This window comes from Paenibacillus sp. Soil766 (genome assembly GCF_001428105.1).
Classification (GTDB): domain Bacteria; phylum Bacillota; class Bacilli; order Paenibacillales; family NBRC-103111; genus Paenibacillus_E.
In genome coordinates this window covers 57672-173014 of record NZ_LMSJ01000034.1, presented here as the reverse complement: position 1 = coordinate 173014, position 115343 = coordinate 57672, and the positions used below count along the sequence as shown (strand labels likewise).

95 protein-coding genes and 1 pseudogene (1 of these 96 only partly in view) are annotated in these 115343 nt (G+C 44.3%); 20 read left to right on the top strand and 76 right to left on the bottom strand.

Features of this window, described 5'->3' with window-relative positions; translation table 11 throughout:
- From ASG89_RS24280 to ASG89_RS24270, 3 genes are all read right to left on the bottom strand, one after another.
- On the bottom strand, nt 1–416 hold the 5' portion of the coding sequence (locus ASG89_RS24280; RefSeq protein ID WP_057313599.1) for an HAD family hydrolase. 379 nt of this gene lie to the left of the window's left edge; the window shows 416 of its 795 coding nt (coding positions 1–416); the start codon lies at nt 414–416; the stop codon falls past the left edge of the window.
- A 41-nt stretch (nt 417–457) separates the two neighbouring features.
- Nucleotides 458–643: a DUF896 domain-containing protein gene (locus ASG89_RS24275; RefSeq protein WP_056620911.1), complete on the bottom strand. Its 186-nt coding sequence runs from the start codon at nt 641–643 to the stop codon at nt 458–460.
- Nucleotides 644–787: 144 nt separating this feature from the next.
- Nucleotides 788–1189, bottom strand: a complete 402-nt coding sequence (locus ASG89_RS24270) for a LysM peptidoglycan-binding domain-containing protein (protein ID WP_057313598.1) — start codon at nt 1187–1189, stop codon at nt 788–790.
- 144 nt (nt 1190–1333) lie between these two features.
- Between ASG89_RS24270 and lexA the strand changes: the two genes are divergently transcribed.
- Nucleotides 1334–1951, top strand: a complete 618-nt coding sequence (lexA, locus tag ASG89_RS24265; protein WP_056620907.1) for a transcriptional repressor LexA — start codon at nt 1334–1336, stop codon at nt 1949–1951.
- 70 nt (nt 1952–2021) lie between these two features.
- Here the strand turns inward: lexA and ASG89_RS24260 are convergent, their stop codons facing one another.
- The 11 genes from ASG89_RS24260 to ASG89_RS24210 all read right to left on the bottom strand — a co-directional run bounded on the left by ASG89_RS24260 (nt 2022) and on the right by ASG89_RS24210 (nt 14885).
- Nucleotides 2022–3260, bottom strand: a complete 1239-nt coding sequence (locus ASG89_RS24260; RefSeq protein WP_057313597.1) for an aminopeptidase — start codon at nt 3258–3260, stop codon at nt 2022–2024.
- A gap of 195 nt (nt 3261–3455) precedes the next feature.
- On the bottom strand, nt 3456–4796 hold the full coding sequence (gene glnA / locus ASG89_RS24255; RefSeq protein WP_057313596.1) for a type I glutamate--ammonia ligase: 1341 nt from the start codon (nt 4794–4796) through the stop codon (nt 3456–3458).
- Between the two features lie 45 nt (nt 4797–4841).
- Nucleotides 4842–5252 carry a MerR family transcriptional regulator gene (locus tag ASG89_RS24250; RefSeq protein WP_057313595.1) on the bottom strand — a complete coding sequence of 137 codons (411 nt, stop codon included), beginning with the start codon at nt 5250–5252 and terminating at the stop codon, nt 4842–4844.
- Nucleotides 5253–5347: 95 nt separating this feature from the next.
- On the bottom strand, nt 5348–6568 hold the full coding sequence (locus tag ASG89_RS24245) for an aminotransferase class I/II-fold pyridoxal phosphate-dependent enzyme (RefSeq protein WP_414813284.1): 1221 nt from the start codon (nt 6566–6568) through the stop codon (nt 5348–5350).
- Nucleotides 6569–6599: 31 nt separating this feature from the next.
- Nucleotides 6600–7928, bottom strand: a complete 1329-nt coding sequence (gene hflX, locus ASG89_RS24240) for a GTPase HflX (protein WP_057313593.1) — start codon at nt 7926–7928, stop codon at nt 6600–6602.
- 208 nt (nt 7929–8136) lie between these two features.
- Entirely contained in the window at nt 8137–9402 is a 1266-nt protein-coding gene (gene efeB / locus ASG89_RS24235; protein ID WP_057313592.1) for an iron uptake transporter deferrochelatase/peroxidase subunit, read from the bottom strand.
- Nucleotides 9403–9421: 19 nt separating this feature from the next.
- Nucleotides 9422–10588, bottom strand: coding sequence for an EfeM/EfeO family lipoprotein (locus ASG89_RS24230; protein WP_057313591.1), 1167 nt, complete (start codon nt 10586–10588; stop codon nt 9422–9424).
- Between the two features lie 27 nt (nt 10589–10615).
- Entirely contained in the window at nt 10616–12103 is a 1488-nt protein-coding gene (locus ASG89_RS24225; protein ID WP_057313590.1) for an FTR1 family iron permease, read from the bottom strand.
- A 184-nt stretch (nt 12104–12287) separates the two neighbouring features.
- Nucleotides 12288–13265 carry an AAA family ATPase gene (locus ASG89_RS24220; RefSeq protein ID WP_057313589.1) on the bottom strand — a complete coding sequence of 326 codons (978 nt, stop codon included), beginning with the start codon at nt 13263–13265 and terminating at the stop codon, nt 12288–12290.
- A gap of 125 nt (nt 13266–13390) precedes the next feature.
- The gene (locus ASG89_RS24215) at nt 13391–14392 is read right to left on the bottom strand and encodes a lipoate--protein ligase (protein WP_057313588.1); all 1002 of its coding nucleotides are present in this window, start codon (nt 14390–14392) and stop codon (nt 13391–13393) included.
- A 13-nt stretch (nt 14393–14405) separates the two neighbouring features.
- Nucleotides 14406–14885, bottom strand: a complete 480-nt coding sequence (locus tag ASG89_RS24210) for a GNAT family N-acetyltransferase (RefSeq protein ID WP_057313587.1) — start codon at nt 14883–14885, stop codon at nt 14406–14408.
- A 117-nt stretch (nt 14886–15002) separates the two neighbouring features.
- Here ASG89_RS24210 and ASG89_RS24205 point away from each other — a divergent pair, with 117 nt between their 5' ends.
- Nucleotides 15003–15806, top strand: a complete 804-nt coding sequence (locus ASG89_RS24205; RefSeq protein ID WP_057313586.1) for a GNAT family N-acetyltransferase — start codon at nt 15003–15005, stop codon at nt 15804–15806.
- A 34-nt stretch (nt 15807–15840) separates the two neighbouring features.
- Nucleotides 15841–16707, top strand: coding sequence for an SDR family oxidoreductase (locus ASG89_RS24200; protein WP_057313585.1), 867 nt, complete (start codon nt 15841–15843; stop codon nt 16705–16707).
- Nucleotides 16708–16762: 55 nt separating this feature from the next.
- On the opposite strand, the gene ASG89_RS24195 is transcribed toward ASG89_RS24200, so the two are convergent.
- The 17 genes from ASG89_RS24195 to ASG89_RS24115 all read right to left on the bottom strand — a co-directional run bounded on the left by ASG89_RS24195 (nt 16763) and on the right by ASG89_RS24115 (nt 38149).
- Entirely contained in the window at nt 16763–17476 is a 714-nt protein-coding gene (locus ASG89_RS24195; RefSeq protein WP_057313584.1) for a YdcF family protein, read from the bottom strand.
- A 5-nt stretch (nt 17477–17481) separates the two neighbouring features.
- The gene (locus ASG89_RS24190) at nt 17482–18141 is read right to left on the bottom strand and encodes an alpha/beta hydrolase (RefSeq protein WP_057313583.1); all 660 of its coding nucleotides are present in this window, start codon (nt 18139–18141) and stop codon (nt 17482–17484) included.
- 43 nt (nt 18142–18184) lie between these two features.
- Nucleotides 18185–18880: a peptidylprolyl isomerase gene (locus tag ASG89_RS24185; protein WP_057313582.1), complete on the bottom strand. Its 696-nt coding sequence runs from the start codon at nt 18878–18880 to the stop codon at nt 18185–18187.
- Between the two features lie 175 nt (nt 18881–19055).
- A complete protein-coding gene (locus ASG89_RS24180) occupies nt 19056–21641 on the bottom strand; it encodes a transglycosylase domain-containing protein (protein WP_057313581.1) in 2586 nt (861 codons plus the stop codon).
- Nucleotides 21642–21880: 239 nt separating this feature from the next.
- On the bottom strand, nt 21881–22120 hold the full coding sequence (gene hfq, locus ASG89_RS24175) for an RNA chaperone Hfq (protein WP_056620871.1): 240 nt from the start codon (nt 22118–22120) through the stop codon (nt 21881–21883).
- Nucleotides 22121–22187: 67 nt separating this feature from the next.
- On the bottom strand, nt 22188–23156 hold the full coding sequence (gene miaA / locus ASG89_RS24170; RefSeq protein WP_414813282.1) for a tRNA (adenosine(37)-N6)-dimethylallyltransferase MiaA: 969 nt from the start codon (nt 23154–23156) through the stop codon (nt 22188–22190).
- Nucleotides 23150–23926: a class I SAM-dependent methyltransferase gene (locus ASG89_RS24165; protein WP_057313579.1), complete on the bottom strand. Its 777-nt coding sequence runs from the start codon at nt 23924–23926 to the stop codon at nt 23150–23152. The genes miaA and ASG89_RS24165 overlap by 7 nt, the downstream gene beginning before the upstream one ends.
- 4 nt (nt 23927–23930) lie before the next feature.
- Nucleotides 23931–26003 (bottom strand): DNA mismatch repair endonuclease MutL, encoded by a 2073-nt coding sequence (mutL, locus tag ASG89_RS24160; RefSeq protein WP_057313578.1) that lies wholly within the window; start codon nt 26001–26003, stop codon nt 23931–23933.
- 4 nt (nt 26004–26007) lie between these two features.
- Nucleotides 26008–27447 carry a S41 family peptidase gene (locus ASG89_RS24155; RefSeq protein ID WP_057313577.1) on the bottom strand — a complete coding sequence of 480 codons (1440 nt, stop codon included), beginning with the start codon at nt 27445–27447 and terminating at the stop codon, nt 26008–26010.
- Between the two features lie 42 nt (nt 27448–27489).
- Entirely contained in the window at nt 27490–30093 is a 2604-nt protein-coding gene (gene mutS, locus ASG89_RS24150; protein WP_082593553.1) for a DNA mismatch repair protein MutS, read from the bottom strand.
- Between the two features lie 237 nt (nt 30094–30330).
- Nucleotides 30331–31800 carry a putative amidoligase domain-containing protein gene (locus tag ASG89_RS24145; protein ID WP_057313576.1) on the bottom strand — a complete coding sequence of 490 codons (1470 nt, stop codon included), beginning with the start codon at nt 31798–31800 and terminating at the stop codon, nt 30331–30333.
- A 142-nt stretch (nt 31801–31942) separates the two neighbouring features.
- Complete coding sequence (locus ASG89_RS24140) at nt 31943–32509, bottom strand: outer spore coat protein CotE (RefSeq protein ID WP_057313575.1); 567 nt, start codon at nt 32507–32509, stop codon at nt 31943–31945.
- A gap of 114 nt (nt 32510–32623) precedes the next feature.
- Complete coding sequence (locus ASG89_RS24135; RefSeq protein WP_057313574.1) at nt 32624–33583, bottom strand: aromatic acid exporter family protein; 960 nt, start codon at nt 33581–33583, stop codon at nt 32624–32626.
- 83 nt (nt 33584–33666) lie between these two features.
- Entirely contained in the window at nt 33667–34509 is an 843-nt protein-coding gene (locus tag ASG89_RS24130) for an ABC transporter permease (RefSeq protein ID WP_057313573.1), read from the bottom strand.
- Nucleotides 34502–35275, bottom strand: a complete 774-nt coding sequence (locus ASG89_RS24125; protein ID WP_057313572.1) for an ABC transporter ATP-binding protein — start codon at nt 35273–35275, stop codon at nt 34502–34504. Before ASG89_RS24125 ends, ASG89_RS24130 begins: the two co-directional genes overlap by 8 nt.
- 64 nt (nt 35276–35339) lie before the next feature.
- Nucleotides 35340–36353: an ABC transporter substrate-binding protein gene (locus ASG89_RS24120; protein ID WP_057313571.1), complete on the bottom strand. Its 1014-nt coding sequence runs from the start codon at nt 36351–36353 to the stop codon at nt 35340–35342.
- Between the two features lie 275 nt (nt 36354–36628).
- Complete coding sequence (locus tag ASG89_RS24115) at nt 36629–38149, bottom strand: carboxypeptidase M32 (protein ID WP_057313570.1); 1521 nt, start codon at nt 38147–38149, stop codon at nt 36629–36631.
- Nucleotides 38150–38327: 178 nt separating this feature from the next.
- Between ASG89_RS24115 and ASG89_RS24110 the strand changes: the two genes are divergently transcribed.
- Nucleotides 38328–38660: an iron-sulfur cluster biosynthesis family protein gene (locus ASG89_RS24110; RefSeq protein ID WP_063868113.1), complete on the top strand. Its 333-nt coding sequence runs from the start codon at nt 38328–38330 to the stop codon at nt 38658–38660.
- A 49-nt stretch (nt 38661–38709) separates the two neighbouring features.
- Nucleotides 38710–39288, top strand: a complete 579-nt coding sequence (locus tag ASG89_RS24105) for a beta-class carbonic anhydrase (protein WP_057313568.1) — start codon at nt 38710–38712, stop codon at nt 39286–39288.
- A gap of 74 nt (nt 39289–39362) precedes the next feature.
- On the opposite strand, the gene ASG89_RS24100 is transcribed toward ASG89_RS24105, so the two are convergent.
- The 8 genes from ASG89_RS24100 to ASG89_RS24065 form a co-directional block, all read right to left on the bottom strand.
- Nucleotides 39363–41498, bottom strand: coding sequence for a hypothetical protein (locus ASG89_RS24100; protein ID WP_057313567.1), 2136 nt, complete (start codon nt 41496–41498; stop codon nt 39363–39365).
- A gap of 24 nt (nt 41499–41522) precedes the next feature.
- Complete coding sequence (locus ASG89_RS24095; RefSeq protein ID WP_057313566.1) at nt 41523–42701, bottom strand: ABC transporter permease; 1179 nt, start codon at nt 42699–42701, stop codon at nt 41523–41525.
- Nucleotides 42698–43417: an ABC transporter ATP-binding protein gene (locus ASG89_RS24090; RefSeq protein WP_057313565.1), complete on the bottom strand. Its 720-nt coding sequence runs from the start codon at nt 43415–43417 to the stop codon at nt 42698–42700. The genes ASG89_RS24095 and ASG89_RS24090 overlap by 4 nt, the downstream gene beginning before the upstream one ends.
- 27 nt (nt 43418–43444) lie before the next feature.
- Entirely contained in the window at nt 43445–45187 is a 1743-nt protein-coding gene (locus tag ASG89_RS24085) for an efflux RND transporter periplasmic adaptor subunit (protein WP_057313564.1), read from the bottom strand.
- A gap of 55 nt (nt 45188–45242) precedes the next feature.
- On the bottom strand, nt 45243–45851 hold the full coding sequence (locus ASG89_RS24080) for a hypothetical protein (RefSeq protein WP_057313563.1): 609 nt from the start codon (nt 45849–45851) through the stop codon (nt 45243–45245).
- A gap of 73 nt (nt 45852–45924) precedes the next feature.
- On the bottom strand, nt 45925–47400 hold the full coding sequence (locus tag ASG89_RS24075) for a sensor histidine kinase (protein WP_057313562.1): 1476 nt from the start codon (nt 47398–47400) through the stop codon (nt 45925–45927).
- Entirely contained in the window at nt 47393–48121 is a 729-nt protein-coding gene (locus ASG89_RS24070; protein ID WP_057313561.1) for a response regulator transcription factor, read from the bottom strand. The genes ASG89_RS24075 and ASG89_RS24070 overlap by 8 nt, the downstream gene beginning before the upstream one ends.
- The gene (locus tag ASG89_RS24065; protein ID WP_057313560.1) at nt 48118–48651 is read right to left on the bottom strand and encodes a DUF309 domain-containing protein; all 534 of its coding nucleotides are present in this window, start codon (nt 48649–48651) and stop codon (nt 48118–48120) included. The genes ASG89_RS24070 and ASG89_RS24065 overlap by 4 nt, the downstream gene beginning before the upstream one ends.
- Before the next feature lie 177 nt (nt 48652–48828).
- Here ASG89_RS24065 and ASG89_RS24060 point away from each other — a divergent pair, with 177 nt between their 5' ends.
- Nucleotides 48829–50751: a glycosyl hydrolase family 18 protein gene (locus ASG89_RS24060; protein WP_057313559.1), complete on the top strand. Its 1923-nt coding sequence runs from the start codon at nt 48829–48831 to the stop codon at nt 50749–50751.
- Between the two features lie 156 nt (nt 50752–50907).
- On the opposite strand, the gene ASG89_RS24055 is transcribed toward ASG89_RS24060, so the two are convergent.
- Nucleotides 50908–51126 carry a hypothetical protein gene (locus ASG89_RS24055; RefSeq protein ID WP_057313558.1) on the bottom strand — a complete coding sequence of 73 codons (219 nt, stop codon included), beginning with the start codon at nt 51124–51126 and terminating at the stop codon, nt 50908–50910.
- Between the two features lie 144 nt (nt 51127–51270).
- On the opposite strand from ASG89_RS24055, the gene ASG89_RS35805 reads away from it, so the two are divergent.
- Nucleotides 51271–51429 (top strand): DUF1540 domain-containing protein, encoded by a 159-nt coding sequence (locus tag ASG89_RS35805; protein WP_082593545.1) that lies wholly within the window; start codon nt 51271–51273, stop codon nt 51427–51429.
- Nucleotides 51430–51536: 107 nt separating this feature from the next.
- Here the strand turns inward: ASG89_RS35805 and ASG89_RS24050 are convergent, their stop codons facing one another.
- From ASG89_RS24050 to ASG89_RS36630, 4 genes and pseudogenes are all read right to left on the bottom strand, one after another.
- Nucleotides 51537–53672 (bottom strand): thioredoxin domain-containing protein, encoded by a 2136-nt coding sequence (locus tag ASG89_RS24050; protein WP_057313557.1) that lies wholly within the window; start codon nt 53670–53672, stop codon nt 51537–51539.
- A gap of 407 nt (nt 53673–54079) precedes the next feature.
- Entirely contained in the window at nt 54080–54307 is a 228-nt protein-coding gene (locus tag ASG89_RS24045) for a hypothetical protein (RefSeq protein WP_057313556.1), read from the bottom strand.
- 66 nt (nt 54308–54373) lie between these two features.
- Nucleotides 54374–54532 (bottom strand): annotated as a pseudogene (locus ASG89_RS38695) (adenylate/guanylate cyclase domain-containing protein); the annotation flags it as partial.
- Between the two features lie 167 nt (nt 54533–54699).
- Nucleotides 54700–54873, bottom strand: a complete 174-nt coding sequence (locus tag ASG89_RS36630; RefSeq protein WP_157276784.1) for a hypothetical protein — start codon at nt 54871–54873, stop codon at nt 54700–54702.
- A 192-nt stretch (nt 54874–55065) separates the two neighbouring features.
- Between ASG89_RS36630 and ASG89_RS24040 the strand changes: the two genes are divergently transcribed.
- Complete coding sequence (locus ASG89_RS24040; protein WP_157276783.1) at nt 55066–57213, top strand: ATP-binding protein; 2148 nt, start codon at nt 55066–55068, stop codon at nt 57211–57213.
- On the top strand, nt 57188–57886 hold the full coding sequence (locus tag ASG89_RS24035; RefSeq protein ID WP_057313554.1) for a response regulator transcription factor: 699 nt from the start codon (nt 57188–57190) through the stop codon (nt 57884–57886). The genes ASG89_RS24040 and ASG89_RS24035 overlap by 26 nt, the downstream gene beginning before the upstream one ends.
- A gap of 47 nt (nt 57887–57933) precedes the next feature.
- Here the strand turns inward: ASG89_RS24035 and ASG89_RS36625 are convergent, their stop codons facing one another.
- Nucleotides 57934–58092 carry a hypothetical protein gene (locus tag ASG89_RS36625; protein WP_157276782.1) on the bottom strand — a complete coding sequence of 53 codons (159 nt, stop codon included), beginning with the start codon at nt 58090–58092 and terminating at the stop codon, nt 57934–57936.
- Between the two features lie 145 nt (nt 58093–58237).
- On the opposite strand from ASG89_RS36625, the gene ASG89_RS24030 reads away from it, so the two are divergent.
- Together ASG89_RS24030 and ASG89_RS24025 are read left to right on the top strand one after the other, a co-directional pair.
- Nucleotides 58238–59014, top strand: a complete 777-nt coding sequence (locus ASG89_RS24030) for a peptidylprolyl isomerase (protein ID WP_057313553.1) — start codon at nt 58238–58240, stop codon at nt 59012–59014.
- The gene (locus ASG89_RS24025; protein ID WP_057313552.1) at nt 59011–62088 is read left to right on the top strand and encodes a peptidase domain-containing ABC transporter; all 3078 of its coding nucleotides are present in this window, start codon (nt 59011–59013) and stop codon (nt 62086–62088) included. The genes ASG89_RS24030 and ASG89_RS24025 overlap by 4 nt, the downstream gene beginning before the upstream one ends.
- Before the next feature lie 115 nt (nt 62089–62203).
- On the opposite strand, the gene ASG89_RS24020 is transcribed toward ASG89_RS24025, so the two are convergent.
- The 9 genes from ASG89_RS24020 to ASG89_RS23980 form a co-directional block, all read right to left on the bottom strand.
- On the bottom strand, nt 62204–63250 hold the full coding sequence (locus ASG89_RS24020; protein ID WP_057313842.1) for a Ger(x)C family spore germination protein: 1047 nt from the start codon (nt 63248–63250) through the stop codon (nt 62204–62206).
- A gap of 10 nt (nt 63251–63260) precedes the next feature.
- Complete coding sequence (locus ASG89_RS24015; protein WP_057313551.1) at nt 63261–64349, bottom strand: GerAB/ArcD/ProY family transporter; 1089 nt, start codon at nt 64347–64349, stop codon at nt 63261–63263.
- A gap of 1 nt (nt 64350) precedes the next feature.
- Entirely contained in the window at nt 64351–65664 is a 1314-nt protein-coding gene (locus ASG89_RS24010) for a spore germination protein (protein WP_235549917.1), read from the bottom strand.
- A gap of 128 nt (nt 65665–65792) precedes the next feature.
- Nucleotides 65793–66647, bottom strand: coding sequence for a hypothetical protein (locus tag ASG89_RS24005; protein WP_057313549.1), 855 nt, complete (start codon nt 66645–66647; stop codon nt 65793–65795).
- On the bottom strand, nt 66644–68734 hold the full coding sequence (locus ASG89_RS24000; protein WP_057313548.1) for a cellulose biosynthesis cyclic di-GMP-binding regulatory protein BcsB: 2091 nt from the start codon (nt 68732–68734) through the stop codon (nt 66644–66646). The genes ASG89_RS24005 and ASG89_RS24000 overlap by 4 nt, the downstream gene beginning before the upstream one ends.
- Before the next feature lie 14 nt (nt 68735–68748).
- Complete coding sequence (locus ASG89_RS23995) at nt 68749–69999, bottom strand: glycosyltransferase family 2 protein (RefSeq protein ID WP_057313547.1); 1251 nt, start codon at nt 69997–69999, stop codon at nt 68749–68751.
- On the bottom strand, nt 69999–71561 hold the full coding sequence (locus tag ASG89_RS23990; RefSeq protein WP_057313546.1) for a hypothetical protein: 1563 nt from the start codon (nt 71559–71561) through the stop codon (nt 69999–70001). Before ASG89_RS23990 ends, ASG89_RS23995 begins: the two co-directional genes overlap by 1 nt.
- Nucleotides 71554–73062: a hypothetical protein gene (locus tag ASG89_RS23985; protein ID WP_063868111.1), complete on the bottom strand. Its 1509-nt coding sequence runs from the start codon at nt 73060–73062 to the stop codon at nt 71554–71556. Before ASG89_RS23985 ends, ASG89_RS23990 begins: the two co-directional genes overlap by 8 nt.
- Nucleotides 73063–73082: 20 nt before the next feature.
- Nucleotides 73083–74213, bottom strand: coding sequence for a hypothetical protein (locus tag ASG89_RS23980; RefSeq protein ID WP_057313545.1), 1131 nt, complete (start codon nt 74211–74213; stop codon nt 73083–73085).
- 213 nt (nt 74214–74426) lie between these two features.
- On the opposite strand from ASG89_RS23980, the gene ASG89_RS23975 reads away from it, so the two are divergent.
- On the top strand, nt 74427–75371 hold the full coding sequence (locus ASG89_RS23975) for a serine hydrolase domain-containing protein (protein ID WP_057313544.1): 945 nt from the start codon (nt 74427–74429) through the stop codon (nt 75369–75371).
- A 159-nt stretch (nt 75372–75530) separates the two neighbouring features.
- On the opposite strand, the gene speD is transcribed toward ASG89_RS23975, so the two are convergent.
- Nucleotides 75531–76343, bottom strand: a complete 813-nt coding sequence (speD, locus tag ASG89_RS23970; RefSeq protein ID WP_057313543.1) for an adenosylmethionine decarboxylase — start codon at nt 76341–76343, stop codon at nt 75531–75533.
- A gap of 210 nt (nt 76344–76553) precedes the next feature.
- Nucleotides 76554–77504 (bottom strand): NADP-dependent oxidoreductase, encoded by a 951-nt coding sequence (locus tag ASG89_RS23965; protein WP_235549901.1) that lies wholly within the window; start codon nt 77502–77504, stop codon nt 76554–76556.
- A 113-nt stretch (nt 77505–77617) separates the two neighbouring features.
- Between ASG89_RS23965 and ASG89_RS23960 the strand changes: the two genes are divergently transcribed.
- The 3 genes from ASG89_RS23960 (at nt 77618) to ASG89_RS23950 (ending at nt 79751) form a co-directional block, all read left to right on the top strand.
- Complete coding sequence (locus tag ASG89_RS23960; RefSeq protein ID WP_235549900.1) at nt 77618–78103, top strand: MarR family winged helix-turn-helix transcriptional regulator; 486 nt, start codon at nt 77618–77620, stop codon at nt 78101–78103.
- Nucleotides 78104–78178: 75 nt separating this feature from the next.
- Nucleotides 78179–78604: a VOC family protein gene (locus tag ASG89_RS23955; RefSeq protein ID WP_057313542.1), complete on the top strand. Its 426-nt coding sequence runs from the start codon at nt 78179–78181 to the stop codon at nt 78602–78604.
- Between the two features lie 157 nt (nt 78605–78761).
- The gene (locus tag ASG89_RS23950) at nt 78762–79751 is read left to right on the top strand and encodes a copper amine oxidase N-terminal domain-containing protein (protein ID WP_057313541.1); all 990 of its coding nucleotides are present in this window, start codon (nt 78762–78764) and stop codon (nt 79749–79751) included.
- 10 nt (nt 79752–79761) lie between these two features.
- Here the strand turns inward: ASG89_RS23950 and ASG89_RS23945 are convergent, their stop codons facing one another.
- Genes ASG89_RS23945 through ASG89_RS23915 form a run of 7 tightly spaced genes read right to left on the bottom strand, consistent with a single transcriptional unit; the run spans nt 79762 to nt 90634 of the window.
- Nucleotides 79762–80442 carry a DUF4956 domain-containing protein gene (locus ASG89_RS23945; protein WP_057313540.1) on the bottom strand — a complete coding sequence of 227 codons (681 nt, stop codon included), beginning with the start codon at nt 80440–80442 and terminating at the stop codon, nt 79762–79764.
- 26 nt (nt 80443–80468) lie between these two features.
- Nucleotides 80469–81176 carry a polyphosphate polymerase domain-containing protein gene (locus ASG89_RS23940; protein ID WP_057313539.1) on the bottom strand — a complete coding sequence of 236 codons (708 nt, stop codon included), beginning with the start codon at nt 81174–81176 and terminating at the stop codon, nt 80469–80471.
- Nucleotides 81177–81178: 2 nt separating this feature from the next.
- Nucleotides 81179–84298 carry an exopolysaccharide Pel transporter PelG gene (pelG, locus tag ASG89_RS35795; protein WP_057313538.1) on the bottom strand — a complete coding sequence of 1040 codons (3120 nt, stop codon included), beginning with the start codon at nt 84296–84298 and terminating at the stop codon, nt 81179–81181.
- A complete protein-coding gene (gene pelF / locus ASG89_RS23930; RefSeq protein ID WP_057313537.1) occupies nt 84286–85719 on the bottom strand; it encodes a GT4 family glycosyltransferase PelF in 1434 nt (477 codons plus the stop codon). Before pelF ends, pelG begins: the two co-directional genes overlap by 13 nt.
- A 5-nt stretch (nt 85720–85724) precedes the next feature.
- Nucleotides 85725–87545, bottom strand: a complete 1821-nt coding sequence (locus ASG89_RS23925; RefSeq protein WP_057313536.1) for a DUF2194 domain-containing protein — start codon at nt 87543–87545, stop codon at nt 85725–85727.
- A complete protein-coding gene (locus tag ASG89_RS23920; protein WP_057313535.1) occupies nt 87520–88449 on the bottom strand; it encodes a hypothetical protein in 930 nt (309 codons plus the stop codon). Before ASG89_RS23920 ends, ASG89_RS23925 begins: the two co-directional genes overlap by 26 nt.
- On the bottom strand, nt 88442–90634 hold the full coding sequence (locus tag ASG89_RS23915; RefSeq protein WP_057313534.1) for an NAD-dependent epimerase/dehydratase family protein: 2193 nt from the start codon (nt 90632–90634) through the stop codon (nt 88442–88444). Before ASG89_RS23915 ends, ASG89_RS23920 begins: the two co-directional genes overlap by 8 nt.
- Before the next feature lie 253 nt (nt 90635–90887).
- Here ASG89_RS23915 and ASG89_RS23910 point away from each other — a divergent pair, with 253 nt between their 5' ends.
- On the top strand, nt 90888–92288 hold the full coding sequence (locus tag ASG89_RS23910; protein ID WP_057313533.1) for a DUF4832 domain-containing protein: 1401 nt from the start codon (nt 90888–90890) through the stop codon (nt 92286–92288).
- 70 nt (nt 92289–92358) lie between these two features.
- Here the strand turns inward: ASG89_RS23910 and cls are convergent, their stop codons facing one another.
- From cls to glgB, 5 genes are all read right to left on the bottom strand, one after another.
- Entirely contained in the window at nt 92359–93819 is a 1461-nt protein-coding gene (cls, locus tag ASG89_RS23905) for a cardiolipin synthase (protein ID WP_057313532.1), read from the bottom strand.
- Nucleotides 93820–93924: 105 nt separating this feature from the next.
- Nucleotides 93925–95358, bottom strand: coding sequence for a glycogen synthase GlgA (glgA, locus tag ASG89_RS23900; RefSeq protein ID WP_057313531.1), 1434 nt, complete (start codon nt 95356–95358; stop codon nt 93925–93927).
- 52 nt (nt 95359–95410) lie between these two features.
- Nucleotides 95411–96520 carry a glucose-1-phosphate adenylyltransferase subunit GlgD gene (glgD, locus tag ASG89_RS23895; protein ID WP_057313530.1) on the bottom strand — a complete coding sequence of 370 codons (1110 nt, stop codon included), beginning with the start codon at nt 96518–96520 and terminating at the stop codon, nt 95411–95413.
- Nucleotides 96521–96526: 6 nt separating this feature from the next.
- Nucleotides 96527–97675 (bottom strand): glucose-1-phosphate adenylyltransferase, encoded by a 1149-nt coding sequence (locus ASG89_RS23890; RefSeq protein ID WP_057313529.1) that lies wholly within the window; start codon nt 97673–97675, stop codon nt 96527–96529.
- The gene (glgB, locus tag ASG89_RS23885) at nt 97618–99624 is read right to left on the bottom strand and encodes a 1,4-alpha-glucan branching protein GlgB (protein WP_063868109.1); all 2007 of its coding nucleotides are present in this window, start codon (nt 99622–99624) and stop codon (nt 97618–97620) included. Before glgB ends, ASG89_RS23890 begins: the two co-directional genes overlap by 58 nt.
- 181 nt (nt 99625–99805) lie before the next feature.
- On the opposite strand from glgB, the gene ASG89_RS23880 reads away from it, so the two are divergent.
- Genes ASG89_RS23880 through ASG89_RS23870 form a run of 3 tightly spaced genes read left to right on the top strand, consistent with a single transcriptional unit; the run spans nt 99806 to nt 102556 of the window.
- A complete protein-coding gene (locus tag ASG89_RS23880) occupies nt 99806–100927 on the top strand; it encodes a peptidylprolyl isomerase (protein ID WP_057313528.1) in 1122 nt (373 codons plus the stop codon).
- Nucleotides 100928–100981: 54 nt separating this feature from the next.
- Nucleotides 100982–101848, top strand: a complete 867-nt coding sequence (locus ASG89_RS23875; RefSeq protein WP_057313527.1) for a class I SAM-dependent methyltransferase — start codon at nt 100982–100984, stop codon at nt 101846–101848.
- A 3-nt stretch (nt 101849–101851) separates the two neighbouring features.
- On the top strand, nt 101852–102556 hold the full coding sequence (locus tag ASG89_RS23870; RefSeq protein ID WP_057313526.1) for an RluA family pseudouridine synthase: 705 nt from the start codon (nt 101852–101854) through the stop codon (nt 102554–102556).
- A gap of 28 nt (nt 102557–102584) precedes the next feature.
- Here the strand turns inward: ASG89_RS23870 and ASG89_RS23865 are convergent, their stop codons facing one another.
- Nucleotides 102585–102989: a MarR family winged helix-turn-helix transcriptional regulator gene (locus ASG89_RS23865; RefSeq protein WP_057313839.1), complete on the bottom strand. Its 405-nt coding sequence runs from the start codon at nt 102987–102989 to the stop codon at nt 102585–102587.
- Between the two features lie 329 nt (nt 102990–103318).
- On the opposite strand from ASG89_RS23865, the gene ASG89_RS36620 reads away from it, so the two are divergent.
- Nucleotides 103319–103486 (top strand): hypothetical protein, encoded by a 168-nt coding sequence (locus tag ASG89_RS36620; protein ID WP_157276781.1) that lies wholly within the window; start codon nt 103319–103321, stop codon nt 103484–103486.
- Here ASG89_RS36620 and gyrA read toward each other — a convergent pair.
- From gyrA to ASG89_RS23830, 7 genes are all read right to left on the bottom strand, one after another.
- On the bottom strand, nt 103477–105918 hold the full coding sequence (gyrA, locus tag ASG89_RS23860; RefSeq protein ID WP_057313525.1) for a DNA gyrase subunit A: 2442 nt from the start codon (nt 105916–105918) through the stop codon (nt 103477–103479). The genes ASG89_RS36620 and gyrA overlap by 10 nt on opposite strands.
- Nucleotides 105919–105942: 24 nt before the next feature.
- Nucleotides 105943–107916 carry a DNA topoisomerase IV subunit B gene (gene parE, locus ASG89_RS23855; RefSeq protein WP_057313524.1) on the bottom strand — a complete coding sequence of 658 codons (1974 nt, stop codon included), beginning with the start codon at nt 107914–107916 and terminating at the stop codon, nt 105943–105945.
- Nucleotides 107917–107943: 27 nt separating this feature from the next.
- The gene (locus tag ASG89_RS23850; protein WP_057313523.1) at nt 107944–108936 is read right to left on the bottom strand and encodes an ABC transporter permease; all 993 of its coding nucleotides are present in this window, start codon (nt 108934–108936) and stop codon (nt 107944–107946) included.
- A gap of 15 nt (nt 108937–108951) precedes the next feature.
- Nucleotides 108952–109914: an ABC transporter ATP-binding protein gene (locus tag ASG89_RS23845; protein ID WP_082593537.1), complete on the bottom strand. Its 963-nt coding sequence runs from the start codon at nt 109912–109914 to the stop codon at nt 108952–108954.
- A gap of 12 nt (nt 109915–109926) precedes the next feature.
- The gene (locus ASG89_RS23840) at nt 109927–110742 is read right to left on the bottom strand and encodes a GDSL-type esterase/lipase family protein (RefSeq protein WP_057313522.1); all 816 of its coding nucleotides are present in this window, start codon (nt 110740–110742) and stop codon (nt 109927–109929) included.
- An 808-nt stretch (nt 110743–111550) separates the two neighbouring features.
- The gene (locus ASG89_RS23835; protein WP_057313521.1) at nt 111551–113398 is read right to left on the bottom strand and encodes an ABC transporter ATP-binding protein; all 1848 of its coding nucleotides are present in this window, start codon (nt 113396–113398) and stop codon (nt 111551–111553) included.
- Nucleotides 113395–115245, bottom strand: coding sequence for an ABC transporter ATP-binding protein (locus ASG89_RS23830; RefSeq protein ID WP_082593536.1), 1851 nt, complete (start codon nt 115243–115245; stop codon nt 113395–113397). Before ASG89_RS23830 ends, ASG89_RS23835 begins: the two co-directional genes overlap by 4 nt.
- Nucleotides 115246–115343: the final 98 nt, after the last annotated feature.

The window sequence follows — 115343 nt, the reverse complement described above, 5'->3', positions numbered from 1 at the left end:
GTTTCTTCATATACATAGGGACGACTACGGCGTTCGGCTGCAAATAGTTCACCTAGCTTGTACCCTAACTCACGATCTTCAATTCCAAGTCCTGCAAGCCCTCTAGTCCATGATTCTGTGCGATAGCCAGGTGCTAGCTTCTCTAATTTGCGGAAGTTTTCGTCCTCACCTTGTGTGAAATTAGCCCATAGTCCTTCAAACGGGTTAATCCCAATCATTTTGGTAAATGGGAACGTCTCGAAGGATTCATATAAACTTCTTGCTTCTTTACGAACAGATGCTTCTAATTCCTCTGGATTCAATCCATTGACGTGCTTCGCTGCTTCTGCACATGTTGCAGCAAAAGCTTCCTCCACACTACGATCATCCCATAACAAAGTATCATCCAAATCAAATAACACAGCTTTCAATGTCATCATTCATTTCCCCTTTGAATGTAGTATCTATTGTAGTAGTCTTATTTCTCTTCGTCAGTAAACTTAATGGAATCTAGCTGGACCTTCAGGTTACCCCTGAATGCATTAATATAGATTTTCCTTAGCTCATTTCGCTCATCGATCTCCGCATCCGTTAAGCCAACTGTCTTCGCCTTTCGAGCTAATTCATTGATTCGCTCAATCGTCTTATCCATGCTGTCACTCATTGTAATCCTCCCAGTCAAAATTTCAATATGAGTACTACTTTGCCATCACTGATTAGGATTGTCAAGGAAACGACGCAAAGAGACATAGCAACAGACGGCTATGTCTCGAACTAACGTCTATATCGTGAACTATTAATTAGCTCATTAAGGTAGTAATAGAACTTGCCCTTCTTGCAAGGAACTGTTCGATAAGTGATTAAAAGCTTTCAATCTCTCGATATAAGAACGTGAGTTCTCACCTTTCTTTTTGTGAGCTTCTGCGATCCCCCAAAGCGTATCACCACTTTGAATAACAATCTTCTCGTGTTGGGTAGCTTTCGCTGATGGTTGTGCGGAATTGATCGGTGTAGTTACGGTAACAGTACCCTCACCTGCATAGGCTTGTACGATCGCACCGAACGAAAACACAGTCCCAAGAATTACTGCTATCACTAAGAAACGAAGTAGTAGTTTCGCATAACCCCGTTTAATTGTCATCCCTTTGGATGCATGAGCAGTACCTTGAAGTGTTGTTCTTCCATTCGATTGTGAATAAGCCATATACATAAAATCATCCCCCAAACATTTGTTCTGTTATTAGAATAACACGAACACATGTTTGAGTCAACCATTTCTCGAACTTATGTTTGTACGAACTCGGGTTCTATGTTATACTTTGGGTAATGATTCCCAGTATTGGAGTGATATCTTATGAGTAAAATTTCGCAGCGTCAACAAGCAATCATGGAATTCATTAAGAACGAAGTGAAAGATAAGGGTTACCCACCATCCGTTAGAGAAATCGGCGAAGCTGTTGGACTAGCCTCCAGTTCTACCGTACATGGCCATTTGGAACGTCTTGAGAAAAAAGGCATGATTCGTCGAGATCCTACCAAACCGCGTGCAATTGAAATTCTAGGGCTTGATGGTGCCGAATCTCAATTCGCTGTCTCCGTTGCTCGTGTTCCCCTTGTTGGTAAAGTAACGGCTGGTGTTCCTATTACAGCCACTGAGAATATCGAAGATTACTTCCCACTTCCTTCGAGTATGGTTGGTGACAACAACGTGTTCATGCTGAGCATTATGGGAGACAGTATGATTGAAGCTGGCATTCATAATGGCGACTATGTAATCGTTAAACAACAACAAACAGCGAATAACGGAGATATCGTTGTCGCGATGACGGAAGATGATGAAGCTACTGTTAAGCGTTTCTATAAGGAGAAGGATCATATTCGCCTTCAACCAGAGAACTCCGCTTTACAACCCATTCTATTGAAGAATGTAACGATTCTTGGACGTGTCATTGGCTTGTTCCGGGATATGTAAGTTCGGCAGATAACAATAAAAGCAAGGCTCTCAAAGTAAATTCACAATTGAGAGCCTTGCTTTTACTCATTTAAAACGTCAATACCCAGTTCCCCGCACGAAAGATCGGTTCAATTGACCCATCAGCTAGTTCTCCATCGATTTCAAGCTCCGCAGAACCAATCATGAAGTCCACATGAATCAAGGAGCTATTCCCTCCCCGAGCCTTCAATTCTGCATTCGATAACTTGGTACCCTCCTTCAAATTAATTGGATAGCAGCTTCCTAACGCTAAATGACAGGAAGCATTCTCATCAATTCCCGTATTGTAGAAAATACGATTTAAATTAGAAATCGGAGAGTCAAACGGTACGAGTGCAACCTCACCTAAATAACGCGCCCCTTCATCCATATCCAGTAAACGTGCCAAATGGTCATAACCAACCTCCGCCTGGAAGTCAACAACCTTGCCCGCTTCGAACGTAAAGGTAAACCGATCCACTAAGGCACCATTTATATTCAAAGGCATTGTACTCGCTACCTTACCACTAACACCTGTTCGGTTGGGTATGGTGAATACTTCTTCCGTCGGCATATTTGCTACATAGCGGATACCGCGAGCGTTCTCATTATCTCCACCTAGCCAAATATGTCCTTCCGGCAGCTCCACACGTAAATCCGTACCAGTTGCTCGATAACGCAGAGCTTTATAGCTTCTTGCGTTCAATAAGCTATGCGTGGCCTTCAACGCATCCAAATGAGACTGCCAAGCTTCTACAGGGTTCTCTTCATAAACACGATTGATTTGGAAAATCGCATCCCACATCGCAGGAATTCGCTGCTCCTCTGGCAGATCCGCATACACAATTGAAGCCCAAGCTTCTGTAGGAGCTTTAATTAAACACCAGCTGAACTCACCTGTTCGTACATAATGCTGATATTTGGCTCTTGCTGTTGAAGCGGCTTTCGATGCCCGAGAAATTAAGCTGGCATCAACACCATCGTATAGATTCGGATTCGGTACTTTAATGTTTAATAAGGCTCCTCCGTTTTCAACAAAACGTTCGAGCATCGTCGTGTACCACTCCGGATAGTAATCCATTGAATCTTCGGATGCGTAATCAAATTTATTTCGAGTAACCACATCATCCTGCCAATGCACATGGACAAAATTAGCACCAGCCTCATACGCTTTCTGAACGATTAATCTCGTTAAATCCAATGTTTCAATGGGAGCTTCCACCAACAGATCTTGACCTCTATACAAGTTAACCCCGATTCGAATCACTAGCTCTGCATACTTCTCTAAATTTCGATTGAAATTATCCATAGTTCAATTAGTCTCCTTCGCGTTAAAAAGCCCATCAGTTCATTCTATGCGAGACTGACGGGCGTTAAGTATCTAGTTGTCCTTCTTTTCTTATCATACAATACCCAATTAGAGGTTGGCAACGAAGTAATCTAAGCCTCATTTAACAAACAAAGAAAACCCTCAACGCTTAGAGCGTCGAGGGTTTCGACCATTTTAGTATAGGGATAGATATTGATCTCTTTCCCATTGGTGAACTTGCGTTCTATACATGTCCCACTCAATTTCTTTCAACTCATAGAAATGCGCTAGAGCATGCTCACCAAGTGTGTCGCAAACGACATCATCACGAAGCAACTCGTCTAATGCTTGTTTCAAGTTTAGAGGCAAGCTAGGAATGCCTTCCGCTTCACGCTCTTCTTCCGTCATCACATAAATGTTGCGATCTGTTGGCGGAGGAAGCTGCATTTTGTTCTTAATGCCATCCAAACCAGCTGCCAGCATGACAGCAAGTGCGAGGTAAGGATTTGCAGCTGGATCCGGGTTACGAACTTCAACACGTGTACTTAGACCGCGGGAAGCTGGAATCCGAATCATCGGGCTACGGTTACTAGCAGACCAAGCCACATAGCAAGGGGCTTCGTAACCAGGAACTAGACGTTTGTATGAGTTAACAGTTGGATTCGTAATTGCAGCAAAAGAACGCGCATGACGAAGTACACCAGCCATATATTGTCTTGCAACCGTACTCAAGCCTAATTTGTCGCTCTCATCGTAGAAGGCATTCGTCTCACCCTTGAACAGGGATTGGTGACAGTGCATACCAGAACCATTCATTCCGAACAAAGGTTTCGGCATAAATGTTGCGTGCAAACCATGCTGTCTAGCTACTGTTTTAACAACGAGTTTAAAGGTTTGAATTTGGTCAGCTGCTTTAATCGCATCCGCATATTTAAAGTCGATTTCGTGCTGACCTGGCGCTACTTCATGGTGGGAAGCTTCAATTTCGAAGCCCATTTCTTCCAGTGTTAACACGATATCACGACGACAGTTTTCCCCAAGATCCATTGGTGCCAAATCGAAATAACCACCTTGGTCATTCAATTCCGTTGTTGGGTTGCCTTTGTCATCTGTTTTGAACAAGAAGAATTCTGGCTCAGGTCCAACGTTCATAGCTGTGTAACCCATTTCTTCTGCTTGTTTCAACGCATTTTTCAAAATGGCACGTGGATCTCCAGGGAATGGCGTACCGTCTGGCATATAGATATCGCAGATCAATCGAGCGACTTTGCTTTCAGTAACCCATGGGAAAATAACCCATGTATCTAAATCGGGATATAAATACATATCCGATTCTTCAATACGCACATACCCTTCGATGGAAGATCCATCGAACATCATTTTATTATCAAGCGCTTTCTCAAGTTGGCTTAAAGGAATTTCAACGTTCTTAATACTTCCCATCAAGTCTGTGAATTGCAAACGGATAAAGCGAACGTTTTCAGCTTTGGCAATGCGAAGAATATCATCTTTGGAATAGTTATTGTTGTAGCTCACGTGTGCATTCTCCTCTCAAATGTTAAGCGATTAAAACAACCGATTTTACTTGTAAAATCGGGACAACTGTCCTTGAATCAAGGAAACCTGATCCGGGCGTTTGCCTCCGCCAATCAATTGTTGCTTCAGCATTTTGTGCAATTGGGAGTCGGTTAATTCTTTCCGTTTCACTTCGGTGTGCTCGTTTAGAATCGTTGCATCATCGGAGTCCTTATCCACAGGGATAAGAACTTGCTTGATACCCGCAATGTTCACACCTTTTTCAATCAAATCTTTAATCTCAAGAAGACGTTCTACGTCATTAAACGAATAGAGCCTTTGATTACCAGCGGTTCGAGCTGGGATGATTAATTCATGTTGCTCATAGTAACGAATTTGTCGTGCTGTTAAATCTGTCAGCTTCATGACGATCCCTATGGGGAATAACGCCATATTCCTACGTATTTCATCACTCATGCTAATCACTCCTGGTCAGTAAGTACCTCATTCTCATTGTACCTTTCTAACAAAAACGTGTCAAGGAGTGTCAGGTTTGTTCACAGTTTAAATTTTCATAACAATCCCTTGTCTTCCATATGTTGGATCGCAGTTAGTACACCTAACTTGCAATGTGAGTAGGTCAAGCCGCCTTGCATATAAGCGATATAGGGCTCACGAATTGGTGCATCGGCAGACAGCTCTAAGCTGCCGCCTTGAATGAACGTCCCTGCTGCCATGATAACAGGATGCTCATAGCCAGGCATATCCCAAGGCTCAGGTACGACATGCGAATCGACAGCAGACGCCTTCTGAATGCCTTGCACGAACGTAATCAAATGCTCCGCCGAGGTGAAGCGGATTGCTTGAATTAAGTCCGTTCGCTGTGCATCCCAGCGCGGAGAGCTGACGAAACCGAGGTCTTCGAATATCGCTGCCGCGAAGACCGAGCCCTTGACTGCTTGCCCCACCAAATGCGGGGCAAGGAATAGCCCTTGAAACATCGCTCGCGTCGCACCGAGCATGGCTCCGACCTCGCCCCCAATGCCGGGGGCGGTCAATCTGTAAGCGGCGAGCTCCACGAGGTCGCGTCGCCCGGCGATATAGCCGCCCGAAGGGGCGATGCCGCCGCCGGGATTCTTGATCAGCGAGCCGGCCATCAGATCGACGCCAACCTGCGTCGGCTCCTGCGGCTCTGTGAATTCACCATAGCAATTGTCCACGAAGACAATGAGCTCTGGGTTGATCTCTTTCACGAATCGGACCATTTCACCGATTTGCTGGGTCGTGAACGACGGCCGCCACGAATAGCCGCGCGAACGCTGGATGCCGATCACCTTCGTGTTCGGCTGTATGGCTGATGTAATCGCCGCCCAATCTGGCGACCCATCTTCAAGCAGCTCGACCTCGCTGTAGCCGATGCCGAAGTCTTGCAGAGAGCCTGTGCCGTCGCCAGGCTTACCAATGACCTTGTGCAACGTATCATAGGGCTTACCTGTGATGTAAAGTAGATGTTCACCAGGACGCAGCACCCCAAACAAAGCCGTACCGATGGTGTGAGTCCCCGATACAAAGTGTGGGCGAACTAGCGCTGCTTCTGCTCCCATCGCATCTGCATAAACAAGGTCAAGCACTTCTCGTCCTCGATCATTGTAGCCATACCCCGTTGAAGAAGCAAAATGATAATCACTTACTTTATGTTCCTGAAAGGCGCGAATCACCTTCCATTGATTGAGGTCGATGGTTTTCTCGATCTGGCGAAAAGCGCTCTCTACCCGCTGCTCCGCCCTTTCCATTCTGTCCATTACTTTTTCCCCGAAATGCATCTTAGTTGCTCTCTCCCTCGTTCTCTTCCAACTCTGACTTCACAGCTGATTGATCATAATCAACCAACAAATATGCTTGTTTCACATAATCATCCTTATTCACTCTCACCTTGAATACCATGTCTTCCCCATCCACATCCGTCTCCAGTACCTCACCAATGCGATACATGAGGGCGATAATATCCCCTTTATTGGCTGGAATACGGAACTCTTTGCTATCCCCCATTAGCTTATTCTCAATGGTATTGCGAAGTCGTTCTAGATCTTCAGGCCTATACGCACTAACCTTCATGAACTCGCCTTGGTCAGACAGCAATTCTAATTCCTCTTGCGAGATAAGATCAATTTTATTGAAGACCGTTATCTGTTCCTTCTGATGAGCGCCTAGCTGCTCTAATACTTCACCAACAACTCGCATTTGCTCAATGCGCATATCAGCACCGCTATCAACTACATGCAAAATCAAATCTGCTTCATTGGCCTCTTCTAAGGTAGCGCGGAATGAGGCGACTAGATCATGGGGTAGATTTTGAATAAAGCCTACTGTATCTGTAAGAACGATTTCCTTGCCACTTGGCAATACCATTGTCCGTGATGTCGGATCTAGTGTTGCGAACAGTTGATTCTCAATATAGACGTCTGCTTGTGTTAATTGTTTCAATAACGTAGACTTTCCAGCATTGGTATACCCCACTAGTGCAACTTGGAATACACCACTTTTCTTACGACGTTCCCGATGCAGCGTGCGGTGACGAACCACTTCCTCCAGCTGCGCTTTCAACTCGTCAATTCGCCCGCGGATATGCCGACGATCCGTTTCAAGCTTCGATTCCCCTGGTCCTCTGGTTCCGATACCGCCACCTAAACGCGACAAGTTTTTGCCTTGTCCCGACAGTCTAGGCAGGAGATAGCTTAGTTGCGCTAATTCAACCTGAATAATCCCTTCACGTGTTTTGGCACGTTGAGCAAAAATATCCAGAATGAGCTGCGTACGATCAATAATTTTCACATCGAGCGCTGCTTCCAAATTACGAACCTGTGCCCCCGACAGCTCCTGATCGAAAATGGCTGTATTCCCACCAAGCTCTTCTAACATCAGCTTTAATTCTTCGACTTTCCCTTTACCAATAAACCATTTGGTATCTTTAGCTTCTTTGTTCTGGGTCATCGTTTCTAACACCTGTACGCCAGCAGTTTCTGCTAGCTGCACAAGTTCTTGTAACGATTGTTCAGCCAACAGCTCATTTTTCTTCTGCTTCTGTGTAACCAAACTGACGAGCACCGCTCTGTCATCGATTTCTTTTTCTACCATATGTGAAGTTGTTTTCATAGTCGTCTCCTTTACTTCCCGAAAATGCTTAAAATGACTGAAATACGGCCAAATTGGCCTATTCCTTCATCATTGTGGAGGAAATGATTAGGAAAGTCAATTTGAGGCACAGGAAAATTCGATTATAACCGTCTTGCCAACAAAAAACAGGGCAGTCACACAAGTAGATCACGCTACTCGCGGAACAACCCTGCTCCTACTTCCTTATTTACTCAAACAATGTCTGCCCCAAATAAGCGCCTTTCGAAGGAACCCCTGGCAATACAGCAAAATAGCCGCCGCCTGTCGTGTCCGTATATGCTAGCATTTGATCCGGCATTTTCGGATTCGTTAAACGTTTCTGGATCGATTCAAACTGAGTTTGGATATTTCTATTGAAGCACACAAACAACAACCCTGCATTGATTCGACCTACACTGTCTAGATTTTCCATAAAGTTATATCCACGTCGCAAGATCCGTTCACGCTCCGAATTCTCTCCTGTACGCGGGTTAGATAAACGTATGTGCGAGTCTAATGGCGTTACCTTGCCTTCGGCGTCTGAGGCAAACTGCGGTGTATCGAATTCAACATTGCCATCCATAGGTGCCCCGGAAACCTTCTGACGGCCAATAATCTCTTCTTGATCGGAGTACGTTTGTTGATCCCATGTTTCGATTCGCATTTGAATGCGGCGAACCACCATATAAGTACCGCCAGCTAACCAAGGTGCGCTACTATTATCGCCAGTATCAATCCAAACATTATTTTTCATAAAAGTCTCATCTTGTAAGGCAGGATTAGCTGTACCATCCTTAAAGCCAAATAAATTCCGTTTCGTCCCTTGTGCTTTAACACCGAGCTGGCCTGTTTGCTGCCAACGCAAGTGAGCAACGCCTCTAGCCGCTTTAGATAAATTGCGAATCGCATGGAAACATATTATCGGATCATCCGAGCATGCTTGTACAATGATGTCTCCGTGCGTTAATTGATCCTGTAAGGAATCTTTATGAAAGATTGGCATCTCAGTCAATCCTGCCGGTTTACGGGAAAGAAGACCGAACCGATCAAGGCCCTCCTTTTCAAATAGAGAGGCGCCTACGGCAAATGTAAGAGTTAATTTACCTGTATCCAGGCCAAACTGCTCACCGGTATCCGTAGGTGGAAAAGCCGCATCCTGCGGTTCAACTGCCAACGGTTTACCTGCCATTAAAACGGCAGCCATCTCCGTCCACATTTTCAATAATGCTTGCAGCTCTTTCACATCGCTAGTTGTGACATCGAAAGCTGCCACATTTGCAAAATTTTGTGCAGGTGTGACAACTCCCGTTTGATGGTGCCCGTAAAAATCGAGCGTCTCATTACTTGTAGTTGCAGTAGCTTTATTCGTTGGAATTGCGGCTTGCGCCTTCCCCAGCAAATCTCCCAAAACAACGCCCGCCGCACCTGCAGCGGTCATCCCTAAGAAGGCTCGACGATTCATTTTGTCCGACATACCGCTTAACCTCATCCCTCTATTTGCTTAGCGTCCCTGGCATTTTCACAAGCGGTTCAGCCAATGCTTCTAATTTATTTTTCAAATCAACTTGTTTGGCTTGCTCTAATTTACTGAAATCATTCCATGTTGGGCCAACAGGCGAAAGTGTGTTCATGGTTTCAATAACTGTTGCTAAACTTTTGCTAATTTTCTCATCCAGTGCCGCATCTTTCTTCTTCAATTCCGCTTTTACAAGATCATAAATCGCTTGGGCACCTTCTACGTTTGCACGGATAACCGGCACTGTCGCACCGCTCCAACGCTCTTCTTCACCTGTAATTTTGCTGGACTGAGCTTCTTCCATCAATTCCCCTACACCTGCGATAAAGTCAGTTGGAGCAATTGTCGTAGCTGCAATCGCTTGTTGCATTTTCTTACCATCTTCAAGCAGACGCGCTGCAAACGGCTCAGCATCCTTGATGTTTTTCTTCACAAATAATAAGTATTCAATTCGGTGATACCCTGTAAAATCAGGATCTTTCTCGTTCTTAAAATCATCCACGCGCGCATCCATGACACCGTCCAACTCACTGAACGTCTCGATAATTGGCTCAATTCTCTCATACGGCATACGAGCTAGTCCATATGCTTCTGTTGCTTTTTTCATATCACCACTTTTGATAGCGGTGTTCAGTTGATCAAGTAACGTCACCAGTTGGTTACCTTGATCTTGCACATACTTGTTGTAAGCTTTGGCAGCATCTTTTAGCGCAGCAGAAGCTTCAATAACGTCTTTATTAACTGCACCTTTGTTCTCTGCAAAAGAAGTTGTAAGCTCCGTCAACGCCGATTTTAAATTCGTATTTAAAGCTGTTAATGTAGGGAAATCAAGCTTATCTTCTTTCAAGCCCGCTTCAAGAGGCGTCAAAAACTTTTCCACTTTGAAATATAATTCCGGGAATTTGGGTTTCACTTCGTCTTCGAAGCTGGCCCATTGATCCTCCAACTGATCGGCAAGTTTCTTCGCATCTTTAATTTTAGAAACCTCTAATTGACCCTTCAGACTATCGACACTTGTCACTAAAGTCGTTGAACCCTCTTTAAATGGCACTTTAGCAACCTCAGTTGGCTCTGATTTACCACAACCTGCAAGGACAAGAGTTGATACTGCTGCTAAAACAATAAGTTGTTGACTTTTTTTCATGGGATAGACCCTCCACTTTTCTTTAATTTAGGATTTATTGATTATTGACATATTTCTATTAGAAATGATTTTAAGACGATCTCTGACTACTGCAATAAGTGCCAGAAGCAATAAGCATAACTGTGGGATTGCGCTCTCTAAAGTAGGATATAGTGCAACAGCATCCCAGCTTGGCAGCCAATCGGCTGTTGTTGCGGGCAAATAACCGGCTAATTGAAGTCCATGAACGCCCATCCCCGCAAATTTAAAGCATAAGTAGAAAACAAAAACACTTGAAATCAAGAAAAATGGGCGCATCGGAATACGAAGTCCGATCTTTAGAATTAGAAAGGCTATGATGAGCAACACCCCTACACCAATCCCGATTCCGCCAAGCAGTGAAGCCAAAGAAATCGAGGATGCCATTCCGATCATAAATAAGACTGTTTCTGTTCCTTCACGGAACACAGCTAGGAAAGCAAGTAAGCTAAGTGAAACTAAACTGCCAGTTGCTAACGCTTTGACACTTTGATTACGAATATAAGACTGCCAATTCGAAATGCTTGCCTTGCTATGCAGCCAATAGCTCATATATAGGAGCATGAGCGCCGCAAATACCCCCGTACAGCCAGCAATTAAAAAATTGTTATTTCCAAAGGCACTCGCCGAAAATAACTGTTGCACCACGATGCCCAGTGCTAAGCTGACAATGAGTCCACCATAAACGCCAAACCAAATCCATTTTTTCTTATCTTCATGGCCTGCCTTTTTGAGAAAACCAAGTAACGCTATAACGACTAGCAAAGCTTCGAGCCCTTCGCGAAGGATAATCGTCGTTGCATCAAGCATGGTGTAGCTTGTCTTTGTTGCTAAGGGTACTAAATCAGCATGCATCCGCGCGATTGTCACAGCTGCATCTTGAGCTTGAGGAGGTGTAGCAGAAAGCTGTGCATACGCTGTTACCATGTCTCGTTCCATGGACGTATACACGGCTTGCGATTGTGTCAACACGATACCTTCAATAAGCAACCAGGAATTCCGGAGTGTTTGAATGCTCTCGGAAGCTCCCTCTATATCCTTCCCCTTCACCTGATCCGACGCTTTCTCCAACAGTGTAATTAGCGACGCTACGGTAACCTTATTGACACTTTTCGCCGAAGAACCGAATGCTGAGAGATCGCCCTCTACGAAATACATATTCAACTTATGTAGATCCTTCAACTTCGCTGCAAGCTTTAGAGCATCAACCGGCTGCTTCATCGTCTGCAGTGAGGCTTCCCCCATAGCTCCTTCAATCTTCTGATAGGCCGCTAAGGATTGCTCTTTAATCCCATCTTCATAGCTAAGCCAATTGATTTGGAAAGCTTCAAACAATTTCGTTGCTTGCTCAATATTACCGCTTTCTGCTGCTTGAATTGCACTCACGATACCTGCATCTTCTTTGGCTAGATCATCCTGAGGCTTGGCACTAGCAATCAACGGCACAGACAGGAGTAAGAATAGTGCAATCCAACTGGACAAAATGACTTTCCGCATGCATGACAACTCCTTTAGAGTGGTAAATATGTAACCGTCATTCATTTATTCACAAACAATACTGATAATCATTATCAACAAAGTAATTACTCTGTATATTTTACTCAGAACTTCACAACTGTCAATAACTTTCCATACGAAAAAAGCCAACTAACTTAAATAAGTTAATTAGCTTTTTGAACTTTTATTTGAATTTCACATCTTCCGGACGAATCGACATCAATTCAAGCTTGGAAGGTGCGTTCACATATTGACTTAACAAACGAACCGCTTGATGCCGCATGGCTTTCTCCAAAATATTCCTAACATACCTCGCATTGCTGAAAGAACGCCAGGTCATTGCCTTCTCCTCAGCGAGGTGTTGCTTTAGCTTCGCTAGTGTTTGCGGCAGTAACACATATTCCCGATCCTTCGCCATCAACTCAGTAATCTGGATCAATTGATCGATGGCATAGTCCTCAAAATCAATTTGAATCGGAAAACGCGAAGGAAGCCCAGGATTTGTGGCTAGAAATTGCTCCATTTCCTCACTATAACCCGCTAAGATAAGGATGAAATCATTTTTCTTATCTTCCATGCCTTTGACCAGCGCATCAATCGATTCCTTACCAAAATCTTTCTCACCGCCACGTGCCAAGCTATATGCCTCATCAATAAATAGGACGCCGCCCATCGCTTTTTTCATGAGTTCACGCGTTTTCAGTGCGGTATGCCCAATGTATTCACCTACGAGGTCTGCGCGCTCTACTTCAATGAAATGCCCTTTACTCAGTACGCCCATCGCATGAAACATACGGCCTAATAATCGTGCTACCGTCGTCTTCCCCGTTCCAGGGCTGCCTTTGAAAATCATATGGTACACATGAGCATTGCTCATAAGTCCAGCTTCAACTCGAAATTGCGTAATCTGCAGCAGCGCATAAATTTCATGCACCAGCTCTTTGACATTTTCTAAGCCAATCAGTCCATTCAGCTCTTTGAATACATCCGATAACGGCCCCTCCATTGGCGTCCTTTTGCCAGTGATCATCGGCTCGGCGTCGGCAAGGGGTGAAGCGCCTGACTGCCCGCCTGATCCCTCAACAATTCGCCGCTGACTGCCAGATTCCGGCTGCCGTAAAACGATGTTGATTTGTCTGGATGGCAAGCTTCTACCACTCATGAAGATCACCTCGTTTACATGATGGTTTATTAGTGCGTATCCACCATCCTACGCTTGTAAACGTCATTTTAGACCGCAGCCGCCCTGGATTACGATAGTCATCGCTTATTTAGATCAACTTAAGTTTAAGTCAACATCAGCAAGGCTACGAATGTCTCCTTATCCAAAGCGCCGAAGTAATGTTTCAAATCTACATCTGCTATGCGTTCACGAACTGCACCTTCCTCAAATCGTGTACCAACCAGTTTATTTTCAAGCTCAGCAACATCATGGGCACCAAAGAAATCTCCAAATATTTTGAGATGCTGCAGATGGCCCTCTTCGATAGATAAGCGAATATCCACTCTACCGACGCCCTCAATTCTTTTGGCATGTTGAACCGTGCTTTTAGGTGATTTCCCATAATTCCAATCCCAGTTCTGATACCGCTCTTCCGAAATCTGATGAATCTGAGTCCAATCTTTCTCTGTTAGCTTATAGGTAGGAACATTCTCAGCATTGACTCCAAAAATAGAACTAAGCAATGTAGATCGAAATTCTGCCATAGTCATCGATTCTTTCAGAAACTCCACTATATTCGCAACCCTGCTTCGGATCGATTTAATACCTTTGGATTGAATTTTATCGGGATCAACGCGTAGTGCCGAAACAACATTCTCTATCTCCGAATCGAACAGAAGTGTCCCATGACTGAACATTCTTCCCTTCGTTGAAAATTGCGCATTGCCTGATATTTTGCGTTCACCGACTTGAATATCATTGCGACCTGTTAGTTCAGCTTGAATTTCAAGTGCATGCAACGCTTCAACTACTGGCGCCGTAAACTTCTGAAAATTATGAAACGAATTCCCATCGTCTTGGGTGATAAAACTGAAATTCAAGTTCCCTAGATCATGATACACCGCACCTCCACCAGACAACCGACGGACAACATGCAGGTTATTCGCTTTCACATATTCGGGATTAATTTCTTCCAGCGTATTTTGGTTCTTGCCAATGATGATCGACGGTTCATTCACATAAAAAAGCAAATAACTCTCTCCCGCCGGCAGCTTTCGCAAGGCAAATTCTTCAATGGCCAAATTGATTCTCGGATCCGTGATTCCTTCATTATCTATAAAAAGCATAGGGATTCCCTCTCTATTTCAAAAAATTTGTCGCAAGGGTGCGATTTAACGTCAGCATGCCAAGTGATGCATAAAAAAGCAAGGCACCTTCATTGAATTCCCACACATTTAATTCGAGTGATTCGGCTTCGCGCGCTTGTGCCCACTCAGCAGCAGCCCGGTAAAGCCGCTTGCCAATTCCCTGACGTTGATGGGCAGAGGCTACAGCAAGTTCATTTAAATATGCATACTTACGAGGCACAAGAGCTTCATAGTTTGGACTTTGCTTCATTTCTAACATCGCGACACCAACTACTTCTAGTCCAAGCTCCGCGACTATAATCTCTTTATCGGCCCGATCCGAGAAGCTTCGATACCAGCCCATCGCAACAACGTGATCGAGTTTGGCAAATCGGTCTGGCAATGCTTCCGTATGTTCTTCCTGGCCTTCACGAATGATCGTATTCACAGCATCATAATCCTCCCATGTGGCCGTTCGCAATCGCAGTTCCATCGTAGGCTTCCTCCCCTAACACAAAATGGTAACATGTACGTAAGTATTTTTCGATTGAATTTTTATACATTTAATTGTATATTTATGTAATACATTTGGTGGATGGGGGCACTTTTCATGCAAACAGAACGTGATTCCTTCGAATTACTTGATCGCATAGCTGCAAATACTTGGCCTGCGGAAAGCAACACTTGGGTTGATCATTGGCTCATTAGAGCATCAAACGGGATAACTAAACGAGCAAACAGTGTGTTTGCTATTGGTTCTTACCCACATGATGACAATTGGCTATCGCTTGTGGAACAATTTTACCATAGTCATGGGTTACCTGCTATTTTTCATATTAGTACGGCCTCTCCCGACCAATTGGACAGCTTATTGCAAGACCAAGGCTACGAATTAGATACTCCCTGTTATATGATGACGGCTGATTGCCAACAAGTCGCCACTCAAGCGGAAAAACGCATGCAACAATACCCTTCAGCGCTGGATCTTGAATTAGAAATTACACAATCCATAACGAAAGAGTGGCTGGATGCCTTTCTTTTATTAGAACAGTACCCAGAGGAACGAAGAGGCTTTTATCAAGGTTTAAGCGATCGAATGCCGGCACCGAAAGCCTTCATTACACTGAAAGATCAAGGTCAGATTGTCGCACTTGGCACAGCGATCGTAGAAGGAGAATGGGCAGGTTTCGTCAATGTGATCGTACACGAAGAACACCGCGGCAAGGGCTACGGCTATGCAATTATTCATGCCATGACTACATGGTGCATGACACAAGGTGCGACTCAGCAATATTTGCAAGTGATCGCAAACAATGTGCCAGCGGTTACGTTATACGAGAAGCTAGGGTATCAAATGAAATATGGCTATCATTACCGAGTGAAGTATGATTTGGCGGATCTTGTATCATCCTAACTAAGAATTTCTTAGGATGAAAGGAGCCGATTACATGACGGCCACAAAGGAAAAGCCAGTTTTTCCACCGCAGCATCAGAACCATCAACCAGGCATCGAAGCAGAAATGAAACCACTGCCCGAATTTGAGAAAGCGAACTATAAACCTGCTGGTAAACTGAAAGATAAAGTTGCCATCATTACTGGAGGTGACAGCGGCATAGGACGCGCAATTGCAGTAGCTTACGCCAAAGAAGGGGCCGATGTCATTATTGTCTACCTGAATGAGCATAAGGACGCAGAAGAAACACATCGACATGTGGAACAAGCGGGCCGCAAATGCTTGCATGTCGCAGGCGACATAGGAGATGAGAACTTCTGTAAGCAGGTTGTTGCACAAGTCATTCAAGAATTCGGCAAGCTTGACATTCTTGTTAACAATGCTGCTGAGCAGCATCCACAGAAAAGTATAACGGATATTACGTCAGCGCAGCTTGAACGAACATTCCGAACGAATATTTTCTCCTACTTTTACATGACGCAAGCCGCTCTTCCTCATCTGAAGTCAGGTAGTGCGATAATAAATACCGCTTCGATCACAGCTTACCATGGTCACGAACAATTAATTGATTATTCATCAACGAAAGGTGCGATTGTCACCTTCACTCGCTCGCTCTCCTTGCAGTTGAACGCCAAAGGCATTCGAGTGAACGGTGTTGCTCCTGGGCCCATCTGGACACCGTTAATTCCTTCTACATTCACAGCTCAGGAAGTTGAGGTCTTCGGCTCTACGACCCCGATGAAACGTGCCGGACAGCCTAGTGAATTAGCACCAAGCTATGTGTTCTTAGCCAGTGAAGACTCCTCTTACATGGCAGGGCAAATTCTGCATATCAATGGCGGAGCCATCGTAAATGGCTAGATAAGAAAAAGCATGACAAGCAGCGGCATTCCCCGCTACCCTGTCATGCTTTCTATTATTTCAACCCCAGCTTCAATTGCAGTTTGGTCAAATACCAGTTCGTATAGGCTAGTGTTTCTCTCGTATCATGATAAGGCATGAAAAGCACCTCTGACTTGGCCCCGGAGACTAGCGGATCTTTGAAACCAATCGTTTCTGCAATATCATGTGAACGCGAGCTATGAAACTTATGCGTGATGATAATTGAGCTAACAAGTGATTTCTCGTCCATAATTTGCTTGCTGAACAGTAAATTTTCATACGTACTTGTTGCCTTAGGCTCGATATGTATACTTGACTTCGGCAATCCCTGCTTCACCAAATAGTCCCTCATGCCTTCAGCTTCTGTCAGCTTAGACCCATTATGATCCAAACCACCTGTTACAATAAGTTGCTTGAAACGCCCCTGCTTGTACAACTCCACAGCTAAGTCCAGACGTTCTTGCAGCCCGGGACTAGGGATATCATTCCGAAGCGAAGCTCCCAATACAATTCCTACATCAACTTGCTTAGGCAAGCTCGACTGACTTGGGCCTAACTGTACCTTCCACTGGATAAACACAACCCAACTCACCAGCAAAGCAAAGGAAATCAAAATGAATTGAAACGTCCTTACAAATAGGCGATATAACTTAGATGGTGGTTTTCCTTTCGAAGCGCTAGCTTTCTTCTTCGTTGGCGCAGGTGCGATGGCGCGTTGTTTTTTGTTCATACTAAGCTTTGCCGTCATCCTTCCTACTCCTTATCCAGAAATGTACTTACCTGCCGAAATAAGGCTGGAGCATCCTCGCTCAAACAGATTAAATGATCCGATTTGGCGTGCCAGTGCAGCTCTCGCTGCCCTCTGAGCTTGCTATAAATGTACCGCGCACTCTGCGGATGAATCACTTGATCTCTTTCCGCTTGTGCAATAAGGGTAGGCTTATTGACTTGACTGAGCTCCGGCTTCAGATGTCGGACAAGCCTCGTGAACTGCCAGGTTGCCACAAGTGGCGTTGATTTCCCTTTGATTAAACTGATTTTCCGTTGATACTTCCATTCCTCACGAAGGACGTTCAAAAGCCGACCCGGGCTGACATAAATGACTGCTGTGTTTAATAGTATGAGCCTTCGCACGGGATAACGAACCGACAAGTAAGCTGCCAATAGACCTCCCATTGAAAAACCAACCATATCAAAGGAGCCATAGGTCTCTGTCATTTTGGCCGCATGCCATTCGGCCGCTTGGACCCAGTCTTCCCAACGTGAAGCGTGAAGCTGATGACGGCTTTCTCCATTCCAGGGTAGGATGGGCACCTCACACAGCTGACCACGCTCTCGTAAATGCCGAGCTAACGGCTCAACTTCATAAGGTCCACCTGTAAATCCATGGAACAATAGGCACGGTTGTTTCATGAGATCCACTCCTATCCTTTATGAAATCGTTCTTGATGTTAGTTTATTTTTCTTTGATCGAAATGGTGTTAATCGTTACTTTTTCTTTTGGCTTACTTGCCGAAGCATCCACTCCATTCGGATCTCTTTCCACGGGAGTCTCAGCGATCTTCGCAATTGTGGCCATTCCGTCAGCTGTTACTTTTCCGAAAATAGTGTAATCGGGCTTCTTATTCAATGACGCACAATCTGTACCTGAACAAATGAAAAATTGGCTGCCATTCGTATTAGCTCCTGAGTTTGCCATCGCAACAGTTCCTGGTTCATAAGTATGCGTCGTTTTCAGCTCATCAGCAAATTTATAACCTGGCCCCCCTCTGCCTGTCCCTTGCGGATCACCTGTTTGGATCATGAAAGTTTTAATGATACGGTGAAACGTTACATTGTTATAGAAGCCTTCTTTGGATAAAAAGACGAAGTTGTTCACCGTTTTGGGCGCTTCTTTGGTGTACAAATCGATCGTAAACGTCCCTTTCGAGGTTGTAACTTCTGCTTGATACGTTTTATTCGTATCAATGATCATATCTGGGGCTTTGCTCCATTGCTTGGGAGCTGATGCCGCTGTCGATGCTGCAGGTGTTGCCGTACCGCCAGTACTTTCCGCCGGTTTATTGCCGCACGCGGATACGATAAGGGTTAATGTAAGCAAGGAAGCGGTGAGAAGCATTTTAGACTTCATGGATGTAGTAGCTAATTTCATTGAACAGTCCTCCAGTTTGAATTTGTTTGCTGATGTGTCGATGTGCCTGCACAATTGCCATCATGGCGAGTAGGCACCTCTTACACTTTATTCTGTCGATAAGCTTGTCCGCATCTGCTTGTTGGAGCTATAAGGCCCTTCTAAGGACCTTATTATGCTCGCACAACTTGCTCTACTAAGCGCCGTTCTTCGGCTTCTCGTCATTCGGCTTATCCACCGGTAACGGAGTCGGCGTCGGACTCGGCTTAGGGCTTAATGATGGGCTAGGAGTTGGAGTTGGAGTTGGACTTGGCCCGGTTTCCGTTCCTGTGCCAGGTTTAATCGTAGCCCCTGGTGATGTAGAAGGGACAGGCTTCCCACTAGGTGATGGGGATGGATTGGGATTATTCCCTCCGTTGCCTGGCGATGGTGACGGCAAACCTGACGGAGTAGGTGACGGAATTCCGCCATTCGGAAGCGTATCATCCTTCGGAATTTCGACGGTAACGACATTCGACTTCGCACCTGGTGTATTCGAATCGTTCGCCATTGGTATTACATAATATTGATACGTTTCGCCACTATTGATTGTCGTGTCCTCGACTAACACTTTCGGTGTTTGAATAATCATTTTCGCTTCAGGCTCAGTCGCGCCTTTACGATACAATTCGTAACTAACTTTCTCTCCGAGAGAGGTCCATTCAATCTTAACACGTTTTGATTCTGGTACATAAGTAGCTCTAACATCTGTAATACCACTAGGCGGTTCTTTCAAATCGTCTACATTAGCTGGCTTAACAAAGTTAGTAACTGGCCTATCCTTTAGAGCTGTGGACATGACTTCCTTGAAAATAGCAGCTGTGCTGCCGCTTCCAACCGTCACATAATGTTTGGAATCGACCTTATCGAAACCTTCCCAGACAGCCGCCGTCCATTCAGGGGTATAACCAACGAACCATACATCTCGATCGTACTGTTCAATGCCTTTGATATCAAGTCCTGTTGATCCTGTTTTCCCAGCAACCGGACGATTGAACTTCGCTTTCACACCTGTACCACCTGTCTCCACAACACCCTGCAGCAACAGTGTCATATAGTAGGCAGTACTCGGCTGCATAACCTGCTTCTTCTCTGGCTTATATGCCGCAATTTCTTTATCTTGCGAATCGGTTATTCGTAAAATTGCATGCGTTTTATTCTGATTCCCTTGGTTAGCAAAAGCTGTGTAAGCTCTAGCCATTTGCAATGGCGATACGCCATCCGTAAGACCGCCTAGCGCAATGGCTAGATTCTGATCCTTCTGAGGATTCAGGGTGGTACCCAGCTTATTAGCAAACGCAATCCCCTTATCAACATTCATTTTATTTAATAACCAGACAGGCGCTAGATTGTAGGATTTCTTAACAGCTTCAAACATCGAAACTTGCCCATGTGTTTGACGATCATAGTTTTGCGGTGTATAGGAACCGAAAGACGTCTGTGTGTCATCTAGCAAGGAATACGGTGTATATTTCCCACTATCTAAAGCAGGCGCATAGACGGCAATTGGTTTAAAAGAGGACCCTGGTTGTCGTTTGGAATATACACGACTAAACCCTTTGGTTTTATAATCCCGGCCACCAATTAATCCCATAATACCGCCAGTTTTATTATCCAAAATAACCATGGAGCTCTGAATTTTCTGTCCATCTGTAGCATCCTTCTGGAAAAAACTCGGATTCGCATAAGTTTGCTCAATGGTTTTCTGAGCTGTGATATTCATGGTCGTGTAAATACGGTAACCTTTGGTCAGGAGCTCATCTTCTTCGATGCCGTACATGTCTTCCGCTTCATTCACGACATAGTCCACGAACGAAGCATATTCTTTCGTCCCTCCTGTGGTCGTAGATACAGGCGGCACATAATCGACAGCAGCGGCTTTGGCACGCTCTGCCTCTGTAATATAACCTTGATCCGTCATCAGCCTCAGAACTACTGCTCGACGTTCTTTTGATAAATCTGGATGAGTTAACGGCGAGTAGCGGGAAGGTGCTTTAGGTAACGCGGCAAGTGTCGCCATTTCCCACACTTCCAGTTCGTTCAAATTCGACTTGTTAAAATAAACCTTAGCTGCCGCTTTAATGCCGTAAGCGTTACTTCCGAAGAAAATGCGATTCAAATATTTCTCTAGAATTTCATCCTTCGTAAACCGCTCATCAAGCGCAAACGCGATCGACATTTCCGTACCTTTCCTGAAAGCCGTTTTCTCTGAGCTTAGGAATACGTTCTTGGCTAGCTGTTGCGTGATCGTGCTTCCACCTTCAACTGCGGCCATATGAATGATATCTGTAACAAGCGCACGTCCAATCGCCCTTAAATCAACACCTGAGTGTTCATTAAACCGTCGATCTTCCGTTGCGATAAATGCTTGTTGCAGCCGTTCCGGAACGTCTTTGATGTTGACACTTTCCCGATTTTCACCGCGATATACTTTCGAAATCTCTGTTGCAGGTTTATCTTTCCCATCCTTATCTTTACCTTCTTCTTGCGCATAAATAAGGGTCGACTCGGTTGTGCTAACAATTTTATCAATATTGGCATCCAAGATTTTGAAACCGCTCATGATGACGACAATATAAATTCCCGTTGCGCAAATTACAGCGACAATTGCAGCAATGATGGAACCCATAATGAGATTACGTGCATGAAATTTTTTCTTCTTGGGACCTTTGTTCTGGCTTTGTTTGGACTCCCTTGATTTAGTTTGCGGCGTGGATGGATGTCTCGTAGGTTTTTTATCCATATTCACCAACTCCCTTACGTTTCGTTTCTCTAGATAGAAGATGGAACTGAAATAAACGAACAAACCGACCTTAGAGGTCGAGTACGTTTATCCGAAATTTAGTCGACTTATCAAGTCCAATGAAAAATCTCCTAAATTTCAATAAAAGAACAACCTTTATACAAGGTTGCTCCCAAAAGTTTCTATTCGGTTAGACGTTTCAGTCCATTAAAAAGTTGCAAATTGAAGCGATATAGGGATTATTCCGTAGCTTCTGCAGCCGCCATTAATGAAACAGCACGCTGTGGTGTGAAGGTAGAGATCGCATGCTTGTACACCATTTGTTGACGGCCTTCACTGTCAATAATGATGGTGAAATTGTCAAATGCACGAATAAGTCCTCTAATTTGAAAGCCATTTGTTAAATAAACGGTAACGGGAATGCTTTCTTTACGCAGCTGATTTAGAAAATTGTCCTGAATATTAATGGATCGGTTCATCAGTATGTCCCCCTTAATGGAATGAAACTTTCGCCCAAGCGGCGCTATTTTCTAATGGTGATATTTGTTAATTATATTCTATTTTATGTACAAACTTTCCTGCTAGTATATCACTAATCATTTCGAAATGGGCAGAAAAATTTGCTGTATCTGTTACATCAACCCAATCAATGTCCTTCATATGCCGAAACCAAGACAATTGACGCTTTGCAAATCGACGTGTATCCCGCTTCAGCAGGATTACGGCGTCCTCGAAGCTGAGCTCATGGTCTAGATAGCTAACGATCTCCTTATACCCAAGAGCTTGCATCGAAATGGCCGACTTCGGAGTGCCAGCGGCTAGAAGCTCCTGTACCTCTTCAACCAACCCTTCTTGAATCATCGCATCGATGCGTTCTTCGATCCGTTGATAGAGCAGCGCTCGGTCCATTGATAGCCCAATGATACATAGTTCGTAAGGAGATTCTTTTTTCTGGGAGGCCAAATGAGCCGTCATGGTTTCTCCAGATATATGGAAAATCTCAAGTGCTCGAATTACGCGCCTGCGGTCATTGGCATGCAGACGGCCCGCACTCTCAGGATCAATTTCCCGCAATCTGGCATGTAGGGCGTCTTCCCCATGCGTATTTGCGAATTCTTCCTGTAATTTCCTGAATTCCTCGTCCATACTGACATCTGTAAATTGATAATCATAGCAGACCGATTCGATATATAATCCTGTGCCACCTACAATAAAAGGCAGCTTGCCACGCGAGTGGATGTCTTGAATTAATCCTTTTACTCGCTCTTGAAACTCTGCTGCAGAAAACGAATACGATGGATCATGAATGTCAATCAGATGATGCGGGACGATCTGCTGCTCCGCTTCGCTCGCTTTGGCGGTTCCGATGTCCATGCCACGATACACCTGCATTGAATCACCGGAAATAATTTCACAATTGAAGCGCTGTGCAATTTCCAAGCTGAGCTTGGTCTTACCAACAGCGGTGGGACCAAGTAGCACGAGTAATTTCGGCTTGGCTGATGGGGCTAACACAATCGAATCACTCCATACGTTGTTTTCGTAGTTGAACGTAACACATGCTCGAACCCGAGCCGAGCAAACTCAGCGCTGTCTCGGTTTTCTTTAAGCACAATACTTTTGCGTGCAACGCGTCTTGCTTCAGCGATCGAAGCCAAGCTGACGGCTTCATCGTTCGCACGATGCCGAAGTGGGGATATCGCATGCGATTCCTCGATCGGACTGCGAAACATGGGATCAAAATAGACCACATCCACACTCTGCGAGTCTAACTGTTGCAAAAAAGTCAGGTGATGCGTATGCCTTACCTCAATGCGTCTCATTGCAGCATTCAATTCCGGTATTTCCGATTGATATTGGACCAAGCCTTCTTGAATCAGCATGGCTGGGATCCTTTCACTTTCAAGCGCTGTGACATGACCTTCCATACCAACCACATAAGAGAAGACGATGGCATCCGACGCAAGCCCCGCTGTACAATCCACAATGCGGTCGCCAGAAACAGCTCCTGATGCCTCAATGAGCAAATCAGACTCTCCCCTCTGCATCCGTTTGACACGAACAAGTGACATGCTTGGATGGAAAAAAGTTGCAGGGTGATCTTCTTCATAGTACCTGATCTCTTCTCTTGTCACAAGCAGAACAGAACTATCCTTATAATTTCTCCTAAGAAGTTCCAAAGAATACTTCTTCCGGGGCACAATTCGGCCCCCATATAAAGCTGATAAGCGTGCGGCTTCTGCCACCAAATCAGCGGACGGGTTATACGAAGTTGTTACTAGCACAGGGTTACATCACTCGCTTAAACATTTTTTCTAACTCATAGGTTGTAAAACTTATTACGATAGGTCGTCCATGCGGACACGTATATGGATTTCTACAACTCGCTAGTCGATCGATTAGTGTTTCCATTTCCAATATGCTTAGACTCTGATTAGCCTTAATAGATGCCTTGCAGGAACACATAATCGCTGCCTTCTCGCGGAGTTTGGCGATATCCAAAGCTTTACGATCAGAAATAATGAGCTCACACATCTCTTCCACGATGGCTTTCTCTTCCCCTGAAGGGAACCAATGTGGATGCGCACGCACTAGGAACGTATTGCCGCCAAAAGCTTCCATATACACACCTACTTGTTCAAACAACGCAAGCTTATCCGCAATAACACCCGCTTCAGAAGGTGTAAATTCCAACGTTATGGGAACGAGCAATTCTTGGCTCGCCTCAGCAGGATTGCCAAAATGCTCATAAAAATATTCATAATTGATGCGTTCATGCGCTGCATGCTGATCAATTAAGTATAATCCTGTTTCATTCTGCGCAATCAAATAGGTGCCATGCATTTGTCCGATTGGATCCAAACGAGGAAACGTCGGAAGCTTGGGAGCATCACTGTCTGCATTCGATGGCATCAACTCCATAAACGCCTCGTTCATTCGTCGTTGCTGTTGAATAGAGGTGTTTCGAGATGCTGCATCACTTGCAGCCGTGTAGCTCTGGCTAGTTACTAGCGATTTTTTCGTTGGAAATCCAGCATTTGCTAACGAACTGCCACTTGCATTAGGCACCACTGGTGTCTGTTGCTGCAAAGGTGACGACAACGTAGCTGGGATTGGCTGCCGATAGGTGGGTGCTGCTTCCTTGACCTGAGGCAACGTCCACTGGTTGTCAGATTTATTCACAGTGTTTGATAATTCCAAACCATTCTTATCCTCAGACACTACAGCCTTATGATCCTTATAAAACTCCGCATCCAGATCTGACGAAGAGCTCTGGGTCTCTTTGGGTGGCTCTACGGTGCGTGTGAGCTCCAGTTGCTCTTGAACGAATGCGCCTTTCGGTGCTGATGACTTGACACCCGTTGGAATCAGCACTTGTCTGCCGAATAGCCGCTTCACCTCGGCTTCAATCAAGGCCGTTAGCTCCGCTTCCTTACTGAAGCGGACTTCCAGCTTAGATGGATGTACGTTTACATCCACAAGAGCTGGATCCATCCCGATGTGCAGCGCAGCAACGGGAAAACGGTTGATCGGCAACAAGGTATGATACCCTTGCAAAAGGGCTTGATTCAGCGCGAAGTTGCGCACATAGCGACCATTGACAATGGTCGAGATGCCGCCGCGATTCGCGCGCGTCATTTCGGGCTTGGCGACGAAGCCCGAGATTGTATAATCCAAGTTTTCCACTTGGAGTGGAAGCATTTGCTTAGCAATCGCCGTGCCATAGATGCCGGCAATGACTTGGAGCAGATCCCCGTTGCCTAACGTTTGGAGCAATACATTGCCATTATGCTTTAATGTGAAAGCAATGCCAGGATGTGCGAGCGAAAGACGATATAAATAATCAGAAATATGCCCAAGCTCCGTCTGGATCGTTTTCATATATTTCAATCTTGCTGGTGTGTTATAAAATAAATCGCGCACCGTCACTTCTGTACCACGCGATGCCGCAGTTTCTTCCACGGCACGAATCGTACCGCCTTCGATGGTGACTTTGCGACCCAACCCATCATTCGTCGCACTGGTTACACACTCGAGCCTGGAGACAGAAGCAATACTTGGCAGGGCTTCACCACGGAAGCCTAGCGTGCGGATCGAGAACAGATCCTTGCTCGTTGCTATTTTACTCGTCGCATGCCGTTGGAAAGCTAATTCACAATCCTCAAGGGCCATGCCTGAGCCATTATCAGATACCCGAATTAAGGTTAAGCCACCTTCTTCAATCGTGACATCAACACGGGTACTCCCCGCATCAACCGAGTTCTCAACCAGCTCTTTCACGACCGATGAAGGCCGCTCTACCACTTCACCTGCTGCAATTTGGTTCGCAATATGCTCGCTTAAGAGCTGAATTTTCCCCATCGTCTTAATTCCCCTTTGCAGCTTGTATAGATACGTTCTCCCCTTGATGAATGACTTTCAACTGTGGAAAATAATCATCAAATACATCGACATTCACGTAGCTGAATCCATTTTCAATCACCAGGTTTTCCTTTTCGATCGCAAAAGCCTGTGTTCCTTTATCATCGGTGATATCCACAGTGCGATTGGTTTCATTCCAAGTAATTTTAGCACCGATCATTGCCGCCAGCCCTCGAGCAGAAGCAAACAGATGCCCATTATCACGGAAGCTGCCGAAGCCGTAACCTAGGTCGACACCGTTATAAGTAACACTATGTTTCGAAAACGACACTTGGATATCCGATATACCTGTTTCATGAAGAGCTGTAATGAGTTGTGCTGATACGCCATCAACCTTTAAATCTGGCGTAATGCCAACTTTGTTCACTTTTCGCATTTTGGGGGTTAAGTATTCTTCTACTGTGACCTTCAAAACACTTTGATCTGGAAGCTCGAAGAGCTGTTGAACACTTCCTTTACCGAAGGTCTGCATCCCAATCACTTTCGCAACCCCATAGTCCTGTAAGGCACCTGAGAGTACCTCTGAAGCACTTGCACTATTCTCATTCGCTAAAATATAAACAGGAATCGCAAGCGGATTTCCATCTTGAAAAGCTACTGGGTCATCGACGCCATCACGGTTCTTTGTGTGAATGAGGACCCCCTCTTTTACAAAATGTTTAGCGATATTACGAGCCGTTTCTAGATAACCACCAGGATTATCTCGAACATCTAGAATTAACGACTTCAATCCTTTGGCTTGCAGCGCGCTTAGTTGTTTATCGAATTCGTCATCAGCTTCATCCGAAAAGTCCGTAATTTGTATATATCCAACGCCATTGGTAAAGCTTTTGCTGTATACTTCCGGGGAATTTACAGCTTGGCGAGTAAGTTCAAACGTTATTTCTTTATCTCCGCGCAGTACAGTAACCTTCACTTTGGTGCCAGCGACTCCGATAATTTTACTCCGAACAGCATCAATTGAAGTCGTCGAAGCGGCTACGCCATCCACAGCTCTTATATAATCATCTGGAAGCAGCCCGGCAGCTTCTGCTGGAGAACCAGGGATTGTTTTCGAAACGTATACACCCTTGTCATCGAGCCCAATTACACAGCCTATGCCTTCAAAACTATTTTCCAGTGTATTCGAAAATTGACCATAATCCTGAGGAGTGAAGAGAACTGTATAAGGATCCTTCAACCCAGCAATCATCTGCTCAATGCTCTGATTTTCCAGAGCCTCTAAGGTAACGCCGCTCACATGGTTTTCAACAAGCGTCTTTCTCACGATAACGGTTTGTAAATCCTCTTGTGCCATGGCGCTTACAGGCATAACGACTGCTAGCGCCGAAGCGAGTGCTAAAGTTGCTTTGACAGCTTTCTTGTTCGCTGATGATAATTTCATATGCATATCTCCGTTCAGTAGTAATCTAATGTCTGAGCAACATTACTGTAGTTTTTGTTTCCATTCATATACCAAATTGAGCGCCTGCAATGGCGTCATATTGATGAGATCAATCCCCTTCAACTGGTCAAGCACCAGTTGAGATTTGCCGTCATGCTTCTTCTTGACGGCGACTTCCGCTGGACTGTCCTCCTCGAAGAGGGACAGCTGTCGGATCGGTACCGCCGTGGTCGCTGCGGCTTGCGGTACTGCTGCGCGCTCTTCAAAACCGTTGAGTAGCGCATACGAGCGCTGAATGATCGCGTCCGGCAGCCCGGCGATTTCGGCACAGTAGATGCCGTAACTCGTGCTGGCTGCCCCAGGGATGAGTTTGCGCAGGAAGGTGACCTGCCTGCCGCTTTCTTTCACGGCCATACAGTGATTGCGCAGATGTACCAGGCTCTCCTCCAGATGGGCGAGCTCATGGAAATGCGTCGACACAAGTGTCTTGCAGCCGATCCGATCATGAAGGAATTCAATGACGGCCTGAGCAATCGCCATGCCTTCACCTGTCGAGGTGCCGCGACCCAGCTCGTCAATGATGACAAGGCTGCGATTCGTCGCCTTCTCTGTCATGACCTGGATGTCCATCATCTCGACCATGAATGTACTCTGACCACCGATGAGATCGTCGGCAGCGCCGATCCGCGTGAAGATCCGGTCTGTGACCGGAATGCGCGCGGAGCTCGCAGGCACGAAACAGCCGATCTGCGCCATCAGGCAGATCACAGCCACTTGCCGCATATACGTACTCTTACCGGCCATATTCGGCCCGGTAATGAGCAAGATGCGGCCCTGCTCTTCAAGTAAGCTCGTCCCATTCGCAATGAACGAGCCGTCCTGGATAACAGCCTCCACCACAGGGTGTCGACCGTCTTCAATCGCAAGATCGAAGCCTTCGCCGATCTCCGGCTTGCGGAAGTGCTGCGCCGCGCTGACCGTTGCCAGCGATTGATACACATCGGCGGTGGCAATGACCTCCGCCAGCTTCTGCAATCTGGAGATATGCTTCGAAATCCGGTCGCGCAGCTCCGTGAACAGCTCATACTCCAGATCAATCATTTTATCTTGCGCTTCCAGAATGAGCGCTTCTTTCTCTTTGAGCTCTGGCGTCACATATCGCTCAGCATTCGCAAGCGTCTGTTTACGTTCATAACGCCCTTCTTGAAGGGCGGACATATTGGCCTTCGTCACCTCGATAAAGTAACCGAACACTTTGTTGTAGCCGATTTTGAGCGACTTAATGCCCGTTGCTTCGCGTTCTTGACGTTCCAGCTCAGCAATCCATTGTTTCCCGTTCTTGCTAGCTTCACGAAGTTGATCCAGGTAGGGCTGATACCCTTCACGAATCATCCCTCCGTCACGAATGGAGACCGGAGGCTCGTCCTCAATCGCACCAGCGATCCAAGCCATCACATCATCACAAACGTCCATATTTTCAACGAGTTTTCGCAGCGTTTCGGAGCCTGATGCGGTACATAGCTGCTGGAGCATCGGCACTTGCTGCAAGGAGTGCTTCAACGCGATCATATCGCGGGCATTCGCATTCCCATAGGAGATGCGAGCGACCAACCGCTCCAAATCATAAACTTCCTTCAGCGCTTGCTTCACATCTTCTCGCACAATCAATTGATTGTAGAGCAAATTAACTGCTTCTAATCTTTCCTCAATCCGAGACACGTTCATAAGCGGCTTTTCAATCCATCGACGCAGCATACGCGCGCCCATGGCGGTTACCGTTTTGTCCAATAGCCACAATAACGACCCTTTTTTGGCACGCTCACGAACCGTTTCAACGAGTTCTAAATTTCGTCGGGTAAACGGATCCATCGTCATAAACTGATCCGGCTTATAGATGCGAATGTGCTTCACGTGGGTGAGTGCTCTCTTTTGCGTTTCTTTCAAATAGGCAAGCAGCGAAGCGACGCCTTGTCGACTGATGCTAGACAAGTTCGATAACGCGGCATCTTCAGCAAAATGTTCATCAAGAAGGTTCTCATCCGCTCTTGTCCACTCCGTTAACACCATATTGCGGCCCCACGCAGCGCCAGTCTCACGAATTGTTGTCAGCAACGCTTGGTTGGTCACAATTTCGGATGGATTATAGACATTTAACTCATCAACGACGAGCTCCCAAGAATTAGGCAACTCTGTTGTGTAGAGCTCACCTGTTGAAATATCACAGGCTGTAAACGCGTAACCATTGGCTTGGTTAACCAGGGATACGATGTAATTGTTGACGGATTCACCTAACAGCTTGCTATCCATCACTGTACCTGGCGTTACGATTCGTACGATTTCTCGGCGTACAACGCCTTTCGCTTCAGCAGGATCTTCAACCTGTTCACAAATCGCGACTTTGTAGCCTTTCTCAATTAAGCGGGACATATAGTTGTCTGCTGCATGATGAGGGACGCCGCACATCGGAATCTTCTCTTCACCGCCACCTTCACGGCCTGTTAACGTAATCTCTAATTCACGTGACGCATTAATGGCATCTTCAAAAAACATCTCATAAAAATCGCCCAGACGAAAAAACAAAAAAGCATCTGGTACCTGTGCCTTTACGGCTAAGTACTGCTGAATCATCGGCGTATATGTAGCCAACTTGTGTTCCTCCAACCTTTTCCGTAATGAAAAATGTACGCTTTGAAACTATCATTCTTATTTTCATCCATACACAGATTAATAGACGTCATTCTGCTTGCAGCATGCCCAATTGCCGCCAGCAAGCAGAACAACGAAATGCGTGTACAGCCTTCTCATACCACTTATTTCCACACAATTTCCAGCCAATCCTAATCTCTTATACAGCACTAACTCTATGAGGCGATAGATAATCTATTATAACATGATTCCTTCCTCAAAAGCTTCTTTCCGCACCCCGGGTGCAATTTTCCAAGCGACTCGAATGTCCGCTGATTCGTTCCATGATGTCAAGGATGTAATTTGCAAGCGAAGACCTTCCAACAAGCCAGCATGGACCTCATACCCCTTGAGTTGCTCCAAGTCTTTCCATAGCTTAGCTGCCTCATCTTGCAACCTCCGCTTATTCCCACTGTAGTACGCAGCTTGAATATCTGGTTCATGCAGCGGCCTCCGCGGTAAACGCCAGTAGTTATTAACAATCAACGCAGCCAGTGCGAAGACACCTCGCGTGATGACTGGTGAAGCCAGCCAACTCGGCAACGTCCGGTACTCAAATCCCCCATGTGACTTCTTACGGAAGTCTCCAAGATAGCCATACCTTGGGCGCCGACCGCGCGTCGACTCGTCCTCGATCAAGATCAGTGGCAGAGCGAGATAATTGTCCAGCGCCCGCAGCAGATGCCCATTCATCCAGCAACGGCTAAAATGCAGGTGACCGCCTAACGGGTAACCACGCACAGGCATGCCGCCCGAGCACCAGGCGAGGCTATGGTCTGTGATCTTCCGTGCGGCAATGCCCATTGTTACGCGGACGTTCTTGGCGAGCTGGAGCGGGTCCATGCTAGGCTGCGGGCGCAGCTCGGCTAGCGGCAGAATCACGCGATGCCCGCTCAGTACGATGGCGTCGCTGCCTACAACACCGTCGCGAGTTAGGAAGCGGTCGGCGAAGACGACCTTGCCCTGTGGGTTTACGAGCAGGAATTCCGGATCGCAGCCGAGCATCGCTCGTTCTTTGCGTTCCAGCTCTGTCGCAAGTGTTTGATCGTATAGATCGATCGCTTGCGCAAAGAGCTGCGCCAATTTCCCGTTCAGCTTCGGAACGGGATCGACGTCCAACACGAGCGTATGACCCGTTGGCGTGATCCCAATGGTGACAAGGCCATAATCTAAGCCTAGCGCATAAATTGCTTTGACGGATTCGCGGCTCGCCCTGCGAGAGTGGAAGTTGATCTGACCTGGGCTTACTTCTATGTATGCCGGATTCACATTCACTTGTCTTTGATGCTGTAAGGACTTCTCCGAAAGCAGGAGCGTCTCCTTTTTCTCATAAATAAGTAAGGTTTGGAGATGAAACACGGCTACTTTATATTTATGCGTAAAAAGTACGGCTTCCTTTTTCCCTCGCGCTGTGGCTGCCTGGGAGGCGATCGTTTTCATCCCGTGAAGCTGTAACAAATCATCCCGTTTCTTGCGATTCTGCGCACGCATGATCGCTTTAATGGGCTGCAGAGCAAGTTGGTGCGGGTATTCATCATGCGCTGTTCCCCAATGAATAATCATCCGTCCCTGCCAGTTCTCGGGGAGCTTACTCCCACTCGGAATGCGGATGCGTTCTGAAAGCTCTTGTGCATCTTTCTCCTGTGCATGCAGGAAGAAGGTTTCCATTCTAACACCTCCTGTTCACTTATTCCCACCACGCCTAGCGCTTTATATACGCCAATGCCCAAATGTGCGAATACAACAAAAAAGAGGGCAAATGCCCTCTGCCGAACCTCTTTAGCCCGCATATAATGGCGTATAAGATCCCCTAATCCAGTTCATCCTCGAGCAGATCGGCGTCGAGATCCTCATAATCACCATCGCCACTGTCATCGAAATCCACGTGCTTGTCGTCGAAGTCATTGCAGCCGTTGGTGCAAACGACTACACAGACTTTCGTTTCGGCAATGAGCTCAACTTGAAACTCGCGTTCCACCCGAATGATGACGCTGTCGCCGCTTGAAGAGATGCTGGCCTCTACGCAGTTCGGCTCTTGCGTCGCGACAGCTGATACTTCGGCTGTCGTCGGCTTATGTTTTTTGTCTAAGTAGCTTAGTCCAACGATTTCTACATACGATACGGTTTCTTTTGCTACGTCTGTTTTGGTGTTACGATCGTAAGAATACCAGATGTTGATATCGTAAGTACCAACTACCTCTACGCCCTCTCCAGAATGGACAGCCTCGAATTGGTTATTAATAATCCAAGCGCCCAAAATACTGGTTGGAGAATAAGGCGGAGTCACGGTATGACTTACATGAGAAAATTTGCGACCTTTACCGCAGACAGCCTTTGTAATGATCTCTCTGCATTGCAAATCTTTATCTAATGACATCCTTTCAACCTCCTCCATACAATCATTCATTACAAGTGTATGCAGGACAGTAGTCTAGAGTGACAATTATTTTATATTATTTTTGAGATTCAAAAATACTTATATCTGTCAGAGTCAACCCGCTTCAGGACGGTGCTTTTTTTGCTTTTTGGCAATAGCTAAGTACTGCATTAGCTCTCTGTTAAGCTGTAATATCGCTGATCTCACTTCGAATTCTTCCCGACTCTCAGGCAATGGCATTTCCTTGTACCGTGTGTTCAGCTCTTGTAATTCTTTCTCTGCTTCCCCTGTATAATAGTCTTCCTTCACAGATTGACTAATATCTTCGAAGATCTTAGCGACCAACTCTCCTTGCGGAAGTGTCTGATACACGCCGGCAACGAGATCAATCATCCGATGGATCGACTCCAGCTGCTCGCCTCTCATGTAGAAATACACACGCCAATAAGGATCCCAGCCAAACAGCAACGTATTATCCATCGAACGCTTGGCCAAGCTCGCCCCGCGTTCAATTTCTTCACTGACTTCAAGAAGCTCCTTACCATCCCATATCACGGTATTATCGCGAAGATGCTTGGCAATGTTGACAAAAATGTCGGAAAATAATTTCTCGATTTGTTGTTTATGTGCGATAAGTGCGGCGTCAGCTTTGGGCATATACGCAATATTGATCACAGTTGCTGAACCCAGTCCAATGACCAATAATAGCAGCTCATTGAGAACAGATGGCCAGTCCGCGGATTCATAAGCATAAAGATGCAGCATCACGACCGCACCCGTCACAGCCCCCTCGGTAATCCGCAGCCTAACTAGCACTGGAAACACGATAAGAATAAACAAACTCACGACCCAGATATGGAACCCAAGCAGATTAAATAAAACCGAACCAATCAGCAGTGCCAGTATGGATGCCGCAATACGGTGAAGGGCACTCTGGATGCCTTTCTTCTTCGTTACTTCAATGCCCAGAATGGCAAGAAGACCCGCTGCTCCAGGCGTATGAACCCCAAATATATACGCTAAATACATAGCAATTATGACCGCAACAGCTGTTTTGAGCACACGAAAGCCCATAGTGTTTTCACCTCGTTTACAGGTTTTTCTATGGGCTCATTATTTCATTTTGCATGGGGCTGTGGCAAGCCTTTCTCTATCGATTACCGATGTTTCGTTAATTTCTTCTCTAGTTTGGCTACAAGCTGATACATCACCGTTGCGACAATTGCGATCACGAACAAGGTAGAGATCACTAAGGTGAAATTAAAAACTTGAAAACCATATATGATTAAGTATCCCAACCCCTCTTGGGACACTAGAAATTCGCCAACGATAACGCCGATCCAAGCTAAGCCCACATTGACTTTCAACGTAGAAACAATAGCAGGAAAACATGATGGCAGAATCGCTTTGAGAAATACTTTTCGCTGATTGCCTCCAAATAACTTCACGACCTTGACGTAGTTAGGATCTACTTCCTTGAAGCTGCCATAGACAACAAGGGTCGTAATAATGACTGTGATCGACAGTGTCGTTGCAATAATAGAAAGCAAGCCGGGTCCAAAACCGACAATAAATAATGGCCCCAGTGCAACCTTAGGCATACTATTCAGCACAACAATGTAAGGATCCAGCACACGCGATAAAAATGGCGACCACCAAATAACAACAGCTAGGGCCGTGCCCAGAATCGTTCCCAAGAAAAATCCGATAATCGTCTCTTCAACGGTGACCACTACATGTGGAAGCAGCGTACCATCGAGGAGTTTCTCCCATAGGAGAGCGATTACCTTGGTAGGATAACTAAACAGCAGTACATCAATCCATTTCAACCGTGAGGCTAGCTCCCATAGGAATAAAAATAGAAGTAAAATGGCTGCTTGAAAAAGTCGGACCCATTTCGTCTCTCTTTTCCTCGCCTGCATGAAACGCTGGTGTACGTCTTGCTTTAATTTCTCATTCAGTTGGTCAATTTGGATGCGCTGCTCATCTCGTTTACTCATGCTGCACACCCCCAAATTCCTGCCAAATTTGTCGAAATAAGACGTGAAATTCAGGTAACTCTCTCGCTTCAAAGGGCACAGCTGCCCGAATCATCTCTGGCATTAGAAAGGTTCGGCGAATACGCCCTGGATTCGGAGCTAATACGATAATCCGATCACTCATCGCAATCGCTTCTGAAATATCATGTGTAACCAGAATCGCAGTTTTTTTCTTGGCACGCAGTGTTTCTACAACCAAGTCTTCTAACTGCAGCTTCGTTTGGTAATCCAGTGCCGAGAAAGGCTCATCTAATAGAAGCAGCTCAGGTTCTGTGGCCAACGTCCGAACAAGTGCAACCCGTTGACGCATCCCGCCTGACAACTGCGCCGGATAATAATCTTTGAAGGCTAGCAGACCCATTTCCTCCAATAAGTGAAGTGCCCCCTGTTTCTTCTCTTTCGTCAATGTGCCTGCGATTTCCAATCCCATACAAGCATTCGCTTCAATCGTCCTCCAAGGAAATAAGTAGTCCTGCTGCAGCATGTAACCTACTTTTAGCGATGGTCCTTGCACTTGATGACCTGCAACGATGATTTGGCCAGACGTCGGCGGAAGGAGTCCCGCAATGATGGATAAGAGGGTTGTTTTGCCACAACCGCTAGGACCAATCAGACTGACGAACTCGCCTTTCGCGATGTCAAACGATATTTCTTGGAGGGCAAGCGTTGCCCTCTCCTCTGTTACATAAACCTGTGTGACATCTTCTACCTGCACAGCTGTGTCCATGGAATCAACCTCCTCTTATCTTTCTATTGCGTTGGATAATGTATTTAAAGTGCTTCTAAAGCGTTTATTTCTTAACGGTCGATTTCGCTTTTTCTGCAAAAGAATTATTCACCAGTTTGCTCCATGCCACTTTCTCTTTCAGCTCTCCAGCCGATGTCATCACATCAAGTAAGTTATTCCATTCTTTTTCATCAACAATGCCATCCGTTGCGAAGGAGTCTTGATCCTTATAACGTTTCACAACACTTTTCACAATCGCGACATCGATATCTTTAAAATAAGGTAATACCGCTTCTGTAATTTCATCCACGCTTTTCGCGGCAACCCATAACTGTGCACGTTGAATCGCATTCGTGAACTTCTGAATTGTGGCCGGATTAGCTTTGATGAAGCTTTGCTTCGACATAAACACGGTGTAAGGCAGCTGGCCACTCTCTACTCCGAAGGATGCAAGCACGTAGCCCTTGCCCTCTTTCTCGATAATCGATGCTTGCGGCTCGAACAGCTGTACATATTCACCAGTACCCGAAGCATAAGCCGATACAATATTGGCAAAATCAATGTTTTGAATCAACTGCAAATCCTTCTGCGGGTCGATGTTATGCTTCTTCAGCGTGAACTCGCCAGCCATTTGCGGCATGCCGCCTTTACGTTGTCCAAGGAATACCTTGCCTTTGAGGGCATTCCAATCTAACTTATCTACTTTGTTTCGAGCTACAAGGAAAGTACCATCCGTTTGAGTCAATTGTGCAAAATTGATCACGGGATCATCCGAGCCTTGTTGTGACACATAAATGGATGTTTCTGATCCTACAAGTGCGACATCAATCGCATTAGAGAGTAGTGCTGTCATCGTTTTGTCACCGCCAGGTGTTGTCGTCAGCTCTACATCTAGCCCTTCATCTTTGAAAAACCCCTGCGATAACGCAACATACTGCGGTGCATAGAACAAGGAACGCGTCACCTCACCAATGCGCACCTTTGTTGTTTCTTCCGTTTTGGTTCCACACGCTGAAGCGATTAGGCTTAAGAGTAGAACGACGGATAATGTGAATCCCCATCTTTTCCGATTGTTCATAGGACGTCCCTCCGATTTGAATTGTAATGTATCCTATGCAGGAGCCCAGACGTCGGTTAATGGTTCTTCCAGAAAAGCTGTTGGCATTGATATAATTTGGAATTTATGACGAAGATGTTGATGTGTTTGTGCCTGTGCACGAAGACATGTTAGGAGAAATAAGTGCGAAAGTGCAGCTATTTCCCAACAATTACCGCAACAAAAAAACAGCCCCCCGCAACGAAACAAATCGTCATGGAAAGCTGTTTCACTCCTAATTTACTACTCTTCAACCACTAAATCCCGTACACTTCCGAGTATTTCTCTTCCAGATACGCCACCAAATACTCAGGATTCAACGGCTCGCCTGTTACTTGCTGAATGATTTCGTTCGGTGTCAGCAGCTTACCGTGCTGGTACACTTTCTCCGTTAACCACGCTTTGATTGGCGCTAGATTGCCTTCCGCTATCAGGCTATCAAAGTTCGGCAGCTCTTTGCGAAGCGTGTTCGTGAATTGTGCCGCGTACATGTTACCAAGCGCATACGATGGGAAATAGCCGAACGCACCGCCCGACCAATGCACATCCTGTAGGACACCTTCGCCGTCGTTCGGAGGTGTAACACCTAGATACTCCTCGTATTTGGCATTCCACGCCGCAGGTAAATCCGCTACGGCAATGGAGCCGTTGAATAAGCCTTTTTCAAGCTCATAGCGAATCATGATATGTAAGTTGTACGTAAGCTCATCTGCTTCAATACGGATCAATGACGGCTCGATATGATTAATAGCTCGATAAAAATCATCTACGCTGACATCATCAATTTGCCCGCTAAATGTTGTCTGAAGCTCGCCATAGTAGCGGTCCCAGAATTGTTTGCTGCGGCCAATGACGTTTTCCCAGAAGCGGGACTGCGACTCGTGAATCCCCATCGAAGTACCTGTACATAGATTCGTACCAACGAGGTCCGTAGAAATATTTTGTTCATAAAGCGCGTGTCCGCCCTCATGAATCGTACCGAACAATGCTGATGTAATGTCATTTGGCAAGTATCGCGTCGTAATTCGTACATCGCCTGGGTTCAAAGCTGTTGCAAAAGGGTGGACCGTTTCATCCAATCGACCTGCTTCAAAATCATATTGCATTTGCTTCAAAATAGAAAGTGAGAATTGCTTCTGCTTGCCGATATCAAATTGCTGGTCTAAGAATGCACGATTCGGCTGATTCGCCGAAGCCGCAATCCGCTGAAGCAGGGGAACTGCTTTTTCACGCAAGGTTCCGAATACCTCATCCAACTTCTCAACCGTCATCCCTGGCTCGTACATATCCAGCAATGTGTTATATTTATGCCCTTCATAGCCCCACAGCTCAATAAACTCCTGCGTAGCGGCTACGATTTTCTCCAAATATGGCTGAAAGGACGCCCAATCCGAATCATGCTTAGCGCCTTCCCATGCTGATTCCGCTTGTGAGGTTAACACGACATAAGCTTGGTATTTTTCGGCGGGAATTTTTTTGCTGCGATCGTATTCTTTTTTACATTCCTGGACCATCTTGCGGGAAATGGGATCTAACTGCTCCAGTTCGGCTGGCTGCATAAAGAAATCCACATAACTGCCCATCTCATCTGACGTAGACATCCGAAATACTTCGGTGGAGAGCTCACCGACAACCTCAGAACGGGTCTCGATCCCTTTTTTCGGAGCACCCGTCCGCATGTCCCAATAAATCAAAGAGATAGCCTCTTCGTACTGCTTCATTTTACGAACATAAGCTTTGAACGATGCCAACTTGGCATTTACAACACCAACACTCATGTGCTCATCTCCTTAAAGTTTCTCGTCAGAAAAACTAACTTCGGAAGCATTCGCTCCCAAATGTTTCAATAATTATCATACTTCCAACGCTGGTTAGAATCAAATTTGCATCCAAATGTGTTAGAATACATACATGCCTTGCAAGTTCAGATTGTTGCAAATGCAACTATTAAGGGAGATGACGACTTTGAATATCACATTTACCGATACAGCTAAACAACGATTAGCACCATTTCTCGAACAAAATAACACCTTATTGAAGCTCGTTTTTGATACCGAAGGCTGCGGTTGTTCAGTCAATGGCGTACCTACGCTATGGTTGGTTACATCAGCAAATGCCGAAGATATTTCTGCGGTGACAGACACGTTTCCTTTGATATTTAAAGCGAAGGACGAGATCTTTTTCGAGGAGAACATGAAAATTGACTTCCATGAGGGAAATAAATCCTATATACTCAAGAGTAATAATCAGATTTACAATGCGGGTATGAGCTTAGTCGATAAACGATAAAGCTGCACAAACATAGACATGCAGCACATCAACTACCTGGAGGGAAACCATGTCATTGATTAATGAGATTTTAAGCTACAACAAGGATTTCGTAGAAACGGAGCAGTATCAAGAGTTTCTGACTACCAAGTTTCCAGACAAAAAAATGGTTGTCGTCACATGTATGGATACACGGTTAGTTGAATTGCTCCCTAAAGCCATGAATCTTCATAATGGGGATGCTAAAATAATTAAAAATGCCGGTGCCATCGTCTCTCATCCCTTCGGCAGTCTTATGCGCAGTATTATTGTCGCTGTCTATCAGTTGGAAGCTGACGAAGTATTCGTCATTGGGCACTATGATTGCGGGATGACAGGACTTAACTCGGATGTTGTCATCGCCAATGCGAAGGCCAGAGGTATTTCCGACGATGTCATTGAGACACTGGGACATGCTGGTATTGATTTGAAGAAATGGCTAACAGGATTCAATCATGTTCGTGATGGCATCGAGAAAAGCGTTAATATTATTCGAAATCATCCTTTGTTACCGAAAAATCTTCCCGTACACGGCCTGATCATCGATCCGGAAACAGGTCGTTTAGATCTCGTTGATGCGGCCTATCCGCCATCACCAGAGCTGTTGTAAATAGAGCAAGCTTTGCAATGAAAAAGAGTAGATCCAGTACATACTGGACCTACTCTTTTTTTCATTTTAACCGATTATGGTGTAATCGTTCTGATCAAGCGTTTGGCTTCCCCATTCGGAGTAGCAATTACTTCATAAATGTAAAATACAGAATTCGAGGTAATTTGCTCGGATCTCACATTCGTAAATTCGAGGAACTGAACGCCAGACAATATTTTTTGCTGACCTGTGAAGGTCATGGCTTTGGAACTCAATAAACGTCCTTCAGTGTCCACAACTTCAAACAAGAGTGAAGAGAAATTCGCATCCGTGATGACTTGAGCTTGGCGCTCCACATCCAGATCTAACCGTAAACGGTAACCATAGGACCCGTCTTTGCTATATGTAGTGCTGAGTGTATAATCGTCAAAGTTGATCGTAAATGGATACACAGAGATGGGTCCAGTTGTTGGAACAGGCTGCACTTCCGTTTTGAAGGAACCAACCGCCAAACGGCTCGTATCATACAGATTCAGCGCAAGCTTATCCGCGTCTTCACTATCAGGTACCATGTACGAGTAGTTCAAAACATAGCTTGTGTTCGGTGCAATGCTTTTCGCCACATTCGTTTGGCGAACACCCGTATAGGTGTAACCATCTTCATTCGTCAGATCCGTTTGAAAATCCGGCAACGTCAATGTTGTCGTGCCTTTATTCGTCAATTTATATTTCCCAACGATCGTCTTATAGCCAAAGTCTGAGTTTACACTCATGCCTAGCTCAACTAGGGACATATCCATGTTTGAATCGAAGCCATTGGAGGTAGTTAGTTTAAAGGCGTCACCGATGGTATAAGCTTGAGCTGCCGCATACGATGTTGCTTCGCTCGCAACACCTGCACCTGCAAGTGATGTAATGGCGACTGGCAGTGCTGACACTTGTTTCGTAGTATCCGTATTACCGGTGTTGCCAGTACCCCCTGTACCTGTTTGCGTTGTTGTGGAAGCAGCTGCTGCTTGCTTCTCAAGTACAACTAGCTGCAAGGCTTCTGCGCTTAGTGACGCAGGAACGACCCCTTGGAAACGGAAGGTTGTCGACTCATTAGGTGATAAATAAGAAGTACGTACCGCATTGTCACTTGATGTCACACCCACATTGCCACGGTTCGCCTGGAACTCTGCAGTTAAGTTAGGAATTGTGATGATTCCTTCACCTTCGTTCGTCAAAGTCACATTCGCTTGTACATGCAATCCATCTGATTGTTGAACGGCGGATGCCCATGAAGTTGATATGACAAGACCATTCAAATCGTCATTCGCTTCGATATTCGGATATGCCGCTTTGGCGCCAATCCGGCCTACAGCGAAGGTTTTCGCAGTGTTTAATGTGCCTAATACCGTTGTTTTCACTTTGCCCTTAGGCGAGAATAACAAGGACAATTTATTCGCATCTAGGGAAGCTGGTACAGCAGCTTGTAGTTTCACTGTCACAGGCTGCTCAGGAAGCAAGGACCCGACATTTCCAACGAATTGTGCACTATAGGTCAATCCCTTACTATCTTGGAAATTGAGTTCTAGACCTTCTGGCAGCTTGACGCTGGAGCTGCTTTCATTCGCCAATGTGAGATCTGTGTATACCATCCATGCGCCGTCTTTGTAGACTTTATAGCTATTTCCGAGTTTCGCAGTTACTAAGACCTCTTCAGCTAATGCTGTATCGATCTCTTTTAAATTAATGACAGCTTGTTGCTCCAGTGTTTGACCGGCTTCGACCATGGCGGATTCGACAGAAAGCGCACCGATCTCTGATAAGGAGTTCGTGTTCCATTGGAAAATATCCACTTTCAAATCGGAAGGCGTCAGATTGTTCGGGATTTCTGACGTAAATTTAAACGTCCCCGTCTCGCCCGCCTTCACTCTTGCTACAACCTTCTCATTTAGCTTCGCTGTATAGGTAATGCCATTTGCATCAATGACTTTTACACCATAATTATTGAAATCGACGATAGCGTTACTATGATTGTTCAAGCCCAACGAGAAGCGAAGTGAACCATCCTCGGCTCCAACCGATAGCGATACTTTATCTAAAGTAAAATAGACGGAATCACTGAGAAATACACCTTCCTTACCAGCGAAAGCTGAGGTTGCCAGAGGAAGTGTTAAGAAGCTTGCAGCGGTTAGCAATAAAGCTGAACGGCTGAGCAGTCGTTTCATCTTACGTTGTTGGATCACTGGGAGTCCTCCTTGTAGTTAAATTTAGTCAGAACGCAATGCGTCAATTGGACGCAGCTTAGATGCTTTGTTTGCTGGATATAAACCGAAAACCACTCCGACTAAGACAGAGAATAAGAAGGAATAAAGGCCTACATCAAAGGAAAGGCTGGTCGCTTGCTTCGGACTAAAATAAGGCAAGGCATACGAGAATCCAATCCCGAGAAGAAGTCCGATTAATCCTCCCATTCCACTGATCACAACGGCTTCCACCAGGAATTGCATCAAAATATTGCGACGCTTCGCACCAATTGATTTGCGAATTCCAATTTCACGTGTTCGTTCACTTACCGTAACTAGCATAATATTCATGATACCGATACCACCGACGAGCAAGGAAATCAAGGCAACTGCCACTAATTGATTCGTAAGTGTATTCGTTGCTTCCGTCCGTGCTTTCAACAGTTCGTCTTGATTCGTTAAAACAAAACCAGTATCACTCTTAAACTTGTACGTCAGGTACTGCTTCATCGTCTCTTGCGCTGTATAAATATCGTCCTTCGTAGGTGCTTCGACATACGTAGTACGAATTTGACCCAGCTTAAACTGACGTCTAGCAGACTCTAAAGGCACGATAACTGAGCTATCTACAGAAGCTCCACCGATGTTGGATCCTTTTTCCTTGAGCGTACCGATTACGTTAAATACAACACCATCAATATTAATGTTTTCGCCAACTGGATTTAGTGTTCCAAAAAATTTCTTCGTGACTTCACTGCCCAGAATAGCGACATTCGAACGAAACTCAAGGTCTGTCGGCGACAAATTTCGACCTTTGTCAATGGATGCTTTAATGATGTCGAAATAGCGGTCATTCGTTCCAAGGACGTTATATTTTTCTTGCGTCCGATCATATTTGACGTTAGAGCCATTCTTCGACATCGTTGGAGCAATCGATTTAAATTCCGGAAAATTCTCGAAATTCATCAAATCTTGATAGCTCAGCTGAGTAGCTCGCCCGTTCCCCGTCGCCGTAACTACGAGCAAATTCGTTCCCATGTTCTCGTATTGCTTCGCAATAGCTTCCGAAGTTCCTTGACCGATAGAAACGAGTGTAACAACCGAGCTTACACCAATGATTACGCCGAGCATGGTCAGAAAGGTGCGCAACGGACTCGAAATGATCGTCCGAAGCGACATCCGGATCAGTTCACTTACCTTCATACACTCACCTCTTGCTGCAACAGAGCCTTCTTCGTGTCATTCCGATAATCATCCACGATAATTCCGTCACGAAGTGCAACGACACGTTTCGCATTATCAGCGATATGATGATCATGCGTAATGAGAACGATGGTATTGCCCTGTGCATTGAGCTGAAGGATAAGTTCCAGTACTTCCTCACCCGTTCGTGAGTCCAAAGCCCCCGTCGGCTCATCGGCCAAAATCAGCGATGGCGAGATCGCCAATGCACGCGCAATGGCTACACGCTGCTGCTGTCCCCCGGACAGCTCACTTGGCCGATGATGACCGCGTTCGCCCATCCCGAGCATTTTCAACATCGCATTCGCACGTTCTTTGCGCTCTTTCTTCGAAATACCAGCATAGATCATCGGTAACTCTACGTTTTCCATGGCAGTTAATCGCGGAAGCAGATTAAATTGCTGAAAGATGAAGCCGATCTTCTGATTTCTCAGCTCAGCTAGTTCATTATCACTCATACGCTCTGTTACAACACCGTCCAGTGTGTAGCTGCCTGATGTTGGTACATCCAACAACCCGATTGTATTCATTAAGGTTGATTTGCCGGATCCACTCGGTCCGATAATGGCAACAAAATCACCCTCGGCGACAGATAACGATATATTGCGGAGAATGGGAAGATCTTCCTCGCCGCGCCTATAGGTTTTCGTAATATCTTTTAACTCAATGATATTCATCCCGCAATTGCTCCTTTCAGGGCAGCATTATCTGTTACCGCCACCAGCATTACCGCCAACTTGAGTACGCTGTGCAGCACCGCCTCCGGCATTACCACCTGCTCCGCCTGCTCCACCTTGCCCAAAGCCACCAGCTCCACCACCGCCAAAGCCGCCTGCTCCGCCGGCACCGCCGCCTTGCTGGAATTGCTGTCTTAAACGATTAATCTCATCTTGGCTTAAATTTTGCTGTCTTCTTACAGCTTGAGGCACTACAACTTTATCGCCTTCTTTAAGACCATCCGTGATCTCAATTTGCGTTGTCGAACGAATACCAATTTTCACTTCATGTTCTGGCTCTGTTGTTCCATCCGCTTTCTTCACGGTAACCACACGTTTACCGCGTTGTAGTTGAAGCGCTTCTGGCGGGATATAGAGCGCATCTTTCTTATCCTGAATCAAAATTTCGCCAGTTGCCGTCATCCCGTATTTCAATAGGTTATCTTTATTCTCTGTAGCTAGGATAACATCATAGAAAGTTACACCGTTTGTTGTTGTACCAACCGTCGAAACTTGTGTCACTTCTGCTGGGAAATTGCGTCCTGGGAAGGAGTCAACTTTAATTTCAGCTTTCATTCCTACTTTAATATTAGGTAAGTCTAGCTCATCCACTTGGACGGGAAGTTGCATTTTGGCAAAGCTTGCCACCGTACCAAACTGTGTACCGCTTGAAACTCTTGTTCCTGGTCGGAAGTTGCTAAGAATATCCACTTTTTTATTCACGAAATCTGTTGAGAATACACCATCGAAAGGAGCTAGAATTTTCAGTGCCGTTACGCGATCTTGCGCAGCATCCACTTTTAATTTCTGACGCTCTAGTGCGGCTTGCGCCGTAAGTATATCATCATCTAATGTGTCATTCACGAAGGATGCAAGGAGATCGCCTTGATGCACAATTACACCTGTTTTGAAAGGCAATGTGGAAATACTGCCGGACGTTCCTGCAAGTACTGTAGCTACTTGTATGTACTGAAGAGCAGCTTTCCCTTGGGAATCCACTGCGCGTCCGCCAATAGTTGCAGATCCCATTGCATTCATTCCTGCATCCATGGAATTGTCATTCTCAATATGTATATCAATATCGAAAAGCTTACCACCCTTACCATCCGATCTTGGATCTTTAGAAATGGCCGCAATCGTGCCCGTTTTGGTGATCATGAAGCCGTCAACCGTTATGTCGATCGTATCACCTTTATGTAATTGTCCAGCATCCTCAACAAAAAATGGCAGGGTTACTGTTAACGTACTTGCATCGCCAATCGTAGCGATTTTCGTTGATTTATTAATCGTAGCGCCAACATCAATATTGGCATACGTTAACTTCCCGCTAATTGGCGCACTAGCACCTGTTATTCCTTTTTGTTGTTGCTTCGTGTTCAAATCCTTCTCTAGTTGCTCATAAGTTACTTTGGCATCTTGCAGATCGTTTTCCAAGTTTGAGCTTGTCAACTCAATGAGAACATCTCCCGCTTTAACCGATTGATTACGTGTCAGGTTAATCGATTTGATACTCGCATTTTCCGTTGAGGAAATTGTCTGTGTATCTTTAGGCTCAAATTGAGCTGTTCCCGAAACAGAAGAGCGGATATTCCCCTTTTTGACATCAACCGTAACTTCTTTCGTCTCTGCAGATTTGGTTTTCTTCCCTTTCGCCAAATAGGCATAGGTACCACCTGCACAAACGATGATTGCGACAATTACGATGAACCATTTGCTGCGAAAAAATTTCATTCTGTTACTTCCCCCTTAGCAATGTTCCACTATTCTCACGCTTGTGTACTCGGCCTTACAATTTCGAGACCAGCAAATCGATTAATTGCTGTTCAACACTAGTCCCCAATCCTCGTGTTTCCACAGATGGTGCTGCATTGTTTATATGCTCTGTCACACCAGCTTCAACCCCTTGCTCTGACTTCCTCCTCTTTTCGAAAGCGTTTACAAATCGTTCCCTCTCAGCAGCTGATAAAGCGTCCTTGTGAGTCTTCACTCGTTCTGCGATACGCTGCTTCAATTGCTTCGATTGTTCATCCAGATAAGCTTTCTGCTCATTCGTTAACACTTGGATGACTGCTTTTCGTTCGGATTCGTCAATGCTGCCTTCTTCTTCACTTTTGCGAACGATGGGCAAAATGGATCGAGATTGCTCGGCAGTCAATGCTAATAAAGGTTGTTGATCCATTACGATTAACCCTTGGAATAGCATAACTAGTCGCTGTTCTGTTACATTCTGTACATCTTCAGCCGTAGGGAGCTCTTGCGAGGCTTGACCGGAAGCAGGCATAGTCGGGTTCACAACAGAGGAGCTAGCTTGTCCAGTACCCTCTACGGTACAACCGACTAACAAGAAGGATGTGAGAATCACACACAACAAGCTATTGCGTGTACTACTGCTCACCAACATACACCCCCACAAAAAAAACCTATCCATCAGCAAAAGGATAGGCGAAAAATGTGTATAAAGTATGATACTATTGTGACGAATTTGTGAACATTTTGGAGTTTCGAGGAAAAACGATACAGAACTCCGTTCCTTTGCCAATACGGGAGCGAGCACTTATAGAGCCTCTCATCCCTGTGACAAGATGTTTCACAATGGTAAGTCCCAAACCTGTTCCCGAAATAGCTTCCGAACTGGACGTTCTAGCTTCATCGGCCTTATAGAATCGATCCCAAATTCTTGATAATTCGGTTTCCGTCATCCCTGTCCCTGTATCTCTAATATACAAGCGAACTTCTTTCTCCTGCTCTTCTAAGCCGACAGTTAAAGTCCCCCCCTCTGGGGTGAATTTCAACGAATTATACATTAAATTACGAATGATTTGCGCAAATCGATCCGGATCTAACTGCACGAAACAACCATCTGCATTCTCATCAGGTAAAATCAGTTGTAAAGAAATGTTCTTCTCCACCAAAGCAGGCTTCAATAGCTCGAGTGAATCCTCTACTAATTCGATGATGTCAACAGGGCGTAAGCGAAATACATCCACCCCATTTTGAATCTGAGCAAGGTCCAGAAGATCTGTTACAAGTCGTTGTAAACGCTGTACCTCTTGATCACAAATATGTAAATAATGCGGGTACCTCTCTTGCGGGATAATATGATCATTCATGGCAACAATGAAACCACGTAAAGAGGTCAATGGTGATCTGAGTTCATGAGAGACGTTAGCCAGAAACTCTTGCCTCGTCTCCTCCCATTCCTCCAATTTCTCCACCATAAAGTTAAAGCTTCTTGCCAGTTGCCCAACTTCATCTTGTGAATTGACTGGTACACGTGTCTTGAAATCTCCATGAGCCAATTCTAAAGCCGCACGATTCATTTGTTGCAACGGCCCTGCGAGTTTACGGGACACAACGAACAGAATGATGCCAACTGCGATTAAAGAGAACAGCAAAGGTAACCAAAGATTGAGACGTACAGCAGATATGACCTCTCGAATATCTTCTGAAGGGAAATGAAGAATGATGACCATCGGTTGTTCGTTCAATTGATAAGGTGCGTAGTACGCAAATAAATTGCGCTTCCCATCCGACGTTTCTAGATTTATCATGCTATGCCCTGTATGGCCATGCAAGCCATCAATATACAATGCGTCCATCTGCTTCGGAATCGCTCTTCCTTCGCTATCCGATGAACCGTTAGCAATATTGCCTTTCTCATCAACCAGCCAGACTTGCCCGTTAATACTTCTGGCTAAAATCCTAACGGTATATTTCAGCTCACGTGTAGAAATCGTGCCATCCTGAACCGAATCCAATAATCGGATAATTTCCGTATTTCTTTTTTCAAGAAGCTCAATCTTATCCTTGTAAAAAAGATCCGTAAAATAAGAATTCCAAAAAACGAAAAGCCCAATAAAAAACAGCACGCAGGTCGCTAGAAAGGAGAGGAAAATTTTAATATATAAGCTGTTATATTTCCCCATGATCCAACGTTTAAACATGCTGAACAACCTCAAACGAGTACCCGATCCCCCAAAGGGTTTGAATATTCCAAGTCTCATGCTGGCCTAATTTCTTCCTTAGGTTTTTCACATGAGCATCCACAGTACGTGTTCCCCCTGTGAAATCAAAATTCCACACATACCCAAGTAAATCTTCACGTGTAAACACGCGACCTGGGTTACTCATCAAGAAAAATAAAAGTTCAATCTCCTTCGGAGTTAATTCAATACGATTCCCGCCAACCGTTACACGATACTGCTCTAAGTCAATCATAATATTGCCCATTTCCAACCATTTACGAGGTGAGTTTTGCGGCCCAGACATATCAGCAGGAAGTTGCATAGTTCTCCGTAGTACAGCCTTAATGCGCGCAATGAGCTCATTCGGGTCAAACGGCTTCACTAAATAATCGTCTACACCCAAATTAAAACCTCTCAGCTTGTCCAGGGACTCCCCTTTCGCAGTTAAGAAAATGATCGGTGTATGATGAAAAGGAGCATCCATTTTGCGAATTTGCTCACACAACTCGTAACCTGAAATGTCCGGAAGCATAATGTCGAGCAGCACCAAGCTAGGTCTCTCGCTTATGATGGATTTCAGCACGTTGCCGCCGCGAAACAATTGTATCGCTTCATAATTCGCGTGCTCCAAATATAACTTAACAACCTCAGAAATATTGGGTTCATCTTCAACAACCAGAATTTTACCTTCTGTATTCATCGGTTATCACCTAATTCCTTTCGAATAACTTGTTGTCTCGCTCGCTCTTCAATGACTTCTGACCGATCTCTTCGTGTGTGCTTATGAATGATCATATCATCGGACATCGGGCTTGGCGTTTGCCAGCCCCACCCTTTAAGCTGACATAATTCCAAACATAAATGCAACAGCTCTGGATCAGAAATAGGCAAATTCATATCTTCAAAGAGATAGTTTTCGTTTCCGATCGCCTGCCAAGCCTGTGCAATTCTTGCTTGCAGTTCCACATCGTCAAGCCCCAAAGCGCGAACATCCTCCGCTAGGAGGTTATTTGCTGCACTTTTCAGCATTTTCACAGCACCTGCATAATTCCCTCTACGGCTATGATACATCCCCACCGCTATTTGGATAAGCCCAACATACGTTAATCTGGCAGGATCCTTGGGATGTTCTTTCCAATACTCTTCCATAACTTCATGACATTCGAAATAATCCCGCGCTCCGTGAAAATAACATAAATAATCGGTGTATGCCTCTGGATATTGCATCATTTGTATTCCCCTCACCTTAAGTTCATCACGGTAAACCAATATCTCTCATGTTACTAAAAACTCAGGTCATCGTCCAATTTCGCGCGATCACCCATGAACTTCCATCTATCAGATAGCGCAACCAATCTACTAGTTCAAGCGTCCAATAGAGTAGCTTACTAGAAAGAGGCGGAATGAATGAAAATAGGAAAATGGATACTCAGCGGTACATTACTTCTCTCGATGACGGTACCTTCAACTGTTCTTGCAGCAAGCAACAGTCCATCCAGTATAGACAAAACGACGAAATACCGCGTCTACCAGTACAATCAGGTGCTCATGGAATTTGCAACATATGCACAGGCAGAAGCGTATGCCAGATGGTTTTCGAACAGCCACGTAGAAGAAATCGGCACACGCACTTGGGTTTGGAGTAATCTCCCGCGTTATCAGGTATTTCAACAAGATATTACCTTGCCGGAGTGGCAATTCGCCACATTGAATGAGGCCATCGCCGAAGCCAAGAAATGGACGAACGCGAGTGTGCGGGATTTGCAGTCTACAGGCTGGGTGTGGAACAATTATGCGCGTTATCAACTCTATCAGAATGAAATTACACTTGATGCGTGGAAGTTTACGAGTCTCACTGACGCCATTGCGGAAGCCAAAAAGTGGGGAAATGCACATATTATCGATTTGAACTCGAATGGATGGGTCTGGGATAACATCTCCCAAGCCAATAAAGAGGCTAATCGTTCAGGCAGCGTGGTATACAAGGTATTTCAAGGTACATTTTCAGCGCCAAGTTGGGGATTTGCTTCCTTAGAAGATGCGATTCAAGAGGCGCTCAACTGGGGGAACTCCACGGTCGTCAATATCCTTTCCAAACAAACCGTTTACAGCAACCTTAAACAATATAAAGTATTTCAAAATGACACTTTGCTGCAGGAATTCACATCTATAGATGAAGCCATAAGTTATGCAAAGCTATGGGGACATAGCGCTATTTACCGGGAAGGCCGTAAGATTTGGAACAATTATGCGTCTTATCAAGTGTATCAGAGCTCCAATCTAATTGGTGAGTTCAGAACTTTACCAGAAGCCTTATCCTACGGGAAACTGTATAGTAATGCATCGATTCAAACGCTCGAGCATCGTACACTCTGGGATAATTTCAAGAAACTACAAGTCTGGGGCTGGAACGGCAGTTCTGGCGCAGAGGTTATTAAAGCTCATGTATCTAATACGATTGGACTTGACGTCGATTCTCCTTCTTATTTCGAGTTGGCAGATAACACAGGTAACCTTAAGGATACGTCGAATGCTGATACGGTCAAATGGTTACAAAGAAACGGATATACGGTATATCCATTAGTTAGCAATCAATTTAGTTCTACCTTAACTACGCAATTTCTGGCAAACAGCGCTGCGCAAGACAAGTTTATTACGTCTTTGGTTAACCGTTCCGTGCAACTGGGGGTTCCAGGGATCAATGTTGACTTCGAAAGCTTAGCAGGTTCTGATCGCAATGCATTTACAGCGTTTATTGCAAAATTGACAACCGCCGCACATGCCAAAAACTTAGTCATTTCCATTGATTTGCCGCGCGGCAGTGTTAAATGGAATCATCTATCTGCTTTTGATCATGAGAAGCTTGGTGGCATTGTCGATTACATGGTGATCATGGCCTACGATCAGTATTGGAAAGGAAGCACCTCACCTGGATCGGTCGCTGGCATTCCCTGGGCCGATGGCGGAGTTCAAGAGTTCTTATCCTACGGTATCCCACGAGATAAAATCATTCTAGGCATCCCGTATTATGTACGCGAATGGCAGTTAGATGCCAAGGGTGCACTAGTCGGGAACCGTACCGTTCTCATGAAAGATATTCCTGCGCTTATGGCTTCCAAATCGACCACGCAAACGTGGGACAACGAATTCGGACAGTATCGGGTCGAGTACAAAGAGAATGGCTTCACTTACGTATTCTGGGTGGAGAACCAAGCTACCGTCTCTGCTCGTATGGACATCGCTAAGAAGTATGATATCGCTGGTGTCGCGGCTTGGCGTTTAGGTTATGATACACCGGATTTATGGCAGGCTGTGTTGCAGAAGAAGTAGATACGCAGACAAATTGAGCGAGAAAAGCCAAATTAGTGAGAAGATAAAAAACTGTTTGGTGAGAAGATAAAAACTGCTCGGTGAGTAAATAAAAAAACCTGAGTTGAGGACTTCGTCCTTGTCTCAGGTTTTTTATTGAATAAGCCCCTACTCTGTTTAGATGAGACCCAACTGGCTGAACGTCGTTTCCGTACCGCAATCCGCGCAGAACTTGGCATCTGCCTTATTAACTTTATAACACCCTTTGTGCATAAGGGATTTCTCCTTGGTGCATTTGTTCTTGAGCGGCGCCCCGCAACGTATGCAGTATCTATCTTCCTTCACGGCAACGTATTTGCATCTGACACAGGTTTGCTGCTCATTCTTCTCCGCCATCTCTTCATCCCCTTGAAGTTCGTTGATGCGCTACTTCAAGTATATTCGTACTCCCGTTTTTCGTGTACACAAGTTATTTTTAGCGCTATGTATAAAAAGAGGTCCCTTTCGCCCACCCTATGAGGTAGGGGAGGTGAGAGAGACATGGCAAAAGACGTAATGTGTGAAGTAAATTCCTGCAAATACTGGGCTAATGAAAACAAATGCAAAGCTAGCTCGATTTCGATCGTGAGCCACCACGGTAGTGATCAAGCGCGCAATTCGGAAGAAACAGATTGTAAAACATTTGAATCCAAGGTTTAGTTCATCGGTGAGATGACGCAAGATTTTGAAAAGAGAGCTTGAAAAGAGGCCTTCGGGCCTCTTTTTTATGTTTCTACTACTATTGTAACCAATAATGATAATTATTATCAGTTATTGGAGAAGAGATTTTCTGTGGGGAGATTTTTGAGTGAAGAGAACTTTTCGAGACAAGAGAGATTTTCAAGCTCCTCCACATCTTGTGTCGGTGCTTGGCAGGCAAAGTTCTCGCAGACATACGCTGTAGCTCGGCCACCAAGCGGGAGCTTATCTTGAACTAGCGGAATCAGCTGGCGCACCTCTTCGCCTGCCGCGCCAGGCGGATGAAGCACCAGCAGCGCATTCGGCAGATACTGCCGCTGCACGACGCGCAGCATGTGCTGCGTCTCGGGCTTCGCCGGGTCGCCGGCGATCACGATTTCGCTGGCTGCGCCATAAGCGAAATCAAGTGCGGCCAGCGTTAGCGCGTGGCCCGGCGGGTACTTGCTGACAGCACCAGCGAACGCCTGGAGCTGTTCTTCCGCTGCCTGCGACAGCTTCGCGTCGTAGGTCAGCCTGGACAGCCGCAGCATGTTGAGCGCGGCTGCTCCATTCCCCGACGGCATCGCGCCGTCGTAGATCTCTTTGGGACGGGTGAGCAGCTGCTCGGCATCGCTGCCGTAGAAGAAGAGCCCTCCCCGCTCTTCGTCTCCGAAGAGACGAAGCATCTCTGCGTTCAGCTGGACCGCCTCACGTAGAAAGCGCAGCTCGAACGTGGTCTCGTACAGCTCGATTAGTCCCCATACGAGGAACGCGTAGTCGTCCACGTAGCCCAGGAACGCCGCTTCGCCATCGCGATAGCGAGCGAGCAAGCGACCGTCTTCGCGGCGCAGCTCGCGAAGAATGAAGTTCGCGGCCTTCGTCGCGGCAGACGCGTATTCCGGCTTGTCCAAGGCACGTGCCGCCTTGGAGAGCGCAGCGATCATCAGACCGTTCCACGCGGTCAGAATTTTATCGTCCTTGCCCGGACGAATTCGTTGTTCGCGATGCGCGAACAGCTTGACGCGGGCAACCTCCAACCGCTGCTTCAGCTCATCCAGCGGGATTTGCTTCCGCTTTGCCACAGACGCCAGCGTCGTGTCGAGTAGATTCGGGATATTTTTCCCCTCATAATTCCCCGACTCCGTCAAACCATAGATCTCGCTATACAGATCTCCCTCGTCAATGCCTAGCACGTCCTCAACTTCGTCCATCGTCCAGACATAGAACTTACCTTCCTCGCCTTCCGAATCGGCATCTTCCGCGGAATAGAAAGCGCCGCCTTCATCCGTCATATCACGTAGAACATACGTAATAATTTGCTCAGCAACCTCGGCGTATTGATCTTTCCCAGTCACCTGATACGCCTCAACAAACGTCATCACCATAAGAGCGTTATCATACAACATCTTCTCAAAATGAGGCACTAACCACTCGGCATCAACAGAATATCTAGCGAATCCGAACCCAACGTGATCATAAATGCCCCCACGGTGCATAGTGTCCAGCGTTTTTTCAACCATTTCTAACGCCAGCTCATTCCCCGTTTTCTTATAATATTTGAGCAGGAATGACAAATTATGTGGGGTCTGAAATTTCGGAAACGTACCAAATCCACCATTTTCGGGATCGAAATTGGACGTATATAAGCGAAATGCCTCATTTAGTGTTTCTGCTGTCAACGTGCCGCCAGTTTGATTCTCGAGCAACCTTTGAGTCGTTTCAACAGTCACTTGATCACCAAGCTCGCGTATTCGCTCAGGGTCTTCCCTCCATTTTGCTGCAAGCTGAGCAATGATCTCAACCAAACCTGCTCGATTATACTTGCGGTTGCGCGGGAAATATGTCCCTGCAAAAAATGGCTTCTTCTCAGGTGTGAGGAACACCGTAAGCGGCCAGCCGCCTTGTCCAGTCATTGCCTGACACACCGCCATGTAGATATGATCGATATCGGGGCGCTCTTCCCGATCTACTTTAATAGAAATGAAATCTTTATTTAACATATTAGCTATGATTTGGTCTTCGAACGATTCGTGTGCCATGACGTGGCACCAATGACAAGTACTATACCCGATAGATAGGAACACAGGCTTATTCTCCTGCTTCGCTTTTTCAAAAGCTTCCTCTGACCATGGGAACCAGTCGATTGGGTTATGTGCGTGTTGCAGCAAGTAAGGTGACTTTTCCTTTGCTAATCTATTGGGTTTGTGTGAAGTTATCAAGGGCATCACCTCCTTTTCCAGGGTATTTTTATCGATATATTTAGCTTAACATACCTTACAACATAAAGAAAAACCCATGTCTGATGGACATGGGTTATGAGTTTTACAGACCCTCTCAGCTGTTAGTTTTTCGATTTCTCCCAAAGTCACCTTTTTAGATAAGGATGTTTGTGTACATAAAGAGTTACATATTTCGTTGTTTGTAAAGTTGGTAGTCTCTTCCATAAAACCAAACAAAAGTGGTAATATGCTACTCAGAAACCCATCTATCAAAAAGCATTTGAATTTCTATCTTCTCCTTCACAGGTTCTAAATAAGTAACAATAGTATGTATATCTATTCGAGAAAGATAGCGATGTAATCGCATCCCAATACCCATTCTTCCGAATAAGTTCCGGGTTACTTTCAAAATGTCATATATCCCAAATAATCCTTACTTTGTTATCATTTTGATTAAAATGAACAAGGTTTTCATCAGATCGTTCTGCAACGAGACGCAAGTGAAAATCTATGTTTTTTTCAAGTGATTGCTCTTTATAAAAATTTTTGTCCAATGGGCGATTCAGATAAAAGCACTCACCGCCATAAACCTTATAAATCGCATATCTTGCAGCTGGATCATCTGGACTAACCGGATGCATAATTGCCCCCTCAATTTATCATGTGATCATTGTTTACATGTCACTTTCACTCAAAATATAAATGATTCACGCAAACATCCGTTTATTCTCCCTCACAGCTATTCCAAAAGCCTCGATGGTCTTAATTTTCTCGACGTTATGACGGATGATCAACTGGTCGAAGCTAAGGAAAATTCGATTCAGAAATTGAATAAGCTTCTCAGGTGAAAGCGTAGCACTTAGTTTGGTAAAGCCGACGCGAGCCCTTTATTTTTCTTTTGCATAAATTGTGCTTCTTTTTCAGCCTGTTCGGTTTTATGACTCAAATTCATGTTGTTGAGCTTAGCCTCAGCTTCACTGCGATCTATCTCCGTTTTATCTTGGACAACGCTCGTCCAAGTCCCATTGGATAGTTAAGTTCTGCTTTCCAGTTCTATATTCTCTTTACCCAGACTCAATTCGTAGTTTTTCGTATAATAATAAATTCCTTTATCGCGAATACCCGCATTCCTGTAATAGTTTCCTAAGCTCAAATAACATTTACTTTCTTCATCGTCATTTCGTTTATCTTGTGCTTGGTTTGTCATGTGGGATATCCTTCATTTGTATTCTAATTAGTATATCGATTTCCCTCTTGATATTCGACAATTTTTTTCAGATAATACACTTTATAGACTCTTAATGCGATAGCAGCTGTGACTTAAGACCTATCTCCTAGGAGAGTTGAATAGAATAATTTGGGCGTATGCATCGTCCAAAATGCAGGTGTTGGGAGTTGGATGATGAGATTTGCTGCTTGGTTACTAATCGGCCTGCTGATGTGGAGTTACGCACCAAAGATGGCTTGGACGACGGTAATAGAACCGAATGATGCATCATCGAAAAGGGATCTACAGCAATGGCATCCTCACAAAGACGGTGTCATTTCTTTAGACGGACCTTGGGAGTTTTATTGGAATCGTCTCATCGATCCCGACGATTTTGATTCTATCTCTCCAGGGGAGGCATCGACTGTTGCTATACCTGCTCAGTGGGAGTCGTACGCGATTCACGAACAGGCATTATCGAATGAAGGATATGCAACATATCGAATGAAATTCACTTTATCTGACGAGGCCGCCCTTCAGCCCCTTGGTCTATATTTCAATAATGTAGCATCCGCTTACCGATTGTGGGTCAATGGCTTGCTAATGAACGGCAACGGTACCGTTGGCACCGATACCATGAGCATGGTTCCAAGAAGCTATCCGAAGGTGTATTTCTTTTTACCGCGATCAGGCAATAACGAAATTGTCATACAGGTTTCCAATTTTTCGCAGCGGACTGGGGGCATTTGGGAGAGCATCGAGCTAGGGGAAGCAGATGAGTTAGCTTCGCTTCACCGAAATCAAGTCATGGTCTGGGGAGTTGTTAGTGGTTGTTTGCTGGTCATGGCAATATTCTCTGTTATGCTCTATCTCTCACGCAAACAGGAACATGCCGCATTGTGGTTTGGCCTCATCTGTCTGGCGATCTGTGCAAGGTCATCTTTGTTGGGAGCGTCTTACGCGTATGTTCTGTTTCCTGCCTTGTCCTGGGAATGGGGCGTTAAGCTGGAGTACCTATCGGAAATCGTCACCATTCTCAGTATAGGTGCATTTGTGAATAAACAGTACCCGCTAGAAGCAAATGTACGGCTCTTCCGTTTATTTGTGTTCGCCTTAGCCGGCTTCGGGGCATTGGTGATAGTAACGACAGCCAAATGGTATACGCAGCTCATGGTACCTTACGTAATCTTGCTTTTGCTTCCCGTATTCTTGTACGTCATGTACACCTATATTCGCGCTGCGATTCGCCATCGAATTGGATCCAGAGCAAATATGATCGGCTTTTTCGTTTTTTTCGCCACCGTCATTCACGAAATTTTGTACTATACAGATTTTGTGCCGTTCGGCGGATCGGTTTCTTTCGGGCTGCTGTTTTTTCTGATAACCCAACTACTGAATGTATCGCTGCATTTCACAAGGGCGGTCAATCAGTCAGAGCGTCTGGCGGCAGAATTAAATAGCCTTATTGCCTCGCAAGAGGAGACAATCAAGGAGCGGACCACCACTCTTCTAACGTTGAATTTACAGCTGGAGCAGGGTAACCAGGAACTCATCCGCATAGAGCATGTGCGAAGCACGCTGCTCTCGGAAGTTTACCATGACTTGTCAACTCCGATTACTGCCATTAAAGGTTTTGCCAAAGCCATGAATAATAACGTGATTTCGGAAGCGGACGCACCGCAATATGCTGGCCGTATCTACGAGCGAAGTCTGATGCTAGAAAAGCTGATTGATAATGTCGTGGAACTCAGCCAATTGCAAACAGGTGAAATTCAGTTACAAATGTTTGAAGTGCCGATCCTCCCTTTCCTTCGCCAATTAAGTCAAAGATACGCAGCCGAGTCGAGCGCACAAGGAATCGAACTGATATGGGAAGAACCGACTTTACTCCTCCCCCCTACAAAGGAGTTGATCGTCGTATTAGATCATTTTCGATTTGAGCGTGTATTTGCCAATCTGATTTCGAACGCCATCAAATATACCCCAGGGGAGGGCCACATACGAGTATGGACAGAACTTCAATTCAACGAAGCTTCGGAGGATGGTTACATCGTCATCCACGTGACCGATCATGGAATCGGCATAGCAGAGTCCGATTTACCTCACATTTTTAAACGAAATTACCGTGCACATGGACAGTCGAGGTCTGGAAGCGGTCTAGGACTAGCGATCTGCACGGAAATTATCGCACATCATCATGGGGTGATCGATGTACGCAGCACAATTGGCGAGGGAAGCGACTTCTCGATTATACTTGCCGCCAAAATCAGAGATTATCGAGCCGATACGAACTATTTTGCTGAAGGAGGAGAATATGGATACAATCATTCTGCTAGTTGAAGACGATCCCGATATTTGTGATCTTGTCGCCATCTACATGCGCCAGGAAGGATACCGAATTGACATCGCCTTGGATGCGGAAGAAGGCCTGACCTTGTTTCAACGTTCGTCCTACGATTTGCTGATTACAGACATTATGCTGCCCGGTATGGATGGCCTTAAGCTTGTGGAAACGGTTCGTCGTCAATCCGATCTTCCGATTATTTTTATCACCAGTAAAAAAGAGCCTCAAGATATTGTAGCTGGACTCGACATAGGCGGAGACGATTATGTAACAAAACCGTTCGAGCCGGAAGTGCTCGTAGCGCGTGTACAGGCAGGTCTTCGCCGTTACCGTTCGGGAAGGCAGAATAATAATGACGGAAATGCCGACGTTTGGCAGGATAGCTGGCTCAAGATTCACAAGAAACGGCTAGAGGTGTTTGTAAATAACCAACCTACCTCCTTAGCGACCAAAGAACTTCAACTTTTGCTGCACCTCTTGGAACATCCCAAGCTCGTATTTAGCGTTAGTCAGCTCTATGAACGAATTTGGAGCCTGAATGGGAACAGTCACGAGCGTACCGTTATGGTACATATCCACAATCTCCGAAAAAAAATCGAAAAGGATCCTGCGAACCCTACCTATATCTTGACAATCCGCGGTTTCGGCTATAAATTTGGCGCATTATAATAAAAAGAAACCCCAAGCGTCTGATACGATAGGGGTTTCTTTGCTGTTTATATTCTTGTAGGCTTAGGACCAACTTTGGGCTTCGTACCGACTACCCAATCTCCACCTTTTACGTCCTTCAACTGCTGCTCGGACATTTCCTGTGATAAATCTGTCAGTTCTACGATGTTTGCTTCGTTCAACTGCTTCTCATTGTTTTCAGCCATATGCAATTCCTCCTTTTCATCATGCATCAAGCCTATAACAGCTTGTTTAAGTTTTGTTTAAGTTTATTAAAATAAAGCAATCGCAAAAAAACGACACTGCATGCTAGAATACTTACAGGAATGAACGAATGCGGGGAATGGAAATTTGATTACAACAGATCTTATTACAGTACGAATCAACCAAAAAACGATGAATTTGAAACAGCTGCTTCAAAGACTGCGGATTGATCCTGCTTGGGCGGCGATAAGCTGCTGCAGGGACGACCTTTCTATCGAATATTGGGCTGACACCTTAGGGATCACTGCCAATTCCGCTGATCTTCAGGAAGCACTAATCCGGTTTCGGCGAGCGAATGAATTATTTACAATCGCTGATACGAATGAATGGCTCAATCTGCAGGACATGACACTGAATGACCTCGTCGCGTTCCTGAAGCCGCAGGTGCTCAAAGAAGCATTGGCCCAGCATCTTATCTCCGATGATGATATCACACGGCACTTTCTTGAAACGGCTCACGAATACGAACGAGCTGAAATTTCTACGATTGTTACAGACGAATATGGAGCTTCTCAGGAGCTCCTGTTTCGCTTGGAGGAAGGCGCCGATTTTCACACTCTGGCACGGCAATTTTCAATAGATACGACCACTGCCAAAGCAGGCGGGTACATCGGCCTGATAGGCCGAGCAGATCTAGAACCAGAAAAGGCAGCTGAAGTATTTAACACAACTGTTGGTTCATTAATTGGTCCCTTTGAACGTAAAGGGAAGTACCACCTTATTCTTGTGGATGACTTGTATCCATCACAACTGGATGAGACGATCCAAGCGAGCATTAGGGATCAGCTATTCCTAAAGAAACTGGAGGCTTACCAACAGTCGCTGGAGATAGACGAAGAGATATGGCGTTTAGGTGAGGGATGAAGCTTGTGATCAATAACCGAATACAACAATTACAGAATATTTCGCTGTTCGATATATGTACCGTCGAGGAAAAGCAATTGCTGGCCGATAAACTGCAGTCGGAAACGTACACAATGGGGCAAACGATTGTAGACCGAGAAAGCTCCACGGATTCCTTCTATATCATCGTATCCGGCAAAGCTAGAAAAATTGGATTGAATACCGCAGGCAAGGAAACGAATCTCGGTTTGCTCCTTCCTGGCGAGCATTTCGGTGAAATCAGTCTGCTGGATGGAGAGACTGCCCCGCAGATTACGATCCGTGCGTCCACTCAATTAGAGGTGCTGCGTCTAGACAGCCGCCAATTTAAAGACATGGTCGCTCAGTACCCAGCAATCGACAACTACTTCAAGCAATTTATTGCATCCGATATTATCCGTACATTTCTAAAAAACAACACGGTACTCACCCATGTCGATCACGGTGCACTACGTTCGCTTCTCGACAGCTTGGAAGTCCGTTTGTTCAATGCCGGAGACTGCCTCGTTCGACAAGGGGAGATCGGCGACGCCTTTTATATTTTAAAAAGCGGCTCGGCACTTGTAGAAATAGGGTCTGAAGCAGTGATCGTCAACCGATTGTATCCCGGAGATTTCTTTGGAGAATTGGCGCTTTTGACAGGAGAACCACGCAAAGCAACGATTCGGGCATCCGAAACGGTAAACGCCTTCCGCCTATCAAAGACGGACTTCGATGAACTGATCCGCGAATACCCAGTTATTCTGGACTCGATCCGCTCAATTGCCTCTCACTATTCATCCACTACGATGAAGATGGTTGCGGCTCCCGAGGAGAATGAACCAGAGTTGAATTACACCGATATGGAGATCACTGCGAGCCAATCGCTGCCATCCCCCGTGCTATCCAGTCAACCTTGGAAAGCTTGGAAATGGCGTCGCAAGTTTCCTGTGCTCATGCAGCAGAGCGAGATGGATTGCGGTCCGACATGCTTAACCATGATCGCCCGTTATTATGGGATGAACGCAAGCGTTAATCGAATGCGTGAGCGTTGCAATATAGGAGCCGAAGGAACCTCTATGCAAGGACTTATTGAAACACTCGAGTCGCTCGGTTTTTCAGCCAAAGGCCTCAAAACGACAGGAAGCCTTTTATCAGAGCTGACAACTCCTTTCATTGCACATTGGAACGGCAACCATTATATTGTCGTCTATGAGGTCGGCAAACAGAATCTCGTTGTAGCAGACCCAGGTATGGGGTATCTCGATACGTTATCGTTTGATACCTTTACTAAGCATTGGACTGGTTTGGTTGTCATCATACAGCCTTCAAATTCCCTTGCTGAATTGGACGACAAGGAGTTAATGTGGACACGTTATCTGGATTTTATCCGCCCATCCAAGAAGATACTCTACTCAGCATTAGGCATCGCCGTTGTCATCGAGTTGATTTCCCTTGTTTTTCCAATCGTCACACAGCTAATTTTTGACCGGGTTTTGAACACCGCTAATTGGCAGCTTCTCCATACTATTATATTCGCGCTTCTTGTACTGATCTGCTGTAATATCTTGAGCATCGCCATACGCCAGATACTGATCGGACGGCTTGCCTATGCCATCGATCGCCCAATGTTAGAAAGCTTTTATAGGCGGCTATTTCATCTTCCCTATTCCTATTTTACGAAACGAACGTCAGGAGATATCTTGACAAGGGTTTATGAAAACGAAAAAATCCGCCGCTTAATGACCGACCACGCTATCGAATTGCTGCTTGATTTGATGACTCTGCTCGTATATGGCGGATTGATGGCCTATTATCATCTAGCTTTAGCGCTCTTCTCGTTCGCGCTCTTGCCTCTATATATCGGCCTCTATGCTTACCTGCTGCCCAAAATACGCAGAAATCTTCGCAAGCAGCTCAATGCCGAAGGCGAATCCCAGACGCAAATTGTTGAGGCCGTGCATGCGATCGCAACCGTCAAGGGGCTATCCATGGAGCGTACAATCCGCAGCAAGTTAATGAACAAGCTGAGCCGATTGCTTGCGCTGCGGTTGGAAGGCAACCGGCTTGAAGCAGTCGCCAAAGCTGCCTCATCGGGCTTACGTTCCTTGAGCAACGTGGCAGTACTCTATTTCGGCTCCAAATTCGTCATGGAGGGACAACTCAGTGTAGGTTCTCTCGTTGCTTTTACAGTTCTGTTCACATCCTTTATGTTCGCTGTGGAAATGATCTCGCAACGTGGCGGAGAGCTATCGGAGGCGCGTATTTCCATGGAGCGGCTGAACGATGTATATGAATCGACCCCTGAGCATCCAGATCCAGACGCTATGCGAATGCTTCCAACTATTCAAGGGCACATCCGTTTTGATAAAGTAACGTTTCAGTACTATCGCGGGGGGAATATGATCCTGCAAAACCTCGATCTGGAGCTTAAACCTGGTCAAACCGTAGCGCTCGTCGGACGGAGTGGCTCTGGTAAATCGACGATAGCCAATTTGTTGCTGAAGTTACTGGAGCCGTCTGGCGGTGTTATCTATGTGGACGGTTATCCGCTACGTGAGGTGCATGCCGCTTCCATTCGTCGGCAGGTGGGCGTCGTCCAGCAGGAAACGATGGTTTTTCGCGGCTCGGTGAGAGAAAATATCGCCATGAGTGGCGATAACATGACCCAAGAGGAAATAGAGCATGCAGCTCGGCTTGCTGGTGCCCACGAATTCATCAATAGTTTGCCCCTAGGCTATGATACGATCATTGGCGAAGGTGGTATCCGATTGTCTGGGGGTCAGCGTCAGCGAATTGTCATTGCACGAGCACTCGTCAACAATCCACGGATTCTCATATTTGATGAAGCGACAAGCGCTCTCGATACGGAATCTGAACGAATTATCCAGCAAAATATGAATCAGATGCTGAAAGGCCGGACGACGCTCATCATTGCACATCGGCTGAGTACGATCCGTCATGCAGATCTCATTGTCGTACTGGATCAAGGTGCTGTGTTAGAAAGCGGCACCCATGAGCAGCTTATCCAGCAGAAGGGCATCTATCACTACCTGCTTCAGCAGCAGTCCGTGTGAGGGCGCTTTGTACAGCTCCTAGACAATTAAATAACGATTTCCATCGAGATGTCGATCGTGTTGTACGCATGCGGCTACAATTACGGCGACGTCTCTTTGGATAATCTATTGATGTTTAAGTACCTTTCAAATTCCCCGTATTGCGAATCGATGTTGAAACCTCCAAATCAATCTTCAACTTTGTGAAATACTGTATGCGCCATTCTTCCAGTTGGGACCGCATCAATTCATCTCGGAAGTATTGGCCTACCCCAAGAACATCTGCTCCACCGAGTTTAATTTTCTCAAATAATGTTTCAAATCGTTCCATCACCAGCTTACTCAGTTCATCTTTTATAGATGCTGATGTTGTACTTCCTTGTGTATCCAATAAGATTACCTTTAATTTCAGATTACTTTTCAACAGAGGTTGGTCATTTACGAACGAGCTTTTATAGGTCAGATGATTACTTACAATTTGAACCGTTGCCTTGCCTGTCACTTCGATCTTACCTTGCGTCTGCTTCCCATTAAACACATTAATAAGTAAGGTTTCTTCACTCGTAAGTCGCCCCACCATTTTGCCATTCTTCATAATGGCCGAACCTGTGCTTTCAATCGCTGTAGTTTTTCCTGATTTGATAATGGGGATCACAACATCGTTTGTGAAGCAATGAATGCTCCGAAAAATTTTCCACGTTTGCGTATAGGCAATCTCTGGACTTAACCCACTATTTCTTTGAAAAAAATCATAAATCATAGTCCCATCACTAGAATTTTGATCCATTTTATGAAAGAAACGTTCGGGTGATTCATCACAGATCACGAATAATGTTTTCGGAGAAACATGCCTAGAACGAATCAGGCTGGCAACGCCATCATTTAGACCGTGTTTGGCAAACTCTTTGTCGACAATAATGATTTTTAAATGGAGAAGGTCGATTTCGCTTTCCATATTCATGCTTATGTGGTCTATGATTTCATTAATGTTGTCCCCACTTTCCGATACAACTTGGATGGTATCTCGGTTACTTACTTTTGGAATATCAAGAAAAACGGAATAGCTGCCTTGATTGAAAGAAACACCCATAGCAATCGGTAAGGAACGATGATTAATATCTTTGTTGTCCCAACATCCGCTAAGAATGAACAGCAATAGTGTTGGAACGATCCATTTCAACATATGATTCACGTCAACTTTCTCTGACTTGTCTGTGATGTCGATACCCTACAATGAATATAATGGAAGGAATAACAAGGCAAACATATAACCGAAGAAACGAATTCCATTGCAAGAGCCTTTCAACGTCCTCCCACTCCGGTATAAATAAACAAATGATAAACACGACAATTGCAATAGCTGACAAGAGATACAGGTTCGGTATTTTTTGTACACTACACCTTATTAAGCAGGCAATTTGCCATAGGGTAAGTGCGATGAAAAGCATGACAAACGCAATTAGACTCAATAAAAAAAATATTGTAATTCGGTCAAACATGAGCCAGTTTATTTCTATCGTATCAATTGTAAAAATGAAGGGGAACGCAAGCTGTCGTGCGGATTCTTCACCTAATGTCAGAATCGGAATATAGACGGATAGAAGAAAAAATAGGAAGATCACAATGAAGCTGATATAAATGGTTTTGGGCTTAAAAGTCAAAGAGGAAGGAATAAAACCCAAAAATAAAAAGCCACCTGCGAATGCAAACAGACTTTTATAATAGGAAAAGTGGGTTAGAAATGAGAATAGATTCGTCGGATCCTTAGGGATCAGTGGAAGTGCATAGTAAAAATCGATGTTTTGAAAAGAGGAAACCATGACGAAAAGCATGGGAGGTAGAAATAAGATACCTAATAAAATCCCCGTTCTCAATAGAGCTTTAATACCTCCGTGCATGATCATAAATACAGGAATCCCAAGCAATAAACACATTAACATCCAAATCGGTGTATCGGCAAGAATGACAATCGAAATGATTTCAGCATACGCTCTTATTGTAATTACGATAACGAGTGACAAGTATAGAAAAGCTGGGAATAATGTCAGCCATGCAAGGAATTTATTCTTGTTGATCAAAATTTGAACAATATTTTGATTGCGATAATAGCCAAGTCCCTTCAGATAAATAAAAATGACAGTAATATGGATCGTGAACCCTACCAAGACAGGTGCCCAGTGTGCTTCCCGTGTACTAGCTATGATGTCCGTTGGATAAACGAAGAAGATCAACCCCAGATGGGTGAGGATATATACGACTGCAACTTGAAAATTCTTAAGCATCTCATTCACCTTCTGGATGGTTCAATTGCAAATAAGGAACGTCAAGAGATTTGACACCTGCCAAATAGGAGCAGATAATAACAATCCCGAATAACAAACCAAGCACACCAAAGATGGCAGATAGGACTAAAAGTACGTATTTAAATAAGCGAATGGATAGCGCATTCTGATATCCGACGACTGTCGCACTGGAAATGGTTGTGGCCGCTAGTACAATGATAAGCAGACTGCTTACTAATTTCGCCTCTACCACTGCTTGCCCTAGTACAATCCCGCCTACCATAGAAACTGTAGGTCCAATACTAGGAGGCAGACGAACGATGGCTTCCAAAATCAATTCTAAAACAAACAATAACAATAATGTCTCTACGATCGCTGGATAGGGAACATCTACGCGGCTTTTCGCAATTGAATGTGCAAGCTCGAACCGCAGCACATCTGGGTTCACGGAAACTAAGGCCACATATAAGCCTGGGATTATCAGGGTTATCAGAGCACCCACGATGCGAATGAATCTCAGCGCCGCGGCGAACACTTGCGGATGATTGGCATCATCTTCGATCACAAACAGATCTGAAATAAGACTGGGTAATATCAAAGCGAATGGAAATCGTTCGATGAAAATTACCGCTTTACCATTTTTCATGGCACGTGCTGCACTCTGCGGCAGCTCTGTCGTGTTGTAACGAGTAACAAGAGTAAAGTTTGAAAACCCAAATATTTCCGATAATTCTTGCACCGTGCTTAAATCCCTGTGTACATTCGCTGCTAGTGCTTGGGTAATCGAAGCTAGAAGCGTAGGCTGAATATGCGTATTTAAATAGGTTAGAACCAATTGATTTTTCGATACATCACCGAATGAATACGTCTGCACTTGCAATTCGCTTGTATTCATATGTTTTCGAAGCAAACCTATATTAATCTCAATATCCTCATTAAACGCACTGCTTGTTCCGCGAACCACATTTTCTGTTAATGGTACTGATACCTGCCTAGTTAAGGTCTGAGCAATCGGGAAGATGCAAACACAGGTACAGGAAGGCTCATGGACGGCGATTAACATCCCATCTAATAATTCGGAAATGACTTCCTCCAGTTTCATATTGGAAATATCATGACCTAGTCCTCGAAGCATAACTTGTGCTGAGTGTTCAACACCATCATTCGTGTGTAGCTGATCACGCACCATGGAAATGGATTGAGGAAAATTAATAAGTGTTCTTAATCCTAGAATGGATATCGAATCAGACCCAAACAAGATTTGGCGAGAGACATAATCCTTGTCTTGTTCAAAATGATGCTGAAGGCTGGTCACGATAGACAAATCATAGCCTCCCTTCCAATTATGCTAATTGTTCACAAGTAGTATTTGCTTCCATTTCACTTGTTAATCATTGCAAAAAAAAGTACAGACCCTCAATGACTGAGATCTGCACTTTATATCTAAACATCAAATTCCAACTGTTTCTTGGCCAGCGTAATAAACTCCAACGGGTTAGGAACTAGCTTAGCATCATACTCGATCGCCCCCATCTTCAAGACTAGCTCGACCCGAAACTTCTCCCTGTACTCATCTCTGTTTCGCTCTTCCACGCTACTTCTCAATCGATCAATCACGATAGATGCGCCAGCTCGATCTGTAAATAACAACATCCCCCACATTGGATTTTCCTTATTGAGCAAATAGAGTGAATCATTCGTACGGATGCTGGTCTGACTCACTTGGGAAAGGTCAAGTACAGCCTCTATCAACTGCTCTTCACCAACAATACGGCGAATTTCATCCCAGTATTTAACGCTGAAAACTAGCATGGTTAACGGGATGTGATAACGAACGGACAGCGCCATGAAGGTGGTCGCATCGGATTGAAACGAAAAGGTATTCTTTAAACTAGTTTTGGCATCTACAGTTGCGAGAGATTTATTGGCTTTCTGCAATTGTTCATTTTCCAGCTGAAGCTGTTGATTCCCATAAGTAAGCAGCCACGTTGAGATCGTAAATAGTGGTGTCATGATGAGCCAGAAATAGTTCTGTGGTCCAACGACTCCACCGACAATGACCGTTTGATACAACGTGAATGTACCATAACCGAAGATGAAAAGGATATTCAAAATCAATCCTGTTGTAACGTTTGTAAAGTAAGTCACGATCGCGATTAAAAATGCAATGTTCAAGAAAATGATATTCTGAATATAGAGATTCGGATTACCCGCGGTAAATACAATGCAAACGAAACAAACAATAATCAGCAAAATAAAAGCGCCATCGGAAACCATATTGCTTTGTAAACGCCTCACCGACGATCCCTCCGCTTCTTCCGGTATTTACGAATTAGCAGGATAAACGAGAGAATGACCATGGAAGCAACAAGTACAACGGCAATCATGAAGCCCAGAACATCTTTACGATTCATGACATCCGTCAATACAGTTGATGGCTCAGCCGTCGTTATTTTTTTAAAACGAAAAGCATTAATTTGCCCGTCGATGTCCGTTATGGCTCCATCACCGAACACTTTCCACAACGTACCTTCCGAGCCGATAAGTTTAGAAGCCAGATAAACGTACTCCGAACTGCTCCCTGTCACGGCAAGCAGCCCAAAGCCGCTCCCATAAGGCGAATCTATCAATTGCAGCGAGCCTATGCGAGTCCCGTAATTAGCTTCGATACTCATTTTTTCATTGGAGACGAAGCCTGTGCCGTTTTTATTATATTGAAAATATAACTTGTCGTTATTTGTACGGATCACTTGGTTATTCTGATAGCTGCCAATGGCGATGACCTCGCGGTTTTTAAGCTGTGAGGCCGCGACATTATCTTGATAAAAAAGGACTTCCCCCGCATTGGTTTGCGCGTAACGCCCTAATAAATTAAATATGTTCGTAATCGTTTGATAGATGTATGTATCATGCTCTTTGGGTAGTACGACTGCCAATTGATTGTAGCTGCCATCTCTCAGAAATGGATAAGGATAGTTGTTAAAAAGCATATCCGCTTTATCTTTGGTATTTAGCTGTAACATTGAATCTTTTTCTACAAACGCCCAAGGCATTTGATCCTGATTCTCCATACAGCCTGCATTTTTGAGTTCCAAATCGAAAGCCACTTTTACAGTGAAATTTCCACTAATATTTAGTGTTTTCGGGATAGCAATATCAATATGATCATTGTCTGCGAGCTCGGTAGATAATTTCTTGCTGCCAATCGGAGTATCATTGATTAAGATCGTAACCATGGATCGATCGAAATCTAGATTTTTTGCGTAACGATACTTAATGCTCAGCTTGCTCGCATCTGCGATCGAACGGTTTCCTGGCAGTGAAATGAAATAAGCTCTCTCACGATGACGGTCACCGACAAGCTTATCGCCCGTCTCCGTTAAAGTCATATTTCGGCTAACACTCGCGGCTGGCGTTTCTACCTCTGTGGTTAGATCGACTACTTTCGTATCGGTGTCCAGTTGTGTCAACAATGACTGATTTCCGATTAATCGTGCCGCTTTCACCAGTAAGGCTGTGTCAATGGAAGTGACTACCAAGGTCGGTTTTCCTGCAAACGTGACTAGTTTGATGATTGCCCTATTATCCAAATCATCAGATGGGATCGTTGACTTTACTTCTTCAGGTAGATCGTTATAGACGGAGATAAGAATAATGGCCTGCTTCGATTTCAAATTATCTGCACTGTATGTAACGATCGGGATCCCCTTTTCCGAAACAGGATTCACCTTAGCAAATCCAGATAGCGCGTAAGTTGCCGCTTCAAGCACGGCCAAGTTGCTTTCACCTTCTGTAATTACAATAGCATTCTGTCCATCATTAATGGTATCCAAGCCAATAAAATGTTCATTAAAATCCCGGATATTTTTTTGAATTGGCGTGTTGGCGTAGTTCACAGAAATACGTGAAGTTTTAGCAATTTGCAACCAATTATCTCGCGTATCCGTCGGCAAACAAGCATTTACTGCAAGCTGTGAGGTTGTTTCGAAATTTCCTTGAACAGTTAGCGTATTAACACCTTTCACGATATACGAAACGGGTACAAGGACTGTCAGCTGTTGTTGTTTCGTTTCTTGAATAACTGGACGAAAAGAATGAAATGGCTTTCCATTTATCGATAACGTTACACTCGATCGGTCATTCTGCATCAGGCCCGAAATCTCATAGTCGAGATGAACTTCAACGCTTGTGACGTTCCAATAGTTCTCAACTTGAAAATACTGCTGCGTATAGGTTACACCACCAAGCAACGACGTATCTGCAAAATTAGTTTGGTATTGTTTATTCTCAGATGACGACAGCTCTTCAGCCCATGCCGTGGAACTTACTGAAGTAAGCAGGGATAAAAGATAAGCGGTCGCGATCAACAGCCGTCGTTTCTTCATAACATGCCCCCTGTCTAATACCTTTCGGTTTTATACCATTTGGCTTCTCGCTTGAAAACCAAATCCTTCAAATAGGTATACATCCCATATGCCGCTACTACCATCCACATCTGGCAGTAAGAAACATACATGAGCATAATAATCCAAACATTAGATAACTTCATTTCCCCTTTTTCTGTAACGAGTGTTATATATGTACCTACAATGAATAAAATAATGGCCAGCCCCCATAAGAAGGAGCTAAAACTTGCAATGGTTGTTCGTACATAACCTAATGCATGAAGAATAAGAAGTAGATCCGACATCACTAGTGAGGAAAGCAACAAGACGTAAATGGATAAGTAATACAAGATGTCAAAATGGATATTACGCGCTGAGCGTTTGAACAATAACGGTAAATTTTTGACGATGACATAAATATTCCCCTTCGCCCATCTCGTTCGCTGCTTGAACCAAACCTTGACTGTTTGTGGTTCTTGCTCCCATGTGACCGACTTCGGCTGAAACTTAATCTTATATCCCATTAAATATATACGAAAACTAATTTCCGTATCCTCTGCAATTGCCTTTACATCCCATCCTCCCATATGCTCAATAATCGAGCGTCGAACAATGAAGTTCGTTCCTGGAATTGTACACAACTTAAATAGTTTCCATCTGCCTGCTTGCGCCATCCATTGAAACGATAAGGTTTCGACATTGATAAAGCGAGTCAGGAGGCTAGCATCCCGATTGCGTGTTCGAAATTTCCCGATGACAGCACCTAAGGTTGCATCATGTGTAATTTCGGACACTAGATACGTCAATGCCGTTTTCTCAGGCGTATTGTCCGCATCATAAATAGCAATAAGTTCACCTTTGCTCTGTTTAAAGCCCAAATTCAATGCATTGGACTTTCCTTTCCCACCTATCACATTATCGGTGTTCAAAATGATCAGGTTGCGTTCTGGATACTTCGACTGTAGGTTCGCTAATAAAACACTGCTATTATCAGAGGAGTTGTCGTTGATGACGATTATTTCATAACGATCATGGGGGTATGAGAGTGCAAGTAAGGACTCGACGGTCTTCGTTATCACTTTGCCCTCATTATGTGCAGGCACCATGATCGTGACAAAAGGCGGTACACCTTCAAGCGGGGCAACAGGTTTGTTCTCAATTTGCATATAGTACAAGTACCCAGCAACAATCAGCACCACATTAACCAAGAGGAGTGACCATATGCAAAAGACTGAAATTAGCATCAAAATATCTGCAATTGTCATTATGGCCTCTCCTGTTGCATGAATTTTCGTTTATACATGCGATACCCAATAATGAGGAATACCATAAAGATAAGTAGTGTGGTCAAAATAAGAACAATGAAAATGTTATTTTGCACCGAGAATAAGGTTGTAAAGCTCTTCTTCACTTCTTGCACATACGCATGATCAGAATCGATTTCAGCGACTTTATTGTTTAATGCGATAGCTTGACCGTTGATTTGCAGGTGGCCGCTCTGCGAGCTCATTTCATTGGTGTCCGTTCTTACACGATGCTCTTGTCTCTTGTAATCCGCGAAGGTTGTCCAGCTTGAAAATATAGTGTCGATAGTCGCTTCTAATCCTTTGCGATCTACAGGAAAAGGATAAACAAATGCAGTGTTCATCGGCAAGGGATCCATCATTTTAGAAGACACGGCATACTTGCTAATTTCCTTTGCTTGTATGGTATACATGGCCGAAGTAAACGCACTTGATGTGGAAGTTTGTGCTCGATACATCAATCGCTGATTCGGAAAAATAATGCCTGATTGAAAAAAAGATAAGCCATTTCCAATGTAATGTTGGTCATATGTCCAATACAACTCAGTTCCAATTCCCAAGGGAACGATTCCATACGCAGACAGAGCATTCAGAAAGGAGCTCATTTGTGATTTTAATATCGTAATGTCCTGACTAATTGTTGAATTTACGACGGGGGCATTCACAACAATACTTCCGTTTCGCGATTGTATATGTTTGATGGCTTCCAAATATCGCTGTGTTGCGGGGAAATCTAAATTAGTAAGTACAGGCTGTACACTGACGATAAAAGGAATCCCGCCTTCATATAAGCGATCTGCCAGCTCACTGAGCATGTTGAGATCTGAAAAGGGATAAATCTCATTCAACAATACATAATTATGGCTTATCGTCTTAATAGCCAACCAGTCCTTAAGGACATAGGCCGCTGCTTGCTCGCTTAAATTCCCACTTACCATGTAGGGAATATAGGTATATTTACCATGAAGAACACCATATGGTGAAGTTATCTTCTTCCTCTCTGAGGTTATCTCACCAAAGGAAGTTCCCGTAAATTTTGTAATATAGACAATATTACTGGCCGTAATTGAGCTTTGGGAGAATTGTCCAATTGCAAGGTGTAGGCTGTCTTGATCTAACATGTCAATTTCCAAATCCATATCCTGTCGAATCGTAGCAGGGAGTCCATACCCTATATGCATATATTCCCCTACGTACTCATTCATATCCTGATTAAAAAAATCGATTGTTGGACTCATATCAGCTAAATTGCGCATTGAAATGACTTTACTGAACTTGAGGAGCGTTCCTTTTTCGTAACTGTCATAAGATGTCACCGTCACTTGAACGCTGAAAGAAGCCAGTAAACGTTGTACAGCCTCGACATTCCCCTCTTTAGCGGTTCCTTTAGCTAAGCTATCATAAACGAGGAGAACAGAAGTCTTCTCGGGTTGATTAGCAGAAGTAGTTACCGGATAGCAAACCATCAGTAACAGACAACATAATAGGAAGAAAATGGTTCGTTGCCATCGCTGCTTATGCATGGTGAACACCTCCTTGCATAGCCTTATTGTCCGTGATATCTTCAACTTCTTGAATCCATAATCGTTTGGCAATTAAATCACAAATTGTAAGTAGTGAAACAAGATCGAAAACTAAAGTGAATAAAAATTCATGCTTGGCAAGGTCTGCATCCCCAGCCCCGACAATGGAAACGAAAATCCCAGATAGACCGATCACAATCATCATAAGAATTAAAGGTAACCTGAGCACATTCCTAGGCTGTCGAAGTCTAATGGCTTTTACAAAGGACGGCATATATAGCCCCATGATAATGAGCGCCCAGAGGACCACAAATCCAAATGTTTTTGGAGCTAGCCAATCCTTCAACAAACTGTAGCTTGAGAAAAAGATTGTTTGAGAACCAAATGCTTTACCCGTCGATGCCTCATAATTCCCAAGCGCATGCGGCCTAATACTAAATCCATCTTGTGCAGCCAAATTGAGCATTTTACCGGCTTGTTCCGGATGTAAGAAGTAGTAACCGAGAATCGACGCCACACTATATTTATTGTAGAACTTTTCCTGCATGAGCTCGGAATCCACAGCTGTTGCAGAGTAGGGGTCGTAGTATAGGGTCTCACCAAGAACTGCAAATTGTTTGTCAATGTCAAAGCTTTCAAGTGTCTTCTCAGGATCTACTGAGCCCATGATCACACCGCGCGTCATCGCATGGTATTTATTGATATTCACAAATCCTTGAGGAATAAGTACATAGCTGCCAACACCTACTCCAAGAACTGCAATAAGTAAACTTGCCGTAATGATGCGATACGACTTCGTCTTACGAATATAGATGAAGAAAACGCCAAAAATTGCAATAATCATTCCTACAGGAGCATTTTGCTGCTTACTCATGGTTAAAAAGATAGCACTAACAACAAATAACGCTAACATCCAATAATCGTTATATCGTTTCCGATAAAGCAATATGCCCGCGGCAACCATGAAAATCGTCATAATGAGCACAATACTCTCACTATAAAAGGAATTAAAATAGGCCGTATATCCCGTATCTCCTAAAATAAAAATGCTGAGAAGCGCAATGAGATAGCCTCTTTTCTTGGACATTTTCCAAGTAAGCGCCTCTACTAATAAGTAGATGGCAGCTACATATAAAACGAGGTACATCCCTGCTTGAAAACGAATATCGTACAATTGAGAGTCATGAAAGAGTAGGTTGATAAGAAGGGATGCTTTAATAAACATAGATTGTGAAGAAAATAAGGTAGCACCATTCTCATTATAAAACTGATACACACCATAATTTTTGACGAAGTAGCCGAGGTAATGGTTCGTATAATTCGGATCATTGAAATACAATCCGTTACTGTACAGAATTCGAAAATAATCTCCATTGTCGGCCATCCCAATATAGGGAGGCGTAAATAATGCGATCACTGTAATCAGGAAAACCATGATGGCAGCGAAAGCGGCTGGGGACATTTTGCCCAACAACATTGGGAGATACCGATGGTTCCACATAGGATCGCACTCCTTTCTGATCAATACGAGTAGGCTAACAGTGCCATCAAATTGTCGAAGGAATAAGCCTGCACGGCATTGACATCTCCGAAGCCGCCATTCAGCTGGCTCTGCGGATCATGATTTTGAAATTCATTCATTTGGAGAATACTATCTGCATACAACTCTTGATCCTTGATGACCGATCCAATCATGGCCGATATGGCATAAATAGCTGTTGATCTTACTTCATTCAATGGTTTCCCATTCCGATCATATTGACCGTATAACGTTCCTGATTTCACCTGAGCTTTGATATATTGAATGCTGGCTGGCTGTGCTAGTTTAACTTCTGCTAGGTTTAGAATAGTCAGCAAGGATTCTACAGTGTTAATGCCTTCCGATTGGTAATTCTTGCTGTTGAAATCATAGCGAGTTTGGTAAAATGGAAACGAATCTGACAAGTATCCTTCTTGGGCAATTTGGAGCATGCTAGCTTCAAGGGTCGCCTTCTTTTTTCGAGAAACCGGTATAAGCTCCAAAGATGCAGCATCTATGTAGCACAAGGTTAGGAATGAATTTGTCAGTTGGTAAGTTGGATCATAGAAGTCTCGCATTTGCCCATTCACAACATTATATTGATAAACTCGCTTTCCGTATCCTTCGGCTTCCATCCTATAGCTCTTTGATTCAAAAGCATGAGAAGCTTCATCAAGTGCCCGAATGATACGCAAATCATCTACAATCGCATTCATTGGATATTGTTTATTCTGTTTAGGACTGTAACGATAGCTGAAGCCATAAGGGGTATCAAATACTAGCTTAGCTTGCTGCCACTGCTCATCAAACTTATCTTTCTGTCCGGTTAGCGCATAGTACCGCATCAAGAGTCCCGCGGATTCACTCAAAACTTCATGGCCTGACGCTGCTGCACTCTTCTGATCTGTATCCTGTAGATTCGTCGATACGCCATGTCTGCTCGTGAGCTTATCGTTAATAAATCCAATTAACTGGTGACGATTTTCCGTTACTTGCATGGTCTGACCATACTGGCTGCTCGGTTGCCGCTGCAAACTTAACGTGTCTCCTTGCATAAAATGAATCAGATAATAAATCACATAGGTACCAATCAACCCGAGGCTAATCAGTAGTAAATTCCTGAAAATTCTCATGTATTCTAGCAGCTCCTAACACATCATTTCCAGAAAAAACGTCGAATGGTATGATAAAAAGACTACACACTACATCTGAGGTGGAATCTTTATCTAAGGTGTATTTAGCTCTCGTTGGACTCAGTTAGTTGTAGTTTATCACATGGAACTAATCGTTCAAAAGGTAAATCCCCCCTGAATGAAGAAAAATGTCGAAAATCAAAGAAGGTTATCATGAATTTTTCAAATTTAGCAGAAAAACTAGAACCAGCTAATCTTGTTAGCTGCCTCATCAGTCAAGGCGGTCTAATGATTTATGAGCATTACCGAGATCCTTATTTGGCGGACACTGTTGCAAAAATCAATTCCTGTACCAAAAGCGTCCTCTCTGCGATCTACTGCATCGCCATGGATCAGGGCCTGTTACCAGCCCCTGAAACACCTGCGTCCGTTTTTTTCCCACAGCTAGCGAATGATAAAGAATCACAGAAGTGTGAAATAAGTCTGCTGCATTTATTAACGATGACAGCAGGCTTTAATTGGACAGAATTTGGCGGACAGAATTCATTTCCACACATGACAAGAACACCGAACTGGGTAGATTTCGTATTGGATCAACCCTTATCCGATATGCCAGGTACACGGATGACTTATAATTCGGGGGGCTCGCAATTATTATCTGCGATACTGGTCCAAGCAACAGGGATGTCCGTTGCTCGCTTTGCTGAGATACATCTATTCGAGCCACTTGGTATAGAAACATATGCATGGGAACAAGACCCTCAAGGTATACATACAGGGGGCTTCGGATTGTCACTTCGCCCTATGGATATGCTCAAGTTCGGTCAGCTTTATCTTCAACGAGGCAAATGGGGCAATACACAGCTTATTTCCCAGGAACTTGTCACTCTTTCCACGAAACCTGCGATACATGTAGAGGCGCCTCGCCGCGGCAGCTATGGTTGGCATTGGTGGACTGATACTTACCCAGATAACATCGATTTTGAATCATCTAGACGTCCGTTAAATTACTTTAACGCGTATGGGTTCGGTGGCCAATGCATTTATATCCTACCTTCTATTGAAAGTGTTGTTGTATTGACCAATGATCAACGCAAAAAGAGTAAAATCCCCCTTCAAGTGTTCCGTAATACGATTGCACCTTATCTTATGGAGTAACTGGGGAAAGGTTGGTGCTCAGGTTGGGAGATTGGGACGGCTCAGGGGACTTAGGATCCGGGACTCGAGGGACAGGATTCGGGAAACTTACCCTGATTCTACGCACAAAGAGCCTGTCGCATCCATTCGCGACAAGCTCTTTGCATTATAATATTCACATCAAGTAAAAATCATATTTTTCCCATAGAAGATCTCATCCATCTCCCACTTGACGCTTTTCTCGATTTCCAACTGCTCTTCTTTGTTTAGCGTATCTTTCGTGTAGCCAAACAAGTAATTGTTCAGATCAAATTCGCGAAGTTTGCATTTCGTGTGGAAAATATTTTCCTGGTACACGTTCACATCAATCATTTGATATAAATCTTGAATTTCCTCAGGGATATAATTTTGTATAGAGCTGATCTCGTGATCAATGAATAGCTTATGCCCACTGATATCACGTGTGAACCCTCTGACTCTATAATCCATTGTCAGGATATCGTTATCAAATGAACGTATCAGAAAGTTCAACGCTTTTAGCGGCGATATTTCTCCACACGTGGAGACATCGATATCTGCCCTGAAGGTGCTAATCCCTTCATCAGGGTGATACTCGGGATACGTATGGACTGTGATGTGGCTCGTATTGAGATGCATAACCACCGCGTCTGGCAACGGTCCTGGCGACTCTTCGAACGATTCACTCGGTTCCTGTTCGATAGGGCCCTCAGACACCAGCATAGTAACGCTAGCTCCTTGTGGAACGTAATCCTGCTTCGCGACATTCAAGACGTGTGCACCAATAATGTCGGCAACTGTGTTCAACAAAGCTGTCAAACGATCCGCATTATATTGCTTGTCAATATAAGCTATGTAAGCTTCGCGTTCTTCTCTTGTTTTGGTAAAGCAGATATCATACATATTAAAACTAAGTGATTTGGTTAAATTATTAAAGCCATGCAGAGTTATCATCTGCTCCGAAGTTAATTTCAAGTAAGTTCCCCCTATGTGTCAAATGCTGGCACAAATATTTAAACCGCTACACATAGGATGGTATGTCGGAGTCGCTTTTATTCCATGCTAACAAATACATCGCTTGCTACATTGACTCAATTATTGTGAGTCCAAGCATAGCAATCTCATATAACTCTTAAGCGTTAGGCAGAAATCAAATAACAGTATGACGCTTCCTGGCCAAATTAATTATTCGGTCAACCGCAGCACAATTCGACCTCGTCCGTGCCCTGACTGGCTCTTCACATGTGCTTGACGCACATCTTCCAACGCATAGCTTTGCTCAATGTGTACCGTTAGCTTGCCCTCTTCGATTAGCGCAGCAATAGCTTCCAAATCTTCATTCGTAGCGATGCCCGGACGAATCAACGTCATACCGTGCTGCTTCGCTTTCTCCAGTGGCGGTAGGCCCGCGATCGCAGCCAATCTGCCTCCCTGCTTCATAACAGACCAAGTCCGTGCGAGTGTATCCCCACTAACCGTATCAAGTACGAAGTCAACCTCTTCTACGATCTCTTCGAATCGTTCAGACGTATAATCAATCACCTGGTCTGCCCCTAAAGAGGCTACATAGGACACATTCTTCGGCCCTGCCGTACCGATGACTTCTGCACCGATCCATTTCGCGAACTGCACCGCGAACATGCCAACGCCTCCCGCGGCTCCATGAATAAGAACGCGCTCGTTCGGCTTAACTTGGCCTTCTGATACAATAGCACGCCACGCCGTTGTGGCTCCTCCTGACAAGGTAGCTGCTTCTTCATAGGATATCGAAGCTGGTTTACAGGCAATCGCATCTTCAGCTGCAGTCGTATACTCTGCATAAGTCCCTTTGGTGCTGCGACCGAATACAGGATCTCCAATTTGCCAGGTGGACACCCCTGATCCAATTGCCGCAACGACACCTGCGAACGCAGTTCCCGGAATATGTGGAAATTGAACAGGCATCGGGAACAATCCCCGGCGTATTTTCCAATCCACAGGGAGAACTCCAGCGGCATGTATACGAACAAGCACTTCGCCTTCTTGTGGTAGCGGGATAGGAATGCTTTCTACTTGCAGGACCTCTGCCTCACCAAAAGCATGATAACGCACAGCGCGCATTACATTTGCAGCTCTACTGTCCATGTGATCATTCATCTTAGAAGATCCCCCTCCTCTTTTCTTCTCATGTATGGTATATTTAGTGTGTATACTCAGCAATTATTTATTACTGAGTATACTCAGTATATTTCTATTTGTCAAGGAGGACTATGCAGCCAACTCAAAGCAACACACCTAGTCAACAACAACCGCCCATGGATTCCTCTCTATCTCTATCTACACCAACGGCTGGAGACATTATACAACTATTGATACGTACGACCCATCGATTGCATACTCAATTTGAAGAGCAATTAGTTCTCTTAGGAATCCCTGCTTATTTAACGGGACCGCGCGTACGTGTCCTCATTGTGATTGAAGAAGAAGGCCGTATTCGGATGTCAGATCTCGCGACCAAACTAGGCATTAAAGCTCGCACAGTCACCCAGTTCGTTGATGCACTTGAACAAGAGGCCCTTATCTATCGCACGCCAGATCCTGACGACCGTCGAGCAACCTTTCTCCAGTTAACGGATGAAGCACCTCCCCTGATTGCGAAAGCTCGTGCCGCGATGAGCCAAGCCTCAGATCAGATTCTCCAATCTTTATCCACTGAAGGAAGAAGTCAACTCCAGTCCTTGCTATTGAGCTTATAGGTCTGGTGGATTTTCCACATTACCAGTGGTAGAATATAGGAGATTGTCCCAATTTCACAATAGAGGAGAATGGTAATGTCAATTAATGCTTATTTAAATTTCCAAGGAAACACTCGCGAAGTTGTGACTTTCTATGCAGAAGTATTTAATCTGCCCACTCCAAAAATCATTACATTTGGCGATATGCCAGCTCACCCAGATTATCCGCTTCCTGAAGAAGCCAAAAATGGTGTTATGCATACTCGTCTGGATATTAACGGAAGCCCGCTCATGTTCTCCGACGTGTTCCCCGGGATGCCATACGTTGTAGGTAACAACATCAGTCTTTCTTACGTTAGCTCAAATGCTGAAGAGATCCAAAATGCTTTCCATAAGCTCAAAGAAGGCGGAAAAATCGGTATGGAACTTCAAGCGACGGACTGGAGCAAATTGTACGGTCAAGTAGAAGACAAGTTTGGTATTCTATGGCAGTTCAATCTTGATAGTGGTGAGACTTTCTAATTTCCCACATTCATTTCAACAAAAAGCCGCTGGCATCCAGCGGCTTTTTGTTGTGTGCGCTATATAATGATTTAATTCTATTAGAAATCTTGTTATGATTAGTAACAGTGTTCTTTACATATAAGCACGTTACTACCAGTAGTGAAAGGATGAACATATGCGTTGGATCCCCTTACTTACCTTCCTATCTATTCTTATTCTATTAGGAGCTGATTCCTCTTCAGAAATTCAAGATCAAGAAATAGAATTATTGGAGTTCCACTCACAAATCGCTCCAAATGCGGAGCCTATAAGTGCCATCTTATATGGTGCGGATCGATTCGATATCCCTTGGCGATTGCATGATGCGGCCCCTCAAAAGCTTTTCGTTACAAACGACGGTACCGCTTATTATCAATCTAATAATCAGTGGAAATCAATCCTCCCAAACGGCGAGAGAGTACCCGTTAAACCAAACCACAAGCTACCCGATCCCGTTACTACGCAGATTCCACCAAATTTGAAAGTAACTGCAAACAGTCTAAGCCTTTTCAAAGATCAAAAATCGATCTGGGCCTACACCCTTCCAGCATCCACTGAAATTCGTCCTAGTACACTTCAAATTGATGCGGCTGAACATATTTATTTTCATGATAATAGTGGTAGTTGGTATTCACTGGACCAAGATGGGAATTTGCGATATAAGTTGAAGTTGCAAACGGATGCCCCCCAGTTTGCCTGTATGGTCACATATGCTGGAGATGCGTTCTGCACTTCGCCTCATATTGGTATTATCGGCATCCACAATAAAACAAACGCCCCTCGCCTCATCATTGATGGCAAAGAGCGTTTTTTCACACAAGAACCTCAGATTATAGATGGCTTCACTTTCGTTCCGCTTCGTTCCATATTTGAAGCCTTACAATCGCAAGTTGACTGGAATGCCGAGACACAGACAGTAACCGCTACGAAAGGCAAACAGACAGTCAAGCTAACGCTACATAGCGAGACCGCGCAATTGAATGGTAAGAACATTCAGCTTGATGCGTCGCCGATCCTTTATCAAGAAAGCACGTTCGTCCCACTTCGCTTCGTTGGAGAAGCATTGGGAGCATCCGTTATTTGGGAGGATGTAACTCGCACCATTCAAATTATTAGCAAGCAGTGATGTTCCACCGTCATTGTGCATAGTCCCCTGTATAATTGATAAGGGATACATCTTGGACGCCTTCGATTCGAGAAAACTCATTTACGAAAGCCGTATTATCATCACGTAGACGCATCTCCAGAGTCAACTCCGTGAAATTTTTACGGACTGTTTTCGATTTCACACTATAGTTCATTTGTCTTAACCTTATACGCAGCTCACCTATAGCTTCGTCTGTATGACGAATGATCAATAGGTAGGGCTGTTCTCTTATTTTACGCCTAGACAAAAACAAAAGAGCTGCCCCAATGGCGACTGAACCAAGCAATGAGACAGGATAAAGCTTTGCCCCAGTCGCAATACCAACGGAAATTGCCCAGAACATATACACGATATCTAGCGGATCTTTTACCGCTGTTCGGAAACGTACAATGCTAAGAGCTCCGACCATGCCGAGAGAAAGGACGATATTCGTGCTGATCGTCATGATAATCAGTGTTGTTATCATACTCATCAGAACAAAAGTGACATTGTAGTTATAACTATACACGACACCGCGAAATGTTTTCCGATAAATATAATAAATGAACATACCAATTCCGAATGAGACAGCAAGTCCCATGAGTATATCGATGTATGAAATATTGCGGAATGCTTCCAAATGAAGGATGCTCTTCTTGACGACATCCTGAAAATTAAGCGAATCTCCCATCTTGTCTCCCCTTGCTCCTAGAACGATTATGGTCTAAAATGCCGATAGCCAATCTCGCGGCAAATGACATACTTTGAAATACTTGAACGGTTATGTGATTCAGGCCTTACAATGAGTCGAATTGCTTCAGGGAGAAAGTCATTGTACTTAATCTCCATAATGGTTTTCGTTGAATCAAGAGCTTCCGTCAGGGCCAGATTGGGATCGAATACATCATGAGAATTAATACCTGCCGACAACATTTTATCGAAAGTAATACGAACATCCCCTAATTCATACACATAGGCTTCTCGCATATAATCCACAATAACTGCCGGTTGGTAACCACCTTGCAACGCCCTATAGAAATCTTTTAACAATAGATGATTCTGCTCTAACAAGAAGGAAATATCCCCTGTTAAAAGTCGATCATATTCATCTCTGCTGAGCCGAACGGCCTCTTTGCACACGTAATCCCCGTACTTGCTTTTTCTCTCCAACTTGATGGTCCGGTCTTCACCATTATAAATGCGAATACGGAATTTCTGCCGACCGAAGATTCCGTTCACTTTATCATAAAGAGAATGATTCTGAGGACCGTCGAAGTATAAGCTGCGAATCCCATACCCTTCCTTGTCATCCGAATTTCCATCTAGTTGAAGCATGGCACCAAGACGCTGTCGCAAGGTAACATATTCATAAGGGTGAATATAGTATTTCAGTTCATGGCGCAGTTTTTTTCCTAGAAACTCCATATTTACTTCACCTCAATAGCTTTGACTCCGTAGTAGGGCACATCGTCTGTCTCATAATAATCAAACGCGATTTGTTGGTGCCCTTTCGCATCTTGAACAGTCACTTTCCAGAAATATTCACCAGGCTTAAGGCTATTTAATTCTACACTAGTATTCTTCAAAGTTTTCTGTTGCTGCACAATATCCTTAAACGCAGGGTCTCTAGCCAATGTCCACTCATAGGTTAAATCATCCCCTTGCAGATCAAACGATGGTTCCCACTCAAATCGATATTTTCCGTTAAGCTGACTTAATTCATTTAAAAAAAACGGCTTGGGTTTCTCTATATCTTTGTTAAATCGTTCTAACGCACGAAGCGGAACACCAGCAATCCTTTTGAACTCCTCGTCTAATTTGTTTAACTGAATGGGCAGGAAGCTATTATCAGGAGCTTTATTAATAAATGGTTCGACTACCCCCCGGTAATCTTGCAACCGTTTGGCAACTGAATCATTATTAATCATTGCATAGAGCTCGTCAATTTTATCCTTCAACAATTGCACATTTTTTTCACTTCGGAAAAACCGGTTGGGAAGAACACTTCCCCAATACGTGCTAATTCCGTTACTAGAAGGATTCGTATTTATTACGTTACCTTGAAGCCCCCACTCCCATCCGCCATCATAATCCCATGGTAGGAAGTACCACTTGTTGGAATTCAATGGTGAGTACAAATAGAAGTTGTGAGCTTCCGTATCCAAATTATCCATCAAAATGTTTGCTGCAAGAAACGTTAAATAATTATCGAGATCAAAATGCTTGTCGAACACCTCATCAATAGGGATCGACATATTGTTTACATCTTTGAGCATCTTCAAAAGCTTATCATGATCCTCATAACCGTCTATCTCCAAATGCTTCTCAAATTCCGCTTTATTGTACGTAGGGTCGGTCTTGGACTTAAGAGCTTCAGGATATTCGAAAAACTCAAACAAGACAGCCTTGTATAGTTGTCCATTCGGATCCAGCCAATGGCTCTTCAGAAACTTCTCATTGGGCTGCTCAACGTGTGTAAACAATCCATAATCCGCGAAAGCTTTCCCCGACTCTTTCTCCTCTGATAAGTCCTTGACGTACAAATGAACGAATTGAGTTCTGAGGCTAGTAATATTAGGGATCGTCTCAAAAATGTCAAAACTTAACTTATTACGTAATCTTGAGGAGTCAAAAATGTGTTTGTTTAGATTTAGTGTCCGCTGATCATGCCATAAACCAGCTTGGTCTTCCAAACGAATTTTATAAGAACGTTGAGACGCATAACGTGAAGTATTTCCTCGCAAGCTGATTTTCCCGTTGCTTTCTGTACTCGCATATCCGAACATACCGGATTTAGGTCCACTTCCGTCAGCCGCACCTTCCTGTACAATAACTTTGAGATCGCCCTCATTCATTCGGTCCTTGATCCGGTTCAGGGCATACCAAGAGAGTGGATTCTCTTTGCCTCGCTTTTCCGGCAGGATCGTCACGTAAAGGGCATCAACAGATGTATCCTTGTCTTGTTGGTATAGCCGCTTATCTTCTACCAACTTATCATTGGAAGTGATCGGAGTTAAATTGGAGAGCGTAGATGGTCCCTCTGAGTTCGATTCCTTCACCTGTTCATCGGTACAAGCAGTAAGGAACACGACTGCTGTAATCAATAGTGTAGTCACAGTTAATTTGGCTCTAACACGACGCCAAAAGGGTAATTTCTTTTGAACCGTAACCGAAATTGGTTGTGCACAAAATGTATAGTAATCTATATTTCTAACATACATAATTAAGCGGGTTAATGCGCAAAGCAGTGAAACAAAAGCTGCTAGAAAGATACCTAAACCATGATTTTCTGCATTCATCGACCAGTATGTGAATACACCATTCAAAACAACAAACAAACTGCTTACAGCAAGAACTCCTCTTCGATCGTCAAAATAAAGCATGATGAGCATAATAATAAAGGACATGATGAACACAAAATATCCGAGAACAAGAATATTGAATATGTAGAGCTGTGAATTGGTAAAGCCAAGCATTGTCAGCAGCTTAATGCCCAATGCAAGTGACACGACAGTAAATAGAAGCTGAACCTCCATCATAAAACTGACTTCTTGCATCAAAGTTCGTTGCATGTCCAATTTGGCACGTGTAATCTCTTGCAACGTTCCCCCATTCAATATTCTATCGTAGTAACCTCGGAATTTATCATAAAAGGTCGTCTCCACCGAAACAACAAATGTAACTAGCGTGGGTATAACCGTGAGATAGGCGTAAAAGACTGGTAGATCATAGAACGGAGAAATTAGAAATCGCCCTCCAATTTGTTCTTGGTAGGGACTGAACCAATAGACGAAGCTATGTACATATACGCCTGAGTAAAAAAATGTACCAATGAAAAATAATGACGGATATTTCCGGAAATATGTAAAAAAATCGAAGTAAACTTTACTGGATTTCCTCGGGAATTTTTGTTCAAAATGGTACGCAGTCAACAGCATAATGATCATAAACCCAATATCCATCATCGTAAGAACTGCTGCTGCACTCTTATACGGTGTATAAGTCAAAAGCAGCCATGAACCCGCTATCGCAATGACAATACCGTAACAAAAATTACGAACAATTCTTTTGTAATCTTTCAATGCTGATAAATGAACCGATTGCACCCAAATAACAATGAGTTCAGTGAAGAACAAATAAGCCGCAGCTTTATATCCGAATCCTGCCGTCACTTTGCGTAAAAAAAGCCAAGCAACAAGCGAGCCTATCGGCAGCGCCACTGTAATTGCTCCATAGTAGGAAGAGAGCAGATGCTCATACTTTTTTAGATAAATCATATCCGAAATAAACCTTGTCACGATCATGGATAAACCACCTGTAATGAGTACAGAGAAAATAAAGCAGTACACAACTGTTGCGAGAAAAAGCTGACGTTCCAAGTATGGTGAATCTGCGACTATCATGAATCTCTGCATAAATACAATCGTACTCATGCACAAGATCATCGGCCCCACCGTCGTCATTGATGAATAGGCATAAGCTCTAAAGCTATTTAATAGCCCCTGACCTCCGAATAATCGCCTCAGCTCGAATCCTATCCCCGCCATGTCGTCACCTCCTGATACGAATTATACAAACTTCGATACCCTTCAATAAATTGCTTCCTCGTATAATGTTTCCCAGCCCGCTCCAGTCCGTTTCTCCCCATCTCTTCTCGCAGCTTTTTATTCTTGCAGAGCTTGATGAGCGCAGTGGCCATCTGGTCATAATGCATCACGGGAACGATTATCCCGCACGGTCCAATATCGTCTTCCCTGCCATGGAGCAGCTCGCGACAACTTCCCACATCCGTGGCGACAAAGGGCTTGCCGCTAGCCATTCCTTCTAGAATCGCCAATGGCATGCCTTCACTTACACTAGAGAGCACTAGCATATCCATGCGACCTAAATACTCTTTAATTCGCACTTCACCTGTAAAAATGACATCTTCCACTTGCAATGTATCGACAAGTTGTTGGCACTCGATAAGGTATTCCTCATCTTCTTCGGAAGGTCCCATGATATATAACTCCGTGTTCGGCACTTCCCTCTTCACAAGTGCGAAGCTCTGAATCATTGTTTTGATATCTTTAATCGGAACTACACGCACGATTGCGCCAATGCGAATCATCGCATCATCTGGACGCTTCTCCTGCACCACTTCTTCGTAATCTGCAAGATTGACACCATTTGGAATAATTTTTATTTTATCTGGGTTGCAGCCCAATTCAATTTCGATTTCTCGATTTCGATTAAATAAGGTAATAACCTCGTCAGCACTGCCATAAGCACACTCAGACAAACGGTAGAAATACTCGATCCATAAATCTTTGAAATACCCTTTCACCCAGCCGGCTTTAATTATCTCTTCTTCTCGTTCTCGTGAATAAATCCCATGCTCCGTTACCAAGAATGGTTTATTGTATAGGTACTTAGCCAAAGCTCCAATCACACCCGCATAACCTGTGGAAACACTGTGATAGATGTCGGCCTTGGGTATCTCATGACGAATGGATAAGAACAAAGGGAGGACCATAGAACGAACTGTCCAAAACATTTCCGTAAATGGAATTTGAGGATACCTCTCCTTGCACAACGCAACCAACAAATCAAAGTAATCTTTGCTCATTAGAAAATCCGCTGCTACTCGAAATTGCTTCGTTCTCAGCAAATGAAACAGATCTGCCCATTCCACTTGGCCAATCCCTCCAAGCAAGGCTTGAAACGAAACTTGCTGACTGGCTGTTAATCGAAACCGATGCCCCCATTCTCCCGATTCACGCATGTAAGCATCAAGAAATATTTCTTTTACCTCGACCACATTAGACGGCAATTTGTATTTAAATTGCCCCCTCTGCTTCTCGAAAGCTCCGATTGTGAATATGACAAATTCATGCTCCGGAATATTGGTTATCAAAGAATGAATCCAACTGGAAACCCCACCGGTCACATAAGGATATGAGCCTTCGGCGATGATACAAATGCGCATATTCTTCATCCACCCAATTCAATTTCAAATTCACTACTATTCGCCGTGATTAAATACGTATTCGTATCTATTTTTTCAACTTTACAGCCATGAAGTTTGCCAATTTTATGGTCCATTCTAGCAATAAAGAAAGCACGGTTGTGAAAAGGTGCGATACTACCGTAAAGCACCTTTCCTTCTATTCGTATGTTTACTTGACTGGCTTGCTCTCGCTGCATATCTAGCGCAGCCTCCGATGAAGTCATCGCCCTAAGCCAAGGATAAGTACGTTCAATACGATCAAGCATCTCCGAGAAGCTTTTATACATCTTATCCCAAGTTAAACCATGATTACGATCCTCAGAGTAGACATCATCGGGATGAATGAAATGGGAAAAAATACCATGTGTTGTGATTGTATTCGCAGATACCCACCGATCAAAATTACCTGAAACATAGCCAGAAGTAACCCTCGGCATCTCTACGATGCCATCTTCTGCAATGCGATATTCTTGAACATAGGCAAGATTGCTTCCATCTTCCGGGTATAAAGAAGCAATAACCGCTAGTGTCGGCCACCCCTTCTTCAACGCTTCTCTTCCTTCTACACTAAGCACATTTGATGGAGGAACATAGGATACCATCGAATAACTAGGAAACGCTTTTTGAGCGAAATCCACAGCTTCCTTCGTAGCACCGATCATATTCTCTATCGAATCCCATGGTGTATACTCAAACGCATCCGCTACTTCTTGACTTTGCGTAAACGCTTGATGATTATAGCCATGCAGGCCGATTTCACCACCACTCTTCAAGACTTCTCTTCCATACGTGATGAGCCCTTTCGAATCCTTATCTGTCGGAGAATCAAATGGAGGCTCTACCCTATTCTGATAAGATTCAATGAGTACCGCTGTATATTTGATATTGTTCTTCTTCGCCACGGCAAGCATATCAGGCCACCAAATATCTTTAAAAAAGGCAGGCCTCGTTTTTTGATACTCATCATAAATAATCGGATCTACTTCAGTGGCAATTGGAGCTGGAAAGTCATCGATATACATAATCTTGGAATTGAAAATCGGGTAAACGAATATAGGTTCCAGCATGCTAAGTGCTCCTGCAAGAAGCCCACGATTTATTTTCTCCTGCAGCATCGTCCCGTTAAATACCATGAATTTGCCTTTTCCATACGTATAATCCCACAGCATAGGTAAGCCACCTGCTGATTTCACTAAAACCCTACTCTTCTGATCGAGCTCAACTGTCATGACTGAATTAATAATGAAGGGATCGTCAATCACTAAATTGTTCTCTCCAAGTAGAACATTGGAGGTTAGATGAATGCCTTGTACCTCACGTCCCTCACCTGCATTCACAATACCTAATTTGCGATATAACCGATAAAATGCATCTCCCTTCATAGGAGTCGCTTCTTGAAATACATAACCACCTTGCTTCACATACTGCGCTAGTTCGTCTAGATTCCCTAGCATAGCCATGTTAACAAGCGTCGAAATAACAACTTGGCATGCATTGAACTGCAATGTTGTTGTGCTGATATCGAATACCTGAAGGGGCTTCTTCAAATAACCCAATACATACTCTGTTTGCGTCTTTAGCTTATTACTGAATTCGTCTGTACTGTCATAAACAACACAATATGACTTGCCAGTAGTCTGAACCTGCACAACGGAAGCGTTCATTCCTTTCAGAATGCCATTTTCCGTACTGTTTCGGTTGAACTTCAGAACAAATTGAGAATTGGTAATTTGTACCGCAACAGCCAATAATAAAATGCCAATTAGAATGATGTAAACATTACGTTTGAGACCTACTTTTTTCATCAACCTTCTCCTCTGACCAGAACCTTACGACTGTTAATGCCTGATTCGATAAACGGATGGGAGATTGTCTTAATTGCATCAATGTCAACTTTAATTTGTCGATCGCTCGCATCGTATAGTAAACATTAATCAGACTGAGATAAGCATCCTCGTATAGTGGAAATTGCTTTAGATACATTTGCGCGGTTTCTTCTGCTTCTGCAAACTCCTCCAAATCAAGATCTGTTTTAATCTTATCGGCATAAGCTTCCGCAGATTCTGGAGCAACCTCGATCAACAATTTCAACACATTCGAATAGGTGTAGCTATATTTAATTCTGGTCCGTTCATCAAGAAATCCACTGCGCATATAGGACTTTAATAGTTCAGAGTAAGCAAGAAGCACATGTGCATCCCGCTTATTCTCCTCGAATTTCACAGCCAACTCTTGTAAATTAATAACAATTTTGCGCTTCACTTCCATGATCGCACTGACGGCATAATGCGATGTTTCTGTGTCCTCGTTGCTGACAGCCATCTGCAGAACTTCCAAGTAATCCAACGAGTCTTGCTTCAACAAATCGATCATAACTCGGCGTCTCGTGGATAAATCATTGACGAGTAGCGCTTCCTCTAAGGGAACAATGTTCATTTCCTTTTCGGTTTCCAATTTACTTACAATATTCGTCAGTGTCGCTTTCTCGACAAGAATATCTTCGAATAATTCGCTTCTCGCTCTTTCATGGCGAGAGTCACTACGTTGGTGCCAACGCTCCGTGCGAAAAGCTGGCAACATAAATCCAACAATAGGAAATCCAACCACAAGCACGATCCGTACCACAGCTTCTCTCTTGTCACGTCGATGCCGATATCCGATGACGACCGTACACAGCGCCATGTAAAGTAGCATCACCCACTCAAGCATAGCTAAACTCCTCTTCGACCATGCGCATGTAAATGCCATTTTGCTCAAAACGGTTTAGTACGAAGGAGGCTTCCTCTTGACTGGAATTAGAGAGTAGCACGACTAACTTACCTTCTTTACTCATACCCAAATAATCCGTCTCCCGTAAAAATTTGGAAACCTTCTGCGGCATGTCATCTGAAAAATCAAACGTATCGACAGGTGTAAGCAACATATACTCGACACCGTGCTTCACATTGGCAAGTTGTTTACTTGCTAGTATATCCGCGAAGACCTCAGGTTTCAAAACTGGCATTCCATCCATATATCTCTGATTAGATGTCGCTTCCACATACGAAAGTGCTCTTGAAAGAGACGAAGAGATTAGATCAATCATAATTTTATATAGATTTTGGTGATACAACGTAAAGTTTTCGAATTTCATTGAATAAACAGAAATAACAGCAACCACTTTGCCTTGATTAATAACAGGGGCTGCAAGTAACGGAATGCCTCCCTGCAAGCTTTTGTTAACAAAGAGCTTTTTCTCTTCTAGCAGGGTTTGGATATATGGCGAATCTTCCACCTTTATCGATTTGCCCGCTTCAAAATGCGTACTGTTCGACTTTGCTAATAGACGCAAGTAACTGCCGTATTTATTTACCGTGTAGATCGTCACCGCTTGTGATTTCATGAGGGATTCTACAACACTAACCGTCGAAGTAAAAATTTTCTCTGGCTCCAGACTTTCCAGCTCTTTGATAACCGAGTAAATCTTTCCAAAACTGTCTCCGTTATTCATGATTTGCTGCTGGAGCTCCTCCTTCACCTGGCGAGTCTCCTTAAATACTTCAGTTAAGAATTCATGCTTCTCCGATAGCGTTTCGAATTCTTGCTTCTTCGATTCAAGTGTCGTGTTTTTCCGTTCAACCGCATATCCAACAACTAACCCAATAAACAAATAGACAGCGAGATGAAAGAAAAAGTCAGGATCATAGAATAAGGAGATTAATTCTCTACCATTGTTAAGTTGCTCATACATATATAGTGCAGTTGACATCCCTACAGCAAGCATGGATTGTCGATTACCATATAGAATGCCGAGCAAAATAATATAAATAACTCTAATATCGATAAAATCAGATAAACTGACTTTGAGCTGTAGACTAAACCATGCTGTAATTCCAAAAACAAATACATTTTCAGCGAACGGCATCATCGTACGTATAATTGGAGTTAGTTTGGAAAATCGATGTGGTTTCGATTGTTTAACTCTCTTTTGCTCTTGCAAGTAATGCTGTTGTAGGAACCAGTCATACGTCTTGGCAATCCCTTGCTCAAAGGTATATTTGTGAACCCAATCCAAATCAAATGAGATACGACTGTTGTCTAATTTGGAACGATAAATATCACTTTGACGTTGTTCTGCGTTCACAATGGTTACCGGGCCATGCATGCTTCGAAGCGCACTAATTAAATCATTCACTGAATTTTCCGTACTTGTAGATAGATTATAGACACCACTTAGTGTGGAATAAGACGAGCGATAGATCGCATCTGCCACATCTTCTACAAAAATGAAGTCTCTGCTTTGGCCGCCATCGCCATACACAACAAGTTCTTTGCCCTTCATCACTCTTTCCATGAATATGGAAATAACGCCACCTTCACCGACACTTCCTTGCCTTGGGCCGTAAACGTTAGAAAAACGGAAGCAAAGTGTATCCAATCCGTATAGTTCCTTCCATTTCTTGCAATAGGTCTCACCGAGCCATTTATTAATACCATAAGGAGAAATTGGATCACAATCAGCGGATTCAGGCAGGGGAATTTCATCATTGTTTCCATAAACAGCAGCCGAGGATGCAAAAATAAACTTATTTACGTTGTATTTTTGGGATAAAGTTAACATATTGGAAAGTCCGAGAATATTTGATTTCGAATCTAATATGGGGTCTTCAACTGAGATCTTTACATTCACTTGCGCCGCTAGATGAACGACAGTATCGAACCGGTTGCTGCGAAAGATCTCCTCACACTTCCGATCCTCTACAGCTAATACATAACTCTTATGATTAAAATCTATATTCTGCTTATTACCAGTTGATAAATTATCAATGATGTATATTTCATAGCCTTCTTTATAAAAGCGTTCCGCGACAAAAGACCCAATGAATCCATATCCTCCTGTAATTAACACTTTCATACCGGTTTCCTCCAGGATAGATTTGTCTATTTTTCCATTCGACACCATGAAACAGATTTAAAACTACCATTATAGTACTTATAGCACATTTTTTCGCCATTTCATAGTAAAATCTTACAAGACTTTAGCATTTAATAGTTCTTTAGAACTATTAAGTTAGTGATTTTCTACAAATTCTTACAAACTCCATATTGTAATGCAATCCCTTGTCTGTTACGATTTTAAAGACGAATCCTGCGGGGAGGAAACTATAATGAATACGCCACGACGTCTCTTCCTTATTACATTGGCTCTTCTTATAGGAATAATAAGCTTATTAGGTTATAGACAGCTTCACGCAACAGAAGCTATTAACCGAATCTCTTACTATCCCTTAGAAACAGATCACGTTCTGAACAATCCTTTTATGGGATTTGTCATAGATGCCAAATACAACGAAGCGAAGCAACCCTTTCGACTAGCCTATGCCAATATGACTTGGGCTGACATCGAGCCAGAAAAGGGCAAGTATGACTTCGATGCAATCGAAAAAAAATTCCAATTTGCTTTGTGGAAAGCAAAGGGTGTCTCTCTCATTTTCAGAGTCATACTCGATTATCCGAGAGATACGAATCACAAAGATATTCCAGACTGGTTATTTAAAGAAATCGGTGAAAAAGGCGATTGGTATGATCTTGATTATGGGAAAGGCTTCAGCCCTGACTATACGAACCCAGTCCTACTTGCCAATCACGAACGACTGATCAAAGCGTTAGGGAATCGTTATAATGACGATCCTTTCATCGCTTTTATCGAATTAGGCAGCATAGGTCACTGGGGTGAGTGGCATACCATGAATGAAGGGAAGAATCCAATCACATTTCCTCAAGAAGCAGTGACTGATCTCTATGTTCAACATTATTTAACGTACTTCGATCACAAACGAGTGATGATGCGCAGACCGCATGACATTGCACTGAACCATAATCTGGGGTTATTTAATGACGCTTTCGGCTCGCGTAAGTCAACGATAGACGGCTTCCTTAAATGGGTTACGAATGGCTACACATCTTGGTTAACTCAGAATGACCAGCCTGCAATGCCTGATTTTTGGAAATCAGCTCCCAGCGGTGGCGAGTTTACGCCAGATGGCAATTATCTTAATGACGCTCATATTGAGGAAACCTTATTACAAGCGAAGCTGACACATGTAAGCTGGCTTGGTCCGAGTGCCCCTACGCTTGAGCCTTTCGGCGGTCGACTTCAACCGAATATTGACCGATTTCTCAAGACAATCGGATATCGGTTTGTAATCGCCAAGGAGTCCCACGAAAAGGAAATCCGTGCTGGTAAATCACTACTTGTTAAACTTAGCATTATCAATAGAGGTGTAGCTCCCTTTTACTTTAGTTGGCCATTAGAGCTATCACTGACCAATGCTAAAGGTGAAATTGTTTCAAGCAATCGAACCAAGTTGGATATACGTGAGTGGCTTCCTGGCTCTAGCATGGTATCTGACACGTTGCCGATCCCGGCAAACCTTCCGTCAGGTAACTACACCCTCAATGCTGCTATACTTAATCCGCAGACGGGTAAACCCGAAGTGGAATTTGCCAATGATGGAAGACGAAACGATGGTCGCTATACACTCGGAACGGTTAAAGTATTGAATTAATAGCTTCGGTAAACGAAGCTGCGCACATGTAAAAAAGGCCCATGCTTATGGCATGGGCCTTTCTGTATGCTTATAAAATCGGTGAGATTAACTTTGAAATCGACTCCAGGAATCGAATACGCAGCGACCGTTTCTCATATTCCTCCAACGTCAACTCCATACACCCCTCCATGTCTTTCCAAAAAGTGTTTTCCAGCTTCCTTGCTGTCTCCTCATGATACATCAGTGCATTCGTCTCGAAATTAAGCCTTAAGCTGCGAATATCGAAATTCGCAGTACCGACTGAGGCTACTTTGCCGTCTACGATAATTGTTTTGGCATGAAGAAAGCCGTAATCATACAAATAACATTTCACGCCTGCACGCAGCAGCTCACCCACGTAATACAATGAAGCCCAATGCACGAATAAATGATCAGCTTTCTCAGGTATCATAATCCTTACATCAATTCCCGAAAGCGCCGCAATTCGTAAGGCATTCAACATACTTTCTTCAGGTATAAAATAAGGTGTTTGCAACAAAATTCGGCTTTTGGCCAAATGAATCAGCTTAAGAAACGTAAACACAAAATGCGGCCAAGTCTCATTCGGACCACTTGCGACAACTTGCATGGGCACCTGACCTTGTCCGGCGTTCTTCAAAATTTCCGGGAAATACGTTGTATCTACCTCTAATGTATCTGCCGATGCGAGATTCCAATCCAGCACGAAACGTGATTGCAACGCTCGCACGACACTGCCCGTTAATCGAAGATGTGTATCCCGCCAATAACCAAATTTCGGATTTAAGCCCAAGTACTCATTGCCAATATTAAATCCGCCAATGTAGCCGATCTGCCCGTCAATAATCACGAGTTTGCGATGATTTCGATAGTTAACACGATAATTAAGAAAAGGAATCCGTGATGGAAAGAATGCCGCTTTTTGACCACCTGCCTGTTGAAAGTCCTTGAAAAACGAATCCTTCAACGTACGTGAGCCGATATCATCATATAAAAAACGAACGGTCACGCCTTGCTTCGCTTTGCGTGTGAGCACTTCCAGAATTCGCTGACCCAACGTATCATTCTTCACAATATAATATTGCATATGAATATGGTGTTCGGCAGCCTCAATTCGGCTAATCAAATCATCAAACTTCTCTACCCCATCTGTGAAAATATGTACGTCGTTATCCTGTGACAAGAATGAATCATTCGTAGCTACATTCAAATAAATTAAATAACGATAATCCATAACCATTGGATCGTTATAGGGAAACGTTCCCTCCATCAACTGCTGCCGCTGTTCTCCAATCACAGTCTGCATGCGTTCGAGCATGCGTTTATTCCATTTATACAGCTTTCGGCGGCTCAAGTTTTGACCCAACATCACATACAAAAGAAAGCCTAAAATAGGAATAAATAGCAGCACCATTAACCAAGACCATGTAGCAGCCACATTACGCCGCTCTAAGAACACCACAGTGAGCGCCAAGAGAATATTTACGACGAACAACACGGTCAATACATGAGAAATCCAATCCACGCCCATTGGTTACCACTCCAAACTCTCTTTATTGAACTGCATCTATTATACCTGAATTTCTTAAATAACGAAAAAAAGCCCCTAATTCTTTCGAATTAAGAGGCTTTCTTGCTATTTAGAAGTCATTTCTGTGTATAGGGTGATATATTGCTGAGCAGATTTTCGCCAGCTAAAGTCGCCTTTTTTCATATTGTTCTGAATCTTCATCCAACTGTCTCGATCATTCTTATAAAAGAAAACCGCTCGCCTGATAATGTGAAGCATATCGTGTGCGTTATAATGCGTGAAGGAGAAGCCTGTGCCTTCCCCTGTAAACTCATTATACGGCTGCACCGTATCCTTCAGACCGCCTGTTTCACGAACGATCGGCACGGAACGATAGCGTAGCGCAATCAGCTGCCCAATGCCACATGGCTCGAATTGTGACGGCATTAAGAAGAGATCGGACGCAGCATAGAACTGGTGTGCTAACGCTTCATCAAAATAAATATGCGCCGATACCTTGGTCGGATGCGTGAGTGCAGCGTTCCGAAACATTTGCTCATAGACAGGCTCGCCAGTTCCAAGAACAACAAGCTGTATGTCCAAGGCTAGGATTTCACGAAGTACGTGCTGAATCAGATCTAGACCCTTCTGTTGTACAAGTCGAGTTACCAGTACAATCATCGGGATATCACCATTCACAGGAAGTCCTAGTCGCTCCTGCAGCGCCAGTTTATTCTGCGTCTTCTTCGGTAAAGAATCACGATAATTCACAACCAGATTCTTATCCGTCATAGGATCGAAGACGTCGTAGTCAATCCCGTTCACGATCCCCGTTAATTGATCTTTTCGGTGACGCAACAGGCTGTCCAGGAATTCACCGTAATACGGTGTTTGAATCTCTTCAGCGTACGTCTGACTAACCGTAGTTATCTGATCCGAATACAACAGTCCACCCTTTAGGAAGCTAGCGCCACCATGAAGCTCTAGCGCTGTTCCTGAGAAGTGGTCATCCGACAAACCGAACAAATCCTTGAACACCTGTTGACCAAATACGCCTTGGTATTTCAAATTATGGACGGTCGTCATCGTCTTGATTTCACTAAAGAATGGCAAATGCTGATAATGAGCCTTCAACAAGACAGGTATCATACCGGCTTGCCAGTCGTGGCAATGAATCACATCAGGCTGGAAATCCAGGTACGGCAGGGCCTCAATGACGCCACGACAGAAGAAACCAAATCGCTCCGCCTCATCCCCAAAACCATAAATACCAGTCCGTTTGTAATAAAACTCATTATCGACGAAATAAAAGGTAACCCCTTCGTGCACCAACATATCAATTCCGATATATTGCTTGCGCCAACCCAACTGCACATCAAATGACGTCACTTGTGTCATCAGATCTCTAAACTTAGCCGGAATATCACCGTATTTCGGCAGAACAACACGCACATCAAGTCCCTGACGCGTCAGTTCCTTTGGTAAGGAGCCAATCACATCCGCTAATCCACCTGTCTTTATAAAAGGAACGGCCTCCGAAGCCGCGAACAGTATTTTCATCTTGCCACTCCTCCAACTTTGCTAGAACCTGATCTAACTGACGAACTTGCGATTAGATCACTTTGGTTTTCGCTGCAATGAATGGTGCTTTATTGTCGCCAGTTAATACGCGGCCGCGGCTAATGAAGACGTCCTTATCCAGAATCGCATTCTCAATAATCACGTTTTCCTCAATCTCGCAGTTTTGCAGGATGATACTGTTTTTCACGTAGGCGCCCTTGCGAATCTTCACACCACGGAACAGAATGCTGTTCTCCACTTTCCCTTCGATCTGGCAGCCGTTTGCGATAAGCGCATTTTTGGTTGCAGCGGAATCGAAATATTTCGCAGGCGGTTCATCTTTAACCTTCGTATAAATAAGATTCTTCTGGAAGAAGAGTTCACGCCAAATCGCTGGATTCAGCAGCTGCATACTGTGTTTGTAGTAGCCTTGAATGGAATTCACAATGCCCAAATGCCCTTCAAACTTGTAGCCAAAGACACTCAGCTTATCAATATTTTTCATAATGCCATCACGTACCAAATGATCATAGCCTTGCGCTAAACAGGATTCCACCATATCCAAGAGCAATGCCTTGCTCATGATATACATTTCCATGGAGATATTGTTCGTACGCAAGCGGCCAGTATGATCTTCCATCAATGTGACTTGACCTGTGTCTTTCACAGCCATTCGGCGGAATTTCCCATGAACCTCTTCATCGGTTTGCTTATAAATGACAGTGATATCCGCTTGCATATCTTCGTGATATCGTACCGCATCGCGTAGATCTAGATTGCACACCATGTGACTACGAGAAATAATAACGAACTCTTCTTTACCGCGATAGAAATAGTCACGATGGCTATAGAATTGATATAAATCCCCACGCGATATCCCCGTTGGTTCATCCAGTACGGAAGGTAGGACGAAAAGTCCGCCACGCTTACGATCCAAATCCCATTCTTTACCAGATCCCAGATGATCCATGAGCGAACGATATTTGTGCTGTGTGAAAACAGCCACATTATCAATCCCGGAATTCACCATATTGGAAAGTGCAAAATCGATTAACCGATAACGACCACCGAAAGGCACAGATGCCGGGCAGCGGAAGTAAGTCAGTTCCTCCAAATCATCCGGTTCATTGACTAAATTAATGACTCCCATCACGTGTTTCATCTGACATCATCCCTTCTGATTAGCGTAGCCTGTTACCAGTTCGTTACCGCCAATAAGCACAATTTCACCTTTACCATCGACAACTGCTCCATCTTCAACAACCGTATTCTCACCAATAATGGCTTTGATAATTGTTACATTATTACCAATTTTGGCATTCGGCATTATGACGGAATCCTTAATATGGCTGCCTTCACCCACTTGAACTCCGAAAAAGAGAACAGAATGATCGACATCTCCAAAAATCGCACAGCCCTCATTAACCAAAGAACTTTTAATATTAGCCGTAGGCGCTACATATTGAGCAGGTTGGTACGGATTCTGTGAATATACGCGCCAGTCTTTATCATTTAAGTTAAGTTCATTATTGTCATCTAAAAGATCCATATTGGCTTCCCATAAGCTATCAATGGTTCCGACGTCTTTCCAATAGCCTTGGAACGGATAAGCAAACATTCTCGCTTCATCCTTCAGCATCATCGGAATGATATCTTTCCCAAAATCCTTACTGGACTCCGGATTTGCCTCATCTTCAAGCAAATACGATTTCAAAGCTTTCCAGTTAAAAATGTAAATCCCCATAGAAGCCAAGTTGGAGTTTGCTTCCTTCGGCTTTTCAGCAAATTCCGTAATCTCTTGCTTCTCATTTACGCTCATGATGCCGAAGCGGCTTGTTTCTTCCCATTTCACTTCGATAACGGCGATCGTTGCGTCCGCATTTTTCTCTTTGTGATAGTTAAGCATGAGATCGTAATCCATTTTATAAATATGGTCACCCGAGATGACCAAGACGTATTCGGGATCATATTGCTCGATAAAGCCGATGTTGCGATAAATCGCGTTGGCAGTACCTTTGTACCAATCTCCGCCTTTTTGCTCCATGAACGGTGGCAGTACGGTTACACCGCCATACTTGCGGTCAAGATCCCAAGAGCTTCCAATGCCAATATACGAATTAAGAACGAGAGGCTGATATTGTGTGAGAACACCAACGGTATCAATCCCAGAATTCGTACAATTGCTGAGTGTAAAATCAATAATGCGATATTTGCCGCCAAAATGTACAGCTGGCTTAGCTAAATTGTTCGTCAGTACGCCTAATCTTCGCCCTTCTCCTCCAGCGAGGAGCATAGCAACACATTCTTTACTGCGCATATTTGATTTCCCCCTTCACCTTCATCAATCTCTGATTGGAATTCACTCACACACTTGATATAGACAGCCGCAAGCGGCGGAATACATAGCGATAAACTGTAGGGCCTACCATGCATGGAAATAGCTTTACTTGTGATTGGCAGTGTATTGCCTTGACCTGAACCGCCAAACTCTGCAGCGTCGCTATTAAAAACAACCTCGTACAGTCCTAATTTCGGAACGCCGATCCGATAGTCCGGATGAACAACGGGTGTGAAATTACACACAAGAATAAGTTCATCCTCCGGCGATTTCCCTTTTCGCATATAAGTAACAACACTTTGGCTCTCGTCATGGGGATTAATCCATGCAAAGCCTTCTGGATCATGATCCAGCTGCCAAAGGGCTGGTTCCTTCAAATAAAACTGATTGAGTGACTTCACGTAATGATGCATCTGCACATGATTCTCATATCCGTCTAATAGAAACCAATCCAGCTCTTCGAGATCCTTCCATTCGTCGAATTGACCAAATTCACTTCCCATGAAGAGTAGCTTTTTCCCCGGATGCCCTGACATATAGCCATATAAAACACGCAGATTAGCAAATTTCTGCCAATAGTCTCCTGGCATCTTATGCAGCAGTGAACGCTTACCATGCACGACCTCATCATGTGACAAAGGAAGTACATAATTTTCGCTCCAGGCATACATGAACGAGAAGGTAATCAACTTGTGGTTATACCTTCGGTGGATAGGATCCAGCTTCATATACTTCAACATATCGTTCATCCAGCCCATATTCCACTTGTAGTTAAAACCAAGTCCACCTTCGTGCACAGGAGCCGTAACAAGCGGCCAATCCGTCGAGTCTTCCGCCATCATCAGAGCGTCTGGATAATAGGAGAATACAACTTGATTCAGCTTGCGAATGAACGCGATTGCCTCCAAATTCTCCTCGCCACCGTGTTGATTTCGGATTGGCGCCTCATCCCATCTGCCGAAATTAAGATGCAGCATCGAAGCAACAGCATCCACCCTAATCCCATCCATATGATACATATCCATCCAAAATAAGGCATTCGAGATTAAAAAGCTCTGAACCTCCGGCCTGCCGAAATCGAAGGTGAGTGTTCCCCACTCCAACTTCTCTGCTTTGCGAGGGTCTTCATATTCATACAAGGGTTTGCCATCAAACTGTCGGAGTCCGTGACTGTCCTTGCAGAAATGGCCTGGGACCCAGTCCATAATGACCCCAATTCCCTTTTGATGACAGCGATCTACGAATCTCATGAAATCTTTAGGAGCACCGTGGCGACTTGTTACAGAAAAGTATCCAGTTGCCTGATAGCCCCAAGATCGATCAAAGGGATGCTCTGCTAGTGGCATAACTTCAATATGCGTATACCCCATGTCAACGGCATAGTCCACTAATTCACTCGTTAATTGTTCGTACGTATACATTTCTTCGCTTAGGCGGTCCTTTTTACGCCAAGTGCCTAGATGCACCTCATAAATAGAAAGCGGCTTGTTATACGCTGGTACATCTTTCTTCTGCTGCTGCCATGCTTGATCCTGCCAGTCATACCCACCCAAATCAACAACCCGCGATGCCGTACCGGGCCTTAACTCAGAATAGAAGGCGTATGGGTCAGCTTTTAACATAATCTGCCCCGTCTGACTATGAATTTCGAACTTGTAATAGTCACCTTCACGCGCTTCTGGTATAAAAATCATCCAGAGGCCTAACGAACTGATCTTTTCCATGTGATGCTCGCCGGATTGCCAATCATTGAAATCTCCAAGTACATACACGTTTCTTGCATGAGGTGCCCATACGGCGAATCGAACACCTTCATGCCCTTTTTCATTGCTAACATGTGCCCCTAAGATACGATAACTGTGGAACAGGGATCCTTCATGAAGCAGAAACAAATCCTCGGAGCTGGGTATACCAACATTTGCTCCCACATTATCCCCCCTATTTCAACATGTCCTTACTCTAAGATGCTAGTTGCAAAACGTCTCTATCTCTACAAATACAACAAACAGGTAATGAATTCCTTCAATTCGATGTGAATAAAAAAAAGGAAATATCTCAACCTTTGGTGAATTATTGGTAGGACAAGATACGAAAGGTGGATCACCCATAATGAAAGACAAAGTAAAAGGACTTATCGTAGGATTAACCATTGGTTCTGTATTAAGTGGAACTGTAGCTTTTGCAGCTGGCACACAAATCGAAGTAGCTTTCCGTAATCTGACGTATATGTTTGACGGCGTAGAAAAAACGCCAACGGGCGGCAAAGGGTTCATTTATGAAGGTGATACCTATGTACCTCTGCGTTTTATGAGCGACTCTCTTGGCAAGAAAGTCACGTGGGATGACGAGACAAGTACAATCTGGGTCGGAAGTAATCCGAATCAAGTAGTTGCAAACTATAAAGGTGGTACTGTGACAAAGGGAGAGTTCGATGCGTTCTTTAACCTCAAAGCTTTGTTCAATAGTGCACATGCTTCCTCCAAAGATAATGTGGACTACCAAACAAGTATTCTTAAGGAATTAGTGACCAATCGAATTCTATATAGCCGTGCCTCAGAAGCTGATCAAGCTGCTGCGAAGACAAGCGCTGCTGCACAATTAGCTGTGTGGAAGCAACAATTTGGTGAGGATAAATTTAAAGCTGACCTGCAAACGGCGAATGCCACTGAAAGTGACATTCAATATTATCTTGTTGGCAGTATGACTGCGAATAACTTCGTCAAATCTAGTATTACAGACGCGCAATTAAAAGCACAGTACGATGCAACACTAGCTGCGAATAAAGATGCGTATACTATCGCTTCCGTACGTCATATTTTGATCGGACTTACAGACCAAGATGGTAAAAATATTCGAACGAAAGCAGAAGCTCTTACTCTTGCCAAGGATGTACAACAAAAGCTCAAAAATGGCGGAGACTTCGCAGCGCTTGCTAAGCAATACTCTGATGATCCAGGTTCAAAGGATGCTGGCGGTCTTTACGCTGATGCCGATGTGAGCCAATGGGTTGAAGGCTTCAAAAACGCAGCGATCTCACAAACGGTTGGAACGATTGGCGATCCTGTTGAAACCGAATTTGGCTACCATGTGATTAAAGTTGATTCTCGCTCTGTTAAACCCCTTGCTGCGGTGAAAGATGCACTACGTGCTTCTCTTGAGCAAGCACAATATCAACAATTTGCCGAGAAAGAACTGCCTGGTTTGATTGAAAAGATCGATTTAGGTCAATAAATGGTGTACAATGAGAGTTTAGTCGAGAAATCAAGTTGAAGGATGGATTACAACATGTTTTATGCAAAAGATTGGGTCGATTATGAACTACTCGATACTGGCGGCGGCGAAAAGCTTGAACGCTGGGGTACGATTGTGCTTCGCAGACCCGACCCGCAAATTATTTGGCCTCTACAAAAAGAAACGCCAGCTTGGCGCCAAGCTGATGCGCATTACCATCGCAGCTCCAGCGGCGGCGGCCAGTGGCAGCAGCATGCAGAGCTCCCAGAGCGTTGGACAATTACGTATGATCAGAAGCTGACCTTTTATATTAAGCCAACTAGCTTTAAACATACGGGTCTCTTTCCTGAGCAAGCGGTCAATTGGAAATGGATGATGGACAAGATTAAGGGTGCTGGACGCCCTATTAAAGTGCTTAACCTCTTCGCTTACACTGGCGGGGCAACTCTTGCCTGTGCGCATGCTGGTGCGGAAGTGTGCCATGTGGATGCTTCTAAAGGGGTCGTTCAATGGGCGAAGGAGAATTTGCATCTAAGCGGAATGGGCTCCAGACCCGTTCGTTTCATTACGGATGATGTTTTCAAATTCGTACAGAGAGAACAGCGCCGCGGCAGTAAATACGATGCGATCATTATGGATCCACCTTCCTACGGACGTGGACCTAACGGTGAAACCTGGAAATTGGAAGATGACCTCTTCCCTTTCATCCAGACTTGCCAATCTATTTTGACGGACAATCCGTTGTTCCTGTTAATCAATTCCTATACGACTGGCATCTCGGCAACTGTTCTTCAGAACATTCTGACCATGGCGATGAAAGACAAGCATGGCGGAACGATTTCCAGTGGTGAAATCGGCCTGCCGATCACCCACTCCGGCCTTATGCTCCCTTGCGGTATTCTGGGACGCTGGGAGGCGTAAGAGGTGGCATTCAAGGATGATTACGGTGCATCGCAAATACCGATACTCTTCGAGGACAACCACATTCTCGTGGTTGAGAAGCCTGTCAACATGCCTACGCAGGAAGATGAGTCTCGTGATCTCGACTTGTTGAACGCCTTGAAGGCGGACATCAAGGAGCGGTACAACAAGCCTGGTAATGTCTACCTCGGGCTTGTCCATCGCTTGGATCGTCCCGTTGGCGGCGTGATGGTCTTCGCCAAAACGTCAAAAGCCGCGTCCCGACTTTCGGACGCGGTTCGAACAAGGCAGCTCGACAAGACGTACGTCGCTGTCGTGCATGGTAAACCCTCCCAGCCGGCCGCTACGCTGCGCCACTGGCTGTGGAAGGATACGCGGACGAATACCGTCAGCGTGGTCAAGGCAGTCCAGCCCGACGCCAAGGAGGCGGTGCTGGACTATAAGCTGCTCGGCAGCCAAGACGGGCTCAGCTTGATCCAGATCAAGCTGCACACCGGGCGGCCGCATCAGATCCGCGTGCAGCTGGCTGCCATTGGCTGCACGCTGTACGGGGACCAGCGCTACGGCAGCGCTGTCAACAAACCAGGCCAACAGCTCGCGCTGTGGGCCACAGCACTTGCCTTTGAGCATCCTGTGCTCAAAGAGCAGATGCACTTCCGGTCGCTGCCACCGGTGCAGCGGCCTTGGAACGAATTCACTATTCCCTAGTTATGAGGGAATCGTGCACTAACCCATTTTAATTTGCAACTTTGCCCAATAAATAAATAAGCAATTTCTGATTATGAGCGGAAACGCGATTCAGGTACGAATCCAACAGTTCTTCACGGATTCCACGACCTCTCTCGCATTCCGCTTTTCCTTTATCCGTGACGTGAATCCAGACTATTCGGCGATCCTTCTCGTCTCGTACGCGAGTAATCAACTCCGCTTTTTCCATCCGGTCTAATAAGGTTGTGACGGCAGCAGGTGTCGTAGATAAGTACTCGATCAAATCCGAAGGCTTCATACGTTCATGGACTAGGAGTAATTCAAGTACATTCAGCTGTCCTTCTGTAATCGTAGGGGCTAAACCTTCCTCCATATGACCTTTCAATTCCTTCGATAATTTGAGCCATAACTTTCCGAATTCATCGGAATACATCCTCATCAACTCGCTTCCATTTCACCTATTTACAGCAAGTATAGCATGCCTTTTCTCTACTTGAAAGATTAATGCCATTAATATTTTCTTACAAAAATTGCGAGTTTCATAGACTTGCTGAGGTTTGCTGATACCTGTTGTCGAGCCTTCACAAAGTTTGTCTGGTCTTGCGCGGAATGACAAGCGAATCGACTTCTTTTAACAAGTTGCCCATTACTTACATACACTAATCTAAGGTGTCATGCATCCTTGTAATAACAACGAGTCCCTTTACTTTCGGAGAAACTTGACCTGCAAGGCTGTTAACTTACTTTCAAGGAGTGATTAGATTGGAAGCTTGGAAAGTGGAGCTTGGCAAAAAAGCGCTGGAAACCGGCATGCTAAAAGACCCACAATGGCTGGATCGATTAGATGAACCGATGCCTCTGTGGGTCTTATTAGAGTTAGCTTTTGCATTAATTGAAAGACTGGATCCTCCAACGATTAGTTACGATTGAGGAAAGCGCAAAATCTCAACAATCGATTCTGTTTTCGTCACCGGAATCAGTAATTTGCCTTGGGCTTTGCGATCTTCTAACGGTGCTGTTTCCGTTGAGAATCGCAGTTTCTCACCATTGCTCATTACAGCAGTAATTAAATAATCCATTTTCACAATAAATGTCCGGATTAAGGCTGAACCGTTAGGTCTGACACGCTTACCTTCCTTGAACTCGAAGGTAATAATCCCCTTCCCGCCGCGACCTTGAATTGGATAATCTACAACGAGAGATCGCTTCGCATACCCGAGGTCCGAGATCACCAGTACTTCCCCTTCATCCCCATAGATCCACTCAGCAGACACGACTTCATCGTCTTCCTTGAGCTGGATGCCGCGAACACCTGCGGCCGCGCGGCCCATCGGGTTTACTTCTTCCTCACGGAATCGAATGCTCATGCCTTGCTTCGTGACGAGAAGAATTTCCTTCGTATTGTCACTCATATGAACATGCAGCACTTCATCCTGTTCGCCAAGCTTACACGCTACGATCGCATTGGAGCGGTTCGTCATGTACTCTTTCAGTTCAGTACGTTTGACTTGACCTTTGCGAGTCACGAATACGAGTGACTTCGTCGGATCGTCGAATCCTTTTACTGGGATCACATTCACGATACGATCTTCCTTCGCAATCGGAATCACATTCACGATCGCTGTGCCGTTCTCTTTCCACTTGTACTCTGGAATTTGATGGACAGGCAGTAAATAGTATTGCCCCTTCTTCGTGAAGATCAACAAGCTCTCGATCGTATTGACATCCAGCAAGAAACGAAGGTAATCGCCTTCCTTCATGCCTGTATTTTCAAGCTCCCCACCCGAACGTGTGAAGGATAACTTGCTAGTACGCTTCAAGTAGCCTTCATTGGACAAAGTGACAAGCACATCTTCCGCTGTTACAAGAACTTCTAGATTAACTTTCAGTTCTTCAACTTCTCCCTGAATCTCTGAGCGGCGATCGATACCATATTTCTTGCGAATCTCGCCCATCTCATCTTTAATAACGCCTAGAAGCTTCTTCAAGCTGCCGAGAATTCCCCGCAAGTACGAAATTGTTTTCTCAACATCCTTCAATTCCTTCTCCAACGTTGTTATTTCCAAATTCGTTAAACGGTATAATTGCAGGACGAGGATGGCATCAGCTTGTCGTTCCGAAAAATGAAACTTCTCTACGAGATTATTTTGGGCATCCTGCCGATTTTTCGATGCTTTAATCGTGGCAATGACCTCATCCAAAATGTTCAGTGCTTTCACAAGCCCTTCAAGGACATGTGCCCGATCTTCCGCTTTCTCCAACTCATATTGGGAACGGAACGTGACAACCTCTTTCTGGTGCTCAATATAAGCTTCCAGAATCTCGCGGATACCAAGCTGACGAGGCGCCTTATTCACAATCGCAACCATGTTGAAGTTATAGGTAACTTGCAAATCCGTTTTTTTCAGCAAATAGGCCAAAATCCCTTGTGCATCCGCTTCCTTTTTGAGCTCGATCACGATACGAAGCCCATTCCGGCCGCTTTCATCGCGTACTTCTGCGATTCCTTCGATTTTTTTCTCCAGACGGATGTTCTCCATCGCCGTAACTAATCGAGATTTTACCACTTGATAAGGGATTTCCGTAATGACAATTTGTTGTCGGCCGCCGCGCATTTCTTCAATCGCCGTCTTGGAACGAATATAAATTCGGCCTTTACCCGTCCGATAAGCCTCTCGAATGCCTTCTTCTCCCATGATAATACCTGAAGTTGGGAAATCCGGGCCTTTGACAATTGCCATTAATTCATCAAGCGTAACGTCTGGTTTATCGATCATCGCCGTACAAGCATCAATAATTTCACGTAAATTATGTGGCGGAATTTCCGTAGCAAAGCCTGCAGATATCCCGCTTACCCCGTTAACGAGCAAATTTGGATAACGAGCTGGTAATACAACCGGTTCTTTGGTTGAATTATCGAAGTTATCTTTGAACATGACCGTACGCTTCTCAATATCGCGCAGTAGTTCCATTGCGATTTCTGACAACCGTGCTTCTGTGTAACGCATAGCAGCAGGTGGATCATCGTCTAAGGAACCCCAGTTCCCATGTCCATCGACGAGCGTATGACCCATTTTCCAAGGCTGTGCCATACGAACCATACCATCATAAATCGACGAATCACCATGTGGATGATAGTTACCCATAACATCCCCTACGGTCTTAGCTGATTTCCGATATGGCTTATCCGGCGTATTGCCAGAATCATACATCGCATACAAGACACGTCGTTGAACAGGCTTCAAGCCGTCTCTTACGTCAGGAATCGCGCGATCTTGAATAATATATTTGGAATACCGACCGAAGCGATCACCTACGATCTCCTCCAGAAAGGCTGGTAAAAACTCTTCTAAAATGCTCACTTTCTCGTCACCACTCTTTGTTTTCTACTCAACATATTCGGTAAAATCAACGTTTTCGATAATCCATCTCTTACGTGGATCTACTTTATCACCCATCAATGTTGTCACACGTCGTTCTGCTTTGGCCGCATCTTCGATCTGTACTTGGAGCAGCGTTCGGCTTTCCGGATTCATTGTCGTTTCCCACAGTTGATCCGGATTCATCTCGCCTAATCCTTTATAGCGCTGGAGCTCCGTATTTTTACCAAGCTCTTTGACCACAACCTGTAGTTGATCGTCCGTCCAAGCATATTTATGACCACCATTTTTACCTTTTCTCGTCACTTTATACAAAGGAGGCTGTGCAATATACACTTTGCCCGCATCAATCAATGGTTTCATGTAACGATAGAAGAAGGTCAGTAGAAGCACTTGGATGTGTGCGCCATCCGTATCGGCATCTGTCATAAGAATAATTTTGCCGTAATTCGTCTCTTCCGCTTCAAACTCAGAACCTACACCAGCTCCGATCGCAGCGATAATGGCTTTATATTCTTCATTTTTCAGAATATCAAGCAACTTCGCTTTCTCCGGATTCATCGGCTTGCCTTTGAGCGGCAATATCGCTTGATGCTTGGAATCACGCCCTTGCTTCGCCGATCCACCAGCAGAGTCACCCTCTACGATGAATAGCTCATTGCGTTGTAAATCCTTCGATTGCGCAGGTGTAAGCTTCCCATTCAGGTTCGAGCTCTCGCTCTTCCCTTTCTTGCCGCTGCGAATCTCTTCACGTGCTTTACGCGCGGCTTCTCTCGCTCTTGATGCTTGTACAGCCTTCTTCAGCATCATTTGCGCGATCTGAGGATTTTCTTCCAGGAAAACCGTCATTTTATCGGATACAACGGCGTCAACCGCACTTCGTGCAATAGCACTTCCGAGTTGATCCTTGGTTTGACCTACGAATTCAACATCGCCCATTTTGATATTGATGACGACCATCATACCTTCTCTGAGATCCGTCCCATCGAGGTTTTTATCCTTTTCCTTGAGAATGCCCCCTTTACGGGCATATTCATTCATTACACGTGTGTAGGCTGTCTTAAAACCCGTCTCATGGGTTCCACCGCCGCGGGTAGGGATCGAGTTAACGAAGGAAGCAATCGTCTCCGTATAGCCGTCATTGTATTGCAGAGCGACTTCAACTTCAATTTCGTCCTTCTCCGAGGCAAAATGAATGACAGGATGCAGCACCGTCTTCTCTTCGTTCAGGAAAGCAACGAACTGGCTCGCACCGCCTTCATACTGAAACGAATCCACTTTATCTGTGCGTTCGTCTTTCAGATTTACTTGAAGACCTGAGTTCAGGAAGGCAATTTCCTGCAAACGCTCAGCTAACGTATCGTAATTGATCGTCGTTCCGCCTTGGAAGACGCGTTTATCTGGTTTAAAGGTTACTTTCGTTCCTGTGCGATTCGTGTTGCCGATAACTTCAAGTCCTGTAACCGGTTCACCAACATGCTCGATGCCTTTATCATCAACCCAATATTCAAAGCGCATTTTATGTACTTTGCCATCACGGTTAATTTCTACTTCCAGCCACTCTGAAAGCGCGTTAGTTACAGAAGCACCAACACCATGCAAGCCTCCAGATTTCTTATAGCCTGAACCGCCAAATTTACCGCCTGCGTGGAGGATGGTAAATACGACTTGCGGCGTTGGAACTCCTGTCTTATGCATACCTGTCGGAATCCCGCGGCCATTATCTTGTACAGTAACCGATTGATCTTTATGTATCGTGACATTAATTCTGGAACAATGCTTTGCCAGATGCTCATCGACTGCATTATCTACGATTTCCCAGATCAGATGATGAAGACCTGAAGAACTGGTACTGCCAATATACATCCCTGGTCTTTTACGAACAGCAACAAGCCCTTCTAGGACTTGAATATCGTCTGCTTCGTAATTTGTCGTGGGTGTTGGGGCTTTCCCTTTCGCAAATTCTAGCTGCTCAGCCATTGGAGCCCTCCTTTATCTCTTTAATCTCTAGTTTAAAATGTCTTTCCGCGAAAATACCGTAAACGAGACGATAAGCGCCCCTACGGTCCATACGCTTAGAACACTGAGCGAGAACCCTAAATCCATACCTTGAATAGGTGGGATCCCTCCGGTTAAATACTTCGTCAGATCCAAATTGACCATAAACAAATATTTAGCTGTTTCCCACGAGGAGACCATGTTCGATAGTATGGTTCCTGATATTAATACGGCAAGCATGACCCCCATACCTGCTGCGGTTGATCGAATTAGTACAGAAAGCATGAGCGACATGATCGCTACAACGATTGCTGTAAACCATACTAAGCCGAATTCCATCAAGAGAAAGAACCATTGATCTACAGCGCGAACACGACTAAAATCGACATCTGCCCCCGACAACTGTATACCCGTGAAGATTGGCATGTTCCATCCGTTGTACCCAAAAACAATGCCAGAAATCAAGTAACAGATCAATCCCGTTGATAAAACAGTCAGTGAGGTAAAGAAGATAACAGTAATTAATTTACTCAATAGGATTTTCCATCGTCGAACCGGTCTTGTCAACAATAATTTAATAGTCCCCGTAGAATGCTCGGATGATACGATATCTGCTGAAATGACCATAATAATCAACGGAATAAATAAACCTACAGCATTTTTCACGAATTCTCGTGTAAATGTAACCGCATTCGGCGAACTTGGATTCACGTCTTTATCAAGATAATAGTTTGCAATTTGAATTTGAACGCGTAATTGCTGCTTCCATTCATCTGGTGTACGTGCTGAGCTAAGGCGTTTTTCCCAGTCCGTCACTTTCTGACGCTGATCCGCCTTCCAGTCTGAGGTACCAAATTGCTTCTGTGTATGTTGAGCAACTCGCATTTGAGCATAAGTGAACATGGGAATTAAAGCAAGAAGAATCAGTAGAATGACGTAAAATCGCTTTTTCTTAATCATTTTGATCATTTCATTTTTAACTAAAGCATAAAGTCCTGTCATTTCATTCACCTTCTCCTACTCAATTCGTTCCCCTTCGGTTAGACGCAAGAATAAATCTTCAAGTGTTGGATTTTTAATTTCTACTGCATACAAACTAATTCCTTGTTCGATAAGGAATTGACTTAGCTTGGGAATGTCATCTTGATCCATTTGAGTTGAAATTTGCTTAACCGTTGGCGGTAAATTGGTTAGGTTGTCTGTCTCTACTGCGACGGCTGACAACACCCATTCGGATGATTGCACTAGGCGTTCTGCTTGTTCACCTGGTGAAACCGTCCAAACAACTCTACCACCTTGAGCAACGAGTTCATCAACCGCACCGACTTGTATGACTTCGCCATGACTAATGATTGCTACACGATGACACATTTGCTGAAGTTCGCTGAGTAAGTGGCTGGAGACGAATAAACTTAGCCCATCGGCAGCTAATCGTTGTATAAACTCCCTCATTTCTTTGATACCTTGAGGATCAAGTCCATTTGTAGGCTCGTCCAAAATCAGTAGACTTGGTCGTCCTAATAAGGCTTGAGCAATCCCTAATCGCTGGCGCATTCCGAGTGAATAGGTCCGTACTTTATCATGAATACGCGCATCCATCGATACAATCTCTACGACTTCTCTAATCCGATTCTCATCGACATCAGGAAGCATGCGGGCAAAATGCTCGAGATTCTCCCAACCTGTCAGATAGGAATATAGTTCAGGATTTTCAACAATACAGCCCACTTTTCTCATCGCTTCATCATGTTCCTTATGTACATCAAATCCACAGATTTGAATCGTCCCTTCCGTAGGACGTATCAAATCTACAAGCATACGTATTGTCGTTGTTTTGCCTGAACCATTAGGCCCAAGGAAACCAAATATTTCGCCAGCATATACGTCAAAGGAAATGCCTTTGATAATCTCTTTGTTTTTGATACTTTTTTTTAGTTTATTGACAGATAAAACGATCTTAGGCGTTGCAGCTATAGCCATACCATGTCCTCCCTATTTTAAAATTTGGACGATCCGATCCGCAATTCGCTCATAGCCATCTCCATTCGGATGAAAATGATCAGCAGAAGATAAATATTTGATCAAGTTTTGCTCAAATAGGTCGTAGGTAGGAACAATGAGCATCTGTGGATATTGATTTGTAAGTTTAAACACACCGTTATTCCAGCGCTGCACGGTTAGAGAACCTTGTCTCGATGGATCAAGATCTAGAAAAGGATGATATAAACCGATATATAAAAGTGTCGCTTTCGGGTTGGCTTGATTTATGCTCGAGATGATCTTTTCCATTTTGGCTAGTGCAGGGTCTACCCGCTTCTCTGCTGCTTCAGGATTAAATTCAGTCTGATTATCTCCTTTAAACAGCCCATCCCCTCCTGCAAAAATATCATTTCCACCGATTGTTAGTAAAATGATATCTGCTTGAGCTAGCGCATCTTGTGTTTTTTTCTGAGCTAAATCAGAAATAAGCTGATCACTTTTGTAACCAGGAATAGCAAGATTATTAAGCACAAAGACGGGTTTACCGCTTGCTTTTTCCAGTTTTTCGCGGACACGTCCGACATAGCCTTTACCCGTGTTGTCGCCGGTTCCAGCTGTGAGTGAATCCCCTAATGCAACAATTTGCAATTTATTGCTGCTCTCGATGATCGATGGTTTCGTTGGTGCTGAAGTAGCAAGTTGCAAATCTCCAGATGCCTTAGGAAACCATATTTGATTCGCCGCGTAAGCAAAGCCAACAGCGAATACAATCGTAGAAATTGACGCGGTTAAACCAATGGCACCCCAAATGATGCGAGATGATTTCAATGCTGTCCCCTCCTGCGAATAATTGGCATATTTCCAATTTAAGAGTATAGCTTCTCGTCAAATTTTGCAAACATTGTACAGATTAGGTGAGTTTACGGGATGCGATTGCGGGATGATCACAATTCTAGCTACAAGTTGTAAGTCGATTTTATCGGCTTACAGCGGTTACGGAGTTCTAATTCCGCTGTAAGTCGATTTTTTAGGCTTACAGCGGTTACACAGTTCTAATTCACCACTGTAAGTCGATTTTTTCGGCTTACAGGGGCTACACAGTTCTTATTCCACGCTGTAAGTCGATTCTTTCGACTTACGGCGGCCACACAGTTCTTATTCTCCCCTGTAAGTCGATTTTTTCGACTTACGGCGGCCACACAGTTCTTATTCTCCACTGTAAGTCGATTTTTTCGACTTACAGCACGCTGCATACCACTTTTTCGGATGCAGATTGTGTCGCTGGATGAATGGCTGAGTCACGAGAGCTTGTGATAAATTGTTGTGTTACTTTATGGCAGGTGGTTGCCTGTTGAGTGCAGTAGCTATTAGTGGTTGGTTAAGTGGCGGTTGTCAGTAGGTGTCAGTCCTCGAGGCTCGATTATCCTATCAAATTACTGTGAACATGGCATAAAGCTGCCTAGTCCTAAGAGGCCAGTCACTTTCAATGCATTTATTTACTAGCGAGGTTTAACAATAATTTGGACTGAATATCTCGCTAAATGGAGCTTTCTTCTTAGCAAAGCTATTCCTTTACGACGCACAAAAAAGCTGCCCAACCACATTTAAGTGACTAAGCAGCTCCTCTTCTTCATGCCTATACAGCATCTTGCAAAAATTTATATTGCGCTTGGATCAAGCCATAGTAGATCTTCTGTTCCTTCATGAGCTCATCATGATTCCCAATTTCCATCATGCGTCCGTGATCGAGCACGACGATTTTGTCTGCATTGCGAATCGTTGAGAGACGATGTGCCACGATAAAGGACGTACGACCTGCTAGGAGCGTCTTCAGTGCCTCTTGGATTTTGAGCTCCGTATCTGTATCAATACTTGCTGTCGCTTCATCCAGAATAAGCACACGTGGATTAGCGAGTAACGCTCGTGCAAAAGAAATCAATTGACGCTGCCCCATCGACAGGATGTTACCCCGTTCTTGCACTTCCGTATCGTACCCATTGGGCAGCTGTACAATAAAGTCATGGGCATGGACGGCCTTCGCAACCTGCTCAATCTCATCATCTGTCGCATCTAACCGACCAAAGCGAATGTTATCGCGGATCGTACCAGAGAAAATAAAAGTATCTTGGAGCACAACACCAATTTGAGAACGAAGACTTTGAATCGTAACTTGACGGATATCGTGACCATCAACTTCTACAACGCCTTCATTCGGGTCATAAAACCGGCAAAGTAGGTTCATGATCGTACTTTTACCTGAACCTGTATGACCAACTAGTGCGATTGATTGCCCCGCGGTTACATCCAAATTGATCTTATTCAGCGCTGGTCGTCCTGGCTCGTACTCGAACACGAGATCTTTGAACTTCACATTTCCTTGTACATGAGGTAGATCTTTGGCACCTTCGATTTCAGAAACAGTAGGCTTCTCATCAATGAATTCAAAAATCCGTTCTGCGGAGGCCATCGCAATTAATAGCTGTGAGTACATCTGTCCTAATCGCGTAATTGGCTCCCAGAAGTACCCAATATACGTTGCAAAGGCAACAAGCAAACCAATGGAAATCTCCCCAGTTTGAACCAAATGTGCACCCAACCAGAACAAGATGCAATACCCTATCGCACCCGTAATTTCAATAAGTGGGCCAAAGGATTGATTTAACATAGATGCGCGGTTCCAAGACAACCGATTACTCATATTCATTTTCGAGAAAAATTGAATGTTCTCTTTTTCCTGGGTGTATGCCTGTGTGACACGAATTCCTTGAATACACTCGTTCAAATGGGCATTTAATCGGGATTGTTTCATCGTTACGTCCTGCCATGAGCGACGAATTTTGGTCCGAAGCTTCGTCGATACGATAAACATTATCGGAACCGTAACAATGATTGAAGCACCTAATTTAAAATTAAAAGATAACAAAATAATGATGATTCCAACCAGTTGAACAATATCAATCAATAAGTTGACGACACCGTTCGTAAATAAATCTTGCAGCGAATTGACATAGTTCGTTACACGAACAAGTACGGATCCAGCTGGTCTTGTATCGAAGAAACGGAAAGATAGCTTTTGAATATGACTAAAAAGGTCATGACGGAGATCGTAGATTACACGTTGACCAATCATATTCGTATATTTGATACGAAATGTATTGGCTAGCCATTGAATTAAATACACACTAAGCATGATACCCACAATAAGAATAAGTAAGTTTGTATCCTTGGGAATAATGGCATTGTCAATCGCATTACTAATGAGCAGTGGCACTGTCAATTTCGTAATTGCACCAAGCAGCATCATGATAATGATAATAGGCAGCATTTGCTTGCGATATGGCTTCATATAACTAAACAATCGCTTTAGTTGGCCCCAGTCAAAAGGCTTTTCGATCAGCTCATCATCCTGGTAAACGAATCGATGTCCCGTTTGAGAATCTGGATTCGGTGAAGCTGCCTCAGCTTGCTTCGTTTGAGTATTCAATGTGCCAACCTTCTTTCTGGGTTAGTGGCATGCGTGAGTGGGTTCACTTCAGGATCTACTGAGTCTGCAGTAGTACCATCTTCAAGAGTAACCGCTGCTTGGTTCTGTGCAGTTTGATTTTGCGGTCCGTCCGCATACTGAATGTCATACGTTTGACGGTATAACCCATCTTGCTGTAATAGCTCTTGATGCGTTCCTCTTTGAATAATTCGACCTTTATCAAGCACTATGATTTCATCAGCATGCTTCAACGAAGAGATCCGATGCGCGATGATAAACGTCGTACGACCTGCCATCACTTCACCAAAGCCTGCTTGAATCTCATGCTCCGTTTCCATATCTACCGCACTTGTAGCATCGTCTAACACAAGGATTTTAGGATCTTTGATCAAAGCTCTTGCGATGGCAATCCGCTGCTTCTGACCACCAGAAAGTCCAAGTCCTCGTTCACCAACTAACGTGTTATAGCCTTCTGGCAGCTCTGAAATAAAATCATGTGCTTTGGCAAGCTTAGCTGCTCGGATAATCTCGTCCATCGTCACATCCTTGCGTCCATACGCAATGTTGTTGAGAATGGTGGAGGAAAATAAGAACGTTTCTTGGAAAACCGTTGAAATTTGGCTGCGATAGCTTTCAAGCTGTAAGGAACGAATGTCCTTACCATCCAGCATAACTTTGCCTTCTTTCACGTTATAAGCCCGCATTAACAGCGATATCACAGTTGTCTTACCTGAGCCTGTGCTCCCTAAGAGTCCAATAACAGAGCCAGGAGGCGCATCCAAGGTAAAATCATAGAGAGCCGGTTGTTTCTCCGGATATGCGAATGTCACATGATCAAAACGAATATGTCCACCAACTTTAGTCAAGGCTGCGGCATTTTCGCTATCTTTAACATGCATATAGTGATGAAGAACTTCGAGAATTTTCTCTCCAGAAGCCTTCGTCTGCGTAAAGTTATTAATGTGAAAACCTAAGCCCCACATCGGCCCAATTATGTACCAAATGAGACTAAAGCAAGCTACCAATTCACCAAGTGAAATCGTATCGTTAATGACCATATAGCCGCCAGTCCCGAGTAAAATGACGACGCTCATGTTCGCTAGAATTTCCATGATTGGAAAATACTTCGCCCAAATCCCTGATGAACCAATATTCATGGACTTGTAATCTTCATTGCGAGTTGCAAATTTATCAATCTCATGCGGTTCCCGAGCAAAGGATTTAACTGTACGTACACCTGTAATATTCTCTTGTACAGCCGTCGTCATCGTACTTAAGGATTGACGCACCATCCGGAAAGCAGGGTGGATTTTACCTTCAAAGCGAACGGCCGTAAATGCCAGGAATGGCATCGTAATCATCGTAAGTAAAGCAAGCTTCCAACTGATGGAGAACATCATAGCCATCCCAAACACGAGCATTAACATCACATTCAGGATTTGTGCGAAACCGAAACCAATAAACTGGCGAATCGCTTCCAAATCCGCTGTCAATCTTGACATAAGATCTCCGGTTCTTGCTTGATCATAATACTGGAATGACAAGTATTGAAGCTTGTTGTACAGTGCATTCCGTAAGTGGTAGGCAACACGGTTTCCTAAGCGACCCCCGCACAAACCATGTAAGAACTGAAACATCCCTTTCATTGAAACGACTACAACTACGATGAGTGCCAAGCGCGGCACCAGGTCAAATTGCTTCTCGGTGATGACTTTGTCGATCAAATAGCGAAGTAAATTAGGATACACCAAGCCGAGTGCGGTAGCGATTGCAAGACATGCAATGGCTCCAAATAACAGTTTTTTCTCTGGCCAAAAATATGGCTTCAGTTGCCTGAATACATCCACTTTGGGCCCTCCTTAAAAGGATAGATTTGATACACATGTTAAGTGTGAACACTTTATGAATCTTAACACCATCACTATATGTGAGCAATTCGAGGATA

Excerpts from the sequence above, each read along its gene's own strand:
- ASG89_RS24275 (WP_056620911.1), bottom strand. The coding sequence starts at position 643 with ATGAGTGACAGCATGGATAAGACGATTGAGCGAATCAATGAATTAGCT.
- ASG89_RS24270 (WP_057313598.1), bottom strand. The coding sequence starts at position 1,189 with ATGTATATGGCTTATTCACAATCGAATGGAAGAACAACACTTCAAGGT.
- lexA (WP_056620907.1), top strand. The coding sequence starts at position 1,334 with ATGAGTAAAATTTCGCAGCGTCAACAAGCAATCATGGAATTCATTAAG.
- ASG89_RS24260 (WP_057313597.1), bottom strand. The coding sequence starts at position 3,260 with ATGGATAATTTCAATCGAAATTTAGAGAAGTATGCAGAGCTAGTGATT.
- ASG89_RS24250 (WP_057313595.1), bottom strand. The coding sequence starts at position 5,252 with ATGAGTGATGAAATACGTAGGAATATGGCGTTATTCCCCATAGGGATC.
- ASG89_RS24245 (WP_414813284.1), bottom strand. The coding sequence starts at position 6,568 with ATGGAAAGGGCGGAGCAGCGGGTAGAGAGCGCTTTTCGCCAGATCGAG.
- hflX (WP_057313593.1), bottom strand. The coding sequence starts at position 7,928 with ATGAAAACAACTTCACATATGGTAGAAAAAGAAATCGATGACAGAGCG.
- efeB (WP_057313592.1), bottom strand. The coding sequence starts at position 9,402 with ATGTCGGACAAAATGAATCGTCGAGCCTTCTTAGGGATGACCGCTGCA.
- ASG89_RS24230 (WP_057313591.1), bottom strand. The coding sequence starts at position 10,588 with ATGAAAAAAAGTCAACAACTTATTGTTTTAGCAGCAGTATCAACTCTT.
- ASG89_RS24225 (WP_057313590.1), bottom strand. The coding sequence starts at position 12,103 with ATGCGGAAAGTCATTTTGTCCAGTTGGATTGCACTATTCTTACTCCTG.
- ASG89_RS24220 (WP_057313589.1), bottom strand. The coding sequence starts at position 13,265 with ATGAGTGGTAGAAGCTTGCCATCCAGACAAATCAACATCGTTTTACGG.
- ASG89_RS24215 (WP_057313588.1), bottom strand. The coding sequence starts at position 14,392 with ATGCTTTTTATAGATAATGAAGGAATCACGGATCCGAGAATCAATTTG.
- ASG89_RS24210 (WP_057313587.1), bottom strand. The coding sequence starts at position 14,885 with ATGGAACTGCGATTGCGAACGGCCACATGGGAGGATTATGATGCTGTG.
- ASG89_RS24205 (WP_057313586.1), top strand. The coding sequence starts at position 15,003 with ATGCAAACAGAACGTGATTCCTTCGAATTACTTGATCGCATAGCTGCA.
- ASG89_RS24200 (WP_057313585.1), top strand. The coding sequence starts at position 15,841 with ATGACGGCCACAAAGGAAAAGCCAGTTTTTCCACCGCAGCATCAGAAC.
- ASG89_RS24195 (WP_057313584.1), bottom strand. The coding sequence starts at position 17,476 with ATGACGGCAAAGCTTAGTATGAACAAAAAACAACGCGCCATCGCACCT.
- ASG89_RS24190 (WP_057313583.1), bottom strand. The coding sequence starts at position 18,141 with ATGAAACAACCGTGCCTATTGTTCCATGGATTTACAGGTGGACCTTAT.
- ASG89_RS24185 (WP_057313582.1), bottom strand. The coding sequence starts at position 18,880 with ATGAAATTAGCTACTACATCCATGAAGTCTAAAATGCTTCTCACCGCT.
- ASG89_RS24180 (WP_057313581.1), bottom strand. The coding sequence starts at position 21,641 with ATGGATAAAAAACCTACGAGACATCCATCCACGCCGCAAACTAAATCA.
- hfq (WP_056620871.1), bottom strand. The coding sequence starts at position 22,120 with ATGAACCGATCCATTAATATTCAGGACAATTTTCTAAATCAGCTGCGT.
- mutL (WP_057313578.1), bottom strand. The coding sequence starts at position 26,003 with ATGGGGAAAATTCAGCTCTTAAGCGAGCATATTGCGAACCAAATTGCA.
- ASG89_RS24155 (WP_057313577.1), bottom strand. The coding sequence starts at position 27,447 with ATGAAATTATCATCAGCGAACAAGAAAGCTGTCAAAGCAACTTTAGCA.
- ASG89_RS24145 (WP_057313576.1), bottom strand. The coding sequence starts at position 31,800 with ATGGAAACCTTCTTCCTGCATGCACAGGAGAAAGATGCACAAGAGCTT.
- ASG89_RS24140 (WP_057313575.1), bottom strand. The coding sequence starts at position 32,509 with ATGTCATTAGATAAAGATTTGCAATGCAGAGAGATCATTACAAAGGCT.
- ASG89_RS24135 (WP_057313574.1), bottom strand. The coding sequence starts at position 33,583 with ATGGGCTTTCGTGTGCTCAAAACAGCTGTTGCGGTCATAATTGCTATG.
- ASG89_RS24130 (WP_057313573.1), bottom strand. The coding sequence starts at position 34,509 with ATGAGTAAACGAGATGAGCAGCGCATCCAAATTGACCAACTGAATGAG.
- ASG89_RS24125 (WP_057313572.1), bottom strand. The coding sequence starts at position 35,275 with ATGGACACAGCTGTGCAGGTAGAAGATGTCACACAGGTTTATGTAACA.
- ASG89_RS24120 (WP_057313571.1), bottom strand. The coding sequence starts at position 36,353 with ATGAACAATCGGAAAAGATGGGGATTCACATTATCCGTCGTTCTACTC.
- ASG89_RS24115 (WP_057313570.1), bottom strand. The coding sequence starts at position 38,149 with ATGAGTGTTGGTGTTGTAAATGCCAAGTTGGCATCGTTCAAAGCTTAT.
- ASG89_RS24110 (WP_063868113.1), top strand. The coding sequence starts at position 38,328 with ATGACGACTTTGAATATCACATTTACCGATACAGCTAAACAACGATTA.
- ASG89_RS24105 (WP_057313568.1), top strand. The coding sequence starts at position 38,710 with ATGTCATTGATTAATGAGATTTTAAGCTACAACAAGGATTTCGTAGAA.
- ASG89_RS24095 (WP_057313566.1), bottom strand. The coding sequence starts at position 42,701 with ATGAAGGTAAGTGAACTGATCCGGATGTCGCTTCGGACGATCATTTCG.
- ASG89_RS24090 (WP_057313565.1), bottom strand. The coding sequence starts at position 43,417 with ATGAATATCATTGAGTTAAAAGATATTACGAAAACCTATAGGCGCGGC.
- ASG89_RS24085 (WP_057313564.1), bottom strand. The coding sequence starts at position 45,187 with ATGAAATTTTTTCGCAGCAAATGGTTCATCGTAATTGTCGCAATCATC.
- ASG89_RS24075 (WP_057313562.1), bottom strand. The coding sequence starts at position 47,400 with ATGTTTAAACGTTGGATCATGGGGAAATATAACAGCTTATATATTAAA.
- ASG89_RS24070 (WP_057313561.1), bottom strand. The coding sequence starts at position 48,121 with ATGAATACAGAAGGTAAAATTCTGGTTGTTGAAGATGAACCCAATATT.
- ASG89_RS24065 (WP_057313560.1), bottom strand. The coding sequence starts at position 48,651 with ATGATGCAATATCCAGAGGCATACACCGATTATTTATGTTATTTTCAC.
- ASG89_RS24060 (WP_057313559.1), top strand. The coding sequence starts at position 48,829 with ATGAAAATAGGAAAATGGATACTCAGCGGTACATTACTTCTCTCGATG.
- ASG89_RS24055 (WP_057313558.1), bottom strand. The coding sequence starts at position 51,126 with ATGGCGGAGAAGAATGAGCAGCAAACCTGTGTCAGATGCAAATACGTT.
- ASG89_RS35805 (WP_082593545.1), top strand. The coding sequence starts at position 51,271 with ATGGCAAAAGACGTAATGTGTGAAGTAAATTCCTGCAAATACTGGGCT.
- ASG89_RS24050 (WP_057313557.1), bottom strand. The coding sequence starts at position 53,672 with ATGCCCTTGATAACTTCACACAAACCCAATAGATTAGCAAAGGAAAAG.
- ASG89_RS24045 (WP_057313556.1), bottom strand. The coding sequence starts at position 54,307 with ATGCATCCGGTTAGTCCAGATGATCCAGCTGCAAGATATGCGATTTAT.
- ASG89_RS36630 (WP_157276784.1), bottom strand. The coding sequence starts at position 54,873 with ATGACAAACCAAGCACAAGATAAACGAAATGACGATGAAGAAAGTAAA.
- ASG89_RS24040 (WP_157276783.1), top strand. The coding sequence starts at position 55,066 with ATGATGAGATTTGCTGCTTGGTTACTAATCGGCCTGCTGATGTGGAGT.
- ASG89_RS24035 (WP_057313554.1), top strand. The coding sequence starts at position 57,188 with ATGGATACAATCATTCTGCTAGTTGAAGACGATCCCGATATTTGTGAT.
- ASG89_RS36625 (WP_157276782.1), bottom strand. The coding sequence starts at position 58,092 with ATGGCTGAAAACAATGAGAAGCAGTTGAACGAAGCAAACATCGTAGAA.
- ASG89_RS24025 (WP_057313552.1), top strand. The coding sequence starts at position 59,011 with ATGAAGCTTGTGATCAATAACCGAATACAACAATTACAGAATATTTCG.
- ASG89_RS24020 (WP_057313842.1), bottom strand. The coding sequence starts at position 63,250 with ATGTTGAAATGGATCGTTCCAACACTATTGCTGTTCATTCTTAGCGGA.
- ASG89_RS24015 (WP_057313551.1), bottom strand. The coding sequence starts at position 64,349 with ATGCTTAAGAATTTTCAAGTTGCAGTCGTATATATCCTCACCCATCTG.
- ASG89_RS24000 (WP_057313548.1), bottom strand. The coding sequence starts at position 68,734 with ATGAAGAAACGACGGCTGTTGATCGCGACCGCTTATCTTTTATCCCTG.
- ASG89_RS23995 (WP_057313547.1), bottom strand. The coding sequence starts at position 69,999 with ATGACAATTGCAGATATTTTGATGCTAATTTCAGTCTTTTGCATATGG.
- ASG89_RS23990 (WP_057313546.1), bottom strand. The coding sequence starts at position 71,561 with ATGCATAAGCAGCGATGGCAACGAACCATTTTCTTCCTATTATGTTGT.
- ASG89_RS23985 (WP_063868111.1), bottom strand. The coding sequence starts at position 73,062 with ATGTGGAACCATCGGTATCTCCCAATGTTGTTGGGCAAAATGTCCCCA.
- ASG89_RS23980 (WP_057313545.1), bottom strand. The coding sequence starts at position 74,213 with ATGAGAATTTTCAGGAATTTACTACTGATTAGCCTCGGGTTGATTGGT.
- ASG89_RS23975 (WP_057313544.1), top strand. The coding sequence starts at position 74,427 with ATGAATTTTTCAAATTTAGCAGAAAAACTAGAACCAGCTAATCTTGTT.
- ASG89_RS23965 (WP_235549901.1), bottom strand. The coding sequence starts at position 77,504 with ATGAATGATCACATGGACAGTAGAGCTGCAAATGTAATGCGCGCTGTG.
- ASG89_RS23960 (WP_235549900.1), top strand. The coding sequence starts at position 77,618 with ATGCAGCCAACTCAAAGCAACACACCTAGTCAACAACAACCGCCCATG.
- ASG89_RS23955 (WP_057313542.1), top strand. The coding sequence starts at position 78,179 with ATGTCAATTAATGCTTATTTAAATTTCCAAGGAAACACTCGCGAAGTT.
- ASG89_RS23950 (WP_057313541.1), top strand. The coding sequence starts at position 78,762 with ATGCGTTGGATCCCCTTACTTACCTTCCTATCTATTCTTATTCTATTA.
- ASG89_RS23945 (WP_057313540.1), bottom strand. The coding sequence starts at position 80,442 with ATGGGAGATTCGCTTAATTTTCAGGATGTCGTCAAGAAGAGCATCCTT.
- ASG89_RS23940 (WP_057313539.1), bottom strand. The coding sequence starts at position 81,176 with ATGGAGTTTCTAGGAAAAAAACTGCGCCATGAACTGAAATACTATATT.
- pelG (WP_057313538.1), bottom strand. The coding sequence starts at position 84,298 with ATGGCGGGGATAGGATTCGAGCTGAGGCGATTATTCGGAGGTCAGGGG.
- pelF (WP_057313537.1), bottom strand. The coding sequence starts at position 85,719 with ATGCGCATTTGTATCATCGCCGAAGGCTCATATCCTTATGTGACCGGT.
- ASG89_RS23925 (WP_057313536.1), bottom strand. The coding sequence starts at position 87,545 with ATGAAAAAAGTAGGTCTCAAACGTAATGTTTACATCATTCTAATTGGC.
- ASG89_RS23920 (WP_057313535.1), bottom strand. The coding sequence starts at position 88,449 with ATGCTTGAGTGGGTGATGCTACTTTACATGGCGCTGTGTACGGTCGTC.
- ASG89_RS23915 (WP_057313534.1), bottom strand. The coding sequence starts at position 90,634 with ATGAAAGTGTTAATTACAGGAGGATATGGATTCATTGGGTCTTTTGTC.
- ASG89_RS23910 (WP_057313533.1), top strand. The coding sequence starts at position 90,888 with ATGAATACGCCACGACGTCTCTTCCTTATTACATTGGCTCTTCTTATA.
- cls (WP_057313532.1), bottom strand. The coding sequence starts at position 93,819 with ATGGGCGTGGATTGGATTTCTCATGTATTGACCGTGTTGTTCGTCGTA.
- glgA (WP_057313531.1), bottom strand. The coding sequence starts at position 95,358 with ATGAAAATACTGTTCGCGGCTTCGGAGGCCGTTCCTTTTATAAAGACA.
- glgD (WP_057313530.1), bottom strand. The coding sequence starts at position 96,520 with ATGAAACACGTGATGGGAGTCATTAATTTAGTCAATGAACCGGATGAT.
- ASG89_RS23890 (WP_057313529.1), bottom strand. The coding sequence starts at position 97,675 with ATGCGCAGTAAAGAATGTGTTGCTATGCTCCTCGCTGGAGGAGAAGGG.
- ASG89_RS23880 (WP_057313528.1), top strand. The coding sequence starts at position 99,806 with ATGAAAGACAAAGTAAAAGGACTTATCGTAGGATTAACCATTGGTTCT.
- ASG89_RS23875 (WP_057313527.1), top strand. The coding sequence starts at position 100,982 with ATGTTTTATGCAAAAGATTGGGTCGATTATGAACTACTCGATACTGGC.
- ASG89_RS23865 (WP_057313839.1), bottom strand. The coding sequence starts at position 102,989 with ATGTATTCCGATGAATTCGGAAAGTTATGGCTCAAATTATCGAAGGAA.
- parE (WP_057313524.1), bottom strand. The coding sequence starts at position 107,916 with ATGGCTGAGCAGCTAGAATTTGCGAAAGGGAAAGCCCCAACACCCACG.
- ASG89_RS23850 (WP_057313523.1), bottom strand. The coding sequence starts at position 108,936 with ATGACAGGACTTTATGCTTTAGTTAAAAATGAAATGATCAAAATGATT.
- ASG89_RS23845 (WP_082593537.1), bottom strand. The coding sequence starts at position 109,914 with ATGGCTATAGCTGCAACGCCTAAGATCGTTTTATCTGTCAATAAACTA.